Annotated in this window: 120 protein-coding genes, 3 tRNA genes and 1 pseudogene (1 of these 124 cut by a window edge); 56 read left to right on the top strand and 68 right to left on the bottom strand. The window is 65.6% G+C overall.

Annotation, left to right across the window (positions count from 1 at the left end):
• The 5 genes from FA740_RS05695 to uvrB form a co-directional block, all read left to right on the top strand.
• Positions 1–217, top strand: partial view of a hypothetical protein gene (locus FA740_RS05695; protein WP_246053479.1) — the 3' portion only. The gene continues 302 nt to the left of window position 1, outside the view; 217 of the gene's 519 nt are visible here — the last part of the coding sequence; the start codon falls outside the window, past its left edge; it ends in the stop codon at positions 215–217.
• Complete coding sequence (locus tag FA740_RS05690; RefSeq protein WP_136855813.1) at positions 214–804, top strand: Yip1 family protein; 591 nt, start codon at positions 214–216, stop codon at positions 802–804. Before FA740_RS05695 ends, FA740_RS05690 begins: the two co-directional genes overlap by 4 nt.
• The gene (locus FA740_RS05685; protein ID WP_136855812.1) at positions 801–2,009 is read left to right on the top strand and encodes a cysteine desulfurase; all 1,209 of its coding nucleotides are present in this window, start codon (positions 801–803) and stop codon (positions 2,007–2,009) included. Before FA740_RS05690 ends, FA740_RS05685 begins: the two co-directional genes overlap by 4 nt.
• 102 nt (positions 2,010–2,111) lie before the next feature.
• Complete coding sequence (locus FA740_RS05680; protein WP_136855811.1) at positions 2,112–3,329, top strand: NAD(P)/FAD-dependent oxidoreductase; 1,218 nt, start codon at positions 2,112–2,114, stop codon at positions 3,327–3,329.
• A 54-nt stretch (positions 3,330–3,383) separates the two neighbouring features.
• Positions 3,384–5,570, top strand: a complete 2,187-nt coding sequence (uvrB, locus tag FA740_RS05675; protein ID WP_136855810.1) for an excinuclease ABC subunit UvrB — start codon at positions 3,384–3,386, stop codon at positions 5,568–5,570.
• Here uvrB and FA740_RS05670 read toward each other — a convergent pair.
• The gene (locus FA740_RS05670) at positions 5,567–5,857 is read right to left on the bottom strand and encodes an I78 family peptidase inhibitor (RefSeq protein ID WP_169306227.1); all 291 of its coding nucleotides are present in this window, start codon (positions 5,855–5,857) and stop codon (positions 5,567–5,569) included. The genes uvrB and FA740_RS05670 overlap by 4 nt on opposite strands.
• Positions 5,858–6,004: 147 nt before the next feature.
• Between FA740_RS05670 and FA740_RS05665 the strand changes: the two genes are divergently transcribed.
• The 5 genes from FA740_RS05665 to FA740_RS05645 all read left to right on the top strand — a co-directional run bounded on the left by FA740_RS05665 (position 6,005) and on the right by FA740_RS05645 (position 9,459).
• Complete coding sequence (locus tag FA740_RS05665) at positions 6,005–6,316, top strand: ETC complex I subunit (RefSeq protein ID WP_136855808.1); 312 nt, start codon at positions 6,005–6,007, stop codon at positions 6,314–6,316.
• Positions 6,317–6,406: 90 nt separating this feature from the next.
• Positions 6,407–7,327, top strand: a complete 921-nt coding sequence (locus tag FA740_RS05660; RefSeq protein WP_136855807.1) for an MYG1 family protein — start codon at positions 6,407–6,409, stop codon at positions 7,325–7,327.
• Positions 7,328–7,420: 93 nt separating this feature from the next.
• Positions 7,421–8,767, top strand: a complete 1,347-nt coding sequence (locus tag FA740_RS05655; protein WP_136855806.1) for a voltage-gated chloride channel family protein — start codon at positions 7,421–7,423, stop codon at positions 8,765–8,767.
• Complete coding sequence (locus tag FA740_RS05650) at positions 8,767–9,330, top strand: histidine phosphatase family protein (protein ID WP_136855805.1); 564 nt, start codon at positions 8,767–8,769, stop codon at positions 9,328–9,330. Before FA740_RS05655 ends, FA740_RS05650 begins: the two co-directional genes overlap by 1 nt.
• Positions 9,331–9,384: 54 nt before the next feature.
• Positions 9,385–9,459 (top strand) — tRNA-Val (locus FA740_RS05645).
• A gap of 19 nt (positions 9,460–9,478) precedes the next feature.
• On the opposite strand, the gene FA740_RS20325 is transcribed toward FA740_RS05645, so the two are convergent.
• Entirely contained in the window at positions 9,479–9,607 is a 129-nt protein-coding gene (locus FA740_RS20325; protein WP_277023548.1) for a hypothetical protein, read from the bottom strand.
• 264 nt (positions 9,608–9,871) lie between these two features.
• Here FA740_RS20325 and FA740_RS05640 point away from each other — a divergent pair, with 264 nt between their 5' ends.
• On the top strand, positions 9,872–11,038 hold the full coding sequence (locus FA740_RS05640) for an efflux RND transporter periplasmic adaptor subunit (RefSeq protein WP_136855804.1): 1,167 nt from the start codon (positions 9,872–9,874) through the stop codon (positions 11,036–11,038).
• Complete coding sequence (locus tag FA740_RS05635; protein ID WP_136855803.1) at positions 11,035–14,148, top strand: efflux RND transporter permease subunit; 3,114 nt, start codon at positions 11,035–11,037, stop codon at positions 14,146–14,148. Before FA740_RS05640 ends, FA740_RS05635 begins: the two co-directional genes overlap by 4 nt.
• A gap of 57 nt (positions 14,149–14,205) precedes the next feature.
• On the opposite strand, the gene FA740_RS05630 is transcribed toward FA740_RS05635, so the two are convergent.
• The 7 genes from FA740_RS05630 to aptA all read right to left on the bottom strand — a co-directional run bounded on the left by FA740_RS05630 (position 14,206) and on the right by aptA (position 21,926).
• Positions 14,206–15,189, bottom strand: a complete 984-nt coding sequence (locus tag FA740_RS05630; protein ID WP_136855802.1) for an ABC transporter substrate-binding protein — start codon at positions 15,187–15,189, stop codon at positions 14,206–14,208.
• Between the two features lie 50 nt (positions 15,190–15,239).
• Positions 15,240–16,073: an ABC transporter permease gene (locus tag FA740_RS05625; RefSeq protein ID WP_136855801.1), complete on the bottom strand. Its 834-nt coding sequence runs from the start codon at positions 16,071–16,073 to the stop codon at positions 15,240–15,242.
• Positions 16,070–16,984 (bottom strand): ABC transporter permease, encoded by a 915-nt coding sequence (locus FA740_RS05620; protein WP_136855800.1) that lies wholly within the window; start codon positions 16,982–16,984, stop codon positions 16,070–16,072. Before FA740_RS05620 ends, FA740_RS05625 begins: the two co-directional genes overlap by 4 nt.
• Positions 16,977–17,750, bottom strand: a complete 774-nt coding sequence (locus tag FA740_RS05615) for an ABC transporter ATP-binding protein (RefSeq protein WP_136855799.1) — start codon at positions 17,748–17,750, stop codon at positions 16,977–16,979. Before FA740_RS05615 ends, FA740_RS05620 begins: the two co-directional genes overlap by 8 nt.
• Before the next feature lies 1 nt (position 17,751).
• The gene (gene hydA / locus FA740_RS05610) at positions 17,752–19,203 is read right to left on the bottom strand and encodes a dihydropyrimidinase (protein WP_136855903.1); all 1,452 of its coding nucleotides are present in this window, start codon (positions 19,201–19,203) and stop codon (positions 17,752–17,754) included.
• A 66-nt stretch (positions 19,204–19,269) separates the two neighbouring features.
• A complete protein-coding gene (locus FA740_RS05605; RefSeq protein ID WP_420873131.1) occupies positions 19,270–20,535 on the bottom strand; it encodes a Zn-dependent hydrolase in 1,266 nt (421 codons plus the stop codon).
• A 65-nt stretch (positions 20,536–20,600) separates the two neighbouring features.
• The gene (gene aptA, locus FA740_RS05600; RefSeq protein ID WP_136855798.1) at positions 20,601–21,926 is read right to left on the bottom strand and encodes an omega-aminotransferase AptA; all 1,326 of its coding nucleotides are present in this window, start codon (positions 21,924–21,926) and stop codon (positions 20,601–20,603) included.
• Between the two features lie 164 nt (positions 21,927–22,090).
• Between aptA and FA740_RS05595 the strand changes: the two genes are divergently transcribed.
• Positions 22,091–22,684, top strand: a complete 594-nt coding sequence (locus tag FA740_RS05595) for a TetR family transcriptional regulator C-terminal domain-containing protein (RefSeq protein WP_246053478.1) — start codon at positions 22,091–22,093, stop codon at positions 22,682–22,684.
• Here the strand turns inward: FA740_RS05595 and FA740_RS05590 are convergent.
• Together FA740_RS05590 and mepK are read right to left on the bottom strand one after the other, a co-directional pair.
• Positions 22,681–23,277 (bottom strand): TetR/AcrR family transcriptional regulator, encoded by a 597-nt coding sequence (locus FA740_RS05590; protein WP_136855796.1) that lies wholly within the window; start codon positions 23,275–23,277, stop codon positions 22,681–22,683. The two genes, FA740_RS05595 and FA740_RS05590, sit on opposite strands and share 4 nt — an antisense overlap.
• A gap of 129 nt (positions 23,278–23,406) precedes the next feature.
• Positions 23,407–23,970 carry a peptidoglycan L,D-endopeptidase MepK gene (gene mepK / locus FA740_RS05585; protein WP_136855795.1) on the bottom strand — a complete coding sequence of 188 codons (564 nt, stop codon included), beginning with the start codon at positions 23,968–23,970 and terminating at the stop codon, positions 23,407–23,409.
• A gap of 303 nt (positions 23,971–24,273) precedes the next feature.
• Between mepK and FA740_RS05580 the strand changes: the two genes are divergently transcribed.
• The 4 genes from FA740_RS05580 (at position 24,274) to FA740_RS05565 (ending at position 28,647) form a co-directional block, all read left to right on the top strand.
• Positions 24,274–25,902 (top strand): L,D-transpeptidase family protein, encoded by a 1,629-nt coding sequence (locus FA740_RS05580; protein ID WP_246053476.1) that lies wholly within the window; start codon positions 24,274–24,276, stop codon positions 25,900–25,902.
• A 70-nt stretch (positions 25,903–25,972) separates the two neighbouring features.
• On the top strand, positions 25,973–27,073 hold the full coding sequence (gene lpxD / locus FA740_RS05575; protein ID WP_136855794.1) for a UDP-3-O-(3-hydroxymyristoyl)glucosamine N-acyltransferase: 1,101 nt from the start codon (positions 25,973–25,975) through the stop codon (positions 27,071–27,073).
• 12 nt (positions 27,074–27,085) lie between these two features.
• Positions 27,086–27,352, top strand: coding sequence for an acyl carrier protein (locus FA740_RS05570; RefSeq protein ID WP_136855793.1), 267 nt, complete (start codon positions 27,086–27,088; stop codon positions 27,350–27,352).
• A gap of 86 nt (positions 27,353–27,438) precedes the next feature.
• Entirely contained in the window at positions 27,439–28,647 is a 1,209-nt protein-coding gene (locus tag FA740_RS05565; RefSeq protein WP_136855900.1) for a beta-ketoacyl-[acyl-carrier-protein] synthase family protein, read from the top strand.
• 61 nt (positions 28,648–28,708) lie between these two features.
• Here the strand turns inward: FA740_RS05565 and FA740_RS05560 are convergent, their stop codons facing one another.
• Positions 28,709–29,437, bottom strand: a complete 729-nt coding sequence (locus FA740_RS05560; RefSeq protein ID WP_136855792.1) for an invasion associated locus B family protein — start codon at positions 29,435–29,437, stop codon at positions 28,709–28,711.
• Positions 29,438–29,946: 509 nt separating this feature from the next.
• Here FA740_RS05560 and FA740_RS05555 point away from each other — a divergent pair.
• Positions 29,947–31,485 carry a helicase HerA-like domain-containing protein gene (locus FA740_RS05555; protein WP_136855791.1) on the top strand — a complete coding sequence of 513 codons (1,539 nt, stop codon included), beginning with the start codon at positions 29,947–29,949 and terminating at the stop codon, positions 31,483–31,485.
• A 3-nt stretch (positions 31,486–31,488) separates the two neighbouring features.
• Here the strand turns inward: FA740_RS05555 and FA740_RS05550 are convergent, their stop codons facing one another.
• Positions 31,489–31,824 carry a DUF6477 family protein gene (locus tag FA740_RS05550; protein ID WP_136855790.1) on the bottom strand — a complete coding sequence of 112 codons (336 nt, stop codon included), beginning with the start codon at positions 31,822–31,824 and terminating at the stop codon, positions 31,489–31,491.
• A gap of 215 nt (positions 31,825–32,039) precedes the next feature.
• On the opposite strand from FA740_RS05550, the gene FA740_RS05545 reads away from it, so the two are divergent.
• The 6 genes from FA740_RS05545 (at position 32,040) to FA740_RS05520 (ending at position 36,652) form a co-directional block, all read left to right on the top strand.
• Positions 32,040–33,197 carry a DUF6456 domain-containing protein gene (locus FA740_RS05545; protein WP_136855789.1) on the top strand — a complete coding sequence of 386 codons (1,158 nt, stop codon included), beginning with the start codon at positions 32,040–32,042 and terminating at the stop codon, positions 33,195–33,197.
• 99 nt (positions 33,198–33,296) lie between these two features.
• Positions 33,297–34,205, top strand: coding sequence for a hydrogen peroxide-inducible genes activator (locus FA740_RS05540; RefSeq protein WP_136855788.1), 909 nt, complete (start codon positions 33,297–33,299; stop codon positions 34,203–34,205).
• 93 nt (positions 34,206–34,298) lie between these two features.
• The gene (lipA, locus tag FA740_RS05535) at positions 34,299–35,255 is read left to right on the top strand and encodes a lipoyl synthase (protein ID WP_136855787.1); all 957 of its coding nucleotides are present in this window, start codon (positions 34,299–34,301) and stop codon (positions 35,253–35,255) included.
• 102 nt (positions 35,256–35,357) lie between these two features.
• A tRNA-Leu gene (locus FA740_RS05530) sits at positions 35,358–35,441 on the top strand.
• Positions 35,442–35,553: 112 nt separating this feature from the next.
• Positions 35,554–35,985, top strand: coding sequence for an ElaB/YgaM/YqjD family protein (locus FA740_RS05525; protein WP_136855786.1), 432 nt, complete (start codon positions 35,554–35,556; stop codon positions 35,983–35,985).
• Between the two features lie 10 nt (positions 35,986–35,995).
• On the top strand, positions 35,996–36,652 hold the full coding sequence (locus FA740_RS05520; protein ID WP_136855785.1) for a hypothetical protein: 657 nt from the start codon (positions 35,996–35,998) through the stop codon (positions 36,650–36,652).
• Positions 36,653–36,706: 54 nt separating this feature from the next.
• Here the strand turns inward: FA740_RS05520 and grxD are convergent, their stop codons facing one another.
• The 3 genes from grxD to FA740_RS19635 all read right to left on the bottom strand — a co-directional run bounded on the left by grxD (position 36,707) and on the right by FA740_RS19635 (position 37,634).
• Positions 36,707–37,069 (bottom strand): Grx4 family monothiol glutaredoxin, encoded by a 363-nt coding sequence (grxD, locus tag FA740_RS05515; RefSeq protein ID WP_136855784.1) that lies wholly within the window; start codon positions 37,067–37,069, stop codon positions 36,707–36,709.
• Positions 37,070–37,101: 32 nt separating this feature from the next.
• On the bottom strand, positions 37,102–37,344 hold the full coding sequence (locus FA740_RS05510) for a BolA/IbaG family iron-sulfur metabolism protein (protein WP_136855783.1): 243 nt from the start codon (positions 37,342–37,344) through the stop codon (positions 37,102–37,104).
• A 122-nt stretch (positions 37,345–37,466) separates the two neighbouring features.
• On the bottom strand, positions 37,467–37,634 hold the full coding sequence (locus tag FA740_RS19635) for a hypothetical protein (protein WP_169306226.1): 168 nt from the start codon (positions 37,632–37,634) through the stop codon (positions 37,467–37,469).
• A 329-nt stretch (positions 37,635–37,963) separates the two neighbouring features.
• Here FA740_RS19635 and FA740_RS05505 point away from each other — a divergent pair, with 329 nt between their 5' ends.
• On the top strand, positions 37,964–38,767 hold the full coding sequence (locus FA740_RS05505; protein ID WP_169306225.1) for a polyprenyl synthetase family protein: 804 nt from the start codon (positions 37,964–37,966) through the stop codon (positions 38,765–38,767).
• On the opposite strand, the gene FA740_RS05500 is transcribed toward FA740_RS05505, so the two are convergent.
• The 6 genes from FA740_RS05500 to fni are packed head-to-tail and all read right to left on the bottom strand — an operon-like array spanning position 38,764 to position 44,676.
• Positions 38,764–39,678: a phytoene/squalene synthase family protein gene (locus FA740_RS05500; protein ID WP_136855781.1), complete on the bottom strand. Its 915-nt coding sequence runs from the start codon at positions 39,676–39,678 to the stop codon at positions 38,764–38,766. The two genes, FA740_RS05505 and FA740_RS05500, sit on opposite strands and share 4 nt — an antisense overlap.
• A complete protein-coding gene (locus FA740_RS05495; RefSeq protein WP_136855780.1) occupies positions 39,675–41,180 on the bottom strand; it encodes a phytoene desaturase in 1,506 nt (501 codons plus the stop codon). Before FA740_RS05495 ends, FA740_RS05500 begins: the two co-directional genes overlap by 4 nt.
• Entirely contained in the window at positions 41,177–42,337 is a 1,161-nt protein-coding gene (crtY, locus tag FA740_RS05490) for a lycopene beta-cyclase CrtY (protein WP_136855779.1), read from the bottom strand. The genes FA740_RS05495 and crtY overlap by 4 nt, the downstream gene beginning before the upstream one ends.
• Positions 42,334–42,822 (bottom strand): sterol desaturase family protein, encoded by a 489-nt coding sequence (locus FA740_RS05485; protein ID WP_136855778.1) that lies wholly within the window; start codon positions 42,820–42,822, stop codon positions 42,334–42,336. Before FA740_RS05485 ends, crtY begins: the two co-directional genes overlap by 4 nt.
• Entirely contained in the window at positions 42,819–43,565 is a 747-nt protein-coding gene (locus FA740_RS05480) for a fatty acid desaturase (RefSeq protein ID WP_211243647.1), read from the bottom strand. Before FA740_RS05480 ends, FA740_RS05485 begins: the two co-directional genes overlap by 4 nt.
• Positions 43,566–43,593: 28 nt before the next feature.
• Entirely contained in the window at positions 43,594–44,676 is a 1,083-nt protein-coding gene (gene fni, locus FA740_RS05475; RefSeq protein WP_136855776.1) for a type 2 isopentenyl-diphosphate Delta-isomerase, read from the bottom strand.
• Between the two features lie 464 nt (positions 44,677–45,140).
• Here fni and FA740_RS05470 point away from each other — a divergent pair.
• A tRNA-Ser gene (locus FA740_RS05470) sits at positions 45,141–45,230 on the top strand.
• A 219-nt stretch (positions 45,231–45,449) separates the two neighbouring features.
• Positions 45,450–46,685, top strand: coding sequence for a tyrosine-type recombinase/integrase (locus FA740_RS05465; RefSeq protein WP_246053474.1), 1,236 nt, complete (start codon positions 45,450–45,452; stop codon positions 46,683–46,685).
• A gap of 270 nt (positions 46,686–46,955) precedes the next feature.
• Here FA740_RS05465 and FA740_RS05460 read toward each other — a convergent pair whose 3' ends face one another.
• From FA740_RS05460 to FA740_RS05445, 4 genes are all read right to left on the bottom strand, one after another.
• Positions 46,956–47,342 (bottom strand): hypothetical protein, encoded by a 387-nt coding sequence (locus FA740_RS05460; protein ID WP_136855774.1) that lies wholly within the window; start codon positions 47,340–47,342, stop codon positions 46,956–46,958.
• A 34-nt stretch (positions 47,343–47,376) separates the two neighbouring features.
• Positions 47,377–48,117, bottom strand: a complete 741-nt coding sequence (locus tag FA740_RS05455) for a peptidoglycan recognition protein family protein (RefSeq protein WP_136855773.1) — start codon at positions 48,115–48,117, stop codon at positions 47,377–47,379.
• Positions 48,118–48,322: 205 nt separating this feature from the next.
• Positions 48,323–48,901, bottom strand: a complete 579-nt coding sequence (locus FA740_RS05450; RefSeq protein ID WP_136855772.1) for a hypothetical protein — start codon at positions 48,899–48,901, stop codon at positions 48,323–48,325.
• Positions 48,894–49,274 (bottom strand): hypothetical protein, encoded by a 381-nt coding sequence (locus FA740_RS05445; protein WP_136855771.1) that lies wholly within the window; start codon positions 49,272–49,274, stop codon positions 48,894–48,896. Before FA740_RS05445 ends, FA740_RS05450 begins: the two co-directional genes overlap by 8 nt.
• Positions 49,275–49,506: 232 nt before the next feature.
• Here FA740_RS05445 and FA740_RS05440 point away from each other — a divergent pair, with 232 nt between their 5' ends.
• On the top strand, positions 49,507–50,064 hold the full coding sequence (locus FA740_RS05440) for a VPLPA-CTERM sorting domain-containing protein (RefSeq protein WP_136855770.1): 558 nt from the start codon (positions 49,507–49,509) through the stop codon (positions 50,062–50,064).
• Here the strand turns inward: FA740_RS05440 and FA740_RS05435 are convergent.
• From FA740_RS05435 to FA740_RS05260, 38 genes are all read right to left on the bottom strand, one after another.
• Positions 50,057–52,708 (bottom strand): hypothetical protein, encoded by a 2,652-nt coding sequence (locus FA740_RS05435; protein WP_136855769.1) that lies wholly within the window; start codon positions 52,706–52,708, stop codon positions 50,057–50,059. The genes FA740_RS05440 and FA740_RS05435 overlap by 8 nt on opposite strands.
• 10 nt (positions 52,709–52,718) lie before the next feature.
• Entirely contained in the window at positions 52,719–54,332 is a 1,614-nt protein-coding gene (locus FA740_RS05430; protein ID WP_136855768.1) for a hypothetical protein, read from the bottom strand.
• On the bottom strand, positions 54,332–55,000 hold the full coding sequence (locus tag FA740_RS05425) for a hypothetical protein (RefSeq protein WP_136855767.1): 669 nt from the start codon (positions 54,998–55,000) through the stop codon (positions 54,332–54,334). The genes FA740_RS05430 and FA740_RS05425 overlap by 1 nt, the downstream gene beginning before the upstream one ends.
• A gap of 122 nt (positions 55,001–55,122) precedes the next feature.
• Entirely contained in the window at positions 55,123–55,362 is a 240-nt protein-coding gene (locus FA740_RS05420; protein WP_136855766.1) for a hypothetical protein, read from the bottom strand.
• 91 nt (positions 55,363–55,453) lie between these two features.
• Complete coding sequence (locus FA740_RS05415) at positions 55,454–68,638, bottom strand: PLxRFG domain-containing protein (protein ID WP_136855765.1); 13,185 nt, start codon at positions 68,636–68,638, stop codon at positions 55,454–55,456.
• Between the two features lie 92 nt (positions 68,639–68,730).
• Complete coding sequence (locus FA740_RS05410; RefSeq protein WP_136855764.1) at positions 68,731–70,611, bottom strand: hypothetical protein; 1,881 nt, start codon at positions 70,609–70,611, stop codon at positions 68,731–68,733.
• A gap of 11 nt (positions 70,612–70,622) precedes the next feature.
• Complete coding sequence (locus FA740_RS05405; protein ID WP_136855763.1) at positions 70,623–71,390, bottom strand: hypothetical protein; 768 nt, start codon at positions 71,388–71,390, stop codon at positions 70,623–70,625.
• Complete coding sequence (locus FA740_RS05400; protein ID WP_136855762.1) at positions 71,387–72,322, bottom strand: tail fiber domain-containing protein; 936 nt, start codon at positions 72,320–72,322, stop codon at positions 71,387–71,389. Before FA740_RS05400 ends, FA740_RS05405 begins: the two co-directional genes overlap by 4 nt.
• A gap of 5 nt (positions 72,323–72,327) precedes the next feature.
• Entirely contained in the window at positions 72,328–72,819 is a 492-nt protein-coding gene (locus FA740_RS05395; protein ID WP_136855761.1) for a hypothetical protein, read from the bottom strand.
• Positions 72,820–72,835: 16 nt separating this feature from the next.
• Complete coding sequence (locus FA740_RS05390; RefSeq protein ID WP_136855760.1) at positions 72,836–73,390, bottom strand: hypothetical protein; 555 nt, start codon at positions 73,388–73,390, stop codon at positions 72,836–72,838.
• Positions 73,387–76,428 carry a hypothetical protein gene (locus FA740_RS05385; protein WP_136855759.1) on the bottom strand — a complete coding sequence of 1,014 codons (3,042 nt, stop codon included), beginning with the start codon at positions 76,426–76,428 and terminating at the stop codon, positions 73,387–73,389. The genes FA740_RS05390 and FA740_RS05385 overlap by 4 nt, the downstream gene beginning before the upstream one ends.
• Before the next feature lie 56 nt (positions 76,429–76,484).
• Positions 76,485–78,062, bottom strand: coding sequence for a hypothetical protein (locus tag FA740_RS05380; protein WP_136855758.1), 1,578 nt, complete (start codon positions 78,060–78,062; stop codon positions 76,485–76,487).
• A gap of 2 nt (positions 78,063–78,064) precedes the next feature.
• On the bottom strand, positions 78,065–78,712 hold the full coding sequence (locus FA740_RS05375; RefSeq protein ID WP_136855757.1) for a hypothetical protein: 648 nt from the start codon (positions 78,710–78,712) through the stop codon (positions 78,065–78,067).
• A 4-nt stretch (positions 78,713–78,716) separates the two neighbouring features.
• Positions 78,717–79,394 carry a phage adaptor protein gene (locus tag FA740_RS05370; RefSeq protein ID WP_136855756.1) on the bottom strand — a complete coding sequence of 226 codons (678 nt, stop codon included), beginning with the start codon at positions 79,392–79,394 and terminating at the stop codon, positions 78,717–78,719.
• A 27-nt stretch (positions 79,395–79,421) separates the two neighbouring features.
• Positions 79,422–79,955, bottom strand: coding sequence for a hypothetical protein (locus FA740_RS05365; RefSeq protein WP_136855755.1), 534 nt, complete (start codon positions 79,953–79,955; stop codon positions 79,422–79,424).
• A gap of 75 nt (positions 79,956–80,030) precedes the next feature.
• Positions 80,031–80,477, bottom strand: coding sequence for a hypothetical protein (locus tag FA740_RS05360; RefSeq protein WP_136855754.1), 447 nt, complete (start codon positions 80,475–80,477; stop codon positions 80,031–80,033).
• Between the two features lie 63 nt (positions 80,478–80,540).
• Positions 80,541–81,659: a N4-gp56 family major capsid protein gene (locus tag FA740_RS05355; RefSeq protein WP_136855753.1), complete on the bottom strand. Its 1,119-nt coding sequence runs from the start codon at positions 81,657–81,659 to the stop codon at positions 80,541–80,543.
• Between the two features lie 63 nt (positions 81,660–81,722).
• On the bottom strand, positions 81,723–81,953 hold the full coding sequence (locus FA740_RS05350; protein ID WP_136855752.1) for a carbon storage regulator: 231 nt from the start codon (positions 81,951–81,953) through the stop codon (positions 81,723–81,725).
• Between the two features lie 54 nt (positions 81,954–82,007).
• Positions 82,008–83,135: an SHOCT domain-containing protein gene (locus FA740_RS05345; RefSeq protein ID WP_136855751.1), complete on the bottom strand. Its 1,128-nt coding sequence runs from the start codon at positions 83,133–83,135 to the stop codon at positions 82,008–82,010.
• 11 nt (positions 83,136–83,146) lie between these two features.
• Complete coding sequence (locus FA740_RS05340; protein WP_136855750.1) at positions 83,147–85,423, bottom strand: portal protein; 2,277 nt, start codon at positions 85,421–85,423, stop codon at positions 83,147–83,149.
• Positions 85,410–85,925: a hypothetical protein gene (locus FA740_RS05335; RefSeq protein ID WP_136855749.1), complete on the bottom strand. Its 516-nt coding sequence runs from the start codon at positions 85,923–85,925 to the stop codon at positions 85,410–85,412. Before FA740_RS05335 ends, FA740_RS05340 begins: the two co-directional genes overlap by 14 nt.
• A gap of 3 nt (positions 85,926–85,928) precedes the next feature.
• Entirely contained in the window at positions 85,929–86,135 is a 207-nt protein-coding gene (locus FA740_RS05330; protein ID WP_136855748.1) for a hypothetical protein, read from the bottom strand.
• Complete coding sequence (locus FA740_RS05325; RefSeq protein ID WP_136855747.1) at positions 86,132–86,347, bottom strand: hypothetical protein; 216 nt, start codon at positions 86,345–86,347, stop codon at positions 86,132–86,134. The genes FA740_RS05330 and FA740_RS05325 overlap by 4 nt, the downstream gene beginning before the upstream one ends.
• Positions 86,344–87,939 carry a terminase large subunit gene (locus tag FA740_RS05320; RefSeq protein ID WP_136855746.1) on the bottom strand — a complete coding sequence of 532 codons (1,596 nt, stop codon included), beginning with the start codon at positions 87,937–87,939 and terminating at the stop codon, positions 86,344–86,346. Before FA740_RS05320 ends, FA740_RS05325 begins: the two co-directional genes overlap by 4 nt.
• 71 nt (positions 87,940–88,010) lie before the next feature.
• Complete coding sequence (locus FA740_RS05315) at positions 88,011–89,183, bottom strand: hypothetical protein (protein ID WP_136855745.1); 1,173 nt, start codon at positions 89,181–89,183, stop codon at positions 88,011–88,013.
• A gap of 59 nt (positions 89,184–89,242) precedes the next feature.
• Complete coding sequence (locus FA740_RS05310; protein WP_136855744.1) at positions 89,243–89,824, bottom strand: terminase small subunit; 582 nt, start codon at positions 89,822–89,824, stop codon at positions 89,243–89,245.
• A 112-nt stretch (positions 89,825–89,936) separates the two neighbouring features.
• Complete coding sequence (locus FA740_RS05305; protein ID WP_136855743.1) at positions 89,937–90,212, bottom strand: hypothetical protein; 276 nt, start codon at positions 90,210–90,212, stop codon at positions 89,937–89,939.
• The gene (locus FA740_RS05300; RefSeq protein WP_136855742.1) at positions 90,209–90,511 is read right to left on the bottom strand and encodes a hypothetical protein; all 303 of its coding nucleotides are present in this window, start codon (positions 90,509–90,511) and stop codon (positions 90,209–90,211) included. Before FA740_RS05300 ends, FA740_RS05305 begins: the two co-directional genes overlap by 4 nt.
• Positions 90,508–90,903, bottom strand: coding sequence for a hypothetical protein (locus FA740_RS05295; protein WP_136855741.1), 396 nt, complete (start codon positions 90,901–90,903; stop codon positions 90,508–90,510). The genes FA740_RS05300 and FA740_RS05295 overlap by 4 nt, the downstream gene beginning before the upstream one ends.
• A 7-nt stretch (positions 90,904–90,910) precedes the next feature.
• Positions 90,911–91,804, bottom strand: a complete 894-nt coding sequence (locus FA740_RS05290; RefSeq protein WP_136855740.1) for a helix-turn-helix domain-containing protein — start codon at positions 91,802–91,804, stop codon at positions 90,911–90,913.
• The gene (locus tag FA740_RS05285) at positions 91,801–92,259 is read right to left on the bottom strand and encodes a VRR-NUC domain-containing protein (RefSeq protein ID WP_169306224.1); all 459 of its coding nucleotides are present in this window, start codon (positions 92,257–92,259) and stop codon (positions 91,801–91,803) included. Before FA740_RS05285 ends, FA740_RS05290 begins: the two co-directional genes overlap by 4 nt.
• Positions 92,260–92,270: 11 nt before the next feature.
• Positions 92,271–92,573: a 2OG-Fe(II) oxygenase gene (locus FA740_RS19630; RefSeq protein WP_169306223.1), complete on the bottom strand. Its 303-nt coding sequence runs from the start codon at positions 92,571–92,573 to the stop codon at positions 92,271–92,273.
• Positions 92,570–92,872 carry a hypothetical protein gene (locus FA740_RS05280; RefSeq protein ID WP_136855738.1) on the bottom strand — a complete coding sequence of 101 codons (303 nt, stop codon included), beginning with the start codon at positions 92,870–92,872 and terminating at the stop codon, positions 92,570–92,572. Before FA740_RS05280 ends, FA740_RS19630 begins: the two co-directional genes overlap by 4 nt.
• Positions 92,869–93,582, bottom strand: a complete 714-nt coding sequence (locus FA740_RS05275) for a hypothetical protein (RefSeq protein WP_136855737.1) — start codon at positions 93,580–93,582, stop codon at positions 92,869–92,871. The genes FA740_RS05280 and FA740_RS05275 overlap by 4 nt, the downstream gene beginning before the upstream one ends.
• The gene (locus tag FA740_RS05270; protein WP_136855736.1) at positions 93,579–94,235 is read right to left on the bottom strand and encodes a hypothetical protein; all 657 of its coding nucleotides are present in this window, start codon (positions 94,233–94,235) and stop codon (positions 93,579–93,581) included. Before FA740_RS05270 ends, FA740_RS05275 begins: the two co-directional genes overlap by 4 nt.
• Complete coding sequence (locus FA740_RS20320) at positions 94,232–94,366, bottom strand: hypothetical protein (protein ID WP_277355192.1); 135 nt, start codon at positions 94,364–94,366, stop codon at positions 94,232–94,234. Before FA740_RS20320 ends, FA740_RS05270 begins: the two co-directional genes overlap by 4 nt.
• A complete protein-coding gene (locus FA740_RS05265) occupies positions 94,363–94,581 on the bottom strand; it encodes a hypothetical protein (RefSeq protein ID WP_136855735.1) in 219 nt (72 codons plus the stop codon). The genes FA740_RS20320 and FA740_RS05265 overlap by 4 nt, the downstream gene beginning before the upstream one ends.
• Before the next feature lie 113 nt (positions 94,582–94,694).
• Entirely contained in the window at positions 94,695–94,913 is a 219-nt protein-coding gene (locus FA740_RS05260) for a hypothetical protein (RefSeq protein ID WP_136855734.1), read from the bottom strand.
• An 85-nt stretch (positions 94,914–94,998) separates the two neighbouring features.
• Between FA740_RS05260 and FA740_RS05255 the strand changes: the two genes are divergently transcribed.
• The 23 genes from FA740_RS05255 to FA740_RS05160 all read left to right on the top strand — a co-directional run bounded on the left by FA740_RS05255 (position 94,999) and on the right by FA740_RS05160 (position 104,660).
• Positions 94,999–95,334, top strand: coding sequence for a helix-turn-helix domain-containing protein (locus FA740_RS05255; RefSeq protein WP_136855733.1), 336 nt, complete (start codon positions 94,999–95,001; stop codon positions 95,332–95,334).
• A 166-nt stretch (positions 95,335–95,500) separates the two neighbouring features.
• On the top strand, positions 95,501–95,743 hold the full coding sequence (locus FA740_RS05250) for a hypothetical protein (protein WP_136855732.1): 243 nt from the start codon (positions 95,501–95,503) through the stop codon (positions 95,741–95,743).
• A 380-nt stretch (positions 95,744–96,123) separates the two neighbouring features.
• Positions 96,124–96,336, top strand: coding sequence for a hypothetical protein (locus tag FA740_RS05245; RefSeq protein WP_136855731.1), 213 nt, complete (start codon positions 96,124–96,126; stop codon positions 96,334–96,336).
• A 215-nt stretch (positions 96,337–96,551) separates the two neighbouring features.
• Positions 96,552–96,845 (top strand): hypothetical protein, encoded by a 294-nt coding sequence (locus FA740_RS05240; protein WP_136855730.1) that lies wholly within the window; start codon positions 96,552–96,554, stop codon positions 96,843–96,845.
• Complete coding sequence (locus tag FA740_RS20315; protein ID WP_277355191.1) at positions 96,842–96,976, top strand: hypothetical protein; 135 nt, start codon at positions 96,842–96,844, stop codon at positions 96,974–96,976. The genes FA740_RS05240 and FA740_RS20315 overlap by 4 nt, the downstream gene beginning before the upstream one ends.
• Positions 96,976–97,428, top strand: coding sequence for a hypothetical protein (locus tag FA740_RS05235; RefSeq protein ID WP_136855729.1), 453 nt, complete (start codon positions 96,976–96,978; stop codon positions 97,426–97,428). The genes FA740_RS20315 and FA740_RS05235 overlap by 1 nt, the downstream gene beginning before the upstream one ends.
• Positions 97,425–97,706, top strand: coding sequence for a hypothetical protein (locus FA740_RS05230; protein WP_136855728.1), 282 nt, complete (start codon positions 97,425–97,427; stop codon positions 97,704–97,706). The genes FA740_RS05235 and FA740_RS05230 overlap by 4 nt, the downstream gene beginning before the upstream one ends.
• A gap of 8 nt (positions 97,707–97,714) precedes the next feature.
• Entirely contained in the window at positions 97,715–97,960 is a 246-nt protein-coding gene (locus FA740_RS05225) for a hypothetical protein (RefSeq protein WP_136855727.1), read from the top strand.
• Entirely contained in the window at positions 97,957–98,130 is a 174-nt protein-coding gene (locus FA740_RS19625) for a hypothetical protein (RefSeq protein ID WP_169306222.1), read from the top strand. The genes FA740_RS05225 and FA740_RS19625 overlap by 4 nt, the downstream gene beginning before the upstream one ends.
• Positions 98,127–98,507: a hypothetical protein gene (locus tag FA740_RS05220; RefSeq protein WP_136855726.1), complete on the top strand. Its 381-nt coding sequence runs from the start codon at positions 98,127–98,129 to the stop codon at positions 98,505–98,507. The genes FA740_RS19625 and FA740_RS05220 overlap by 4 nt, the downstream gene beginning before the upstream one ends.
• Positions 98,508–98,521: 14 nt before the next feature.
• On the top strand, positions 98,522–99,496 hold the full coding sequence (locus FA740_RS05215) for a hypothetical protein (RefSeq protein ID WP_136855725.1): 975 nt from the start codon (positions 98,522–98,524) through the stop codon (positions 99,494–99,496).
• A 26-nt stretch (positions 99,497–99,522) separates the two neighbouring features.
• Entirely contained in the window at positions 99,523–100,737 is a 1,215-nt protein-coding gene (locus tag FA740_RS05210; protein ID WP_136855724.1) for a recombinase RecT, read from the top strand.
• Between the two features lie 103 nt (positions 100,738–100,840).
• Positions 100,841–101,128 (top strand): hypothetical protein, encoded by a 288-nt coding sequence (locus tag FA740_RS05205; protein WP_136855723.1) that lies wholly within the window; start codon positions 100,841–100,843, stop codon positions 101,126–101,128.
• On the top strand, positions 101,125–101,352 hold the full coding sequence (locus tag FA740_RS05200; RefSeq protein ID WP_136855722.1) for a hypothetical protein: 228 nt from the start codon (positions 101,125–101,127) through the stop codon (positions 101,350–101,352). Before FA740_RS05205 ends, FA740_RS05200 begins: the two co-directional genes overlap by 4 nt.
• Positions 101,349–101,525, top strand: a complete 177-nt coding sequence (locus FA740_RS19620; protein ID WP_169306221.1) for a hypothetical protein — start codon at positions 101,349–101,351, stop codon at positions 101,523–101,525. The genes FA740_RS05200 and FA740_RS19620 overlap by 4 nt, the downstream gene beginning before the upstream one ends.
• Complete coding sequence (locus FA740_RS05195) at positions 101,522–101,812, top strand: hypothetical protein (protein ID WP_136855721.1); 291 nt, start codon at positions 101,522–101,524, stop codon at positions 101,810–101,812. Before FA740_RS19620 ends, FA740_RS05195 begins: the two co-directional genes overlap by 4 nt.
• Entirely contained in the window at positions 101,809–102,120 is a 312-nt protein-coding gene (locus FA740_RS05190; protein WP_136855720.1) for a hypothetical protein, read from the top strand. The genes FA740_RS05195 and FA740_RS05190 overlap by 4 nt, the downstream gene beginning before the upstream one ends.
• 15 nt (positions 102,121–102,135) lie before the next feature.
• Positions 102,136–102,495 carry a hypothetical protein gene (locus tag FA740_RS05185; RefSeq protein ID WP_136855719.1) on the top strand — a complete coding sequence of 120 codons (360 nt, stop codon included), beginning with the start codon at positions 102,136–102,138 and terminating at the stop codon, positions 102,493–102,495.
• 11 nt (positions 102,496–102,506) lie between these two features.
• Entirely contained in the window at positions 102,507–103,490 is a 984-nt protein-coding gene (locus FA740_RS05180; RefSeq protein WP_246053473.1) for a DUF2303 family protein, read from the top strand.
• A 67-nt stretch (positions 103,491–103,557) separates the two neighbouring features.
• Positions 103,558–103,851 carry a hypothetical protein gene (locus FA740_RS05175; RefSeq protein ID WP_136855718.1) on the top strand — a complete coding sequence of 98 codons (294 nt, stop codon included), beginning with the start codon at positions 103,558–103,560 and terminating at the stop codon, positions 103,849–103,851.
• The gene (locus FA740_RS05170; protein ID WP_136855717.1) at positions 103,844–104,107 is read left to right on the top strand and encodes a hypothetical protein; all 264 of its coding nucleotides are present in this window, start codon (positions 103,844–103,846) and stop codon (positions 104,105–104,107) included. The genes FA740_RS05175 and FA740_RS05170 overlap by 8 nt, the downstream gene beginning before the upstream one ends.
• Positions 104,104–104,442, top strand: a complete 339-nt coding sequence (locus FA740_RS05165; RefSeq protein ID WP_136855716.1) for a hypothetical protein — start codon at positions 104,104–104,106, stop codon at positions 104,440–104,442. The genes FA740_RS05170 and FA740_RS05165 overlap by 4 nt, the downstream gene beginning before the upstream one ends.
• The gene (locus FA740_RS05160; protein ID WP_136855715.1) at positions 104,439–104,660 is read left to right on the top strand and encodes a hypothetical protein; all 222 of its coding nucleotides are present in this window, start codon (positions 104,439–104,441) and stop codon (positions 104,658–104,660) included. The genes FA740_RS05165 and FA740_RS05160 overlap by 4 nt, the downstream gene beginning before the upstream one ends.
• 227 nt (positions 104,661–104,887) lie before the next feature.
• On the opposite strand, the gene FA740_RS05155 is transcribed toward FA740_RS05160, so the two are convergent.
• Positions 104,888–105,421, bottom strand: coding sequence for a hypothetical protein (locus FA740_RS05155; protein ID WP_136855714.1), 534 nt, complete (start codon positions 105,419–105,421; stop codon positions 104,888–104,890).
• A gap of 448 nt (positions 105,422–105,869) precedes the next feature.
• Here FA740_RS05155 and FA740_RS05150 point away from each other — a divergent pair, with 448 nt between their 5' ends.
• Positions 105,870–107,222, top strand: coding sequence for a tyrosine-type recombinase/integrase (locus tag FA740_RS05150; protein ID WP_136855713.1), 1,353 nt, complete (start codon positions 105,870–105,872; stop codon positions 107,220–107,222).
• Between the two features lie 103 nt (positions 107,223–107,325).
• Here the strand turns inward: FA740_RS05150 and FA740_RS05145 are convergent, their stop codons facing one another.
• Positions 107,326–107,841 carry a hypothetical protein gene (locus FA740_RS05145; protein ID WP_136855712.1) on the bottom strand — a complete coding sequence of 172 codons (516 nt, stop codon included), beginning with the start codon at positions 107,839–107,841 and terminating at the stop codon, positions 107,326–107,328.
• Positions 107,826–108,758: a hypothetical protein gene (locus tag FA740_RS05140; protein ID WP_136855711.1), complete on the bottom strand. Its 933-nt coding sequence runs from the start codon at positions 108,756–108,758 to the stop codon at positions 107,826–107,828. The genes FA740_RS05145 and FA740_RS05140 overlap by 16 nt, the downstream gene beginning before the upstream one ends.
• A gap of 134 nt (positions 108,759–108,892) precedes the next feature.
• Between FA740_RS05140 and FA740_RS05135 the strand changes: the two genes are divergently transcribed.
• The 3 genes from FA740_RS05135 (at position 108,893) to FA740_RS05130 (ending at position 110,631) form a co-directional block, all read left to right on the top strand.
• A complete protein-coding gene (locus tag FA740_RS05135) occupies positions 108,893–109,249 on the top strand; it encodes a VanZ family protein (protein ID WP_136855710.1) in 357 nt (118 codons plus the stop codon).
• A 260-nt stretch (positions 109,250–109,509) separates the two neighbouring features.
• Entirely contained in the window at positions 109,510–109,686 is a 177-nt protein-coding gene (locus FA740_RS19615) for a hypothetical protein (protein ID WP_169306220.1), read from the top strand.
• 246 nt (positions 109,687–109,932) lie between these two features.
• Positions 109,933–110,631, top strand: coding sequence for a recombinase family protein (locus FA740_RS05130; RefSeq protein ID WP_136855709.1), 699 nt, complete (start codon positions 109,933–109,935; stop codon positions 110,629–110,631).
• A gap of 199 nt (positions 110,632–110,830) precedes the next feature.
• On the opposite strand, the gene FA740_RS20480 is transcribed toward FA740_RS05130, so the two are convergent.
• Entirely contained in the window at positions 110,831–111,034 is a 204-nt protein-coding gene (locus FA740_RS20480) for a type ISP restriction/modification enzyme (RefSeq protein ID WP_211243646.1), read from the bottom strand.
• A 26-nt stretch (positions 111,035–111,060) separates the two neighbouring features.
• Here FA740_RS20480 and FA740_RS05125 point away from each other — a divergent pair.
• Positions 111,061–111,325: pseudogene (locus tag FA740_RS05125) on the top strand (IS66 family transposase zinc-finger binding domain-containing protein); the annotation flags it as partial.

Raw genomic sequence — 111,325 nt, 5'->3', positions numbered from 1 at the left:
GCTGTCCCGCCTGACGCCCTGGCGGCTGGAGCCGCGGCACGCGCGGCTGGCGCTGTTCTGGGCGCTGCTGGCGGTGGCGCCCGCGACATTGCTGTCCGGGATGGTGGCGGGGCTGATCGGCCCGTCCCCGGCGCTGACCCTGACCCGCACGGTGGCGGGCGTGGGATTTCTGTTCATCTGGGGCGCCGGGATCGCGGCGCTGGCGAGACGCTCATGACCTTCGACGACTTCAAGGCGCTGGCGCGCCAGACGCTGCGCAACCCCGAACAGGCGGCCCGTTGGCTGATCGGGCAGGGCTGGCCGATGCAGGTCCGCTGGATGGCGCTGGTCCTGGCGGTGTCTCTGTCAGGCGTGCTGGCTTTCGTGTCGACCCTGCTGTTCCCGGTGCCTGAGGGTCAGGCCACGATCCTGCCCATCGCGGGCCAGCCGCTGGTCCTGGCGGGGATGCAGCTGGTCGCCATCGTGCTGGGCGCGGGGCTGATGGCGGGCGTCGGGCGCATGTTCGGCGGCCATGGCCGGTTCGAGGACGCGCTGCTGCTGGCCGTCTGGATCGAGGCCATGCTGCTGATCGTGCAGGCCGCCCAGATCGTCGTGTCGCTGATCCTGCCGCCGTTGGCGGGCATTCTGGGCATCTTGGCCATCGCGCTGTTTTTGTGGCTGACCGTCCAGTTCACCAAGGCGCTGCACGGCTTTACCAGCGGCCCCAAGGTGCTGCTGGTGATGTTCGGCACGCTGATGGCGATGGGGTTCGTCCTGTCCTTCTTCATGGCCGCGCTTGGCCTCATGCCGGAGATGCCGCAATGAGTTTCGACGTCGATGCTGTCCGCGCCGACTTTCCGATCCTGTCGCGGCAGGTGAACGGCCGCCCCCTGGTCTATCTGGACAACGGCGCCAGCGCGCAGAAACCCCAGGTGGTGATCGACGCGATCAGCCACGCCTATGAAGGCGAATATGCCAACGTCCATCGCGGCCTGCATTTCCTGTCGAATCTGGCGACCGAGAACTATGAGCGCGTGCGGGGGATCATCGCGCGCTTCCTGAACGCGCCCGAGAGCGAGATCATCTTCACCTCCGGCTCGACCGAGGCGCTGAACCTGGTCAGCTATGGCTGGGCCGCCCCGCGCCTGCAGGCGGGCGACGAGATCGTGCTGTCCCTGCTGGAACATCACGCCAATATCGTGCCGTGGCATTTCCTGCGCGAACGTCAGGGCGTGGTGCTGAAATGGGTAGAACCCGAGGAGGATGGCAGCCTGCCGCCGGAAAAGGTGCTGGCCGCGATCACGCCGCGCACCCGGATGCTGGCGCTGACGCATATGTCGAACGTGACCGGTACGGTCGTGGACATCGCCGCGATCCGAAAGGGCACCGATCTGCCGATGGTGGTCGACGGGTCTCAGGCGGCGGTCCACATGCCGGTGGACCTGTCCACGCTTGGCGCGGATTTCTACTGCGTGACCGGGCACAAGCTGTATGGCCCCTCGGGGTCGGGCGCGATCTGGATCAGGGCGGACCGTCAGGCCGAGATGCGCCCCTTTCTGGGCGGTGGCGACATGATCCGCACCGTGTCGCGCGACACCGTCACCTATAACGACGGCCCCCTGCGGTTCGAGGCGGGCACGCCCGGCATCGTCAACCAGATCGGCCTGGGCGTCGCGCTGGAATACATGATGTCCCTGGGGATGGAGAACATCGCCGCGCATGAACGCGCCTTGCGCGATTACGCGCGCGGTCGCCTGCGCGAACTGAACTGGTTGCAGGTCCAGGGCGATGCGGCGGACAAGGGCGCGATCTTTTCCATGACGATGGAAGGCGCGCATGCGCATGATATTTCGACCATCCTCGACAAGAAGGGAATCGCCGTGCGGGCGGGCGCGCATTGCGCCATGCCCCTGATGGAGCACCTGGGCCTGAACGCCACCGCCCGCGCCAGTTTCGCGATGTACAACACGCAGGCAGAAGTCGACGCGCTGATCGAAGGTTTGACCTTCTGCCGCGAGCTTTTCGCCTGAATCTTGCAAAGATTCGGGCGGTCGCCGAAGATTGCCCGATAATTCTTGCCCGACGCCGGGAATGTCTGCATCCCTGACCCATCATCAGCGATGGGGGCGGCAATGGCCGAGGTTCTGGTTCTGGGTGCGGGCATGGTCGGGGTCTCGACCGGATTGGCGCTGCAGGCGCGCGGGCATGACGTTACCATCATCGAGCGCGGTGTGCCGGGACGCGAGACCAGCTATGGCAATGCCGGCCTGATCCAGACCGAGGCGGTCGAGCCTTACGCAATGCCCCTGTCGCCCGGCGCGCTGTTCCAGATTGCGCTTGGGCGCGGCTATGACGTGAAATGGACGCCTGCGGGACTGATCTCGCAGCTGGGCGCGGTCGCGACCTATGCGTGGAATTCGCGGCCCGCCGCGCATAAGCGGGCGTCGGTGACCTGGGGCAAGCTGATCCGACAGTCGACCGACCGGCACGGACCCCTGATCGCCGCCGCGGGCGCGGATAACATCATCCGCCGCAACGGCTATATCGAGATCCACCGCACCCCCGCCCGCATGGACAAGGCCCGCCAGACTGCGGAACGCTTCGCGACCGAATTTGGCGTGCAGGCCCGCCTGATGACCGGGGCCGAGCTGCGCGCGATGGAGCCGTCGATCCGCATCGAGGTCGAGGGCGCGACCCATTGGTCCGACAGCTGGAACTGCGCCGATCCGGGCGGCCTGGTGGCCAGCTATGCCGCGCTGTTTCAGAAGAATGGCGGGCGTATCGTCAATGGCGATGCGGGCGATCTGCACCGCCACGGCGCGGGCTGGCGCGCGGACGAGGCGGTGGGCGAACACGCGGTGATCGCGCTTGGGCCGTGGTCGCCGATGCTGACGCAGCGCTTCGGGCTCAAGGTGCCGATGGTGTTCAAGCGCGGCTATCACAAACATTACCACATGGAGCTGCCGCCCCATCACCCGATCGCCGATTTCGGCAATTCGGTCGTGATGTCGCCCATGCGGCGGGGCCTGCGCATCGCCACCGCGGCCGAGCTGACCCCCCATCCGCGCCTGTCGCCCCCGCAGCTGCGCCACGGCGAAAAGGCCGCGCGCGAGCTGTTCGACATCGGCGCCCCGGTCGAGGCCGAGCCCTGGACCGGGCGTCGCCCCTGCATGCCCGACATGCTGCCCGTGGTGGGCCGCGTGCCGGACCAGCCGAACCTGTGGGCGCATTTCGGGCACGGCCACCAGGGGTTCACCCTGGGGCCGGTCACGGCGGAAATCCTGGCCGATGAGATGTCGGGCGGCGAGGGCTGGGCGGAACTTCAACCCTCGCGCCTGAAACGCGGTTGAAACCGGACGGCTTGCGACACATCTTGGGGGCAAGCCGAACGGATCAGGAACCCCATGGGTCACAACAACACCAACGCGCCCGTCGCGCGTCCCATCGAAGTGACCCGCCCCAAGCTTGAGGGCGGGAAGCGTTTTGTCCTGCACAGCGAATTCGCCCCCGCGGGCGATCAGCCCACCGCGATCAAGGAGCTGGTCGCGGGCGTCGCCGCGGGCGAGCGTGACCAGGTGCTGCTGGGCGCGACAGGCACCGGCAAGACCTTCACCATGGCCAAGATCATCGAGGAGACGCAGCGCCCCGCGATCATCCTGGCCCCCAACAAGACGCTGGCCGCCCAGCTTTACGGCGAATTCAAGGGCTTCTTCCCCGAGAACGCGGTCGAGTACTTTGTCAGCTACTACGATTACTATCAGCCCGAGGCCTATGTGGCCCGCAGCGATACCTATATCGAGAAAGAATCGCAGATCAACGAGGCCATCGACCGGATGCGCCACAGCGCCACCCGGGCGCTGCTGGAGCGCGACGACGTCATCATCGTGGCATCGGTCAGCTGCATCTATGGCATCGGCTCGGTCGAGACCTATTCGGCGATGACCCAGGATATGGTCGTGGGCGACAGCTATGACCAGCGCGAATTCCTGGGCCAGCTGGTGGCGCAGCAGTACAAGCGCCTGGACACCAGCTTTCAGCGCGGCGCCTTCCGCGTGCGCGGCGATCTGGTCGAGGTCTGGCCCGCCCACCTTGAGGACCGCGCCTGGCGGTTCGACTTCTTCGGCAACGAGCTGGAGGCGATCACCGAATTCGATCCGCTGACCGGGGTCAAGACCGACAGCTTCAAGCAGATCCGCATCTATGCCAGCAGCCACTATGTGACGCCGCGCCCGACGCTGCAGCAGGCCATCAAGGGCATCAAGCAGGAACTGGCCATGCGCCTGAAGCAGCTGACCGAAGAGGGCAAGCTGCTGGAGGCGCAACGTCTGGAACAGCGCACGGCCTTTGACATCGAGATGCTGGAGGCCACCGGCGTCTGCAACGGCATCGAGAACTACAGCCGCTATCTGACCGGGCGCGCGCCGGGTGAACCGCCCCCCACGCTGTTTGAATTTATCCCTGACAATGCCATCGTGTTCGCGGACGAATCGCACGTCAGTGTGCCGCAGATCGGGGGCATGTACCGGGGCGACTTCCGGCGCAAGTTCACGCTGGCGGAACACGGCTTCCGCCTGCCGTCCTGCATGGACAACCGCCCCCTGAAGTTCGAGGAATGGGATGCGATGCGGCCCCAGTCCGTATTCGTGTCGGCCACGCCCGCGCAGTGGGAGATGGACCAGACCGGCGGCGTCTTTACCGAGCAGATCATCCGCCCCACCGGCCTGCTGGACCCCAGGATCGAGATCAGGCCCGTCGAGATGCAGGTGGACGACCTGCTGGACGAGGTGCGCCGCGTCACCGCCGCCGGATACCGCACGCTGGTGACGACGCTGACTAAGCGCATGGCCGAGGATCTGACCGAATATCTGCACGAACAGGGCATCAAGATCCGCTACATGCACAGCGACATCGACACGATCGAGCGGATCGAGATCCTGCGCGACCTGCGCCTTGGCGCCTTCGACGTGCTGGTGGGCATCAACCTGCTGCGCGAGGGGTTGGACATTCCCGAATGCGGGCTGGTCGCCATCCTGGACGCCGACAAGGAAGGCTTTCTGCGGTCCGAGACCTCGCTGATCCAGACCATCGGTCGTGCCGCCCGGAACGAGGACGGTCGCGTCATCATGTATGCCGACCGCATCACCGGCAGCATGGAACGCGCCATGGCGGAAACGGAACGTCGCCGTGAAAAGCAGATCGCCTATAACGAGCTGCACGGCATCACCCCCCAGACCGTCCGCAAGAACGTCGAGGATGTTCTGGCAGGTTTGTGGGCAGGGGATACCGATCAGTCGCGCATCACGACCCGCGTGGACAAGCCGATGGTGGGCGCGAACCTGGCCGCCCATCTGGACGCGATGCGCACCCAGATGCGCAAGGCCGCCGAGAACCTGGAGTTCGAGGAGGCAGCCCGCCTGCGCGACGAGGTCAAGCGGCTGGAGGCGGTGGACCTGGCGATCTCGGACGATCCGATGGCGCGCCAGTCGGTGATCGAGGAGGCCGCCGAGGCCGCCGTCAAGTCATCGGGCCGCTCGACCGCCGGGCGCGCGGGGCAGCGCGGAGGCAACAAGCGGTCCAAGCGCGGGCGTTAACCGCAGGCGATGCCGGTGATCCAGCCCTTGGCATCCAGGAACATGGTCAGGCGCGCGGGGTTGAAATCGCGCGTCATCACGCGCTCGGGGCCGACCTCGCGCTTGCGCAGGTTGGGGGGCAGCAGAACCTCTCCGATGTTGCGGCCGACCAGGGCTTGGTGGCGTTCGGGGCTGCATTGCGCGCCATCGACCGTATAGGGGCTTGCGCCGCAGGCCCCCAGGGCGAGGGTCAGCAGCGACGCGCCGATCAGCGTGACGCGCAGGGTAGGGCGGGGGGTGGCTGTCATGGAGGCGCCTCTCTCGTGGCAAAGGGGTGGTGCTGGCAACGGAACCTGCCAAGCGCGTTGCGGTTCCGGCAGGGGCGATGCTGGCGGGGCTTGATCCGCCCGCCAGATTTGGCGATACAGCCTGCAGGCCATTCCGAAGGATATCCCATGATCGTCCGCATTTACCAGCCCGCCCGCACCGCGATGCAATCCGGCACCGCCAAGACCAAGGGCTGGGTGCTGGAATTCCCGCCCTCGGACGCGCGCGAGGTCGATCCGCTGATGGGCTGGACCAGCAGCCGCGACACCCAGAGCCAGGTCCGCCTGCGCTTTGACACCCGCAAGCAGGCCGAGGATTACGCGCGCGAGCATGGCCTGGAGTTCATCGTCCAGGAGCCGCACCGCCGCGCCCAGAACGTCCGCCCCCGCGGCTATGGCGAAAACTTTGCCACCGACCGCCGGGCGCCCTGGACCCACTGACCCCGCCCCACGCCTGACGCCGCCGTGGCGATGGGCTGCGACCCTGTCCCGGCCGCCTTCGGGCGGCCCTCTGCATGTCGGAAGGCGCGCATGACCATCACCCATCTTGTCACCCATTCCGGGGGCTTTCACGCCGACGAACTGCTGTCCTCGGTCATCCTGACGCGGCTGTTTCCCGATGCCCGCATCATCCGTACGCGCGACGCCGACTGGATCACGCCCGCGCCGGACCGGGTGATCTATGATGTGGGGCGCGACCACGACCCCGCGCGGCTGATCTTTGATCACCACCAGAAGAACCCGCCGCTGCGCGCGGATGGGCAGCCCTACAGCAGCTTCGGTCTGATCTGGCAGCAGTTCGGGCAGGACTATCTGCGGGCGCTGGCCGTCCCGGAGGATCACGTCGCGTCGATCCATGCGGGCTTCGACGCCGATTTCGTCCTGCCCATCGATCTGGTGGACAACGGCGCGCTGTCGCCCGAGGGGCCGCTGGCCGACCTGTCCCTGCCGCTGCTGTTGGAGAGCCTCAAGCCGGTGTTCGACGACCGCGACCCGGAGGCCGAGGATCGCGCCTTTGACCGCGCGCTGACCATCGCCCGCGCCTTTGTCGAGGCGGCCCTTGCGCGCAAGGCGGCCAAGCGGCGCGCCGAGGGGGTCGTCCTGCAGGCCATCGCCGCCGCCGGGACGGGCGCGGTGCTGGAGCTGCCGATGGGGATGCCGTTCCGGGGTGCCATTGACAAGGCGGGCGCCGATCACCTGCTGTTCGTGGTCAGCCCGCGCGACACCGACTGGTGCGTGACCGGCATCCGCCGCGACGCAGAGGGCTTTGCCCTGCGCGCAGATCTGCCCGCAGCTTGGGCCGGGCTGACCGATGCCGCGCTGGAGGCTGCGTCGGGCGTGTCGGGCGCGCGGTTCTGCCACAATGCGCGCTTTATCGCGGTGGCCGCTGACCGCGACGCGGCCCTGCGCCTGGCGCATCTGGCCGTGGCCGAGGCGCAACCGGCCCCTTGACCCGGGCGGCCGCGGGGGGTTGCACCCGTCCGTGGCTGGGCTAGGACTGACGACACCGCGCGCCGCGGTCACGGCTCCGCAGGAGGTCGATCCATGCCCAATCACGCGATGCTGCGCCGCCAATGGCGCAAGGCCCGGCGGACGGCCTTCTGGCTGGCGCTGCTGCTGCCCCTGGCCATGGCCATCGGCTCGGCGGTCGCCCTGTTCCTGTGGGCGCTGGAGCGCGCGACGCAGGCGCGGTTCGACCTGCCTTGGCTGATCTGGCTGATGCCGGTGGCGGGCTTTGCGATGGTCTGGGCCTATCAGCGCTTTGGCGGCACCTCTGGGGCCGGCAACAACCTGATCGTCGATGAGATCCACCAGCCCGGCGGCGGCGTGCCCCTGCGCATGGCGCCGTTCATCCTGGTCTCGACCGTGCTGACCCATCTGGTCGGCGGATCGGCGGGGCGCGAGGGGACGGCCGTGCAGATCGGCGGCGCGCTGGCCGGGGGGCTGGGGCGGCGGCTGGCGCTGGACCCGGCCTCGCTGCGCATCCTGCTGATCTGCGGGATCGCGGCGGGGTTCGGCGCGGTCTTCGGCACGCCGCTGGCAGGCGCGATCTTTGCGCTGGAGGTGCTGATGATCGGCCGCATCCAGTATGACGCCCTGCTGCCCGCGCTGGTCGCGGCGCTGGTGGGCGACTGGACGGTGCTGGCCTGGGGCGTGGGCCATGTGCATTACCAGATCAGTTTCATCCCCACCGATGTGGCGGGCTGGTTCGGCGTGGACCTGCTGCTGCTGGCCAAGGTGGCGGTGGCGGGGCTGGTCTTTGGCCTCTGCGCGCGGGCCTTTGCCGAGGCGTCGCACGGGCTGACGGCGCTGTGGACGCGCTTTGTGCCCTATGCGCCGCTGCGCCCGGTCATCGCGGGTGTGCTGATCCTGGCGCTGGTCCATGCGCTGGATACGCGGGCCTATCTGGGCCTGGGCGTCTGGAGCGCGATCCCCGGCGATCCGACTCTGTCAGGCTTCCTGCAGCCGGGTCAGGCCGATTACACCAGCTGGTTCTGGAAATTCTTGTTCACGGTCATCACCCTGTCCGCGGGCTTCAAAGGCGGAGAGGTGACGCCGCTGTTCTTCATCGGCGCGGGGCTTGGCGTGGCGCTCGGGTCGCTGATGGGGGTGCCGACGGACCTAATGGCGGCGATCGGCTTTGTCGCGGTCTTTGCGGGGGCCACGAACACCCCCCTGGCCTGCGTCGTCATGGGGATCGAGCTGTTCGGCGCCACCCACGCGGTGCCCCTGGCCATCGGCTGTTTCACGGCCTATGCGGCCTCGGGCCACGGCTCGATCTATGGCGCGCAGCGGGTGGCGGTGCCAAAGACGGGCGGCGCGGGGCCGGGCGATCCGCAGCTGCCGCTGCAACGCTGGCGGCAGGCGCGTCGCGACGACGGGCGGGGGTGATGCGCCGCCACCCCGACCTCTATCTGATGCGCCACGGAGAGACCGCCTGGAACATTGAGGGTCGCCTGCAGGGTCGCGGCGATTCGCCCCTGACGGCGCGGGGCCGGCAGCAGGCGGCATGGCTGGGCGATCTGACGCGCGGCGTCGCGGGCGCGCGCCTGTCCAGCCCGCTTGGCCGGGCCGATCAGACCGCGCGGCTCGCGTTCGGCGCAGCCGTCCCCCACGATCCCCGCCTGGCCGAGATCTGCGTCGGCCACTGGTCCGGCGCGTTGGAGCATGACCTGCGCCGCGCCCATCCCGACCTGTTCGCGGGGGGTCCGCTGGACTGGTACGACCGCTGCCCCGGAGGTGAGGGACTGGCCGCGCTGCGGTCGCGGTGCCGGGCGTTCTTGGACGACCTGACCGGCCCCACGCTGGTGGTCACGCATGGGATCACGTTGCGCATGCTGCGGCTGCTGGTCCTGGACCTGCCCGATCTGGCCTGCGGGACGGTGCGGCAGGGCGGCGTCCATGTCCTGCGCGGTGGGGCTGAGACGGTGCTGCGCCATCCGCAGGACATCTGACCGCGCATCAGGGCTTGCAAACCCGGCGCGGCGGGGGTTTAGTCCCGCCGGGTTGGCCCGTTAGCTCAGTGGTAGAGCGTCCCGTTTACACCGGGCCGGTCGGGAGTTCGAATCTCTCACGGGCCACCATCGACCCGCACTGCGCCGATTACTTCTTGCGCGCCGCGACCGCGTTCGACACGACATCCTTGGTGCTGGGCGCCGATGCGTTTGTCTTGGGCTTTTCCTTCTTCGGCTTCTTCTCGTCGCGCTTGCGCTTGTCCATGCCCTTGGCCATGTCTCAACTCCTGATGGACCGCCGGAAAGAGAGCGGATGCCCCAGCATAGCGCGTTTCGGGGCGGGCGACAGACAAATCCCCGGCATGCCCCGTCCCTGCGCAGACGCCCGGCCGCGCGTGCCCGGCGCGCACCATGACGCAGGTGTTAGGGGGCGGGGCTGTTGACCTGCGGGCCGCAAGAAACCATCTAAGGCACAGGTTCAGGGCGCGCATGCAGCCCGACGGTCGCTGCATGGCCGGTTTTTATTGTGAATGGGACGGTCATGGCGCGGTATCTGTCTTCCTCGACGCTGGTTTTTCTGGCGATCCTGGGGTTTCTGGCCTTCTGGATCGGCGGCGGGATGCTGAACCGCCAACCCCCCGAACAGGCAGCCCCACTTGAGGCCGCAATCCCCCATGTCGCGGCCAGCCTGTCGGTCGCCGAAGAGATCGTGCCGCGCACAGTGCTGTTCGGCAATGTGGTGCCCGACCAGACCTCGATCCTGCGCGCGCGCACCGCGGGCATCGTCGAGGAGGTCGTCCGCCAGGGCGAGACCGTCACCCAGGGCGACCAGCTGGCGCGTCTGTCCGCCGATGACCGTGAGGCGGGCGTGGCCCGCGCCCAGGCCGCCGTCGGATCGGCCGAGCGCGACTATGACGCAGCCCGCCAGCTGCGCGAACGCGGCGTGACCTCCGAGGCCGAGCTGCAGTCGCGCTTTGCCCAGCTGGAATCCGCGCGGGCCGAGCTGCGCGCCGCCGAGCTGGAGCTGCAGAACACCCGCCTGACCGCGCCCATCACCGGCACCGTCAGCAATGTCATCGCCGAGCTGGGCAGCTTCGTCGATGCCGGCGGCGAGGTCCTGGAGATCGTCCGGAACGACCCCCTGGTCGCCCAGATCGAGGTCCGCCAGTCCGAGATCACGGCGATCCGCCAGGGCCAAGAGGCCGATGTCGTGTTCCAGGGCGGTCACGAGGCCGTGGGCCGCGTGCGCTTCATCTCTCCGGTGGCCACGGCGCAGACCCGCACATTCCGGGTCGAGCTGGAGGTGCCGAACCACGATGCCGCGATCCCCGCGGGCCTCAGCGCGCAGATCTCGCTGGCGCTGGAGGGGGTGCGGGCGCATCGCCTGTCGCCCGCGCTGATCCGGCTGGACGATGCCGGGCGCATCGGCGTCTTCGTGGTGGACGGTGACGACGAGACGCTGCGCTTTGCCCCCGTCGAGATCGCCCAGGCCCGCGCCGAGGCGATCTGGGTCACCGGCCTGCCGGACCGCGCGCGCATCGTCACCATCTCTCAGGGTGCGCTCAGCGACGGGCAGAAGGCCCGCATCAGCGACACCCCCGAGGCCTATCGCGACGTGGTGGGGGCGGGCTCTGCGGAACCCGCGCCGCCCGGTTCGGCTGCCGATCTGATCGGTGCGGCCAATGCCGCGCCGGTGGCCGCGCCATGAATGCGCTGATCGCGGCGGGGTTTTCGCGCGCCCGCACGGTCCTGCTGATCATGGTCGCGCTGATCGGGTCGGGGTTCATGGCCTATGTGACCATCCCCAAGGAATCGATGCCCGAGGTCGATATCCCGATCTTTATCGTAAACGTCACCTATAGCGGCGTCAGCGCCGAGGATGCCGCCACCCTGCTGGCCGAGCCGATCGAGCGTCAGGTGAACGCGCTGGACGGTCTGCGCCGGATGGAGACCGTGGCCAGCGAGGGTTTCGCCTCGGTCACGCTGGAGTTCCGGCCCGGTTTTGACCAGGACAGCGCGCTGCAATCGGTCAAGGACGCGGTGGACGACGCCGCCCCCGACATCCCGCCCGAGGCCGACGGCCCCTTCGTGCGCGAAATCGACATGTCGACCTTTCCGATCCTGACGGTGGCCCTGTCCGGCCCGGTCCCCGAGCGCGAGCTGATCCGCCTTGGCCGCCAGCTCAGCGACCGCATCGAGACGGTCAGCGGCGTGCTGCAGGCCGACCTGACCGGCGAGCGTGAGGACCAGCTGGAGATCCTGATCGACCCCCTGGCGCTGGAGACCTATGGCATCTCTCCGGACCAGCTGTCGCAGGCGATCCGCGCCAACAACCAGCTGATCGCGGCGGGGTCCTTCGACACCGGGGCGGGGCGGCTTGGCGTGTCGATCCCCGGCACAGTGGTGCGCCTGGATGAGGTCATGTCGATCCCGGTGCTGGTCGACGGGGCGACGGTGCTGCGCGTGCAGGACGTGGCCGAGGTGCGCCAGACCTTCAAGGACCCGATCAGCTTTGCCCGCATCGACGGCCAGCCGGCCCTGGCCTTGGACGTGCGCAAATCGGCGGGCGCCAACATCATCGACACGGTCGAGGCCGTCCGCGCGGTCGTGGACGAGACCCGCGCCGACTGGCCCGAACAGGTCAATGTCGTCTTCATGAACGACCAGTCCGAAGAGATGCGGACCCTGCTGTCCGACCTGCAGAACAACGTGATCGCCGCGGTCGTGCTGGTCATGCTGGTGACGGTGCTGTTTCTGGGGGTCCGCGCGTCCCTTCTGGTGGCGGTGGCCATTCCGGGGTCGTTCCTGGGCGGCATCCTGATCATCTGGGCGCTTGGGTTCACGCTAAACGTGATCGTGCTGTTCGCGCTGATCCTGGTGGTGGGGATGCTGGTCGACGGCGCCATCGTGGTGGTCGAGCTGGGCGAACGGCTGATCGCGCAGGGCCATTCGAAACGCGACGCGTTCCGCATGGCCGCACAGCGCATGGCCTGGCCCATCACCTCGTCGACCGCGACGACGCTGGCGGTGTTCTTTCCGCTGCTGTTCTGGCCGGGGCTGGCGGGGCAGTTCATGTTCTATCTGCCCGCGACGATGATCGCGACGCTGCTGATGTCGCTGCTGATGGCGCTGATCTTTGTGCCGGTCTGCGGCAGCGTGCTGGGCGGCGCGCCCGACATGCCGGCTGAACCCGACCATCGCGACCGATCCGGTGTCATGGCGCGCGTGTCGGGCTGGACCGTGGCACGGCCGGGCGCGACGCTTGGGCTGTCGATCCTGGCGGTGCTGGTGGTCTTCTATGCCTATTCGCTGCTGGGTCGTGGGGTCGAGTTCTTTCCCGAAACCGACGCCGAACGTGCGCAGGTCCAGATCACCGCGAACGGCAATCTGTCGGTGCAGGAAAGCGACCGTCTGGTCGGCCTGATCGAACAGCGCATTCTGGGCTTTGAGGGGATCGAGCGGGTCTATTCCCGCACCATCGGCAGCGTCGAAGAGCGGGTCCGGTCCAGCCTGTCCAGCGACGTGATCGGCCAGATCCAGGTCGAGTTCACCGATTGGCGCGGCCGCGCCCCTTCGGGCGAGGTCATCGACCAGATGCGCGCCGCCACGTCCGAGGTTCCGGGCCTGGGCATCCAGATCGAGGCCGCGGCCTCGGGCCCCGGCGCCACGCGCCCCGTTCAGATCGAGATCTCGGCCACCAACCGCCCCGCGCTGCAGCAGGCCGCCGCCGAGGTCGAGCGGCTGATGCAGGCGCAGGGCAGCTTCGTCGACATCGCCAACGACACGCCGCGCCCCAACCCCGAGATCCGGCTGATCGTCGATCGCGAGGAATCGGCCCGTTACGGCATCGACATGAACACCATCGGCACGGCGGTGCAGCTGCTGACGACGGGCGTGAACCTGGGCACCTATCTGCCCGATTTCGCCGATGACGAGGTGGACATCGCCCTGCGCTATCCGCCCAGCCAGCGCAACCTGGAGAACCTGTCGGCGCTGCGCGTGGCGGGGCCTTCGGGCGCGCAGGTGCCGATCTCGAACGTGGTGCAGATCGTGCCTGCGCCGGCGCCCGCGGCCATCACCCGCATCGCCTCGCGCGAGACGCAGACGCTGACCGCGGACCTGGCGCCGGGGGCGACGCTGCAGGCCGAGCTGGCCCGCATCCAGGCGGCCATCGACCAGGCCGAGATGCCCGAGGGCGTCGAGGTCACCTTCGGCGGAGAGATCGAGGACCAGGAGGAGGCGATGACCTTCCTGGTGGGCGCCTTTGTCGCCGCGATCCTGCTGATGTTCACGATCCTGCTGACGCAGATGAACAGCTTTTTCCAGGCGGGGCTGGTGCTGACGGCGATCATCTTCTCGATCTCGGGCGTGTTCTTGGGGCTGATGATCCGGCAGGAGGCGTTCTCGATCGTGATGAGCGGAATCGGCATCTTGGCCTTGGCGGGCGTGGTGGTGAACAACAACATCGTGCTGATCGACGCCTATAACGAACATCGCGACGCCGGCCTGTCGGCGGACGAGGCCGCTCTGCGCGCCGCATCGGAGCGCACGCGCCCCGTGCTGCTGACCGCGGGGACCACGGTGATCGGCCTGATCCCGATGGTGCTGGGCATGACCATCGACTTTACCGGGCGCGACCTTTTCTTTGGGGCGCCGTCGGGACAGTTCTGGATCCAGCTGTCGACCGGCATCGCGGGCGGTCTGGTCGTGGCGACGGCGGTGACGCTGTTCCTGACGCCGACGCTGCTGGCCTGGGACGGTCGCCGCAGGCTGCGCCGCGAGGAGCGCCGCATGGCCAAGGCCCAGCCCGCAGAATAGCGCATGAGAAAAGGGCCGCCCCCGGGGGCGGCCCTTGGTTGCCGGCGACGGTCTTAATCAGTCGAAGGCGCGGTCGGTGATCGTCGACACCCACGCCCCTTCGGGCGCGGCCTGGATCACCGGGTCCGAGCCCCCCGCCAGCAGGATGTCCACGGTCCGCTGGTAATCGGCCTCGGCCAGGGTGCCGTCTGATCCCTCCAGCAGCTTGGCGATCTCGGTCATCATGCGGGTCTGATGCTCCAGGGTCTGGGCGCCGGTCTCATCGTTGTCCAGAACGATCTGGGCGGCCTCCTCGGGGTTCTCGGCGGCATATTGCCAGCCGCGCATGCTGGCACGGACAAAGCCGACCAGATCGGTGACCTTCTCGCTGTCCTCCAGCGTGCCCTCCAGCACATAAAGGCCATCCTCCAGCGTCGCCACGCCCTGATCCTCATACTTGAAGGTGATCAGGTCGTCCTCGGAAATGCCCGCATCGATCACCTGCCAGTATTCGTTATAGGTCATGGTGCTGATGCAGGCGGCCTGCTTTTGCAGCAGCGGATCGACGTTGAAGCCCTGCTTGAGCACCGTGACCCCATCGGCCCCGCCCTCGGTCGACAGGCCAAGCGTGTTCATCCAGGACAGGAACGGGTATTCGTTCCCCGAGAACCAGACACCCAGGGTCTTGCCCGCGAAATCGGTGGCCGGATCGGTGATGCCGCTTTCCTGCAGGCAGGTCAGCATCATCCCCGACGCCTTGAAGGGCTGGGCGATATTCACCAGCGGCAGGCCCTTTTCGCGCGCAGCCAGGGCGGCGGGCATCCATTCGACGATCACATCCGCGCCGCCGCCCGCCAGCACCTGGGTGGGCGCGATGTCGGGACCGCCGGGCAGGATTGTCAGGTTGACGCCCTCCTCCTCATAGAATCCCTTTTCCAGCGCGACGTAATAGCCCGCGAACTGGGCCTGCGTGACCCATTTCAGCTGCAGCGTCAGATCGCCCGCCTGCGCGGCCCCGGCCATCAGCGCAAGGGCCGCGGCCCCGGTCATCAGTCGTGTCATTTCCCGTCTCTCCTGTTGGTGGGGCCCACCGAATGTGGATGCGGCCCCGGTTAGTTGCGCTGCGACGGGTGCCAGAACGTCACCTTCTTTTCGATCAAAGCGACAAGTCCATAGAACAGCGTTCCCGCCAGTGCCGCCACGACAATCTCGGCCCAGACCAGCGGCAGGTCCAGACGCCCCACGGCGGTCGAGATGCGGAACCCCATGCCGCGCGTCGGGCTGCCGAAAAATTCGGCAACGATCGCGCCGATCAGGGCCAGCGTGGTGGTGATCTTCAACCCGTTGAACAGAAAGGGCATCGCGGCGGGCAGGCGCAGCTTCCACAAGCTGGCCCCATAGGGCGCAGCCCAGCTGGCCATCAGGTCGCGCTGCATCGCGTCGGTGGCCTTCAGCCCCGCCACCATGTTCACCAGGATCGGAAAGAACACCATGACCACGACCACGGCGGCCTTGGATTGCCAGTCGAAGCCGAACCACATCACCAGGATCGGCGCGATGCCGACGATGGGCAGGGCGGCGACGAAGTTCCCGATGGGCAGCAGCCCGCGCTGCAGGAACGGGCTGCGGTCGATGGCGATGGCGGTCAGCACCGCGGCCGCAGCCCCGATCAGCCAGCCGGTCAGCGCGCCCTTCAGGATCGTCTGGACGAAATCGGTCCAGAGGATGCCGGTATTGGCTTTGACGCTGGCCGCGATCTGGCTGGGCGCGGGCAGGATGACGGTGGGGATGGCGTATGCCCGCACGATCATCTCCCAGAGGGCGATGATCGTCGCGCCGAAGATCACCGCGACCAGCGTCCGCGTCAGTTGCGTGTCGAAGCGCGACAGCCAGATGTTCAGCGCCCAACCGCCCAGCCAGACGCCGATGATGGGAAGCGCGCTCATCGGGCCAGCCCCATGCGGGTCAGGGTGCGGCGTTCGATGACGCTGACGATGGCGACCAGCGTGGCGGCCAGGATGGCGGCCACGAACAGCGCCGACCAGATCTGCACCGTCTGCCCGTAATAGCTGCCCGAGAGCAGCCGCGCCCCAAGGCCCGCCGTGGCGCCCGAGGGCAGTTCGGCGACGATGGTGCCGACCAGAGCGGCGGCGATCGCGACCTTGAGGCTGGCGAACAGGTAGGGCAGGGACGAGGGCAGCCGCAGCCGCCAGAACTGCTGGCTGCCGCTGGCGCTCCAGGATCGCATCAGGTCCGTCTGCATCGCATCGGGCGTGCGCAGGCCCTTGACCATGCCGACCAGCACCGGAAAGAACGACAGCCAGGCCGCGATGATCGCCTTGGGCAGCAGGCCCGTGATGCCCGCGCTGGACATGACGACGATCACCATCGGCGCGATGGCCAGGATGGGCACGGTCTGGCTGGCGACGGCCCAAGGCATGACCGACTGGTCCATGCTGCGGCTGTGCACGATGCCCACGGCCAGCAGGACGCCCGCCCCGGTGCCGATGGCAAAGCCCGCCAGCGTCGCGGACAGCGTGACCCAGGCATGCCAGACCAGGCTGCGGCGCGAGGTGACGGGCTGTCCGGCCACCCCCTCCCACAGGCCTGCGGCGACCTGATGGGGCGCGGGCAGGACGGGGCGGTCTTGGGTCAGCGTGCGGGTGATCAGGTCGGGCAGGGTCAGCTCGACGCCTGCGCGGACGGCCTGGTCGCGTTCCCACGTGGCGTTCATGCGCATCGCGGCCAGATACCAGACCGCGACGATGACCAGCAGCACCGTCAGGATCGGCAGCAGGTTGCCCGTGGACAGCCGCCAGCGCCGAGCTGTGGGCGCGTTGAGCACCGCGTCAGTCATAGCTGTGCCCCTCACGCAGGCCCTCGCGGACCTCATGAGCCAGGGCGATGAATTCAGGCGTGTCGCGGATGTCCAGCGGGCGATCCGGGGGCAGGGTGCTGTCGATCACCCGCGTGATGCGGCCCGGACGCGGCGACATCACGACGATCTTGGTCGACAGATAGACCGCCTCGGGGATCGAATGGGTGACAAAGCCGATGGTCTTGCCGGTCTTGCGCCACAACGCCAGCAGCGCCTCGTTCAGGCGGTCGCGCACGATCTCGTCCAGCGCGCCGAAGGGCTCGTCCATCAGCAGGATATCGGCGTCAAAGGCCAGCGCCCGGGCGATGCTGGCGCGCTGCTGCATGCCGCCCGACAGCTGCCAGGGGAACTTGCCGCCAAAGCCCGACAGCTCGACCAGGTCCATGACACGGGCAATGCGCTCGGCACGATCGGCCTTGGAAAACCCCATGATCTCAAGCGGCAGCGAGATGTTCCCTGAAATCGTCCGCCACGGATACAGCCCCGGCGCCTGAAAGACATAGCCATAGGCCCGCGCCCGCCGCGCCGCGTCCGGCTCCATCCCGTTGACGCGCAACGTGCCGCCGGTGGGCGTCTCCAGCGCCGCGATCGAGCGCAGAAAGGTCGTCTTGCCGCAGCCCGACGGCCCGATAAAGCTGACGAATTCGCCGGGCGCGACGGTCAGATCGACGTCCTTGAGCGCATGGACCGGCCCGTCGGCGGTCTGAAAGGTCAGGCTGACGCCCCGTGCCTCGATGGTCTGCACCTCAGACCCCGCTTGCCGGAATGCCCGAACGCTGGACCGGGCGCGGGGCCGTCAGCTCCTTCCAGGCGGTCAGGGCGCGGTTCACCTGGCCGCGCGGTTCGCGGGCCACGAATTCGCCATGCCCTTCGCGGCTGTCGATCTTGCCCTCGGTCACGGCGACCACGCCGCGGGTCAGGGTGAAGCGCGGCAGGCCCTTGACCCGCTGCCCCTCATAAACGTTGTAATCAATGGCCGATTGCTGCGCGCCCGCGCTGATGACCTTCTCGGCCTCGGGGTCCCAGACCACCAGATCGGCGTCGCTGCCGACCAGCACGGCGCCCTTCCTGGGATACATCCCCAGCACCTTGGCGATGTTGGTCGAGGTGACGGCCACGAATTCGTTGGGCGTCAGCCGCCCCGTGCCCACGCCGTGCGTCCACAGGACAGGCATCCGATCCTCAAGACCGCCGGTGCCGTTGGGAATCTTGGTGAAATCGCCCATGCCCGTGCGCTTCTGCTCGGTGGTAAAGGCACAGTGATCGGTCGCCACGACAGACAGGCTGCCCGATTGCAGCCCGGCCCACAGGCTGTCCTGATGCAGCTTGTTGCGGAAGGGCGGCGACATGACCCGCCGCGCGGCATGGTCCCAATCGGCGTTGAAATATTCGGATTCGTCCAGCACCAGATGCTGGATCAGCGGCTCACCCCAGACGCGCTTGCCCGCGGCGCGCGCGCGACGGATCGCCTCGTGGCTGTCCTCGCAGCTGACATGGACGACATACAGCGGCACACCCGCCATGTCGGCCACCATAATGGCGCGGTTCGTGGCCTCGCCCTCGACCTGGGGCGGGCGGGAATAGGCATGCGCCTCGGGGCCGGTATTGCCTTCGGCCAGCAGCCGCGCGGACAGCTCGGCCACCACATCGCCATTCTCGGCATGCACCATCGCGATGCCGCCCAGATCGCCCACCCGGCGGAAGGACGCGAACAACTCGTCGTCATTCACCATCAGCGCGCCCTTGTAGGCCATGAAATGCTTGAAGCTGGTGATGCCCCGGTCCACGACCGCCTGCATCTCGTCGAAAACCTGCTCCCCCCACCACGTCACCGCCATGTGATAGCTGTAATCGCAATGCGCGCGGCCCGCCTTGTTGTCCCACATCTGCAGCGCGTCCAGCAGCCCCTGACCCGGCGAGGGCAAAGCGAAATCCACGACCATCGTCGTCCCGCCCGCCAGCGCAGCCCGCGTCCCGCTCTCGAAGTCATCGGCGGAATAGGTGCCCATGAAGGGCATCTCCAGATGCGTATGCGGGTCGATCCCGCCCGGCATGATCAGACAGCCGCTGGCATCCAGAACCGTATCGCCGACCAGCCCCTGACCGATGGCCGCGATCCGGCCCCCTTCGATCAGCACATCCGCCGCATAGCTCAGATCCGCCGTGACGATCGTGCCGCCTCTGATGACCGTGCTCATCGCATCCCTCTTCTTCATTCAAATATCCTGGGGGTCCGGGGGTGAAACCCCCGGTCGTGGTCCGCGTCAGCGGACGATCTCGGCGGCGTCCAGCACCGCGTGCAACAGCACGTCGGCGCCCGCCCGCGCCCAATCGGGGGTGATCGCCTCGGCCTCGTTATGGCTCAGCCCGCCCTCGCAGGGGCACATGATCATCACCGTCGGCGCGACCTTGGCGATCCAGCAGGCGTCATGCCCCGCACCAGAAACGATATCCATGTGGCTGTAACCCAGCCTCTCGGCCGCGCCCCGCACCTTGCCGACTAGGTCCTCGTCAAAGCTCACCGGGTCGAAATGCCCGACGGGTTCAATCGCGATGCCCAGGCCCAGGTCAGCCGCAATATCAGCGGCTTCTGCCTCCAACCTTGATCGCATCGAGGTCAGCTTCTCCAGATCCGGAGACCGGAAATCGATGCAGAAGACCGCCTTTCCCGGGATCACATTGCGGCTGTTGGGCGACAAAAAGGCCTGACCCACCGCGCCCACGGCATCGGGCTGGTGGTCCATGGCGATGCGATGCACCGCCTCGATGATCCGCGCCATGCCCAGGCCCGCATTCACCCGCAGATGCATCGGCGTCGATCCGGTATGCGCATCCTTGCCGGTCAGCGTCACCTCCAGCCACCACAGGCCCTGACCGTGGGTCACGACGCCGATCTGCTTGCCTTCGGCCTCCAGGATCGGACCCTGCTCGATATGCAGCTCGAACATGGCGTGGATGCGGCGGTCGCCCGGCGCTTCGGTCCCGCGCCAGCCGATGCGATCCAGCTCATCGCCGAACCGCTTGCCGTCGGCATCCTCTCGGCTGTTGGCGTAATCCTCGGTCAGCACCCCGGCAAAAACGCCCGACGCCAGCATCGCCGGGGCAAAGCGGGCACCTTCCTCATTGGTCCAATTGGTCACCACGATGGGCCGCCGCGTGCGGATGCCCAGATCGCGGATCGAGCGCACGACCTCCAGCCCCGCCAGCACGCCCAGAACGCCGTCATAGCGCCCGCCGGTCGGCTGCGTGTCCAGGTGGCTGCCGATATGGACGGGGTCCAGATCGGGCTCGGTCCCTTCGTGGCGCATGAACATGCTGCCCATCCGGTCGACGGCCATGGTCATGCCGGCATCCTCGCACCAGCGCTGGAACAGGGCGCGCCCCTCGGCATCGGCATCGGTCAGGGTCTGGCGGTTGCAGCCGCCCGCGATGCCGGGACCGATCTGGGCCATCTGCTCCAGGCTGTCCCACAGCCGATCACCATCGACCGTCATGTTCGCAGCCGTCATCACGCCACTTGCGTCGCTCATTCGTCAGTCCTTCCTGTCGGGCCGCCCCATTCTATCGCGGGGTCGGCTGGATGGGTCAGGGCCGCTTACGCGGCCGTCTTCAGCACCTCGCCAAGCGTGCCGATCAGATGGTCGATCTGGGCCTCGCTGATGATCAGCGGGGGCGACATGGCGATGATGTCCCCGGTCACGCGGATCAGGATGCCCGCCTCGAAGGCGCGCACGAAGATATCGAAGGCACGCTTGCCGGGCTGTCCGTCGATGGGGGCCAGTTCGACCGCGCCGATCAGGCCCATGTTGCGGATATCGACCACGTTCGGATGATCGCGCAGCCCGTGGATCGCCTCCTGCCAATAGGTTTCCAGGCTGGCCGCGCGAGTCAGCAGACCTTCCTCGGCATAGGTGTCCAGCGTGGCAATGGCGGCGGCGCAGCTGATCGGATTGCCGGAATAGGTGTAGCCGTGGAACAGTTCGATCAGATGCTCGGGGCCCTGCATGAAGGCGTCGTGGATTTCGGCGCTGGCCAGCACCGCGCCCATCGGGATCACGCCGTTGGTCAGGCCCTTGGCGCAGCAGATCATGTCCGGCGTCACGCCGAAATGCTGGGCGGCGAAGGGGCTGCCAAGGCGGCCGAAGCCGGTGATCACCTCGTCGAAGATCAGCAGGATGCCGTGCTTTTTGGTGATCGCGCGCAGCTTTTCCAGATAGCCCTTGGGCGGCATCAGCACGCCGGTCGATCCGGCCATCGGCTCGACGATCACGGCGGCGATGGTCTCGGCGCCGTGCAGGGCCACGATCCGCTCCAGCTCATCGGCCAGATGCGCGCCATGTTCGGGCTGGCCCTTGGTGAACACGTTCTCGGGCAGATGAGTGTGGGGCATGTGGTCCACGCCCGCCAGCAGGGTGCCGAAATGGCGGCGGTTGTTGACGATGCCGCCCACGGAAATGCCGCCGAAGCCCACGCCGTGATAGCCGCGCTCGCGCCCGATCAGCCGGGTGCGGGCCGCGTCGCCCCGCGCGCGGTGATAGGCCAACGCGATCTTCAGCGCGGTATCGACCGCCTCGCTGCCCGAGTTGCAGTAGAACACATGCTCCATCGCGTCGGGCGCGATGTCCACGATGCGGTTGGCCAGCTCGAACGCCAGCGGGTGGCCCATCTGGAAGGCGGGGGCATAGTCCAGCTCTCCGACCTGGTTCTGCACGGCTTCGGTGATCCGGGGGCGGCAATGGCCCGCGTTGCAGCACCACAGGCCCGCCGTCCCGTCCAGGATCTGGCGGCCATCGGCGGCGGTGTAATGCATGTCCTTGGATGCGACCAGCATGCGCGGCGCCGACTTGAACTGGCGGTTCGCGGTATAGGGCATCCAGAAGGCGCGCAGATCATTCGGGGCGGGCTTGCGGTCCAGCGGCATGGGTACGTCCTCACGGAATATTGACCAAACGGTCAGGATCAGGCTAGCACGGGTCCATGGGCAGTCAAGCGTCCTGACAGGGCCATTGGCAATTCCCGTGCAACTGCCCATTTTCAGATCATGCCAGAGCCGGAGCATCGATGACAGACGCAAGCGCACCGCCGATGACCCGAATTCAGCAGAAGAACCGCGACCTGATCCTGCAGGGCGCGCTGGAGGCGTTCTCGGCCAACGGCTTTCGCGGTGCCACGATCGACCAGATCGCCAAGGCCGCGGGCCTGTCCAAGCCCAACGTGCTGTATTATTTCGGCTCCAAGGACGAGATCCACAAGGCGCTGCTGACCACGCTGCTGGAGATGTGGCTGGCGCCGATGCAGCAGATCGACCCTCAGGGCGACCCGCTGGACCAGGTGTTGGGCTATGTCCGGGCCAAGCTTTTGATGTCGCGCGATTATCCACGCGAGAGCCGGCTGTTCGCCTATGAGATCCTGCAGGGCGCGCCGCATCTGACCGAGATCCTGGGCGGGGGCCTGCGCGAGATCGTGGACCGCACCGTCGTCGTGCTGGAGCGCTGGATGGACGAGGGTCGGCTGGCGCGGGTCGAGCCGCGCCACCTGATCTTCTCGATCTGGTCGATGACCCAGCATTACGCCGATTTCGAGATCCAGGTCCGCGCCGTCCTGGGTGAGGGCCGCGACCCGGTGGCCGAGGGCGGGGCCTTCCTGGACGACCTCTATCGCAAGCTGCTGACGCCTTAGGCGGGCCCTGAGGCGGGCTTGTCCAGCATCTCGGCGGCGACCAGAATCAGCGACAGATTCTCATGCGCGGCGGCGATGAAATCCAGCCGCGTTCCCGCCACCCAATCCTTGGTCGCGGCATGGGTGCAGGCGATGATGGCGGCGGCCAGGATCTCGATCACGCGCTCGTCCGATCCGGGCAGGCGGCGGTGCAGTAGGGCGCGCATCTGGGCGCGGCGCGACAGCATCGCGCTGTTGCGCAGGGCCTCCAGCTTGGCGTCCTTTTCCGACAGGGCCAACAGGGCGCCGATCATCTCGCGCTCGCCCAGATAGCGGGCCAGATGCGCCTCGATCAGCAGGCCCAGATCGTCGATCAGGCGGCCCTTGCCAGCTGCAAAGGCCTCGGACGCCTCGGGCGGATAGTCGGGCGGTGGACCCATCAGGGCCGCTTCCTTGTAGGGATAATAGTTGAAGAACGTGCGCGTGCTGATTCCGGCATGGCGCGCAATCGCTTCGGTCGTGACATTCGCCAAGCCGTCGCGGACGGCCAGTTCGACGGCCGCAGCCTGGATTTTCTTGGCGGTACGGAAGCGACGCGTCTGGAGGGGGCTCATGCAGGTCCGTTCATCTGGTGTGTCTGCGGGCAAGGTGGCAAGCCCCGCGCGCGAGGGCAAGCCGGAAAACGCGGAAAACGCCGTCTGCCGGGGCAGAGGGCGCTTGCGCGGCGGGCATGCCTGCAAGGATCAGCTGCCCCAGGTGCGGACCGGACCGCAATCCATATGCACGAAGTTCGACCGGCTGTAGCGACCGACCCCGCCTGCGCGGCAGGCCACCGCCGCCTGATACATCTGCCCGACCGAGCGCGACTTCAGCCGCAGATCGGCCGCCTTGCCGGTCAGGTGCAGCGAGTTCTGGGCCACCCCGCCCGACTGGCGGCGCAGCATGGCGTTGGTGCGCGGCGAGCGATAGCCCGACAGCATCATGTAGGGTTCGTTGGTCTGCAGCAGGCGTGCCGACGCGGCGGCCACGTCCACCATGCGGGGATCGATGCCGATCACCTCTCCGGTGCGCCAGTCGCGCATGAAGACGTTGATCTCGTTCAGGGCCTCGCGGATGTACTTGCCGTCGACCCAATAAACGGTGTCGATGCTTTCGCCGGTGCGCCCGTTATACATCTTGACCCGCCGCATGTCGCCTGCGTTGCCGCGCAGAAAACCGAAGGCGTTGGCCATCACGGGGGTCGCCGCAACAGTCGTGGCCGCGAACACACCCAGAATGCCGCGACGGGAGATAAGGTCCATTGTCATGTCAGATCGCCTGTCCTGCTTCGTTTTTCGTCGGCCATCAGCGAGAGCCGCCGGTCGTGGTTTATCCCCGACCTGATTAACAATATGTCAAAAGGGCGTGCGCCACGAAACAGATTCTGGGCGTTGAAACCACCATAGCGCGAATTTCGGCGGGAACTTGCCGATATCACGGAGAGTTGCAAATCGGTTCCGCCACTGTGGCGCCCGCGACACGCCCTGTTTTCCGCTCTGCAAACAGGGGGATGGGCGATGGCGCGCCGGGGGCTGTTGTGGGATGATCGGGGCAGGTTCCGGGGGTGCAGAATGATGGATCGGTGGGTTGCGGGCGTGCTGTCGCTGGCATTTGCGGGGCTTTTGCCCGGGGTCGTGCCGCGTGCCGCGGCGCAGGAGGCTCTCTTTCCCGTGAGCGTGTCCGTTGCGCCACGGCTGGATTTCACCCGCGATCAGATGGCCCTGGCGATGGCCGTGTCCGACGACCCCGACCTTGCCGCGTTTTACGGCAGCAACGGCCTGCGACCCGTGTTTCAGGGCCCCGAGGGTGCCGCCCGACGGCAGGCGGTGCAGGCGGCCATCGCGGGCGCGCCGCGTCACGGCATCCCGGCGGCGCGCTATCGCCCGGAGGCGCTGGATGCGGGGGGTGGGCTGGCCTCCGAGGTGGCTCATGCCCGCGCTCTGTCGCGCCTGCTGCGCGACCTGACCGGCGGCGTGCTGAACCCGGCCCGCGTCGATCCCGAAATCAAGCGGCAGCCGCGCCGTGACCGTGTGGCGAGCCTGCTGACGCGGTTCCAGCATGCGGCGGACCCTGCGGCGGTCGTGGCGGGTGCGGCGCCCGATCATCCGGCCTATCTGACCCTGCAGGAGGCTCTGGCGGGCCGCGCCGACCTGGCCGTGCCTGCGGGCCTGCCGCGCATCCCCGAGGGCGTGTGGCGGGCGGGCATGCGCGATCCGGCGGTGGCTGTGCTGCGCGCGCGGCTGGCGGCCATCGGGATGGCGGGGCAGGCCGGCGACGATGCCGTCTTTGACGCGGGCCTGACCGATGCCGTGCTGACCTATCAGCGGGCGGCGGGTCTGCCCGATGACGGCGTGGCAGGGCCGCGCACCATCGCGGCGCTGAACGGCGACGGCGCCAGCGGGCGCGATGCCCGCCAGCGGGCGATCATCGTTGCGCTGGAGCGGATGCGCTGGATGGGGTCCGAGGATCTGGACCGCCGCCATGTCTGGGTGAATATCCCCGAATTCAGCACCACAATCGTCGAGGGCGGGACCGAGCTGTTCCGCACCCGCAGCGTCATGGGCAAGGACACGCCCGAGATGCGCACCCCCGAATTTTCCGAGATGATGGCCAATGTCGTCGTCAATCCCAGCTGGAACGTGCCCCGGTCCATCGCGGTGCGCGACTACCTGCCGCGTCTGCAGGCCAACCGCCATGCCGTGTCGCATCTGGACGTGGTCGACGGTCGCGGTCAGGTGCTGTCGCGCGACGGCATCGATTTCAGCGCCTATACGGCCGCGAATTTCCCGTTCCGCCTGCGCCAGAAGCCAAGCGACGACAATGCCCTGGGCGTGGTCAAGTTCATCTTTCCCAACCCCTGGAACATCTATCTGCACGACACGCCGTCCAAGCATCTGTTCGCCAACCGCGTGCGCGCGGAGTCGAACGGCTGCATCCGCATCGGCGACCCGGTCGATCTGGCCCATGCGCTGCTGTCGCGCCAGACGGAGAGCCCTGCGGCGATGTTCCAGCGCGCCCGCGACAGCGGCCGCGAGACCTGGCTGAAGCTGACGCCCGCGGTGCCGGTGCATCTGGTCTATTTCACCGCCTGGCCGGGGATGGACGGGCGGGTGCGGCTGTTCGACGACATCTATGGCCGCGACGCCCGCATCTGGGCTGCGCTGGAGGCGGAGGGCTTTGGCGCACCCTCCGGGTTGTGACCGCAGGGGGAACGCAGGCACTGGAAGCAGCGACCCAAACAGGCTAAGCCCTTGCGCGAAAGGGGGGACCATGGTCCTGACGATGGGTGAGCTGGCGCGGGCTCTGGACGCGCAGTGCTGGGGCGATGCGACGATCCGGGTGACCGGCGCGGCGGAACCGTCCGCCGTGGAACCCGCAGGCCCCCAGGGTGGCCAGCTGGCCATGGCCATGGCCCCGAAATACGCCGATCAGCTGCGCCCCGGCAGCATCGCCATCCTGGCGCAGGGCATGGACCCCGCGGCCTATGGCCTCAAGGCCGCGATCTTTGCGCCGCGCCCGCGCCTGGTGATGGCAGGGCTGACGCGCGCCTTTGATCCCGGCCCCGACATCGCGCCCGGCATCCACCCCACGGCGGTCATTGACCCCACCGCGCAGCTGGCCGAGGGCGCCGCCGTCGGGCCCTTCGTGGTCATCGGCGCGGATGTGGCGATCGGGCTGGGGGCGCGGATCGGCGCGCATGCCAGCATCGGGCGCGGCACGCGCATCGGGCAGGGCGCGCTGATCCATCCCGGCGTGCGCATCGGCCATGGCGTGACGGCGGGCGACCGGCTGATCGTGCAGCCCGGCGCGGTGATCGGCGGCGACGGCTTTTCCTTTGTCACGCCCGAGGAATCGGGGATCGAGGAGATCCGCCGCACCCTGGGCACCCGCGCGGACATCCGCCAGCAGCACTGGACCCGCATCCATTCGCTTGGCGGGGTCGAGATCGGCGACGATGTCGAGATCGGCGCGAATGCCACCATCGACCGAGGCACCATCCGCGCCACCCGCGTGGGCCGGGGCACCAAGATCGACAACCTGGTGATGATCGCGCATAACGTGGTCGTGGGCAGCGACTGCCTGCTGTGCAGCCAGGTGGGCATCGCCGGATCGTCGGTGATCGGCGACCGGGTGGTGCTGGCAGGCCAGGTGGGCGTCAGCGACAACATCCAGGTGGGCTCCGACGTGATCGCGGGCGGCGCCACCAAGATCTATTCCCGCGTTCCCGCAGGCCGCGTGATCCTGGGCAACCCCGCCGTCAAGATGGAGACCCAGATGGAGATCCAGAAGGCGATGCGGCGCCTGCCGCGTTTCGCGCAACAGTTGTCAAAGCTTCAGGAATCCGTGACACGCCTGTTGGAAAAGGGCTGAACAGGAGGCGACATGACAGACGACATCACCACGCGCATTCGGGCCATCATCGCCGAACAGGCCATGCTGGACCCCGACCAGATCACCGATCAGGCGACCCCCGCCGATCTGGGCATCGACAGCCTGGGTCTGGTCGAATCGATCTTTGCCATCGAGGAGGAGTTCGACATCTCGATCCCGTTCAACGCGAACGAGCCGGAAAAGTCGGAATTCGACATCTCGAACATGGGCACGATCATCGCGGCCGTGCATCGCCTGGTCGCGGACAAGGCCGGATGAGCAAGCCGCTGGACGAGGCGCTGATCGACGCGGGCCGCGCCGCCCCTGCGATTCAGGGCGGGCGCGATCTGGCCGGGCGCGGCGGGTTGCGCCGGGTGGTCATCACCGGGGCGGGTACGATCAACGCGCTTGGCCATGACGTCGCATCGACGATGCAGGCGTTCCGCGATGGCCGCTGCGGCATCACCCAGCTGGAGTTCCGCGACGTGGACCGCCTGTCGATCCAGATCGGTGCGCAGGTCCATGACTGGACCCCCGAGACCTATTTCAACCGCCAGCAGATCCTGCTCTATGACAAGTTCACCCAGTTCACGCTGCTGGCGGCCAAGCAGGCGGTCGAACAGGCGGGCCTGCATTTCCAGGGCGCGCTTGGGTTGCGGTCGGGGGTTGTGCTGGGCACGGCGGGCGGCGGGCTGAACACCTGGGACGAGAATTACCGCGCCGTCTATGAGGAGGGCAAGAACCGCGTTCACCCCTTCGTCGTGCCCAAGCTGATGAACAATGCCGCGGCCAGCCATGTCAGCATGGAATTCGGCCTGCGCGGTCCGGCCTTTACCGTCGCCACCGCCTGCGCCAGCAGCAATCACGCGATGGGGCTGGCGTTCCAGATGGTGCGGTCGGGGGCGGCCGATGTGATGCTGTCGGGCGGCTCCGAGGCGATGCTCTGCTTTGGCGGCGTCAAGGCCTGGGAGGGGTTGCGCGTCATGTCCAAGGACGCCTGCCGCCCCTTCAGTGCCAACCGCAACGGCATGGTCCAGGGCGAGGGTGCGGGCGTGTTTGTCTTTGAGGATTACGAACACGCCCATGCCCGCGGCGCCGAGATCCTGGCCGAGGTTGTGGGCTTTGCCATGTCGTCTGATGCGCAGGACATCGTCATGCCGTCCGCCCAGGGGGCCGAGCGCGCGATCACCGGCGCGATGATGGATGCCGGTCTGAACCGCGAGGATATCGGCTATATCAATGCCCACGGAACGGGCACCGCGGCCAATGACAAGACGGAATGCGCCGCCGTGGCCCATGCCTTCGGCCATCACGCGGACCGGCTGATGATCTCATCGACCAAGTCGATGCACGGGCATCTGATCGGCGGCACCGGCGCCGTCGAGTTGCTGGCCTGCATCATGGCGTTGCGCGACGGGGTGATCGCGCCCACGATCGGCTATCAGGAACCCGACCCGGAATGCGCGCTGGACGTGGTGCCGAACGAGGCGCGCGAGGCCCGCGTCGATGCGGTGCTGTCCAACGCCTTCGCCTTTGGCGGGCTGAACGCGGTCATCGCGCTGCGCCGGGTCTGACACGGGCGACCCATGCAAAAGGCCGCGCCCATCGGGGCGCGGCCTTGTCATGTCAGGGGGATCACTCTGCCGGAGCGGCGTCTTCTTCGGCCTCGGGCGCGGGTTCTGCGGCATAGGCGGTCAGCTCGTCAAAGGCGGCCGTGAACCCGGTCAGCGAGATCGGCAGCTGCACCGGAGAGGCCGGATCGCCGCCAAAGGGCAGCAGCTGGATGGTGGCGGTGCGGCCCCGCTTCATGCCGGCCAGCTCGTCCGGGGTAAAGCCCAGACGCGACACGCAGCCCACCGGCGCGCAGAAGCTGAACGGATAGCCGCGGAAATCCGCCTGGTCGACGCGAAAGCCCAGGCCCTCGATCAGGTCGGTCTCAAGGGGCGCGACCAGGGTGGCACCGGCGGCGACATCGCCGTTCTCCAGCGGCACCAGCGTCAGTTCGGCGACGGCGTTGTCATCCTCATCGGTCAGCAGCTTGTACATCTCGCAGGGGTCCTTGCCCTGACCGGCGCGGATGCAGCGGATGGTCCAGTCGCCATGCTCGGTCTTAGCGTAATAGGTGCCCGGTCCCTCGGGGTCGCGCGCTGCAGGTGCCGCAGGGGCATCGGCATCGGCGGTTGCCGCGTCGGGGGCGGTGGATTCGGTGGCCTCCGCCGCGGGGGCCTGCGTCGCGGCGTCCGTTTCAGCCTCGGTTTGGGCCTCGGTCTGGGTTTCGGGCTGGGCGGGGGCATCCTGCGCAAAGGCCGGGCCAGCAAGCAGGGCCAGGGCCGCGATCAGCGCGTGCGAGGATTTGATGGACATGGATGTTTCTTCCTTTTGCTCAACGCATTGCGGCTGATCTAGCATGCGGCCCGGCGCTTGTCAGTCCCCCCGACGCTGGCGGCGCTGTCACCTTGGCTTGATCCGCGCCCGCGCGGCATGCCCACCGGCAGCGCGCCGCCGCGCCTTGGGCAGGGTTCCGCGCAATCGGTCACGTCGCGGGGAACCGGGACGGCGCATCGGGCGTCTGTCCCATACGCGAAGGGCCGTGGTGTGAACCACGGCCCCCGACGCGTTGCGTAGTCTCCCTGCCGGACTGGCCGGTCATCATTGCTGGGCACGCTAGTCGCGCGACCGTGATCCGTCAACTGTCCTTGGTTGCTGCCCTCATCACAAAAAAAGCCGCGCCCGGGGGCGCGGCAGTCCAACAGGGAGGAAGGTCCGGGTCACGGGAGGTGAACCGGACAGGTGAACATTGCCACACAATCGTTAAGATAGCGTTTTCAGGGCGAACGTTGCGCCGCAGGGCGCAGGCAATGGCGAGGGACATGATGACGCGAGCGATTCTGGACGCGGATGCGGGCACGGTGACGGTCGGCGGCGCAGGGGCAGGGCATGCCACGCCCGAGACGCTGCTGCTGCGGCTGGCAAACCGTCACGGTCTGATCGCGGGCGCCACCGGCACCGGCAAGACCGTCACCCTCCAGACCCTGGCCGAGAGCCTGTCCGAGGCTGGCGTTCCGGTCTTTCTGGCCGATGCCAAGGGCGATCTGGGCGGGATCTCTCAGCCCGGATCGGATCAGGGCAAGATGCACGACGCCTTTCAGGCCCGCGCCGATCAGATCGGGCTGGATCTGACCTATCGCGCCTTTCCGGTGACTTTCTGGGATATCTGGGGCCAGCAGGGCCATCCGGTGCGCACCACCCCGGCCGAGATGGGGCCGCTGCTGCTGTCGCGCCTGCTGGGCCTGACGGATGTGCAGGAGGGGGTGATGACCATTGCCTTTCGCGTCGCCGACCAGCAGGGGCTGCCGCTGCTGGACCTCAAGGATCTGCGCGCGATGCTGGTCTGGATGGGTCAGAACGCCGCTGCCCTGTCGCAGGAATTCGGCAATGTCGCCCCGGCCAGCGTCGGCGCGATCCAGCGCGCGTTGCTGGTGCTGGAGACCGAGGGCGGCGACCGTCTGTTCGGAGAGCCCGCGCTGGCGCTGTCGGACCTGATGCGCCGTGACGCGGATGGCCGGGGCATGATCAACATCCTCTCGGCCGCGCGCCTGATGACCGCGCCGCGCCTTTACGCGACGTTCCTGCTGTGGCTGCTGTCCGAGCTGTTCGAGCAGCTGCCCGAGGTGGGCGACCCCGACCGCCCGCATCTGGCATTCTTCTTTGACGAGGCGCATCTGCTGTTCGACGGGGCGCCCAAGGCGCTGGTCGACAAGGTCGAACAGGTCGCGCGGCTGATTCGCTCCAAGGGGGTCAGCATCTGGTTCGTGACGCAGAACCCGGCCGATATTCCCGATGCGGTGCTGGGGCAGCTGGGCAACCGCGTGCAGCACGCCCTGCGCGCCTTTACCGCCAAGGATCAGAAGGCCCTGCGCGATGCGGCGCAGAATTACCGCGCCAATCCCGATTTCGACATTGCCGAGGCCATCCAGCAGGTCGGCACCGGAGAGGCGGTGACCTCGTTCCTGCAGCCCAAGGGGGTTCCGGGCATCGCGCAGCGCACGCTGATTCGGCCGCCCTTCAGCCATGTCGGGCCGATCACCGACGACCAGCGCGCGGCGGTCATGGCGGCATCGGGGATGGCCGCGCGCTATGACACCGCGCTGGATCGCGATTCCGCGCATGAGATGCTGGCCCGTCGCACCGAACAGGCGGGCGGCGGCAGCGATGCCGATCTGTTCCAGATGCCGGGCGGGAGCCGTGGCAAACCCTGGCCACCGGCGGCTAAACCAGTGTCAAAGCCGGGGCCTGCGCGGTCCGACAGCATCGCGCAGACCTTTGGCAAAAGCCTGGCGCGGCAGTTGGGCACCCGGACCGGGCAGGCGCTGGTCCGGGGCGTTCTGGGCTCGCTGGTCCGCAGACGCTGACGCCTACAGCGCGACGGCGGTGACCGGCATGGGCGCCGCCTCGATCGCGGCGCGCATCTCGGCCAGGATCGCGATCATCAGCAGCACATGGCGGCGCAGGTCGTATTCGGCAGCCTGCGTCTGACGCATGTCGTTCTGGATCTCCTCCTCGGCCCGCAGGCGGGACAGGACGGCGCCAGGCGCGGGGCAGCGGTCGCTGCGCAGCAGGCGGGGCAGATCGCGGTCGCGCTTCCACGACTTCTGCCCTTCGCGGGCGGCGCGGATCAGCGTGGCCGGACGGTGCAGGCCCTGATTCGCAGGGCGGGGCCGAAAGAGGATCACGTTCGAAGCTGCGGTCATGGGGCGGGTCCTTTGCGTTTGCCACGCGGTCACCATCACACAACCTTGACGTGCGTTGCCAAAAGCCCTGTCGCAGCGCGCGGTGGGACAAGGCTTCTTTAGGAATTGTTAGTGAATGTTGCGGCTATGTGCAGAAACACCCTGTTAACCACAGGGAAACATTCAACCCAGGGTAGTCATCTGCCGGGCTGCCCGAGGACGACAAGGGACCTGACATGACCATATTGACCGGTGATTTCGCAAACCACTCGGGCGTCGCGGAGCACCGTTCGCAGGTGCAAGGGCCGGATAACGGGCCCGACCACACGCCCGATGACATGACACAGGACGCCCAGCTGTATCTGCGCCATGTCGAGCAGGGCGTGACCATCCGTGCCCTGGCCCGCGAGGCGGGGTGCCACGCCTCGACCATCATGCGCCGCATCCGGCGCTTTGAGGCCCGGCGCGACGATCCGCTGGTGGATACCGCGCTGGAACCCCGCCCGGACGGGACCGCCCGTCCCGATGAACGCCAGATCATGCGCGTGCTGCGCCGCCTGGCAGAGCCGTCCGCCGAGATGGCCTCGGCGCCGGGCATGGACAAGGCCATCGTGACCCGCGACGACATCCGCACCGCCGTGCTGGAGCGGGCCCTGGCCGAGACGCTGGCCCTCAAGGGATGGGTCGTGCAGACCCGGGGCGGCGGGCGCATCCAGCGCTATGTCATCTCTCCGGCCGGGCGCGAGGCGCTGCGCGACATGCTGCGCTCGCCGCGCCAACAGGGTACGGTGCATCCGGGGCCCGCAGCCTTCGTTGATGCCAAGCCGGTCACCGATGAGCAGCCCGTGATGGGCATGGCCGAGGCGCAGGCCGGGTTCGATCACGCCGACCGCCACCGGGTCTGGGAAAACCGCGTCATCGACGATCCCGAGGACGGGCGCCGCCGCCATGCCCGCGTCAACATCGCCGAAAGCCCGCTGCTGGTGCTGGCGCGCCGGCGCGATCATGACGGGCAGGCCTTTCTGACGCCGGGGATGGTGACCGCCGGGGAACGCCTGCGCGAGGATTTCGAACTGGCCCAGATGGGGCCGCGCGTCACCCAGAACTGGGACGGGTTCATGACCTCGGGGATCGACGTGTCGCGCGGGGGCGGCGGCTATCGCGGCGGGTCGGAATCGGCGCGCGACCGGGTGGCGCTGGCGCTGCGCGATCTGGGACCGGGCATGGGCGACATCGTGCTGCGCGTCTGCTGTTTCCTGGAGGGGATCGAGATGACCGAGCGTCGCCTCGGCTGGTCCGCCCGTTCGGGGAAGATCGTGCTGCGCCTGGCGCTGATGCGGCTGGAGCGGCACTATGCCGAAACCTATGGCAAGGGGTCGCGCCTGATCGGCTGATCCGACCCCGCGCGCTGGCAGGGCCATGCCCTTGCCAGGCGCACCCGCGGTCCGATAAGGTCGCATAATGAGATCCGCACGACATCGTCAGGTGTTCTGATGAACATCACTCTGCGCCAGCTGCGCTATTTCCTGGCCCTGGCGCAGCATCTGCATTTCACGCGCGCCGCGGAATCGATCAATGTCACCCAGCCCGCCCTGTCCATGCAGATCCGCGCGCTGGAGGATTCGGTCGGCGCGCGGCTGGTCGAGCGGACGCCCCAGGGCATCGTCCTGACGCCTCAGGGCCGCGCGCTGGAACGCCACGCGCGCCGCGTGATGGGCGCAATGACCGATCTGGAACAGGATCTGCGCCAGCCGGGGCAGGGCGGCCGGCTGATGCTGGGGATGATTCCCACCGTCGCGCCCTATCTGCTGCCAGAGGCCCTGCCGGTGCTGCGCGCCCGCGACATCGGCCGCAACCTGCATCTGCGCGAGGCGCAGACCGACCGCCTGCTGGAGGAACTGGCGGCGGGGCGGCTGGACGCCGTCGTCGTGGCCAGCCCGCCCGAGGGTGAGGACATGCGCGCGGTGCCGCTGTTCACCGACCGCTTTCTGCTGGCAGGCAGCGCGGCGCGCATCGCCGATCTGCGCCACGGCACGCTGTCGCCCGACGCGCTGGACCCGGGCCAGCTACTGCTGTTGGACGAAGGCCACTGCCTGGGCGATCAGGCGCTGGAGGTCTGTGGCCTGAACCGCCGCGCCGCGCGGCTGGACCTGGGGGCCGCGTCGCTCTCTACGCTGTGCCGGCTGGCCGCTCAGGGGATGGGCCTGACCTTCCTGCCCGAAATCGCCCGCCGGCAGGAGCTGGCGGCCGCCCCCGGCCTGACCGCGATCCGCTTTCCCGACCCGCAACCCTCCCGGCAGGTGGTGCTGATGCGCCGTGCGACGACGCCCGCGCAGGGCTGGTTCGACGATCTGGCGGGCGTTCTGGCGGCAGCCGCGCGCCCGTTGCTGGCCTGTGCGTGACCGCAGGTCTGCCATGCGGCTGCGGTCGCAGGCTGTGCGTTGCCAAACCGGTGCAAAGGCCCTATTTCTGGCCGAACCGCGATTGAAAGGACCATGACCTTGCGCGACCTCAGGATCCCGGATCAGCGCCACCCGGAAAAGGCGCACCGACCCGACCAGGCCCAGCCCAAGAAGCCGGACTGGATCCGCGTCAAGGCGCCGACCTCGGCGGGCTACAAGGCAACGCGCGATCTGCTGCGCGAGAACCGCCTCTCCACCGTCTGCGAGGAGGCTGGCTGTCCCAATGTCGGCGAATGCTGGAGCCAGGGCCACGCCACCATGATGATCATGGGCGAGATCTGCACCCGCGGCTGCACCTTCTGCAACGTCGCGACCGGCAAGCCCCAGGCCCTGGACACGTTCGAGCCGGGCCGCGTCGCCCATGCCGTGCAAAAGCTGGGCCTGAACCACGTCGTCGTCACCAGCGTCGATCGCGACGATCTTGACGATGGCGGGGCCGAGCATTTCGCCCAGACCATCCGCGCGATCCGCCACCGCTCTCCGGGTTCGACCATCGAGGTGCTGGTCCCCGATTTCCTGAAATCGGCCCCCGGCGCCCTGGAGACCGTGGTCGCGGCGCGCCCCGACGTCTTCAACCACAACCTGGAGACGGTGCCCGGCCTCTACCCTGAGGTGCGTCCGGGCGCGCGCTATTTCCATTCGCTGCGCCTGCTGCAGCGCGTCAAGGAGCTGGACCCGACCATGTTCACCAAATCGGGCATCATGGTCGGCCTGGGCGAGGATCGTCAGGGCGTTCTGCAAGTCATGGACGACATGCGCGCCGCCGATATCGATTTCATCACCATCGGCCAGTACCTGCAGCCCAGCCCCAAGCATCACCGCGTCGACCGCTTTGTCACGCCCGAGGAATTCGCGGGCTATGAAAAGGCTGCCTATGGCAAGGGGTTCCTGATGGTCTCGGCCACGCCGCTGACGCGGTCATCCTATCACGCGGGCGACGATTTCGCGCGGCTGCGCGATGCGCGTCTGGTCAAGCTGGGGCGCGCCTGACCGCGGGCGCATTGCGCCTCTTGCAAATCGCCGCGGCGGGATTTACGCCTCGGCCATCGGTTCCGCAGGGAACCTCGCCGGAAGGGCGCCTGACGCAGGTCGGGGGGCGTGGCGGAATGGTAGACGCGACGGATTCAAAATCCGTTTCAGCAATGAGTGCCGGTTCGAGTCCGGCCGCCCCTACCACGCCCTTTCGCCGCATTCCCTGTCAAAGAATTTGCAGCGATGCGGGAACAATCATCCCCCTGTGACGGTTTGTCCGACGAAGGTGACAAGACACCGATGAAAGGATCTTACCATGGCACAGAACCCGACCCTCGACGACGCCAAGCGTGACGCCCAGAGCGCAGCCAACGAGGCCAAGCGCGACCTGAATGACGGCGCCCGCCGCGTTGCCGACGATGTGCGTGACACGGCCCGCAACCTGGCCGATAACTCGGGCGCGGCGCGTCTGAAGGACCGCGCGGCGGATCTGTCGGACGAGGCTATCGAGACCGGCCGCCAGTACGCCGAGCGCGCCAAGGATGTGACGCACGAGTACGCCGACAAGGCCCGCGTCGAGGCCGAGCGCCTGTACGAGGCTGGCCAGCAGAAGGCGACCGAAGTCGCGCATTACGCCGAAGAGCGTTACGACGAAGTCTCCGAGATGGTTCGCCGCAATCCGGCCCAGGCTCTGGGCATCGCGGCTGGCATCGGCTTCCTGGTCGGTCTGCTGATTTCGCGTCGCTGAGGTCGGACACATGTTCGATTTCGCCCGACGCGCACAATTGGCTGTCGGCGATACGGCGCGGCGCGCGGCCCTCAAGGCCGCCGCCGCAGTCGTGGGCCTGGTGGCCGGCGGCTTTCTGACCGCCGCGCTGTGGTCGTTTCTGGCGACGGAACTGGGCTGGGGTTCGGCGATGGCATCGCTGGTCATCGGCGGTGCTTTGCTGGCGATCACGGTGATTCTGGTTGCCGTGTCGGCCCGCAAGAAACATCGCATGCCGACGACCGAAGACCTCAAGAACGAGGTTCAGGCACGCGTGTCGCTGGCGACCGAGGCCGCCGTGCTGCGCGCCCGGTCCGAGGCAACGCGCATGGTCGAGCTGGCCGAGACCAAGGCCACGTCGCTGATGGATCAGGCGGGCAACCGCGCCTCCAAGCTGGCCAGCGACGCCGAGGACAAGCTGTTCGGTTCGGTCCGCAAGACCGCATCGGCGGTGGGTCTGACCTCTGCGAACCTGCACGCCGCCGAGCGTGCGGTGAAAAGCGGCAGCCGTCAGGTCCGCGAGGCCTCTGACAGCAATGCGGGCAGCATGGCCAAGCTGATCGGCGCATTCGCCGTGGGCGTGACTCTGGCCGCAGCAATCAAGGAAAGCCGCAGCCGCGACCCCTATGATCCCGACGATCTGATGTAACGAACGAAAAAAAGGGCGCCGAGGCGCCCTTTTTTATTGTCCGTATCAGTGCGTTCAGGCGTTCGCTTCGCGGATCTTATCCGCCGCGGCCTGGTCGAAGGTCACGCCCTTTTTTGACAGCAGCTGATCCAGCTCTCCCGACAGGGTCATTTCGGTGATGATGTCGCACCCGCCGACGAACTCACCCTTGACATAGAGCTGCGGAATCGTCGGCCAATCCGAGAAATCCTTGATTCCCTGGCGAATATCGGCGTCCGACAGGACGTTGATCCCCTCATAGGGCACCGCCATGTAGTTCAGCACCCCGGCCACGCGGCTGGAGAATCCGCATTGCGGCATCTCCTTGGTGCCCTTCATGAACAACACGACGTCGTTGCTGTCGATCAGGTCCTGGATGCGAGTGGTCACGTCGCTCATCGTGGCAATCCTTATCTGGGGCAGGGGGCGCGTCAGTCCGGCGCCTTGGTTGTCAGGGCAAGGGCGTGCAGCTCTCCGGCGGGGCCGTCCATCTTGCCCTTGAGGGCGGCATAGACGGCGCGCTGCTGCTGCACGCGGTTCAGGCCACGAAAACTTTCGTCGATGACCTCGGCCGCGTAATGGTTTCCGTCGCCCGCCAGATCGGTGATCGTGATGCGGGCATCGGGGAACGAAACCCGCAGCAGGGCCTCGATGTCATGCGCTTCCATGGCCATGGGGTGATCCTTGTCGTTGTTGGTCCAGATGTAGGGGATGGCGGCACGACCCGCAAGACCGCCACGAAAACAGCCGCGCCCCCAAGGGGACGCGGCTGACGCGGGCATTCCTGGACGCGCGCTTATTGCGTGGCGCTGACGGCACCCACGGTGCCCCCCACGATCGCGCCTGCAGGGCCCGCCACGGCCGCGCCGCCCAAGCCGCCGGTGGCTGCGCGCTCTCCGACGGTGGTGCCGCAGGCGGCCAGGGTCAGAACGGCGCCGCAGAATGCGATTGTCACGAGTTTCATGCTCTCTATCCTTTGATGTTCGGTCCTTGGAACAGACGCCTGCAGGGTGCATCGGGTTCCCTCATGTGCAGTCGAATAGCCCGCTGCTGCCCCGCGACACCGGGCGGACAAATTGCCGCGCGACGGCGCGTCGCTGTCGAAAAGGCGTGCATTCGGCCCCGAACCGTACCAACATGGCGACCATTGCCGGTGGACGTCGGGTCGGGCGGCAGGCACCGCTCTCCCCGCCAGACCAGAACCCAAGCGCGAAGGCCCTGATGAGACCAGACGTCAATCATTCCATCCTGTTGCAGACCAGACTTGAAGAGATCTCCGACGGTTTCGGGGCGGTGTCCCAGCCCCTGGGCGCGGCGATGAGCCATGCGGCGCTGTCTTCGGGCAAGCGGTTTCGCGGCATGCTGCTGCTGCTGGCGGCCGAGGCGTCGGGCGGGGTCTGCGACACCATGGTCGATGCCGCCGCTGCGGTCGAGATGGTGCATGCCGCCTCGCTGATCTTCGATGACCTGCCTTGCATGGACGATGCCAGCCTGCGCCGCGGCCAGCCCGCCACCCATGTGGCGCATGGCGAAAGCCGCGCCGTGCTGGGCGGCATCGCGCTGATCACCGAGGCCATGTCGGTCCTGGCGACCGCGCGCGGTGCCACGGGTGCCGTGCGCGCGCAGCTGGTGCGCATCCTGGCGCGGTCCCTGGGGCCGCAGGGCCTGTGCGCGGGCCAGGATCTGGACCTGCACGCCGCCAAGAACGGTGCCGGCGTCGAGCAGGAACAGGATCTCAAGACCGGCGTGCTGTTCATCGCGGGCCTTGAGATGCTGGCCGTGGTCAAGGATTTCGACGATGAGGAAAAGGCCCAGATGATCGCCTTTGGCCGTCAGCTGGGGCGCGTGTTCCAGTCCTATGACGACCTGCTGGACGTGATCGGCGACCGCGCGGCCCTGGGCAAGGATGTGGGCCGCGACGCTGCCGCCCCGGGTCCGAAGCGCGGGCTGCTTGCGGTGGCCGACATGCAGCAGGTGTCGCGCCATTACGAGGCCAGCCGCGCCCAGTTGGACGCGATGCTGCGCAGCAAGCGCCTGCAGGCCCCCGAGATCGCCGCGCTGCTGGAACGTGTCCTGCCCTACGGCGTGCGCGCCTAGACGTGATGCGGCCGGGTCCACAGGCCCTGCCGCGACACGCCCGCCCCCGGCAGGCGTGACCGCGCGACATCCCAGCCTCCGACTCCCAGCAGGCCGATCTTGGTCGCCTTGGAGGTGCTGATGCGCTGGCGATAGGCGTCGGGTCCGCCCTTGCGGATGCGCAGCCCGATGGCGCGATAGATGCGCAGGGCGGCGGCGATCGACCAGGCGCAGCGCGGCGGCAGGTCCGCCAGCCCCACGCGGGCCGAGGCGTAATAGGGCTCCGCCGCGTCCAGCAGCCGCAGGATCACCGCGTAAAGCTCGGGCGAGGGCAGCGGCCCGTCGACCTTTGCCCCCGCCTGATCCAGCCAGTCGCCCGGCAGATAGCTGCGCCCGATGGCGGCATCGTCGATGACGTCGCGCGCGATATTGGTCAGCTGAAAGGCCAGCCCCAGATCGCAGGCGCGGTCCAGGACGTGATTGTCGCGAACGCCCATCACGCGGGCCATCATGACGCCCACGATGCCCGCGACGTGATAGGAATATTCCAACACGTCATCCAGCGTGCGGTAATCGCGCGCCTCGACATCCATCGCGAAGCCTTCGATCAGGTCCATGGGCCAGGCCTGCGGGAAATCATGCCGCCGCGCCACCGCGCGCAGCGCCGCAAAGGGCGCGCTGACCGGACCGTTGCCCTGCAATGCCGCCAGCGTGTCGGCGCGCAGGTCGTCCAGCCGCGCTTGCGGGTCGTCCACGGCCTCGGGGCGGCTGCCCAGGGCCTGACCGTCGATCACGTCATCGGCGTGGCGGCACCAGGCATAGAGCATCACCGTGTGGTCGCGGATGCCCGGTGGCATCAGCTTGGCCGCCGTGGCAAAGCTTTGCGAGCCTTGGGTGATGGCTTGCGTCGAGGTCAGGACCAGATCGCTCATGCGCCCGCCAGATCGGACAGCATCACCTGGGCCGTGGCCTTTGCGGACCCAACGACGCCGGGGATGCCCGCGCCCGGATGGGTGCCCGCACCGACCAGATAGAAGTTGCGGATCGTCTTGTCGCGGTTATGCGGCCGGAACCAGGCCGATTGCGTCAGGATCGGCTCGACCGAAAAGGCGCTGCCGTGATGGGCGTTCAGCTCGGTCGAGAAATCGGCGGGGGTGAAGATGCGCGTCGTGGTCAGGTTGGCGCGCAGGTTCGGGATCAGCCGTTCCTCCAGGGATGCCAGGATGCGGTCGGCATAGCGCGGCCCCTCGACCGCCCAATCGATATCGGCGCGGCCCAGATGCGGCACGGGGGCCAGCACATAATGCGTGGACATGCCCGGAGGCGCCATGTCCGGGTCCGTCGTGCAGGGGGAATGCAGGTAGAGAGAGAAATCCTCGGCCAGGTTCGGGCCCTTGAAGATCTCGTTCACCAGCTCCTTGTAGCGGGGGCCGAACAGGATGGTGTGATGCGCGATGTCCCTGGGCGCCTCGCGCAGGCCGAAATGCAGCACGAAAAGCGACATCGACCAGCGCTTGCGTCCAAGCGAGCGGGCCTGCGACTGGCCGCGCTTGGTGTGCCCCAGCAGGTCGCGATAGTTGTGCATGACATCGCCGTTGCTGGCGACCATATCGGCGGCCACATGGCGTCCGTCGGCCAAGGTGACGCCGGTGGTGCGCGCGCCCTCGGTCTCGATCCGGGCGACCTTGGCGTTCAGCATGACCTGTCCGCCTAGCCGCTCGAACAGGGCGACCATGCCCGCGACCAGCTGGTTGGTGCCGCCCTTGGCGAACCAGACGCCGCCGCGCCGCTCCAGCGCGTGGATCAGCGCATAGATCGAGCTGGTCGAGAACGGATTCCCGCCCACCAGCAGCGTGTGATACGAGAACGCCTGCCGCAGATAGGGGTCCTTGATGAAGGTCGCGACCTTGGCATGGACCGACTTGTAGGCCTCCAGCCGCATCAGCGCGGGCGCGGCCTTGAGCATCTGGCCCAGCTTGAGGAACGGCACGGTGCCCAGCTTGACGTAACCCTCCTGATACACCTCCTCCGCGTAATCGCGGAACCGGCGGTATCCCTCCAGGTCGTCGGGGTTGAACTGCGCGATCTGCTGCTCCAGCTGATCGGCCTCGTTCACATAGTCGAACACCTTTCCGCCCGGCCACATCAGCCGATAAAAGGGCGATACCGGCATCAGCGTCACGTCGCGCGCCATGTCCTGGCCGGTCAGCGCCCACAATTCGCGCAGTGCGTCGGGGTCGGTGATGACCGTGGGGCCCGCGTCAAAGACATGCCCCTGATCGTGCCAGACATAGGCCCGCCCGCCCGGCTTGTCGCGGGCTTCGACCAGGGTGGTGGCGATGCCGGCCGATTGCAGGCGGATCGCCAGGGCCAGGCCGCCAAAGCCTGCACCGATGACGATGGCGGTCTTGGCCGCGGGCGAATGGGCGTTCATGCGTCTTCCTTCAGAAGGGGGCGTTCGGGCAGGCAGCGGATCGCCGTGCCGATGGGAATGGGGGGCTTGCCGGTCACGATGCGCAACTGGTCGGCCAGGGTCAGGCGTCCGGCATAGAACCGCTCGATCAGACCTTCGGGCATCCGGTAGAACCGTTGCAGCAGGGTATAGCGGCGCTCGGGGGCGCAGCCCCGGAACAGCATCCGGTTCAACAGGCGCAGGAACCGATCCTGACGCGCGCGCGCCAGGGCGAAATCGCGGATGGCCGCGCGGGCGGCGTCGGTCGTGGGGGCTCCGGGCAGGCCTGCCACCACATCCGCCACCCGCGCCGCGTAGGGCAGCGAATAGCCGGTCACGGGGTGAAAGAACCCCGCGCGCAGGCCCACAGGCACCGCGCCTGTGGCGTGATCGTCCCAGAAGCCCGCCGCATCATGGGCCAGCGCGATGGGCAGGATGCCGCGTTCGCGCCGCACTTCAGCGCCGGTCCAGCCGCGCGCGCGGGCATAGTCATGCGATGCCGCCGCCAGCGCGTCGTCGTCCAGATCGCCGCCGTCGGAATAGCGGGTGTCCTCGATCAGGATGCGGGTCGAAGAGAAGGGCAGCAGATAGATGAAGCGGTATCCGTCCTCCTGCGTGACGGTCGCGTCCATGATCATCGGGCGGGGAACGCCGTGGGGGGCGTCGGTCTCCAGCTCGACCCCCACGAACTTCTGGAACCCCACGGTCAGGTGCCGCGACGGCTGCGCGCCGCGACCGTCCAGCACCGCGCCCGCCTCGATCCGGGTGCCGCAGGCCAGCGTCGCGCCCTGCGCGTCCAGCGCGACGATGTCGCTGTTCCAGCGGATCTGCGCGCCCGCATCCAGGACCGCGCGCGCCAAGGCCGCACCGTCCAGAGAGCCGTATCCGGTGCGCAGCCGGCGGGCGTGCCTAGGGAACCGCACCTCTTGGTCGGACCAGTTGCCGCGGCGCAGGGGTTTCAGCCGGGCCAGCCATTCGGGCGACAGGTCGGGGTCGTGGCAGGACCAGGTATGCCCGTCCGACGGCCCCGCGGCACGGTCCAGCAGCAGCACCCGCAGGTCGGGGCGCGCGGCCCGCAGCGCAAGCGCGATCAGCCCGTTGGCAAGCCCCGCCCCGGCCAGCAGGATGTCGGGGGTCACGACCGCTCCTGCGCCTCGGCCCGCAGCACGCCCGAGCCCTTCAGCTCCTGCTTCAGCTTGTCCACCGGGGGGGCATAGATAAAGCCGAAGCTGACGCAGTTGTCGCGCCCCTCGACCGCGTGATGCAGGCGGTGGGCCTGATACAGGCGGCGGGCATAGCCGCGCCGGGGGACATAGCGGAACGGCCAGCGCTGATGGACCAGCCCGTCATGCAGCACGAAATAGATCAGCCCATAGACGGTCATGCCCAGGGCGATCCACCACAGGACCGGCGCCCAGATCCAGCCGACCGTGAACAGGATCGTGGCGATCACCGCGAAGACCACGCCGTAAAGGTCGTTCTTTTCTAGCGCGTGGTCGTGTTCCTCGTGGTGCGACTTGTGCCAGCCCCAGCCCAGGGGGCCGTGCATCACCCAACGGTGCACGGAATAGGCCGTCAGCTCCATCACCAGCACGGTGGCGACGACGATCAGGAAATTGGTCATGCGCAGGTCCCTTTCTTCTGGGTCGCCTTGGCGCGGGTGCGGGGCAGGCGCCACCACGGCACGGTGGGATACAGGTGATGTTCGTGATGATAACCGCCAAAGTGAAAGCAGGTCAGCAGCGACACAGGGTCGCTGATCCGTGACGAGCGCGCATTGTGGCGGTCGGGAAAGACGTCATGGCCCGGACGGTGCGGCAGCCAGGTGCCGAACACGAACAGCTGGACCGAGGCCAGGATCGACGGCAGCGGCCAGAACACGACATACATCCAGCGATCGCCCAGGATCAGCGCATAGACGGTCACGATGACCGGCAGCAGCAGCCCCTCGCGCCAGCCGAAATAGGTGGCGATGAAGCGCCCGTACCAGCGGACCGGGCCGCCATGGTCGAAATCGGGGTCGTCATCAGTGCCCGCATGGCGGTGGTGGGCCATGTGCTTGACGATCATCTTGCGCCACGAGAACCCCGCATAAAGCCACAGGACCAGTTGTCCCATCGCCGCATTGGCGCGGGGGCGGCCCGGCACGACCGATCCGTGCATCGCATCATGGGCGATGATGAACAGCCCCACCGACAGCCAGGTCAGCGCCAGGAAATTCACCGCCGCCAGAACCGGATGGGCGACCGCGTCCAGAAACCACAGCGCATGCACATGCAGCCCCAGCCAGGCCAGGATGATGGCGCCGGAGACGGTCAGGCTGGTGGCCGTCAGATCGGCCTTGGGCAGGGCGTGGTCGGTCATCATGATCCCCTGGTCCGGCATTGGCCGCAGGCTACAGCCCCGCGCCGCCGGTTTCCATCCCCGATGCTTGCGACCATTGGCCGCCCGGACCCGCCTCCAGCAGGGGCGCGCGGCGCAGGGCCGCCAGATCGGCCGAGCCGGTGCAGAACATCGCGATGCGCAGTTGGGCGATGACGTCGGACAGATGCTCGGCCAACGCCTCGGCGCTGTCGCGGGCGGCGGGCAGGGCACGGGCGGCCTGTCCGGCCAGATCGGCGCCCAGCCTGATCGCGCGCGCCGCGTCCAGCCCGTGCCGCACGCCGCCCGACCCGATCAGGATCTGGCCCCCGCCCATCATCGGCGCGATGGCGCGCAGCGCGTCAGTGGTGGGAATGCCCCAGTCGTGGAAGGGGGCCGCCAGCGCACGAAGGCGGTCGGGCCCGCGTTCGGCCTCGACCCGCGCCCAGCTGGTGCCGCCGACGCCCGCGACGTCCAGGATGGCGACGCCCGCCTCCAGCAGCCGCCGGGCCAGGGGCGCGGAGAGGCCCGCGCCGACCTCCTTGACGCCCAGGGGGACGGGCAGGGCGGCCGCCAGCGCCTCGATCCGCGCCAGGAGGCCCGAGAAATCGCGGTCGCCCCCGTCCTGGATCGCCTCCTGCAGCGGGTTCAGATGCAGGATCAGCGCATCGGCCCCGATCATGTCCACCGCCCGCTGCACCTGCGCCAGATCAAAGCCATAGTTCAGCTGGACCGCGCCGATATTGCCCAGGATCGGGATGTCGGGCGCGCGCGCCCGCAGGCTGGCGCCCAAGCCCCCATTGCCGCCCGCCTCGACCGCGATTCGCTGAGAGCCGACCGACAGGGCGATGCGGTGATGCGCGCAGGCCTCGGCGATGTGCAGGTTAATGCGCTCCGCCTCGTCCGGGCCTCCGGTCATGGCCGAGATCAGCAGCGGCGCGCCCAGATCGCGGCCCAGAAAGCGCGTGCCGCAGTCGATGGCCGCCATGTCCAGCTCGGGCAGGGCCTGGTGCAGAAAGCGGACCTGGTCAAAGCCGCTGTTCAGCCGATGCTGCTCGCCCCGCCCCTCGGTCACGATGCGCAGATGATCCGATTTGCGCCGAGAGATGTCCGTCATGCCCTGCCATCCGTTTGTGTGGTCCCACTATCATGCGAAACCGGCCCGCCTTCCACCCCCGGCGCAACGGGACCAACTGTCGCGTCCCAGCCTGCGCGTGGTTCACGTCGTTCCAAAGGCTCACTGGGACGGGGTTTATGGGAAACATGACGACAATGCTTTCATTACTGGCTGCCCGTGCTTTGCGTTGGGACCTGAACGACCCATGTCGGAATGGACGGGGCTGGTACGCGGCGCCGCTCCGGCGTCGCCATATGGCTGCCGGACTTGTGTGTCGTAGTCGGCAAACGAATTGGATTGCGGATTGCGGGAGGGGGAATGGTCCGTCTGGGACCGCCAAGGAAAGGCGCATGGTCCGCCCCGGCCGCTGCGGAATCTGCCCGAGGAGGCGACCTCTGATCACCCTCGAAAGTTGTTCAGAAAACCCCTTGCCCCCTCTTCCTGACATCCATATACGGGGCGGCGGAGACGTGGCCGAGTGGTCGAAGGCACACCCCTGCTAAGGGTGCAGGCCCGAAAGGGTCTCGAGGGTTCGAATCCCTTCGTCTCCGCCAAAATTCCCGATTTGTGAACCAGAAAAGCCCAGCAAATGCTGAACCATCCGAGAAATAGCCCGGATCGCGCCGCCGACACTCTGAATTCTGGTTCACCTTCTGGTTCACATTTTGCGCACGGGCTTGGCCCTTGCCACAGTGCCGCCGCGCTGCCCATATAGCGACATGCGGACGCCCACGATCATCCTGCGAGAGAACACCTGGCATATCCGCAAGCGGGTGCCGGTGCGCTATTCGGCGGTCGAACCGCGGACGATCGTCCATATCAGCCTGCACACCGACAGCCGCGCCCTGGCACAGTCCAAGGCGGGCGATGTCTGGCGAGAAATGCTTGAGGCATGGGAGGCCAAGCTCGTCGGCCAGGACAAGGCCGCCGAGGATCGCATGGCCGCCGCCCGCAACCTGGCTCAGCGCCGGGGCTATCGCTACCTGTCCGCGCCCGATGTCGCCCAGCTGCCCGTCGCGGACCTGCTGACCCGGCTCGAATCGACCGTTGACGGGGCCGGGCGGTTCGATCCCCGCGAAGCTGATGCGGCCCTCGGGCTGGCCTCGCCCCCGGTGTTGACGGTCGAACAAGCACTGGACGCCTTCTATGATGTCGCCATCGAGGATCTGCGCGGCAAGAACGATGACCAGATCAGACGGTGGAAGAACCCCCGGATCAAGGCCACGCGCAATTTCATCGAGGTGGTCGGCAACAAGGCCCTGGCCGAGGTCACGACCGACGACATGTATGCGTTTCGCAAGTGGTGGGTAGATCGGGTAATGGAAGGCGAGACGCGTGCCGACACCGCGAACAAGGACTTTACCCACCTGATCGGCAGCTGGAAACGGGTCTGCCGCGCAAAGGGCATCCAGCTCGGGTTCTCGACCGAAGGCTTGATGCTGCGGACCGACACGGACAAGGACGATGTGCGGCCGCCGTTCTCGCGCAGCTGGATCCGCGACAAGCTGCTGGCGCCAGGGGCGCTGAACGGGCTAAACTTGGACGCGCGCCTGATCCTGCTCGGCATGGTCAACACCGGCTATCGCCCGTCCGAGGGGGCCGGGCTGATGCCTGGCGAAATCCGCCTCTCCGATCCGGTCCCCCACATCCTGATCCAGCGGAACGAGAACCGCACGCTCAAGACCTCGCACAGCAAGCGCGCTATCCCGCTGGTCGGCGTCAGCCTCGATGCGTTCCGGCAGGCTCCGGGCGGGTTCCCCCGCTATGCAAAGAATAGCGCCGGGCTATCGGCCACCGTGAACAAGTTCCTGCGTGAGAATGGCTTGCTGGAGACGCCGGCACACAGCCTCTATTCCCTGCGCCATGCGTTCGAGGACCGGATGCTGACGGCTGGCATAGATGAGCGGGTGCGGCGCGACATGCTGGGTCACAGCCTGAACCGGGAACGCTACGGCTCGGGCGGCGATCTGGCGTTCCTGCGTGATCAGGTGGCCAAGGCCGCGATCTGACATGCCCCCTGACCCAGCCTACTATGAGGTTTCATGTGCCTGCGGGCATCGGGCTTACATAGCCACGTCTCATTGGGTTCATCGAGACGAGTTGATCCGCCGGGCGCGTTGCGGGGCCTGTGGTCTGAAAGCGATCGAGCATGTCACGTTCCTCACATCCTGGCATGAGAACCGGATCGGCACATTGAAGCCAGAGCTGCGGGACGTTCCTGTGCATAAGGTGTGAAAAGGCCGCCCGGAGGCGGCCCTTCGGTCTAATGTCGACCAAGCTTATCGCGGCTTGGGCAGCGCCTTTTCCAGGGCCCGCGACAGCGCATCATGCGAAGCGTCCTCGATCTTCGACAGGATGATGTTCTGCAGGACCGGGCCGGTGGCCTTGGCCTCCAGCTTGCTCATCGCCGTGGGCGAGCTGGCGCGGGCCTGATCCTGAATGAACGCCTCCAGGCGCGTGCCGGTCAGCCCCTTGCGCAGCCCGGCCAGGGCGGCGGTTTTAAGCGCCTGGTGCGCCTTCTGGATGTGTGCATCCGCGATCTGGATTTGCCACTTGCGGGCGGCGAAGCCTGCTGCGGCCAGCAGGGCGGGCGCGAGAACCGCGTCGATCAGCGCGGGCAGGTAGGACAGCAGCAGCGGCCCCATGATGTCGATCAGTCTATCCATGTCAGTCCCTCTTGCGCCTCGGCGCGGTTGAAGATCAGCAGGGCAGCAGGGCCGCCCAGGTAATAGCTCCGACCAGGCCATCCTGCCGGAGCTGCGAACGCCGTTGGAAGGACACGACCGCCGCGAAGGTCGCGGGGCCAAAGCCTCCATCCATGTCCAGATTTGCGCCCCGGCGGTTCAGCAGGGACTGGAGCTCGCGCACGTCGCCCCCCGATGCGCCGCGGCGGAGGACCGGGCGCGGCGAGGGCGCGGCGCACGGCGCCCCTTGGCCCAGGCCCTCGATCGCGGCCAGCACGCGGGCCCGGAACTTGTCACCGATGGCGATGGGATCGCGCGTGGCGGTGCGGTCCATGAAATCGTAGTCGAAATCCCACTTGCCAGCCTGCTTGATGCCAAGCGTCAGCTCGACCTCGCCATGTGAAAGAACCGTCGCCCGGGTTACGGGGATGCCATATTCGACGCACTGGCGCGCGTTCAGCTGCACCAGCGCCTCGACCTGGGCGGGCAGGGGAAAGGTTCGGCAGGCAAAGGGGCTGCGCCAGTCGCCGTTCGCCATGGCGCAAAGCGCGTTGCCGATCGTGCCGGTGTTCAGCGCGCGGGTATGGGCCGCATAGCGCCCCGCGACCAGCGGGCGGCCGGGCGCGTTCGCGGCGATCGGGTGCCGCCCATCGTGAACCGTCCCGTCCAGGGAAATCAGCTTGTGATAGTGGCTCAAATCCAGCGCCGAAGGCTCGTAACCGCCCCCGGTGTGGTGGTTGGCGATGCGGTTCATCATGGATCAGTCCTTTGGTTCACATTTTCAGGCAAGGCGAGGCGGTCGAGATGTTCCCCCTCGCAGTGGGTTGGATCACGAAAGAGGATCTGCATGGCGCCATCGAAGCGCGCCCAGCCTGACCGATGGGCATGTGCGCAAAGCGTTTCTCCTACAGGGCCGCCTATGCAGCGATTTGCAGCGATGGACAGGCGCTTGCGGCGGCTCATCATGACGGCTTCTCCAGCAGGGCGAAGGCGACGGGGCGGGTCTGATCGAACACCGGCTTGCCGCCGCAATCGAACTCCAGCGACAGATAGACCGTCACGCGGCCCGTCTGGACCTGCTGGGGAACATCGAGCATGAGCCGGATCAGGGTATCAGCCGCGCCGACCTGGCGGGCTGGGCGGATCGTCAGCCCGGCATTGGCAATGCCCGTCTCGTCGGTGAAGATCGCTGTCCGGTTCAGGAGCGTGCAGGGCGTGCCCAGCTTGGTACGGCGCAGGACCATGTTCAGGGTGATCTGTTCGCCCAGGTGAACCGGCTCGCGCACGAAGGACTGGCCCGGCACCTCGAAGATCACGCGATCCTCGCCGGTGGCACGCTGGACCTCTGCCGACAGCTCGTCCAGCTTGTTCAGCACCTCGGCCAGTAAATCGGGGCTGTTCCAGATGCGTTCGAGGCGATCCTTCATCGGCGTCACCAGGAGGACGAACACCGCCACCATGAGCATGATGAAGGTTCGGGCGGCCCACTTCTTCGCCTCGTCCAGCAGGAATGCGCCGAACGCTTGGGTTTTCTCACTCATCGCCGCCCCGCTGCTTCTCGGGGATGGCACGGCCCAGCAGCACAAGCACCGGGGCCAGGACGAGGACCAGCGGCAGGCGCCGGGTCCACAGGGATGCGGCGATCAGCGCGCCGGCCAGAACCGCGCCCGCGTCGATCGCGCTGTCTGCCAGTGACGATCCGGCGATAAGCAGCTGGCCGATCTCCCAGGGCAGGTAGATGGCCAGCGCCAGGCCACTTGCTAGCCAAGGGCGGCGTGCCATGGGCCGCAGCAGCGCGGCGGCCAGCAGCACGCCGATCATGGCGTGGCCGAACGCCGCGGCCATGCGCTCATAGTTACCCTGCGGCGTGCCGGGCGACATGAACATCTCGTAGATCAATTGGGGAACGCTCATCAGACGTGCCTCTCCTGTAGCGGGGGAAGGGGCACGTCCTGTGCGTGCTGGTATCATACCAGACGGGCAGGGGGCGGGGCTAGGCCGAATGCATCGGGATCGGGCGCGGGACCGTGTTCGCGCAATCTAAGGTTGCAGCAAGCGGAAACGTTTCACCGAGACTCTTTTGCGCGTTGCGCAGACTATTCACGCACTGGTGAAACCAACGTCGATTCGGCGCGAGAGGTGGAAGATGATTAAGAGTGCGGTTTTGGCTGCGGTGGCAGCGCTAGGTATTGGGTCGGCGGCTGAGGCTGCGACGGGGTTTTGTGACCGTTCGGACTTTTATGACCCGCCGATTTTTGGCCAGAAGGTTAAATACAGCTTTGATTTGTTTTTCAAAGAGGCGGAAACCTATGATGGATCAAGCATCACGTCTTACGGACCATATACAAAAGACGTTTCCGTCCCCATGCGCGCATCAATCACCTATCTGCCCGCTGATTACTGCGCTGATATCACGTTAACCTCACGTGGAGAAAAATGGAATATTACGGATCAGTCGTGGATTTCCGGTTTTTGGGCAATAGGAACGTCTCCCCTAGGTGACGGCTTTGTATTTTCATTTCTGAATGGCGAGCAAAATATTCTCTCCCTAATGCCAAATAATCTAGAGAATGTTAGCTATGTAGATCTGGCTATCGAGAACATACAAATAGCGCCCGTTCCGCTCCCCGCGTCTGCCGCCCTTCTTCCTCTTGGATTCGGCGCTCTCGCGATGATGCGAAAGCGCCGCAGGCGGGTTAGCTGACCGTCAGCCGCAGCACGCCGCCGACCACGGCAACGCCTGCGGGCAGGGTCGCGCCTTGGTTCACGACGGTGACGCCGGGTCCGGTCAGGTCGTAGGTGCCGGGTGCGACGCCTGTGGTATCGACCTCGACAATCGACCCGGCCGCCAGCACAAGGCTGGCCGCGACGGTTGGTTGTGGATCGTCTCCGGTGAGCCGGAACCTCTCCAAAATCGACATGCGGCTTGCGGCCGTGACGGCGGCCGTAACGGTGCTGTCCAGCATGAAGCGGCGGAACCGCAGCGTGCCGCCTGCCGCGATGGTCAGCGTTGCCGTTCCGGTGCCGATCCAGCCGACCGCGCCCTGCCGCCCGCACCGCAGGTCCATGACCTTGCCGCTGGCGATGATATGGTTTGGGCCAAGTGCGACCTCGGGGCTTTGACCGTCCACGATTAGGTTGTGGCCGGTGGCCGCCCCGTTCAAAACGATGCGCCCGCTTTCTGCACGATAGGTCTCCACGTTCTCCTGGCTGGTGATGAAGACCTGCCCGGATATGATCGTCGTGACCTGTCGGCAGTTCGCCAAGGTGCCGACAGTCATCTTGCCCGACGACAGTTCCAGCTTGCCGCCCTCGCTATCATAGCTGACCAGGTTGACGGTGTTCTCGCCGAACCGAACCGCCACGCCCCGCGCTTGCACGGTGTCGACGTGCTGCACGCCCGGAATGTCCTGCGTGGACCAGTTGTCCCGGTCGGCATAGAGGATTCCGGACGTGATCTCCGTCGCGGGCTGGAAAACCGCAGTCGTCGGGTTGATGCGCGCGGGAATGTTTAGGCCCCACGGGGCGCGGAAATAGGCCAGAACGGCTTGCAGTTCCGCCACGCGCTGCGCCGGGGTCAGCGTTCGCATGAACATGCAATATGCCTGGATCTTGTCGATCTCCTCAATGCCAGTCGTGTCCATCCGCGTTGAAATGAAATTCTGCACAGTGACTTGGTTCAGCATGGCAGGATCGCGACCCAGAGCCACAGCATTTTCTTGAGAGGTCCACTCGGTCGCATAGTTGTGGACGAATGAGCGAACCCACCACCCCAGCTCAGTGTCAGGGTGACGCGGATCAAATGAGTTTCTTCCTGCAATCCTGGTCGCTATCTCGACCGGATCATTAGGGTTTCGCGCGTGCATGAAGATGGTGTTGTGCGCAACCCCGCCACGGCTTCCCACTTCAAGCCCCCAATTCCGCGCGGGTGGGCGGTTAGGTCCGCGTCGGCCACCGCATGATGTGGTGACGGTGTGCCGATAAACGGGTGTGTTTCCCTCGCCGGGAATGTTGTATGCCCCGACCCCGAAATTGTTCCCCGCGATGTTGTTGTCCAGAAAGAATACGTCCTCGATCACACCGCCCCCGCGCTGCTGGATGCCCTGCGCCCCCGCGCGCGACGTGAACAGTTCGCGGATAATGACGTTCAGGCTACCATATTGGCCATAAACGTTGTGAACAAGTTCGGTAGGGTAAAGCGGGAAATCAATAGACGGGTCAAGGCGACTAAAACCATCGCTCCACCCGGCTTGGTCGATGAAGCACTTGAGCATCAGCAAAGAAAGCGTGCCCGAGTGATAAACTCCGCAAGCCCCGTCATGCGGGGGCGTTCCACCTGGGCTGTCGCCGCCCCAATACAGACGAGGGGAAAGTTCTTCTTTGAACCATGTGGCATTAATTCCGGCGCACATATAAAGGGTCCGATGACCGCCCTTAAAATTGAAATCCTTGTTGACAATTTTTACATGGCTGAAAATCGAAGAAAACCGTGATGCAACCTTGTAACGCTTAAAATCAACATCTTGGTAGGCAAGCCAAGTGTAAATCTCTTCATTCTGGAAGTTGGCCTCGATACCTTTAAGAACAGGGGTGTCTAGGGCCAAGTCTCCATAAGAGGTAATAAGGATTGGATGCAGCGGACTTTCGCCTGACGCCGACCTGGAAACCCATCCTTGGTTATTTATGAAAACTTGTTCAACATTAGAGTAATCATACCCTCTCTGAAGAATAAGCCAGTTAGAATTGAACAGCCCTCTTGTATCTGAAGCCCAGATATTCAGGACCGTTGCAATATCCAAAGCCTTTTCCGGCGAACGTCCATAAACGGTGCTTGTCCGAATGTAGCTGTCCGAAATTGAGGAAAGAGACAGCCCGGTTTCGTCAGCAATCATCTGCTTGGTGTAGCCGTGCGCGCCCGCCGTTGCGTAGTATTTCCGCCCGTTGCGCCCGATCTCAAATTGCAGCCGCCCGGTGGACGGGTCGATGGGCAGCATCCATCCGCGACCGTTTGAGAAACTGTGCAGCGTGTTTCGGGGCCTGACCTCGATAGAAATGCTACCGCCGTCGGTGGTCGTCGCTGCGATCTGCGTCAGCCCGTTTCCGGGAGGAAGGTCGTTCAGGTCCACATACGTCGATCCTCCTGACGCTGGCGATATATCGCCGTGTGAAACAGACGCCAGATCATAGTCCACGATAGACATGCGCCCGTCGCGCGCGGCGGCGACGGGAACCGAGGTTGCGACCTCCCCCCATTCGGAAACTGAAACCGACCCCGGCACCATACCATCGCCTGCGGTTCCTTCGAACGGGTTGCCTGCCAGAAGCGGGCTGTGAAAATAAAGGGGCATGATGACTTCCTTATCCCGCTGCGCGCAATTTGCGCGTCCAAGTGACGATGTTTGACGAACCAGACGATGCGCTGGTTGCGCTGTATGTCTGCGGCCCTTCGGCTTCCGCAAAGTCGGTGCCGATGAAGAGTTGGACAGCGGCTGCGCCGCTGACCGTGCCGGGGCTGATGTCGGCAATCTGAGTCAGGTTCGCAGAGGGCGTGAAAAGCTCGACGCCCTCGCCCATGCCGCGCCGGGACGCGATGCCGAAAACAACCCGCTCTCCTCCCAGCATCGAAACAGTCCGGGACACAGTGCCGTTGCCGCTAACGTTGTCAGTCACGAAAACGGGTGCATCGCTAACAAGTCCAACCCTGCGCCATACCTGCACGGCAAATACCGGCGCTTCCGGTTGACTGAAGGATATAACCACATTACCGGAAGTGCCTTCGGGGACAGGGGCTGACCACACCGCGCCGAAAACGTCGCCAGACGAAGGATGCTCGACCTTCGCAGACTGCGGGGATAAGGGGGTCGCCGCCACGCCGCCGATGGTCACAGCAGTGATCGCAGTCCCTGCGGTCGTGCCGATCCGTCCGCCCATGTCAATCTCAATGACACGGTTGGGGTCAGGCGCTCCGAGGTTCACCGAAGTCAGTGTGAACGACGAGACAGACGCTCCGCTGGTGCGAGCAATTCGCGCGTCAGTCGGTTCGAACGAGTTGCCGGGTGTGACAACCGGCGTAGGCTCAACGAAATACCCTGCCTCCGGCTGCGCAGACCGCGCCCCATTGGCGTCCGTCACCGTCTCTCGCGGGTAAATTGTCTTACCACCGTCCACAGCCACGCTAAACTCATATGCAGGATAGATGTCGAACGACAGGCCCGTATCGGGCAGCACATCGTTATCTCGGACAAATCGCGGATCGATCGTAATTGTCTCCGACAGGCTGACCCACAGGCCGGGGATCATCACCAGAAAACCCGGATTTTGCGTTGCCTCGACCACCCTTGGCGGGACGAGGCAGACGGGGCCAGCGGCAAGCAGCGCCGTGTTCACGGTGTGGGTTCCGGCATAGGCTTCGGGCTCGGTCAGCGTGAAGCTGATGATGCCGCTTTCTGCGGTCACCCCGTCGATAATCGCGCGCTGGTCAGATGTGACGACCCAGTGCGGCGTGACCTGCGGCAGCGCCTCTACCGTCAGCAGATAGTTGATCGTTGCGGATTGCGGATCGGGCTCGCCATCCGTGACCCGGCTATCGGTCACGCGCACAGACCACCCATAGCCGCCGACCGGGAACTGGTTGCTACCCGTCAGGTTCCCGCCTGCCGTGATGGTCACGCCCAGGGGCAGGGGGGCCGCCTGAACCTGCGAGAAGGTATAGGGCGGCACGCCGCCAGAAACGCGGTGGGCCATGTTGTCGGTGAAGCCGGTTCCGAAAGGCACGACGATCGGGTCAGGCTGGTTGATCGTTGGCGCCGAGACAGCCGGCAGAGTTTCAAGGTCGAAGACCTCGCCAACCGTCCTGATCTCGATCTCAACGCCGGGGCCGAACGCCTCAACGGCAGTCTCAGGCCCACCAGGGAAGAACGACCAGGCACCGCCGTTCTTCAGGCGGGCCATGGTTCCAATTGCGACAGCCATCAGACAGGTTCCTTTACGATGTAGCCGCTCGTGGTCGGCTCGAATGTGAAATCGGGGACCGGCGCCAGGCTCACGACGATGTAGCCAAGGCGGGTCGGGATGATGACGGTCTGCACCGGCTCGGGATCGGGGTCTGGATCAGGCGGCGGCACCAGTGCGGCCTCGATTGTCGCGACAGCGGTGGCCTCGACCACCACATCGCCCGGCCCGGTCAGGCGCACGCGCGCCGTGAGCGTGCCAGCTGCAGGAAGGTCCAGCAGATCGCCCGGCAGAAGGTCAGGCAGCATGTCGACATCGTTCAGATCGAGGAAGAACTCGACCTCGATGGGCTCCGTCCCGCCATACTCGCCCCAGAGGACTCGGATTTGCTCGCCTGCCCGCGCGGTGGCAGGATGGAACCGAGGCTCGGGATCGAAGAAGGGCGGGGTGATGACGGGGCGCGGGGCGATCTGCAGCGCGATGACGCGCACGCGGGTCCGGTTCTCCGCGTCTGTCAGGGTCACGGTCAGGTAAAGGATCGCGGGCGCAGTCAGGTTGGCCGGTGGCGTGATGGTGCCCCCGGATAGCAGCTCGGACACGTCCTCACCGCCCAGGTCCAGCGCATAGGTCAGATTGACCGATGGGTCTGCCGGTTCGCCCAGCAAAACGCCGATGGGTTCGCCTGCCATCGCCAACGCCGCCGTCAGGGCGGGCTGCACGGCAAAGCGCGGGGCCAACGACAGGAAGGTGCCCCTTTTGAAGATGGGGCTGTAGCCCAGCTGCCATCGCCTGTCAGCGAACGCCCAACGCATCAGGCCGTGGCCCGAACCACGGTGACAGGGGTGCCCTGGTCGGATTTAATCTTGAAGGCGTTGTCGGCGCTCAGTGGATAGAGATTGCCCGCCTTGAGCGGGATGCCCTGGGTCGCTCCTGCGGGCGCGCTGTGTGACGTGATGCGCGCATCGCCGTCCACGTAGATGACGGTCGGCTCGTCTGCCACGGGCAGATCGACGTAATCGGGACCAACGAGGATATCGGGGTAATCGGCCATGGACGTGGGGCTCCTGATCGGTGGGGCCTCGTCACGTCCTGTGCGAGCGGATGGGGGCAATCTAACAGATCACCCCCATGTCGCGCCAGCGTCAGTTATAGACCGGCGTGGGCATCTCGCCGCGCAGGCGGTCATTCAGCTTGCTGTTAAGCGTCACGCCGAATTCGTTGCGCTCCTTCGCCCGCGCTCGGCTGCGGATCGACTGCCGGATCGTGTCGCGGGTGATCGGGTATTCGGGGAACTCGCGGTTGAACTCCTGCATGTCGCGCATGACGCGCGCCGGGATCTCGCCCCCATCCTGCATGGCCTTTCCGATCAGCCGGTGGATGCGGGCGCGGCGGCCCGTAATCTCCCGCTCGCGGGCCTTGAGGCGCGCGTTGATCTGATACCGCTCGGCCAGCTCGGCAGGCGTGAACCCCATGGCGGTACGCACCGCATCGAGGGGCCCAACCTCCATCAGCGGATCGCCATAATAGCTGTTCGCTCCATAGGTCATGAACCGGGCGGGCTTGATGACGCCGTTGCTCACGAAATTGGGCACCAGCTTCTCAGCGCCGCGCATCAGGTTGTCGCCGTTCCCTTCCGACCAGGCATCCCCGATCATCGACAGGCCCGACATGAACTGCCCGCCGATACCCACGACAGGCCCCGCAAACTGCTCCAGGTAGTGCGCCCAAACGTCCTGGCCTTCGGTGCCCTCGCGAGGGGGGCGGAACCACAGGTTTGGCATCCCAAGCCGTTCCGTCAGGCTGGTACCTGTGACCGTTCCGGGAACGCCGTGCAGGACCATGCCCATCGCCCAATTCCATGCGGCCGTGCCCAGATCATCGCCCTCCATCAGAAGCGCGTCCTGAATCCAGTCCTCGATGTCGTCGCCATCGCCGCCCGGCATCACCGCGCCCAGCAGGGCCATCAACAGGCCATAGCCCCAGACGCCCTTGATCCCGGCATGGGCCATCATCGACAGGCTGACGCCGACCAGCTGGCCGCGTGCCTCGCGCCGTTCCTCTGCCGTGGCGCCCGCGAACGCTTGGTGCGTGTCGCGGAATAGGCGATACAGCGCGTTCACCGTGAAATTGCGGAAGGTGAAGATGATCTTCTCGAAATCCCCCTGCATCATCCGCGGGCGCGCGGTGTTCTGGTAATCGAAATGCGTGCGCCAGGTCAGGTCGGCGGCATCGTTGATCGAGGCATCATGATCGCGACCATCCGCCCGCGCCAGCCGGTAGGCTGCCAGGAACGTCACCTCACGGTTCAGGCGCTCGGCATGGTGGAACATGAACCCGATGGTCCGCATCACCTTCTCGCGGGTCGGGTTGTAGGCTACGCCCGACTCCGCGACGGCGGCCAGATCATGCGCCTGCGTCTTGTCGATCGTGCCCCGGCGATAGCCTTCCTGGATCGCGGCCCGCTCATCCTCGGTCAGGTTCTTGCTGCGCTCGGTCCAGCCCTTGCCGCGCCCGAAATCAGCGGCGGCCTTGCCCAGGGCTTTTGTGGCTCCCGTCACGCCCGCCTTGGGGAAGGCTGTGCGCAGGATCGGCACGCCGAAGATGGTGGTCTGGCTGATGTTGACCAGCGCAGAGGCAGGCGACATGCCCAGATACCAGACGAAGGCGAGCGACGTGCCCGCCGTCACCAACGGGTTGTTCGTCGGCTTCATGGTGAAATTGTGCCGCTGGCGCATCTCACGCACCACGAACCCGGCCCGCTCGGGATCAGCCTGACGCCCGGCCTGCGCCTCGGCCTCGTTCAGGGCATCATCCATGCGCAGGCCATACCGCAGCCGCGCCAGGTTGTGCGCGCCGTGGAACATCGCCGACGAAAAGGCCCGCACCGCATCCTTGTTGAATCCTGACCGGCCCTTGCGGTGGATCCGGCTCTTGCGCACCGACAGGTCAGGCAGGCTCTCCAGCCAATGCTGCCAGATCGCGTCCATCGTCTCCGGGCTGGCGTCCGATTCCGACAGAATGCCCTCGACCTCGCTCACAAAGCGCGGGTCCACCATGCCTTTCAGGTCGGCATCGCCGCCCAGGACGCCACGGGTGACGGTCCAGCCTTCCGCCGCGCCCTCTTTTTCGGCGCGGGCCACCTCGTCCTCCTGCTGGGCTTTCTTCTCGAACCGGCTGAACGAAATGACAGCGCCATCGGCATCCCGCACGGAGACGAAATAGCTGCCGAAGCGAGCGAGCGGGAAATACGGGCCCTTGAGGCGGTTCGTCTCGAAGGCTGCGCGCAGACTTGCCATCCTGGCCGCGCCGTTGTCCCGCGCCCGCTTCTGGGTGGCGGCCAGGCGACGGTCGGCCTGGTCGACGGCCTCGTCGCGCGCAGCCCCGGTCAGCCCCTCGTCCTTGATGCGCTGCATCTCGTCCTTGTGCTTCTTCTGGGCACGCTTCAGTGCCAGCTCGTTCGCCACCTTCACGTTGTCCAGCACGGCCTGATCGGTCGCGTCGGCCATAGTCGCGTATTCGTCGCGGACCTTGCCATAGAGGGACTGGAAATCGGCCGGCAGCGCGTCGAACTGCCGCTTGAGGCGGTCATAGGTTGCCTCATGGTCCGCGATCTCCTGCGCCACGCGGGCGGCAAAGGCGCGATCCTCGGGGCTGGCAACATCGGCGCGGTCGATGCGCCGCGCGCTGTCCAGGTGCGGGTGCCGCCAGTCGTCGGTCTTGCTCGGGTCGATACCAGCCAGCGTGCTTTCGTGCATCAGGTCCATGAGGCGGGTGTTGGCCTCCTGGTCCTTGCGGCCGATCTTGGTCCACTCGTCCACCGCTGCGGCGGCGCGGGCCTGCCAGTCGTTGCGTTCGGCATCCATCGACTGCTTGAGCCCCAGATAGGTCTGGGCCGCCGACAGGTTCTTGCCCAGCTCCTTGAACAGGGAATAGCCCGGCACCGCGCCCAGCAGGTTGAACTGCTGGTTGCGGCCCATGGCGTCGGTCAGGAAATTGCTGAACACCTCGGGCGAATTGCTCCATGCCTCGCGGCTGAACAGCGCGCGGGCGGCCACCCCGCTCCGTTTCCGGGTCCGGGCGGCACCCTCGCGCAGGGCACTGGTCAGGCCATCCATGTTACGCTGCTCGCGCGCCGCGCCGCGCCCGGTACCGGGCCCATCCGGCCCGCGCCCGCCGACCTCGCCCCCGGCGATCCGCCGCATGATCGTGGCCGCGTCCTGGAACCCCTCGCCGCGCAGCGCGGACGCCACGGCATTGAAGAAGGATCGGATGCGGCCCAGGGCATTTGCCATCGGCCCGGCAGGGGCCTCACGGTTGCCCTGTGCCCAATCGGCATAGAACTCCGCCACCATCTCCTCGGTGCGCCCGGCCTCGGTCAGATCAGGATAGGCCGCCTCGACGCGCTCGCGCACGGCCTTGTCGGCCCGCGCCGCCCGCGCCAGGGCGCTCCATTCCGCCCGGGTGAACAGGCCCGCCTCGCCGCTCCAGGCCTCGGGGTCGCGCAGAGCGTGCAGTATCTCGTGATCGAGCGTGTGCCGCCACTTGCCTGCGCGGGTGCGAAGGATGCGGATGACGCCGCGCTGATAGGTGCCAGCCGCGCGGCCCTCGCCCCCGGCCTCGGCCCGGACACGACCGGCAATCCCGATCTTCTCCAGCTCCGCGCGGGCCGCAGCGTTGATCGCACGCGCAAAAGCAGGGGTCATTTCAGGATCAGCGCCGTTGACAGAGTTGTCCGCGATCTCCATGTTGATTGTGCCGAGGTCGTTCAGACCGCCGCTCCGGGCTTCAGTTACCCGACCAGCCGCGCCTGAATTTCTGACCTCGGCACCGTTCTCCATCGACAGATCATAGTGATAGTGGCCATTACCGTCCTCTCGGATGGTGATGAACAGATTATGCGTCTCTCCGCCGACCGAGACACGCGCCCGGACGGTATGGAACTTCAGACGTTCGTTGCCGCGCTTCCTGTCGCCTTGGCTCGAAACGAGCGTTCCTTGCTCGATCATTGCCGCGAGGGCTGGCACGGCCCGCAGCAGGAAATCACCTTTCCGGCCGCCCAACTTCTTCGAGCCCACGCGGCCAAACTGCACCTTCCAGCCTGTTTGGCCCATCGTGACGGTCGTGCCGACAAGGTTCTCCCGATACCAAGCCTCGGCTTTCATGCCTAGGTCGCGCATATCCGACCAATCCCCCAGCTCGTCGCCCGTGAGGCTCACAACCGGCTCGGCTGTGAAGCGGGACTCCTGCGGGGCATCCACCTGTCCGTCCTGATTGCCTTCGGCCTCGGCCGCCGCCGCATCCGCGACCAGCGCCGCCTGCAGCGTGTCAATCTCGGTTTCCAGGCCATCCAGCTTAGCCTGGTCGGCAAACTCCTTCACGCCCTCCAGCTGGGCGCGCAGCGCGGCGGCCTGGCGCTCGGCCTTGGCCCCCTCGGCCTGATAGAACTCCAGATAGCGTTCCGGCTTCTTCAGGGCGTGTTCCAGCTTGCGGACAAGGCCCACGGGATCGTCGCTGAACTCGGCATCGGCCAGGTCCATGACCGGGCTGTGACGGACGCCCACGCGGGCGCTTTTCATGAGCTCCGACCAGTCAGCCTCGACGGGGAACCCGCCGATGTTGCCGACGACAATCTCGCTCACCGACTTGCCAGCCTCGGCCAGCGCCTCGACGCGCGCCATGATCGCCTCGCCAGCCTCCTTGCGGCTGTCGAACTCGGTGGCGCCGACGCGCATCTTGAACTTGTCGCCCGAAAGATCGGGGATCACCCCCGTGATGGGTTCGACTTTGCGCGCCTCGTCGCGGTTGAACTCGATTCCGCGCATGGCCGACCTGATCTGCGCGCGCAGCTTGGATCGCTGCGTATCCACGGCCCCCGCCCGGCGGCGCAGCTTGTCGCGCTCGGTTTTCAGCTCGGTCAGCTGCAGGATGCGCGGGTCGCTCGTGGTCATGGCCTTGGCCTGCTCGAACGCGCTGGCCTCGCCCAGATCCTCCATGTCCCGCATGGTCGGGTCGCCGCGATAGAAGCCCTCGATGAATGCGGCCTTGCGGCCCATCATCTGCCACATGGTCGCGTCATAGGTGCCTTTGGTCGAATAGTCGTTGATCGCGATCTCGGGGTTCATGTTCCCCTGCCGGATGCCGCGCCCGTTGCGCTGCTCATCGTCGGCGGGGAACCATAGCGGGTCGAGGTTGTGGATTTGCGCCAGGCGGCGCTGCGCGTTGACGCCCGTGAAGATCGACTTGGACCCGATCAGGATTCGGCGCTTGCCCTCGTTCATGTCGTTGAACGCGCGCTGCTTGGCCAGGTGCGATTTCAGGTCGCCCGCCATGATGATGTCGCTCTCGGGCACGCCCATGCGGATCAGTGATGCCTTGATATGGCGATGCACCGAAAAGCTCGGATTGTGCTTCGAGGGGTTCACGCCAAGCGTGGAAAAGATGATCTGCGTGGTGGCGCCGCGCATCACCGGCTTGGCGGTATAGCCGCCTTCCGGCTTCACGCCATGCAGGGGCGCATCGGCCCCGGCCTTCCAGCCCTGATAGACATTCTGGATCATCCGCTCAAGCTTCGAGCCCTCGCCGCTGGCGGTGGGGTCCACAAGCCGCATGTCGATCGCAGCCAGGCGGCCATCGTTCACCACGTTCAGCATGATGTCATCGCCGGGCTTCGGCTTGCCCTTGCGCTGCTGCATGGCCCTCATGCGAGCGGCCAGGTCGCGCTGGAACGCCTTCTGCTCCGGGCTGGACTCGATCACGACCAGGTTGCGCCCGCCGCCGCGCAGCTGCGGGCGGGTGACGTATTTCTCAAGGTCGGCGCTGGTCACGATGTCCATGACCTGCCGCACCATCAACGACAGCTCGGGCGTGTTCACGAACTTGCTGAACCGGCTGACCTCCTTGTAGCCCCCATCCGGGGTCTGCTCCAATTCACTCGCCACCTCGCCAAAGGTTGCCGCCCAGGCATCGAAGGCGCTGATGTTGCGCTCGTCCAACGCCTGCGGCTGCATGAAACGCTGCAGGCTGAACAGCTCGGCCATGGTGTTGGTGATCGGCGTTCCCGAGGCGAACACCAGCCCGCGGCCCGGATTGCGCCGGTCCACCGATCGAGATTTGATGTAGAGGTCCATCGACATGCTGGACCCCTTGGGGTCGATGCCTTTGATGCTGCCGTTGGTCGTGGCGAAGGACAGCTTGCGGAACAGATGGGCCTCGTCCACGAACAGCATGTCGACGCCGATCTCATCGAAGGTGAACACCTCGTCCTTGCCGGTGTCCTGCGTCATGGCGGTCAGGCGCTGTTCGGCCTGCTCCATCATCTGCGCGATCTTCTTGGCGGTGCTGACCTTATCGCCTGCGTCCTTCTTGCCTTCCTTGATGCCCAAGGCCGCAGCGACGGATTTCAGCGCGCCCAGGGTGGCCTGATCCTGGCCGGGCACTCGATCGCGTGGGTTGTCGCTCTGGTCCTGGATCAGCTCGCGCAGGTCGGCAAGCATCCCCTCGACCACAGCGGCCTTGGCGGCGGGGCTGGACGGGATCAGCTCGAACGCGCTGTGCGTGATGATGACGGCATCGTAATCGCCGCTGGCCGCGTCCGCGACGAACTGGCGGCGACGGTCGCCCTGGAAGTTGTTCTCGTCCGCAACCAGGATATTCGCCAGCGGGTATTGCTCCTGGAACTCGGTGGCGAACTGCACAAGCATGTGGTTCGGGACCGAATACCACGGGCGCTGTGCCAGCCCGAGGCGGCGGGCCTCCATGCCTGCGCCGATCATGGCGCTGGTTTTACCGGCGCCGACCGCATGGGCCATGTAGGTGCTGCCCGACTGCAGGATGCGCGCGACAACAGCGGTCTGGTGGGGCCGCCAGGTCCAGCCTGCGTTGATACCCGGCGTGGTCAGGTAGGCACCATCATAGACGGGCGCCACCTCGGCATTAAACGCCTCGTTATAGCGTTCCTCCAGCATCTCGGCCCGGGCCTCGTCGGACCACAGCCAGTCGGCAAAGGCGGTGCGCAGCTCGGCTGCCTTGTCGGCGGCGGCCTGGGTGGCTTCCTCGTCCACAAAGGTCGTGGTGCTGCCATCCGCGTTCTTCACCGTCCGCGACACGCGCATGGGCTTGTTGTTCATGGCGCGGCGCATCATCTCCGCGAACGGCACGTCCTCGGTGCCCCATTCGTTCTTGGCCGGTGCGCTGCTCTTATCGCCATCGACAATCCACTGGCCCAGGGCGCGCTTGAACTCGGCCTTGAGGGTCAGCCCTTTCGACTTGGCGAACTCAGCATAGAGGCCATGATCGAACCAATGCGCGCCCAGGGGTACGACAATGCCGCTGCGCGGGATCGGGTCGGGGATGACCTTCTCCAACTCGGCCACGTTCTCGGCAAAGCGGATGTCGCGTGCGATGGCGGCCTGCGCCTCGGCCAGCTTGCGCCGCACATTGCCCGAAAGGTAGCGGGTCCGCGTCTCCATCTCGCCCGTGGCCGGGTTCTCGAACACCTTGCCCTTCAACTCGGCGCGGACGCGCTCAGGCGTCGATCCCGATGCCTCCGCGATCCGGTCGATGTCGATCCGCCCGGTATCGGCCAGCTGGTGCAGGAGTGCATCCTCGGGGGAATTAATCTTGGGCGCGGTGGCCTTCTTCACCGCGTTCTCGGTGAACACGCGGGTCTTGCGGGCCTGGCCGGTTGCCCGGTCGAACTTCTCGATGGCGCGCAGCCGGAAGGATTCGGGATCGCCCCGGAAGGGGTCCATGTTCGGGAACTTCTCGATCACCTTGTCGGGCACGGCATCGGGGTTGAACGTGCCTTCCCGGTATCCCGGCTCATGGGAGGCCTCGCGCCGCGCGCGGGCGATGGCGGCCATGCTGGCCTCTGCCTCGATCAGCGGCCCGGCATCGAAGCTGCCGGTGTCGAAATCCAGCCCGGCAGACCGCGCGTCCTCGGCCGCACGCTGGCGCAGCCCTTCCAGCTCAACAGCGGACGGGCGGCGATAGCTTTCCTCGACCTTGTTCAGGGGGCCGTTCTTTTCCACGAAGGCGTCATAGAGGCGGTTCAGCTCCGCTCGGGCGGCGGTGGCATCCGTCTCGGCCAGATCGGCGGTATAGACGGCGCGCAGGGCGTTCCTGATGGGCACCAGCTGGGTAATCAGCTCGTAATCCCCCTTGGTCATCCCGCCGCCGCTCTTGCCCTTGCGCTGGACCGGCTTGCCCTCGCGTCCGTCGAACTGCCACAGCTCGCCATCCTTCAGGTAATAGCTGCCGGTTTTCGTCTCGGCGCTGGTGGCATCGCGGGGGCCGTCCATCATCTGCAGGGCAGACGGGGCCGACATGATGCGCTCGGGAAAGCTCTCCAAGGCGGTGCGCAGGTCGCGCGCCAGGTTCGCACCCTCGCGCGGGCGCACGCCGATCCGGGGGGCGCCGACCAGCGTGTCGAATGCACCCTGCTCCCCAAGGATCATCTCGGGGTTCTCCTGGAAATAGCGGTTCACGGCCAGATCGACCGTGCCACCCTTGCCATCCGGGTATGTGACCAGCGTGGATTCGCGCCATGCCGGGTTGGCCTCGGCCTCGCCCTCCAGACGCTTGCGCAGCACGATGATGTCGGTCGTGACCTGCGTGCCGTTCTCCGCAAAGGCGGTGTTGGGCAGGCGGACCGCGCCCACCAAGTCGGCCCGGTCGGCCAGATAGTCGCGGGCCTTGGTGTTGCGCTTGTTCATCGTGCCGGCGCTGGTCACGAACATCAGCAGGCCGCCCGGCCGCACGCTGTCGAGGCTCTTGGCGAAGAAATAGTCGTGGATCATGAACCCCTGCGGATAGGCGGGGTCGGCGGTGATCTTGGTCTGCGAGAAGGGCGGGTTGCCGATCACTAGGTCGTAGAAGTCCCGCGGCATGGGGGTCTGGATGAAATCGCCGTGCTTGATGTGCGACTGCGGGTAAAGCGCCGCGGCGATCTTGGCCGTGACATGATCCAGCTCGATGCCGGAATACTGGCCGAACACGCTCTTGGGCATGGTACCCGCGAAACCGCCCACACCCATACCGGGCTCGAACACCTGGCCGCCGGTGAAGCCAAGGCGCTGCGCCAGCGCCCACATATTCCGCAGGACGGGTTCAGCCGTATAGAAGGCATATTGGCTGGTCTTTTCGATGGTCGCCCGTTCCTCGGGCGTCAGCAGGTGGTCCAGATCGGCGGCGATGTCCTCCATCCTGATCTTGCCCGCGCTGTTGGGCAGGGCAGGGGCGAGGACGCCCGCACCGCCGTATTGGGCGAGCTGCTGACGTTCATTATAGGTGGCAGGCCGCCCCTCGCGCTCCAGATCGCGCACGATCTCGATGGCCTTCACGGCAGCACGGGCGCGGGTCTTGTCGCCGCCTTTTAGGGCAAGGCCGCCCTCGGGGATAACGTGGTTTCGGCCTGGCTCTAGTCGTTGCCCATCGACAGCTCGGCCATCGCTTCGGCCATCACCATCTCGCGCATCATCACGTCGCCCGCCGGATCGTCCTGCGTCGGGTTCGGGTCCAGATTGGCCCGCGTCCGCTCGACCACGGCGCTGACGTGATCCTTCAGCGCGTTCGGGCCGCGTTTCTGGATCTTGCGGGCCTCGGTCGGGGCTTGCTCGACCATCGCCTTCATCAGTGCTGTTTCGATCATCGGGCGCGCCCTCCGGTTGAGTGTCCTGCCCGATGCTATCACCTTCGGGCGATTCTTGCGATGTGGCTGTTTCGACAGGTGCCGTCTCGGGCTCGGCCAGCGCGGCGCGGACTTCGGCCATGACCTGATCGGCGGTGTCGAACGCGCTCACGTCCTCGCCGTTCAGATCGGCATTGTCGCGCACGTCATTGTAGGCCGCGCGCATGTAGCGTTGGGATTCGCGCGCCGTCAGGCCTGTGTCGGCCATGAAATCGCGCAGCATGGCGCCGAACTTGCGGATGCCGCCTTTCACATAGAGGCCGGTCAGCTCGACGGCCATGCCCAGCAATTCGGGATCGAGGCCGCTGTTGGCCTGGTTCCGCAGCCGGTCGGCCAGCTTATTCTTCAGCTCTGCCATGCGCGCCTGGTCGGCGTCGGACAGTGCCGCGGCCACGCCGGTCGGGGGTGGGGCAGCGGCGGGGGCTGTTACACCCGCGTCGTCAGTGCCTGATTGACCGTCCAGCCGCGCCGTAGCCTCTCGCGAAGTGTCGTTGGCTTCAACCCCACCTTCCGCGCCCATACCTTCAGCGGAAGCGACTCGCCGTTGTGGGTCAGCATCCTCCGATATGGACCGGTTGGAAGGCGCTGGTTGCTCAACACCTTCTCCATCGGCATCCCGACTGCCAGCCTGCGATACAGGGTCGATGGAACGATCCCCGCCGCTTTGGCTGTTTCCATCGCCGTTTTGCCCGCCAAGTCTTTGACGAACCCCGGCCTGTTCTCCGCTTGCTGCTGAGGCGTCGCCCATCGAACGTTGCCTGGACGATAGCCCAGTTCCGGCTTGATCCGGTCGATCGAGTGGATTGGGCTCGGCTTCAGCCCGACCTCCGCTAGGAAGGCCGGAAAGTCGTCCACCCATTCCGGGGCTATCGTTATCCCCGCCCCTCCGTATGTCGGATAATCCTTGTGCGTCGGCCGTAGGCATCTGGCTTTCATCCGTTGCCAGGTTCCGTACTCGACCGTTTTCGACATTCGGTGCGTTGTCATTCGAGGCCTCCCGCGTGTCCCTTTTTACACGGGGGGGCTTCTGTTTGTCTACACCAACTGTGAGAACCTCCGGGTTGGATTTGGCTGCGTTTTCAGCAGGCGCGAACGCATCGGCCCGCTCGGCGTTTACGAACACGCCGCCGTCCTTCTTGAACGAATAGGGGTCGATCGCGTCGGCCTCGGCCTTGGTCACGCCTTGCAGCACATAGCCGGTCTTGGCCTTGCCCTTCTTGGTGGTGTGCGTGATCAGCCCGGCCGCGCGGGCTGCGGTCAGTGAACCGCCCAGCTTCCCGGTGTCGCCTGCCACATCCAGACCGCCCACAGCACCGCCGTCAGGCTCGGGTCGGGTTGCTCCCTCTCCGGGTTCTCGATCCATGCCACCAGGCGCTTGCGCTCCTTCCTGGTCAGGAACCCCGCGCGCTGCAGCTCCTTCGCCGCTGTCCGCGCGCACATCATCCACCCCAGCGGGGGCAGGCCCGCCCTCGGGCCCATCTTCTGCGCTTGTGGGTTCCACATTGGCCGGTCCTCCGAGTGCAATGCGCCCCTCCAGGATGGTGCGCAGGTTCCGGCGGCGGGCATCCCAGCCGCGCTGCTTGGCTTGTGCCGTCAGCCCGTCGAGGCGCTTGCGGGCCTGCTCCGGGTTCAGCCGGGCAAATTCTTCCTCGACCGACAGGGCAATGGGGGTGCGCTTCTTGGCGCCGACCGATGCCGCCACCGAGTTGCCGCCCAGATCGCCCCGCGGGGTTTCCTCGCGGTTCTGGTTCACCTCGGCCTGATTGCGGGCCGCGTCGAACGCCTCGGGCGTCAGCTCGACCTCCTGGCCCTGAATCCGCACCAGCGCGCCCTCGGGCGTCTCGCGCAGGAACACCGCATTCTCGTTCGCGCCTTCCGGGCTTCCCAGCAGGACCGTAGCGCCCGGCTTCTGATCGGGGAACCGGGGGGCGGGTTCGGCCACCGGCGCCGGAATCGACGCCGCAAGGCTCTGTGCGATCGCTTCGACTGGCCCGGCAGGCGGGGCAACCGGGGGAACGGGCATGATACCCATTCCGGCATCAGGAACCGCCGCGCCCGCCCCGAGGGAGGAGGAAAGGGTAGGCGCGGCGGTCTGATCCAGGCTGCTGCCGCCAGCCGGGACCAAGGGTGCGGGCGCGTCAGGAGACGGCCCGGCTAAATCGGGGGTCTGCCGAACCGTGATCGGCTCTGGCTCGCCCGGCTGGCGCGGGGCCGGTGCCGGGGGGATAATGGTTCCGCCGTTGGTGGGAGACGGCAGGCCCAAGGGCATCGCCGGGTTGATGTCGGCGGAAGGTGGGCGGCCAAAGATCGTGCCGCCGTTCTCGGGCGCGGGCAGGGCCAGCCGCTCGGGCGGGGCAGGCGGGGTGTCGGGCTGCGGGTCCGGTCGATCCGTTCCGCGCCCCAATGCGCCCGCGCCTGCGCCCATTGCGCCACCGGCCAGCGAGCCCGCGACGAAATCACCGAAGCTGTCCTCCATCAGGTCGACATTGGCCCCGGTGGCCGCCTCGATGCCCAGGCCCCCGGCCACGCCCTCTGCGGTTTCCTGCGCGCCCTCCTCCAGCGCCGACGCCGCGCCCTTCTTGCCAGCGCGCGCCAGCCGCCCGCCGCGCCCAAGCCAGCCGTCAGCGCCCATCAGGATGCGGTTGGTCGCAGCGCCGCCCAGGCCCGCCACCATGCCCTGCCGGAACCCGGCCTCGTTCTCGGCCCGGCGCGTCAGATCGGCCACGGCGCGGTCGTGGCTGGTGCCCGCCTCGCGCAACTTCTGGTATTCCGGCAGTCCCTCGATGACCGGGCGCCCGTTCTCATCCAGGGTCTTGGCCGCGTCCTGGACGAACTGGCGGCCCGTCTCGACGCCCTCGCCGCCGCCCATCAGGCCGCCGACGATCGAACCGGCCAGCGCCGGGCTCTTGGTCAGGACGCCAGCGGCCACCACGGGGGCCATGGAACCCAGACCCTCGGCAGTCAGGCCCGCAAGGCCCAGCATTGACGGATCGTCGCCAAGGGACCAACTGGACGGGTCCGCCAGACTGCCGCCCGGCTGCGTGCCCTCGCGCACACGCTGGTAATCCTCGCTGCGCCCCGCCGCGATGCCTTCGCCCGCGCCGCGCGCCACGTCGCCCGCCGCCCGGCCTGCTCCGCGCAGGGGCGTTGCCTGGGACGGATCATCGCTGAACGCGCCGCGTACGGCCTCGTCGGCCACCACGCCGGCCGCTTCCAGCGCACCACCGCCCGCGCGCAGCATCCCCGATCCGAAATCCCGCGCGATCCCGGCCACGCCTTCCGCGATACCCACGCGCCCATCATTGCCGCTGTCGGCGGCGGCGGGGGCAGGGGGCTCCATCCGGTCTGCCAGATCATAGGCGGTGTCCAGGATAGCCCGCCCGCGCCCCTCGTCGCCCGCAACCTCATAGATGGCATCCTCGATCGGCTTGCCCGCCTCGACCGCCTGCGCGATCCGGGTGGCATGAGCCTCGACCGCCTTCAGATCGCCGCGGCCCTCGTCCAGCGCCACCAGCACATTGACCGGCACGCGCGTCTTGCGCGAAATCGCCTTGATGTCGGTAGATTGGGGGGCGGTCTGCGCACCATAGAGGGCGTCGATCTGCGCAATTGCGCGGGCAGCGGGCGTATTGCCGGACATGGGGCTTCTCCGAGGGTGTGGATCAGCGAGCCCATGTCCTATGTCCCCGCCCTGCCGTTATGACATGGGCGGGGGCTTTCACTCAAGCAGGATCACCGTTCGGGGCGGCGCAGCATCGGCACATCGTCCTCTGCCGAGCCTTCTTCCGGCGCGCCCTGGCCCGCTATGGCCGCCCGCGCTTCCTCCAGGGTCATCGTCGGCTGACCAAGGCTATCAGCGGTCAACTCGATGAGCTTGAGGGCGTTAGCATCCGCCTGCTTGGCCTGCTCCTTGATAATGTCGCCACCCAGCTCGCGCCGCTCGGCGTCCATCTCGGCCAGGCGCACTGCAATGGCCTGCTGCTGGGCCATATACTGCTGCGCCGCCTGCTCGGGCGACAGCAGCCACAGGCCACGCTCGATCACGTCGCCAATGGTGCCTTCCTCGGTCGTTTCCTCACCTGTGGACTGGTTGCGCCGCGTCAGCCGCAGGCCCATGACCGTGCCATCGTCGTCGCGGATCAGGTCCGTCTTGTCTTTGACGATCTCGAATCCATCATCGAAATAGCCGCTGCTGTTATAGGCGTCGATCATGCGCGCGGCGGCGGTGTCCACGTCGCCCGACAGAGCCGCAAACACCGCGCCCGACCATGCTTTCATCCCGTCCTGCGCGGCGGCATCGTTCACGAAGGTCCGCAGCGTCTCGGCCTCCGCGAACTTGCCCTGGCGCATCAGCTCGCGCGTGATGATGGGCAGGCCGTTGTCGCGATAGCTCTGCATGTGAGTCTGCGCGGCGCGGTCGATCTGCGCGGGCGTCATGGGCTGGCCCGGCTTGACGCCCAGGGACGGCATGGCCTCTATCGCCGCGGCTCCGGCGGGCGTGCTGGTGGCGGCCTCTAGTGCCGATTCCGCGCCGGTCGCCGCTGCGGCCTGGCCCTCGTCGGCATCCTTCGGCACCGTCGCAGGCGCGTCGGGGAAGGCGGGGGCATTGCGGTTGAGCGTGTCGAACCGCTCCGGGGCACTCACCGCATCCTCGCCGGTCATCCACCTGCTGATGGCGTTGACGCCCGCCGCGATCGTCTCGCCGCCGCGCACCGCCTGATTGCCCACCGCATCATAAGCCTTCACTGCCGTGCGGTTCAGGTGCTTTCCGGCCTGCGCGACGTTGCGGGTCGCCATGCCATCGCCGCCCAGCTCATTGCCTTCATCGAGGCGGAGCGCGCGGGCCACGGGGTTCTCGGTCGCCCGGGACATACCAGCGGCATCGACCTGCGCCTGACGATCTGCGGACGCATCGCCCTGCTTGAGGCGGCCAGCCTTGGCGGCCTCGGCCAGTGCCATCTGCTCGGTGGCATCGCGCGGACCGCGCAGGGGCGTGAACGTGCCATCGGGGTTCTCGACCAGCAGGGGATCGGCCTCGGCCTCGGGCGCAGCCCCCATGCCCTCCTGTGCGGCGCGCTGCGGCGCAACCACGGGGGCGGCGGTACCATGGCTGTATTGCGGCTGCGTGGCCGGATCGCGCAGCGGCATGGCCGGGCGGGGGATGCCCTCGGCTGCGGCCCCATAGCCCAGCTGCGGCGTCCCGCCCTGCGTGGGGGGCGAGCCTTGCGTTGATATCGCTGCGGTCTGGATCGGGCCGGGCTGGTTCGCCGGGGGCGGGGTTGCCCCCATCCCGCCGCCCATCCCGCCGAAGGCCGCGGCGTCGGCCTCGGCCAGCGCGGCCCGGGTGGCCTGCGTGTCCTCCCAGCCCAAGTCTGCAAGGCGCTGGCGCTGCTGCGCATCGGTCATCTGCGACCGGTGCGTCTGCCCCGCCCACTGGTGCTGTTCGCCCGCCCAGCCGTGCATGTCGCCCAAGCGCTTCTGACGCTCGGCCTCATATTCGTCCAGCACCTTCTGCCGCTCTTTGCTGTCCTTGCGATCCTCCCAGCGGTCGCGCGTGTCGCGCCCGCCGACAAAGCCGTTCACGAAGCTGGCGAATCCATTACCCAAGCTCATCGGGGCCTCCTTTACGAAACCGGGGGCCGGGCGCCGACGCCACCGCCCATGTATTGCTCTCGAAAGCCGCTGATGGCCTGGTCAAGTTGGGCGTCGGGCACCTTGCGGAACCCCACCCATTCGGAACGGATCGCCGCGCGGGCGGCCTCGGGCGATGATGCCCCGCGCAGCCGGTTGGCGGCCAGGTGCCGGGCAACGGCGTCTTGCGTGTCACGGTTAAACGGCGTCGAGGGGTCCAGCCCCATCTGTTCAGCCGCCCGCTTCAAGGTGCTGCCGACGATCTGGTGACGGCCCATCGGGGTTGCCACGGTCCCGCCGTTCTTGCCCGCCACCCACTGCCCATAGGCGCCGCGGGGGTTGGCGAAGTCGATGGCCTGACCGATGGTCATGTTGCTGATGCGCGTGCCCTTGAACTGGCCGTCGCGCTGGCTGTGCCCGAACAAGGTATCGTAATCCCCTGCGCCCTCGTGCTTATCCATGAGGGACCACAGGTCGATCGTCTGGCCGGGCTTGAAGTCGCCTGCAGATGCGCCGGCTGATCCGGTGGCCGGGGGTGCGCCGTCATTGGCCGGGGCCGCCCCGCCATAGCCCAGACCGCCAGCGGGCGGCATGGCACCGAATCCGCCCTGCGCGCCGCCTCTCTGCATCTGCTGGCCCATCATGTCGATCAGTCTGTCGTTCTGCGCCATGACGGCGGCGCGCTCGGCCCGGTCCTTTTTGGCGGTTGCCCCGTTTGCAAAACCCTGCGCGAAGCTGCCGATGGAATTGGCGAGGCTCATGCTGCCGCCCTCCCGCCCTTGCCGCGCATCCGGTTGTCCAGATCCTGCACGGCCTTGGTGAGCGTGCCCAGGTAGGACGCAATGTCGATGGTCTTGCCGTCGCCCTTGCCGGTGGCCTTCTGGAAGTCCTCGGCATAGGCCCCGACATGGTGGCCGCCGTCGCCCATGCCCGGCTTGTAGTCCCATTCCTCGACCGGCATCTTGCGCACGGCCTCGATGCCCATGCCGTCCTTGACCGGCTTCTTGTTGGTCTTGGCGTCCTTGGAAGACAGCATCATGCCCGCCACCGATCCTGCTGCGCCGAACATGGCCCCGATATTTGCCTGCTTGGCCTGATAGCCCTGCATTTGCTGCTGGAATTGCGTGTTCAGCATTTGGCCCTGCTGACCATATCCGCTCATCGCGCCGTTCGCGCCCGCGCTGATGGCACTGTTGGATAGCCCCATGCTGGTCGCAGGGTTCACGCCCAACCCGGAACCCAGATTGATCGCGTTCGCCATCTTCTGTTCGCCCTGGGCCTCGATCCGGTCGCGGGCCATGTTCCCGGCGCCGACCGCCGCCAGTGCCATGTCATTCGCGCCGTCGCGCTGGCTAGCAAGGAACCGTCCGCTGTTCGGGTTTATCCCCATCGCCATCGCTTGCCGGGTCCGCGATCCATCCGCAACGCGCCCTTGCAGGCGCACATCTGCGATGGCCTCGCGGGATGCCGACTGGCGGCGGCCGGGCGTGTCCCATGCCTTCGCGTCCGCGATATAGCTGTCCTGCAGGGGCTTGAACGTGTCCGACCACCGGGCGCGGTCCTCCGCTGCCCATTCATTCGTGACCTTGGCCTGCTCCTGCATCCAGCCAAGGTATTTCTCACCGATTTCCGCGCTTTTGAGGGCCGCGATACCGATATTGGGGTCTGCTTTCGGTGCGCCACCGCCGCCCATCTGCCTTACTCCTGTTCGACCGGTGCCATCTGGGCCCGGTAATCTTCATCGACAGGCCCGGCAGAGGCCAATACCGTCTCTTTGGACAGTGACAGCACGATACCATCCCCGCCGCCGACAACGCTAGAGCGGTCACGGTATTCGACCTCGAAACCGATCTTCAGGAGCGTGCAGATCGCGTTCACGTTCTGCGTCGGAACCCGGCAGACCAGCGTGTCCACCCCGAAGAACTTGGGATGGAAGGCAAGCGTGCTGACGGTGGTGATGATCTCCGGCGTCAGGCGCTTGCCCGGCGCGCAGCCAAGGTGCAGCTCGGCACGGCCACCCCGGAAACACTCGAACACGGCCACGGCCAGCAGGTCCATGCCGGTGTCGCCCGGCAGATAGGCTGCGATGGCGCGGGCGTCGGACATGAACCCATCCGATCCGGTCAGCTGCTTTGCGACCTCCAGGTGATGCGCCTGCTGGTTGGTCATGAAGGTGATCTTGGTCGCCATGGTCTTTTCCTCTCTCTCAGGTCGGTGTCTGGACGCCGAAAAACTCGTCCAGCTGCTCGGGCGTGATGTTCGCCTCATGGGCGAATAGCAGCACCATAGGGTTGTTCCGGCTGATGACCTGATCCGAAGGCCACTTCACCAGGGCATAGGTTTGCGCTTCCAGCGGCAGTTGATCGAAAGCGGCTTGGTAGGACGGAGGCACTTCGCCTCGCGCTGCGGCCCGCGCATCTTCCTGGGAAAGTGCGCCCACGGCCATCATCGTCATGAGTAAATCCGACTTCTCGCGGGTTGCGGCATCCCGCGCGGCATAAAGCGCCGCCTGCATGTCCGCTGGCGTGCGCGGGTCGATCCATTCCGATCCCGACCAGGTTGCCCAAGGCGCAGGCCGCGGGGGGATGGAAACGAACTCGTTGTCGATGAACGCGGTTTGGTTGACCGCGACTGTCTCGCCATCTTTCAACAGCACCACGGTTCCGAAGGCCCCGCCCCCATTCACGGCGTTCAGGAAGGACGATCCTTCCTCGCGGCCAATGACCAGCCCTGTTGGGTCGATAATCGCATAGCCGCTCATCGCATCGCCCCATTTATCATCAGCGATCTCGTTTCTAGCCGCAGGTTGGCGTTGTTCGACCACCAGTCGACCACGATGTTATGCGTGCCCGCGCCCAGAAGCCGCCGCCATCCCATGACCAGCCAGTCCTGTTCGATCGTGGCCCCCCCGTTCGGGTCGCCCGCGATCCGCGACCACTGAACAGTCCCGTTGATCCGTAGGCGTATCCCGATAGCTTGGCTCTGGCGCACCAGGTAGTTTTGAGATGCGAACCACTGGATCGTCACGGCCCCGGAGAAGGGGAGGGTGTATGAGACGCTGTTGGCGACCTGCCACGCCCCGTTTCCGGGCACGAAATTGCCCAGCTCCTGACCGGCCCCTACCGTGACGGCATTGCCGTTCAGCATGATCGTGCCGACTTCTCCGACGCCCACACTGATGTTCGCAGCCGTCAGGCTCCCGAAGCGGCCCATGATCGCTCGAATGTCGGGCGTTCTGATAAGCCGGGTCGCATCGAACGTGTCGGTGATCATCCGGCTGCCGTTGATGTAGGTCGAGCCCCCGGCATCCCAGGCGGTCGGAGCAGTTGCGTCCTCGTGGGTTTCCTCGACCTGTGGCTTGTAGATGAACATGAAGCTGTTCGTGCCGCTCTTGGTGCCCAGCTTGCGGAAGTGGACCCGCATCAGGGCGGCGTTGGCAGGGGCTCGCGCTAGAAACTGCGCGCGCTGCCACGTCTCGGGGTTCGTGGACGATTGCGAGCCATAATCGAACTGCGGGCTGTTCACCGAACTAATCGGCGTTCCGTCTGCGGTGAACCACGAAAAGATCAGCTGCCCATTGGCCCGGTGGTTCGAGACTTTGCCCGATGCCATATACCAAGCGTTGCCCTCGCAGGGGATGAACCCCCCGTCTCCTGCCTCGTTTTGCACGGGCCTGAACACCGCGTCAGCAAATCCGCCGCTGAAGGTGTTGCCCTGGAATATCTCAAGGCTGGGATATTGAGCACCACCCCATGTCTGGGGGGCCTTCCGCAAACCAAAGGTGGCTGTCTGCCCGCCGCCGACAAACTGTCCGATGTCCTGCAACCCGTTCAGGAACTGCGGATCGGGGATCAGGTTCTTGCCCAGGCCGACGACAAGGGCGCTGGCAGACAACGTGCCCTTGGCCACCACGTTATCCCCGACCAGCTTCAGTAGCGTACCGCTGGAGCCCCCGGTGTTGTTGAAGGCCACTGCCTCGATGCCTGCGCCCACCGGCTGTCCATTGACGGTCGCAATATTCACGATCCGCGCAACGCTGCCTGACAGGTTGGCAATGGCGGTAGCCGACCGGCGCACGGCGGCGAGACTGCCGCCCATGGCCGCCGTCAGGCGTTCCTCAAGGTCTGCGACGGCCTGGTTCGTCTGCGCGCTGGTCAGATAGTTGACCAGCAGGTTCGCCTGGACGCCCGCCGCGACCTCTCCGCGCCCCAATTCCTCGGCGGTCGCAGGGCGGATGCGGATTCGATGGAACGTGATCGTCTTGGCCGCCCGAAGGCCCAGGCCGATCCAGTTGGCGAAAGCATAGAGGCGATGGCTGGCGAGTGTGCCGGTGAAGCCTGCGGGCCGCACAATGATACCGCGCGCGGTTTGGGTGGTCTGCGCGTTGGTGCGCGGCCCTGAAACCATATCCGCCAGGTTAAGGCGTGGCGCCCATTCTGTCCCTGCCGTATTGATCCACCACAAGCCAATCCCCGCGCCTGTAAGCGTGCCGCTGTTCAGGGTAAACTCCACCTCGATGGCATAGGCGTCCGCGTTCAGCTGGCCGGTCCAGATTGTCGGAGGGCTTCCAATGATAGCCATGCCATCGTCTTGGGTGGCGCCGACCGTGAACCGCCAATCGCGCCCGATAGGATAGACGCTGTTCGGCAGGTTCAGCAAAGAACCGCCGCTGTTCCAGCGTATCCAGTCCGACGACTGCAGGAAGGTATCATTGATGACGGACATATCACGCCCACTGACCTCTGCCGTCAGCCGCAGGCTTTCCTGTGCGCCCGCTGCCGCCGTCTCGGCGTTCTGGCGCGCGGTCACCGCCTGGTCGCGGTTGATGCCCGCGCTGGCATTGGCGGCGTTGGCCCCGTCGCGCGCGGCCTCGGCCGCAATGCGCGAACTGTTAGCCGCCGTGGCACTGCTGCCTGCATTCGTGGCTTGTGTGGCCGCCGTGCTGGCGCTGCCAGCCGCCGCCGACGCGCTGTTCTGGGCCTGCGTGCGGGCGGTGCCCGCCGCGTCAGCGAACCCGGCTGCATCGGTGCGCGATTGCGCGGCCAGGTTGGCGCTGGTCTGCGCCTGCGAGCTGGCGCCCTCTGCGTCGTTCTTGGCGCTGACACTGGTGTCGCGGGCGGCCTGCGCCCCGGCCTCGGCATTCTCGGCCCCGCCGCGCGCCGCATCTGCCGCCAGCCGCGATTGCTCGCTGGCGATGGCGCTGGCCGAAGAATCCGACGCGAACCCCGCAGCCTGCGTGCGCGACGTAGCCGCTGCGTCAGCCTGGGCCCCGGCCTGATCGCGGGCGGTCGCGGCCACGCCTGCGGCCAGCTCTGCCGCGGCCTCATGCCCCTGCGCGCCTTGCCGGGCAATGACGGCCAGATCACGCGCGGCCTGCGCCTGTGTGGCCCCTACCTGCGCCTCTGCGCTCCAGTCCTGGACCCGCACGGCCTCGGCCAGCACGGCGTCGGCGGCTGTCTGTATCTGCTGTGCCGCGACGGTGGCGGCCTCTTGGGCCTGCGTGAAGTCGGCGGCCAGATCGGAACGCACGGCGTTGACCAGCGCATCCGCATAGGCTTGTGCGTCATTGGCCGCGCTGACCGCGTTGATGACCTCGGCGCGGGCCGCTGCGGCCTCGGCTGCTGCGGCGTCAATATCGGCCTGCAGCTGTCCCAGATCGACGTTCGCGCCGTCATAGCCCTCTGCCACCTCCCGCGCGACCGTCTCCGCGATCCGCTTTACCGCTGCCGCGTCAAATCCACCGCCGACCCCGGCCAGCCCGTTCTTCAGGTCCGAGAACCGCACGGCGCGCTTGGCCACCGCGCCGGGGCGCAGGCCAAGCAATTCCTCGATCTGGGTCTTGAGGCGGGCATCCATCATCCCAGCTCCGCCAGCGATTGCGCCATGGCGAGCTGCATCACGGTGGCGGTGCCGGTCATCTCGATCTGCCAGTCGGTGAACTCGCCTGCGGGCAGGCGCACGGGCTCATTGATCCTGGTGGTGGTGTGGCGCAGCACGCCATCGGCATAGATGCGCGTGGTCATCGTCTCGCCGGCCGCCGCGCGGGCATCCACGCGGATCGCGCCCATGGACCGGGCGAAGGGCAGGCGGAACGGCTTTGACCGCCAGGTGAAGCTGCGCTTGGCGCTCGACGGGTTGTCGAACCGGCGCACGCTGCGCATGTCAGTCCCGAGGATGAAGCTGTTGCCGCTGCTGATCTGGGTATAGACCGCGCTGGACCCATCCGAGACGGGCAGAAGGGTCGGCTGCGGCGACGCGGGGTCGATCATCGCCATCTTCCGCGCGCCTCCACCCAAGGGGATGTAGCTGAACGCATAGAAGGTGCCGATGCGGGCCGCGATGAAGGTGGTCGGCTGCAACGCCAGCCACTGTTCACGGGTCCAGATCGAATCCGAAATGAGCTGACCGCCCTGGCTGCTGATCGACACAAGCCCATCGCTGGACGGGAACACCGCCGAATAGCCCATATCCACGATGCCGCGCTTGGACATGCAGGGGAACGGCTGCTCGACCTTCTCGGCGGTCAGCTGGTCGGGGTGCATCCCCTGCAGCGTGACCGGATTGCCGGTGGTCAGCACGGCCAGCACGGTGCCGAAGGCCGCCAGCCCGATGATCGTGTCATTCATCGTCTGGCGATACTTGTTCGGCCAGGCGTGCGGCTGAAAGGGCTCGCTGAAAAACAGCTCCTTGCCCGCGAAGCCCGCCATGAACCCATTGGGCAGCCCGGTCAGGCCGCGCAGGTTGGTGGGCGCGGCGTTGAAATCGGCGGTTGGGATCGCCTCGGCAATCGGCGCCGTCGCGATGTCATGGATATAGGTCACATCGGTTGCCGGGATCTCTGCCACGAAGAACAGCTCCGTCGCCCCGCTGGTGCTGGTCACGCTGCGATAGATGCGCTTTTGCGTGACCAGCCGCCCAGCAGGCGGGGTGGCCGGTAGACTGCCCACAGTGATTGTTGTGCCGGGTGACCACAGGATCGGTGCCGATACCGGGCTGGGGCCGCTTTCCTCGCCCAGAGACGTTACCCAGGTGAAGGCATAGGCCACCAACTCCGCTGTGTCGGCGTCGAAGGTGCCTTGCCGCGTTAGGGTCGGCTTTGCGCCAGGGCGCCCCAGATGCAGGGGGTATTCAGCCCCATCCACGCGGATGATGGGCGCGGTGTTGGCGAAGCTGATGTAAAGGCGGTCCTGCGCGACCGGCCCGGGCACGGGGTCGGCATCGGTGTTCCATGCCAGCCACTCGGCGCCGTGCAGGTAGATCGTCTGCCGGTTCGTCTCGAACACCACCACCGGGTCGCTGTTGGCGCGGAACGGCGTCAGGCTCCCGCCGCGCATGGCCGCGTCCAGCGCCACCGTCGCGGCTTGCTCGGGCAGGTAATAGGGTTCGGTCCGCGGGCTTTCGCCGGTGAACCCGCGCAGCGCGATCCGGGCCATGGTCACATATCCCTGAAACGAGTGCGCAGCTTGGCCCGCTGCTGGCCGCGCAGGTTGGCGCGGAACGTGCTGTCACGCTTGCGGATGAACTCGGCGTTGTAGAAGGCGGCCCGGCCCTCGTCGGTCCAGGGCTCGTCGGGGATGGCATAGATGCGGGCCAGTGCGCCCATGGTGAGGGTGCTGCCGTGCAGATAGACGAAGAAGTCGGGGATCACGTTGTGGGCGTCCTCGAACGGCTTGACGGGGTTGCCGCCCATGGCGTTGTCGGCGCGGGGCTTGAGGAACAGGCTCACGCGCAGGGTGCCCGGCATGAAGGGGGAAAGGCAGATGCCGCCGGGGCTGATCTGGCTGATGTGCGTCGGGCGGCCCTCGCCCCCCTGCTCGAACGTGCTGAACTGGATCGGCGTCAGGGGCTGGCCCTCGAACTCCGCGAACTCGATTTCATGGATCGCGGTGAAGGGCGGCGCCACCAGCGTCTCATCGGCTGCGACGGCGCTGATGGTGGTGACGTGCCGCCAGGACCGGCTGACCTCGGCCAGCTCGATCGCTGCCATGCGGATTTGCTGCTCGGCCACGAAGGCCGGGCAGGTTGGCGCGAACGGCGCGATCTGGGGTAGAAGCGTGGCGGTGCTGACCAGCTGGACGGCCATGGCCTTACCCCGCTGCGGGCTGGGTCAGGAAGGCCGTCGCCATGCTCATCGCCATCTCGGACGCGCCCATGCCGCCCAGGGCAGCGGTGGCAAGCCCCAGATGGGTCTGGGCGCGCTGCGCGGCGTCGGGCGCGGCGCTGTCCTTTGAGAAGGCCCGGAACAGCAGGAAGTCCAGCAGGATCGACTGATAGATGTCGGGCAGGTCCACGGTCCCCGTATAGGCCGCGATGTCCAGCTGCGACCCGCTCGACGGGGCCGCGACGTTGGCGGGGACCATGCCGACAACCGCCTCGATGCTGCCGGTCCCGGTATTGCCGGGCGCCACATAGAATTCGCGCGGGTTCATCATGTCCTGGAAGGCATAGTCTGCTTGCGCGTTGAAGGGCAGGACGGCGGTGTTATGCCAGCCGGGCAGTTGCGCATCGAGGATCTCGCGCCTGGCCAGCTGCCGGATGGCCTTGCCCGTCGCGCCGCCGTTGCGGATGATGCGCGACAGGATGGTGTATTGCTCGGGCAGGGTCTGGCGCGTGCCCGACACAAGGTTGAACACGGCGGTTCCGCTCTTTGCGTTCGGCTTGGCGATCACAACGGCGCGCTGCGCCTCGTTCAGCCAGTCCAGCAGCTCCATGGGGGTCCAGCGCACCGCATCCGCATCCTGCAGGATGGTGGAGGCTCGCTTCATGATGACGGATGCGGCGACGGCCATGGATCAGGCTTCCTTCTTCGAACCGGCAGCTTCTTCGCGCGCGGCGACGATCTGAGCGATCATGGTTTCGGGCTTGGCGTTGTGATGGGCCTTCCGGCCGATCTCGGATTCAAACAGGGCGCGCAGCTCGCCCTCGGGCAGGGCGGCCAGGATCGCCGCGGCCTCGCTGCCGTCGACCACGCCATCACCGTTCTTGTCGCCGCTGATCGCACCCGGATCGGGCGCCTGCTGCTGGTCGTTCTGGCCTTGCTCGGGCTTGGCATCCTGCTGCGTCGGGACCGGCGCGGGCTCCTGCTGGACGGGTGCGGTCAGCGCGGGCGTCAGGACCGGGATGGCGCCAAGGGTCAGCGTCTCGGGCAGCGGGCCGGCATATTTGCGGTAGCCCTCGGGCACTGCCAGGAACGTGGCCTGATGGTCCTCGTCCTCGACCGGGACGACATGCGGCCCATCGGCCCACAGCTCCTTGAAATGGTATTCGGTCGCGCCCAGGCGGACTTTCGTCCCGCCGGTGTCGCGCAGGGTGCGTTCGATATGCATGGGCCTCTCTCCTTGGGAAAAAGCCCCGGCCGGGGGAATGGCCGGGGCTGGGTTATCGTCCTATCCGTCGCCGGATCAGGTCGAGGCGTAGGTGATGATCGCCATGATCTTGTTGACGGGGTTCGCGGCGACGTTGGCCGAGAACTGCACGCCGATCGAACGCGGCATGGGCGAGGACATCAGCGCGGCCAGGTTGGCGAGGGTCGCGGCCTGAACCGTGGTCGGCGTGGCCTGGGCGTTGAACAGCTCGGTTCCGATCGTGCGGGCGGCGCTGAGACTGCCGACATCGCCCGACATGAGGCCCATGGTCAGGGTTGCCGCACCTGTGCCGACCGTCTGGATGCGCAGATCGGTGATCCGGCAGTTCGGGGGCAGGTAGCACAGTTCGAGAATGTCGGCGGCGGCCACGGCCTCGGTGAAGACGTGTTCCACAATCTCGGTGGTGGCGACGTGAGCGACATAGGGCGACGGAAGCTGTTTGCGCCCGTTCCCGCCCGTGTACTTGGAGGTCTTGATAGCCATCGGTGTCTCCTGCTGGCGTATGGGGGAAAGACCGGCCCCGTGCTGGGACCGGTCGGGCGCTTATCAGGCCGCGATGGCCGGGTTCGGGTTCTTGGACGCGGTGTCCACGGTGATGACGCCGAAGTCGCGGCCACCGAAGCGGGACTTCTTGAAGCCCAAGATCGCGCCGCAGTAGATGGCGACACGGTTGCCCGCGTCCTTGCTTTCCTCGACCCACTGGAAGCGGCTGCCGCTGCCACCGTTGCCGTAGGCCAGCACGCCCGCCTGACGGCCCATGAACAGCGCGCGGTGTGCCTCGACGTTCTGGCCGGCGCCATAGTCGCGGAAGCGGCGCACGTTCTCATGCTCGTGCAGCACCGTGTTGTTGATCATGCCCGAACCACCCTTGAACAGCGGGTTGTTCTTGCCTTCGGCGGCGGCGGCCGACTTCTGGATGGCGGCCCAGCCCAGGTCGCCCGCGCCGTTGCGCAGGTCGTGCATCTGGAACGGCGACATCAGCATCAGGAAGTGCTTGCCGCCTTCCTCCAGCCGAACCGGGCTCATCTTGACGGTCTGGCCGGTGGGGTCGATGGCCGTCATCATCTTGGGCATGACGGAGGTGCGCTCGATCAGCTCGCGCGACATGGTGTGGGTGACTTCCAGCGTGGCTTTCGACACGGCGGAACCGCCATAGACCATGTGATAGCTGTCGGGCGCCTCGATCGGGTTGCTGGCGAAGGGCCGACGAACCTTGGCGTCCTCGTTCACATACTGGCCGGGCTGCGCGCCGGACAGATAGACGATCATCAGCTCGTCGGTCCACTCGGCGGTGAACTCGGCGGTGCGGTCGCGGGCGATGGTGCGCAGGTTGTGCAGCGTGCGCTTGCGCGTCATGCGGCCACCGGCGTCGGTGCCCTTGCGTGCCTGGTCGATCCGAACGCGGTCCTGCAGGAAGGTCAGGTTTTCCTCACGGCCCTCGACAACATCGTCGCCCTCGGTCATGTCGCCGCGCAGGCTCATGTTCAGGTCGAAGATGATCTCGTCGCCAGCCGCCTGTTCGAGGTCGACCTTGCGCTCGATGATGTTGTTCTCACCCGTTCCGATGAACTTGGTGAAATACATCTCTTTGCTGGTTTGGGTGGCAAGGTCGTTCGCCCACCGCTTCACGGCTTGGGGCGAATTGATTCCAAAGGTGGTCTTCATGGATGTGGCTCCTGTCACAGACCGTTGGGTTTGCGACTTCGCGACACATCCTGTGCTTTGAGGTCAGTGCTCGTCTTTTAACACGGATCGAATAGCGTTCTCAACAGTATCATGGACGGAGCGGCCATCCTCGAACGTGATGGACATCTCGGGTGGTGCCTTGACGCCGATATCGGCTGTCTGGTCCCGCAGACGGGCGATGGTGACGGTGATTTCACCGATCCTGATGGACACGGGCCCGCTTGCGACACTACAGGTTCGCATCAGCCCATATCCGCCGCGTGATTTCGTCATCGTCCGTCCCTCGTGTGTGTGGTGACGCCCGGTCGTTGCCGGGCGCCGGTCGTGTTACTGGCCCGCCAGGTACTTCTCGCGCTCGGACTTGCTCATGCGGGCGATGGCGTCCTCGGCCTCCATCGGGTCCATGCTGTCCAGGGCTGCAAAGCGGCTGTTCTGCACGTCCATGTCCGATGCGGCGGGCACGTCGCCCAGGGTCTGCACGCGATCCGGGCGCTTGTCGGTGCGCGGCCCGGGCTTCTCGGCCTTCTTGCCGTCACCCTTGGGCTTCGGCTTGGGATCGGTGGCCTTGAGGGGCTTGCCTGCGGTCTGTTCGATGTAGGCATTGCTGATCTTGGCCGCGGCGTCGATCTTCTGGGCCATGGTCAGATGCCCGAACGCTTCACGCCCGGCCTCGCTGGTGACGTGACGCAGGGCGTTGTCGAACACCTTGAAGGCACTGGCACCCTCGGGCAGACCCGGAATGGGGGTCTGGTCCATCAGCTCGGGGCGCGCGGCGGTGTAGGATGCCACCTTGCCATACCAGGACTGCGCATACTCCTGCTGGACGCGCTGGTTGGCCTCCTGGGCCCGCTCCAGCTCGACAGTGGCCTTCGACTGTTCGGTGGTCAGCTCCTTCAGCTTGGCCTTGAACTCGGCGTTGGTCAGCTCGCCATCGTCGTATAGCGCCTGCAAGTCCTCCAGCTTGGAATCGAAGGTGTTGACCTTGGTTTCCAGCTCGGCCGTGTCCTTGAGGGTCAGGACCGGATCGGGCGTCGTGTCCGCTTTGGGCGGCTGCTGATCGCCCGGTGCATCCGCGTCCGCGCCATCGTCGGCCTGGTCGCCAGCATCCTCGTCGCCTTCGCCGTCACCCTCGGCGTCGGGATCGTCGCCCTCGTCGCCGTCCTGATCGTCCTCGTCTGCATCGGCATCGCCATTGCCATCAGGATCATCATCGCCATCATCGCCGTCGCCTTCCTCTGCGGTTTCGTTCAGTTCGTCATATGCGGACTTGGACTTGACGCCTGCGGCGCGCAGATCTTCGGGCAGGTCAGTGACCAGCGGGTCATCGCCCTCGGACATTGCGGCGATCTCGGCGGGATCGAAGGCCGCGCGCAGGTCATCCATCGTGAACGCCGCGGGCAAGCCCATGGCGCGCAGATCATCCTCGGCGGCGGTGTTCAGGTTGCTCTTGGACACGGTGTTTCCTCTCACATGGGCAGGGCAGCGGGGGGTGCTGCCGGGTCGGGCATGGGCGGTTCAGCGCCCATTGCGGGGTCAATCTCGGGGGCCATTGCGGGCGCTTGGCCTTCGGCTTGGGCGTCCTCCATCGCGGCGGCCATGATCTGATCGACGGCGGCACCGATGGCCGGCGCACCGGCAATCTGCATCGCGGCCTCGACGGCCTTCTTCAGATCGTCCAGGCTTGTCCCACGCAGGCTTGCGCTGACCTTCTGTGCCTCGACCTGCGTCTTGGCGGTCTTGGCCTCCAGACCGGCAATCTCGGCCTCCTGGGCGCGCTGCTGCATCGCTGCGGCGGCATTGGCGGCCTGCTGACGCTGGATCGTCTCCTCGCTCGGGTTGTTCGGATCCTCGTCGGGGTCAGCGGCACCGGTGATCTGCCGGATGCGCTTCACGATCTCGTCCCGCTTCGGCACGTCCAGCGCCTCGATGGTCAGATCGAGGGTCTGAATAACGATCTCGGGCGCTGTGGCCGCCAGGCGTTCCATGAGCTGCAGCAGCTGCTCGGCCTGCGCCTGTCGCGTGCTGGCCCGCCAATCTTCCTCCTCGATGATGAAGTCGGCCTTGAACATGTCGATCGCGTTCTCGGGATGCTCGGGGTCGTTGACCTGCTTGAAGTCAGGCTTGCCCCGGCTGTCCAGAATGCGGATTTCATCCTGCTCGGTGTAGAACTGTTCGACGTTGATGATCTGCTTCTCGCCGTGCAGCATGGCCGCATAGCGCAGGTTGTCAAAGAAGGTGCTGGTCGCCAGCGAACCCTGATCCTGCCGGGCCATGATGGCCTTGCCGCTGGTGGCGTTGGACCTGCGCCCCAGGTTTTCGTCGGTCACGCCGCCGACCGACTGGATCATCTGCGCGTCCTTGTCCATCAGCTGCAGATGGGCGGCTGCGACCTCGGTGTTCTTGTCGATCCTCGGGGGCTGCTTGCCTGCCTTGTAGACGATCACGCTGTCGGGGCGGCCCGCCTCATCGCGCAGTTCCTCGATGTCATCCACCGCGCCGTCCTCGACCGTCACCTGAACCGTTGACAGGTGGTGCAGGGCCTTGGACGCGCGCTTGTTCAGGTCGCGCTGCGGGCCGCGCAGGCCTCGGATCGCGCCATAGGGCATCCCGTCGCGCGCGCGGCGATAGCCCCACATGGGGGTGAAGGGGAAGCGGTTGTGGCGATAGGGCGACTGGCGCAGGTCCAGCAAGCCGAACTCGGTCATCACGGCCACATGGATCACCATGCGGGGGCGCATCACCAGGGTTGCGCGCTCGTGGACCATCTCATCCCAGTGGCCGCGCGACCATTCATCGAAGACCTCGCCGCGGAACTGACCGCCCGAGATAACCGGCACTGTGGCAGGCATCTTGAACCACATCTCGATGCAGCGGATGCGGTCGCGGATATAGGCGCCACCGGACGTGACCTCGTGGCCCACGTTGGTGTTGGTGTCTTCCTCGTGGCTGTCGCTGGCGTCGTCGCCATAGTCCGACTGGCCGACCATATAGAGGCGGTTTTCCCTGGACTTTTCGAGGATGCCGATGCGCTTGGGGAACAGGGCCGCCGCAATGTCCAGATCGAGCCATTTCATGCGGGTGACATAGCGACAGTCGGACAGGTCCATCTCCTGCGCGCGGCTGTCCCACAGCATATTGGCCCAGGGCTCGCGCCGATCGAACACGCGCACGCCCTCGGCGGGGTCGCCTTCGCCCGTCTCAAGCCAGCCGATGCCCGCCTTGACCGCATCCGCAAATGCCAGGCTGACATGGTGGTTCGAGTGGTTCACGTCGCGGACGTGGCGGAGCAGCTCCGTCTTGGACTCGGCAGACTGCAGCCCGTATTTCGTGCGGGGCAGGATCTTGTAATCCTGCGGCGCGCGGCGCTGCGTGCCCAGCAGCCAGTTGATCGTGGTCTGGATCAGGTTGAACACCAGCGGCGCTTGCCCACGGCCTTCAAGCTCTGCGACCTCCTCCAGCGTCCACTGGATATGATCGTAGAAATCCTCATCGACCCGCATTTCGTAGCGGTTCTGCGCCTGTCGCTCCAACTCGTAGCGATAGATGGCCAGAAGGCGCTTGAACAGCTCTTGGGCCTTCGGCTGGTCTAGCTTGTCGACCTTGGCCTCGCCTACGGACCGGCCTTGGTCGCTCTGGATTTGCGCAGCCGCGCTGTCGATGAACGGCACCTCGCCGGGCCGCGAATTGTAGGGGTGGCCGTTCACCGTGAGGATGCGGCCACCCGAAAAATCAATGTCGAACATGCTTGGTCAGCTCCACCTCTTGCAACACCGCCCCGGTGTTTCGATCCGTGATGACCAGCTCCCCGACAGTTTCGGGGGGCGTGCCATATTTCGCGGCCGGGGCGGCAGGCATCGGCGGCATCATCATCATATCAGTCAGGCGGCACTGAATCGCGTCAAAAACAGCCCACATGTCCTGCTTGTTCGTGGGCTGGCCAGGCAGGACGCCTTCCCGAATCCATCCTGCGATGATGGGCCAGACGTGCTGGGGCTCGCCCATCTCGACCGTCCAGCGCCACGCCTGATCCAGGGTGACGATGCAGGGCACCACGCGATCGGTCCGCAGGGGCTTGGTTGCATCGGTCAGCACCAGGCACGGCTGGCTGCGGCGCGTATCCGGGTCCATGAACCATGTCCCGGTCACGCGGATATTGCCGCTGACCGTCTCGAAATGTCGCATGGCAAGGTCGACCACCGGGCGGGCGTCCAGGGACATGCGGGCGAGCTTGAAGCGCGGATTCACTGGTCAGCCCTCCTTGCCAAGGTTCGCCAGCATGGAGTGCTTGGCTTGCTCAACCGCCAGCAGGAACATCGCAACGTCGCCCTCGGTCTGGATGGTGACGCTGCCATCCTCGCGGAGGGCGATGACGGTCAGGGCTGCTGTGGTCTGCTGGGCTGCGACCTGCGCCGCGAATTGCAGCACCGAGGTGCGGGGGGATTGCGGCGAGCTCACGGCGTCACCGGCTCTTGCTTGAAGCCGGTCATCGACACCATGACAATGCCCTGGACGAGGAGGCCGTCCTTCAGCTTGCTGGTGCTGGCGGTTTCCTCGACGCTGCCGCCTGCCGCGACGACATCGGCGGCGGCTTTCAGCGTGGCACGCATCGACATCTCAAGGCGCGCTTCCAGATCGGTCAGGCTCGGGGTGGGGGCTTGGTTGCTCATGCTGTCAGTCCTGATCTGCGGCGCACGGGCTTCTTCCGCTCGCCTGTTGCGTGGGAGGGGGTGAACCCTTGCGCCCACTGGCGCAGGGCGTCGGGGGCTTCGGAGTGGCCGTCATGCTTCTGCGGCTCGTCTGCGAAGGTCTTGGTGCTGGTGTTAAACCGCTTGCGGTACAGCTCCAGGTGGGTGATGCCCTCCTTGCAGCCCTCGGCGTCGATCCACAGCTCGTTGAACCGCTCGCGCAGGATGGTGATGCCTGCGGTGAAGTCGTGGATGCGGGGCACGATGTGGAACCGCCAGCGCGGGCGCAGGTCTTGCAGCATGGACAGGGGCGAATAGAGGCCATCCTTGCCCTGGCGCTCTGCCGCGGCATCGTGCGGCAGGTAGTGATCGCCCAGAACATAGCCGTGGCTCTCGATCTGGTTGATGAAGTGGGCGTAGCCTTTGCTCCAGTCCTCCAGGTAGCGGATCATGTGCATAGACAGGCCGACCTGCTGGCCCATCCAGATGCCGGTGCCGTCGCTGCCGCCAATGTCCCAGAAGGTGTGGACGGGCAGGGATGCGACGTGCGGCACTTTCCCGATACGGCCTGCGGCGCGGGCTGCGGTGATCTGGGGTGTCAGGAATGTGCCGGCGGTGCTGCGCGACCACGCCTCGGCGGGCGTGCTGGGCATCTCCTGCTGCATCATCTGCTGGTCGCCGCTGAAATCGGCTTCCAGCTTGATCACATACCAGGCGCGCTGGTGCATATCGATCGAGTGGCCTGTCTCGGCCTCCAGCTTGTCGAAGTACTCGTGCTGCTTGAGGCTGATCCGCACGCGCGCAGGGTCGGCCCGATAGCCGGGCTCCATGAACCACGGGAAGAAATGGAACTTGTAATCGCCCTTGTTCAGGGGCGTGTTCGAGATGGCGAGGGCTTCGGCGCGGCTGGTCATGTCAAAGAACAGCCCCTCTGCGCCCTCGGCGGTGGACTCGATCGTGGCGATACCTGCTGCGGGCACCGCTGGCAGCGATCCCGTCTGGACCTCCTTGGCCTTGGCCGGATAGGTGGCGCTGATCTTGCCCAGCTCCGAGACGTGCAGGAAATGGATGGTGCCGCCCCGCATCGACGTGGCCACGCGCATCGAGCTGTTGTTGTGGGCGAAGTGCAGCTCCTTCGCGGTGCGGTTCTTGAACCCCATCGCGTCGGTGATGTGCTGCGGCATGTTCTCGTAGGCCAGCAGCACCTTGTCCTTCAGGATGGCGGATGCCGTGTCCTGATCCTGCGCGATGATCCCGCAGCGTTGGTTTTTCGTCCACAAAGCACGATCCAGCCCCCAGATGGCGGCAAAGGTCGTGAAGCCCAACTGCCGGGCTTTCAGGATGGTGTTGCGATAGTGGAACCGATGCAGGAACCGCAGCTGGTTGACGTTCGGCAAGAACGGCTCCAGCTGACCTATCTCCGTGTCGTCCTGGTCGTCGCCCTTGACCATGATCTTGTAGAGGACGCCCGAGCATATCCGCCACCAGGGGTCTGCCAGGCAGGCGGCCCATTCTTCCGGCGTGCTGGGCGCCGGCAGGGGTTCGGTCAGGGGCTGGGACCAATCGCGGCTCATTCATCGCCGCGCCATGCGAAAGGGGCCGCGCGTGGCGGCCCATGTCGTTGCTATGGCGCGGGGCTGGGCCATCAGCGCCGCGGCGTCCAGCTATGGGTGGTCGTGGTGGTTTCCGTGACGCGGCCCGTGACCGGATCGACCGACCTGTGTTCCTTGGTTGTGAAATGATGGTCCTTTTTTACCGGCTCGCCGCGAAAGGTCAGCCGTCCTGCTGCGGCCAGCCCCTCGGCAACGCCCGTGTGGGCCTCGGCGTCGGTGATCGTCTCTGCGCTGCCGCGCTCTGCTTCCTCGGCCTGCGCCCGCTTGCGCTCGTGAGCGATGGCCTCGGCCAGCTCCGTGTCGTCGTCATCCGCGCGCCCGATGAACCGGACCAGCTCCGCGATGGCATCACCTGCGGCGTCCACCGTCGCGTCGTCACCATCCTCGATGGCCTCGCGTATCGCCGTCACGGCGTCCTGCAGGCTGATCACCTTATGGGGCCCATACAGCTGCCGGTCGCGCTCGCGTTCGAGGATCAGGGGCAGGGCGGCCATGGCGTGCTTCATCAGCGTGCCATCATGGTCGCCATCGTTTGCGCGGACGCCGGATTCGGTAATCTCGACCACGCCGCGCTTGCTCTGGATGGTGAACAGCGGGGGGGCTTTCTGTTCCTCGCCCTTAATCGTGATCTTGCTGGCGTCCAGCTTGCCTATGTTAGGCACGTTGACCTTGTAAAACCCTGACGCTGCGGTGTCGTCTTTGGTGAAGCTAATCGGCCCAGGCCCCGCGCGGCGCAGCAGCTCGCGTGCTTCCTCGGGCGTCATGTCGGGGTCGACAATGGGGGTAGGCGGGTTGCCAGTGAGGCGATGCCAGACCCTGCGCGGAACCACGTCCCCCGGCTCGTAGATGTGCTTGTCGTCGATCAGCCTACCCTCGATCAGCAGGACGTTCCCATCGGTCAGGACTTTGGAGATGGTGTTAGTCTCGCGTGTCTTGATCGTGATGAAGTGGCCCGGCCCCGCCTCGCTGATCGCATCGCGCAGATGCGCTTGGGACCGTCCCTCGTTCTTCAGCCGGATCGCAAGCGCCAGATTGGCGATGGCTTCTGCGATGTCGGGCGAAACCCGACCCGAGGCATCGCGGCCACCTTCGGTTACCATCAGGCCGGTAGGCTTGATGCGGCAGCGGACCGCAGGCCCTTCAAACGGTGAATCGACATCGAAAAGCTCAACGATGGCGGCGGTCTTAGGGGTGGTATCGCTCATCTGTCCCTCCTGGACGCTGTGAGGCTTGGGTTGGGCGCGGTGGTAATCCATGGCGCCGGTCAATCTGCGCCGGGCATCAGGGGCTTGCCCTGGCACGCGGCAATGAGGGCTGCGACGGACCCGGCGGCGGCTTTGCCCGCCTGCTCGTTGTCCTTCTCGAACAGGCCGAAGTGGCGGCCGAGCATTTCGAGGGCCTTGCTGCGGTCGGCCAGCTCCAGCTTGAAGGTGCCCTTCTCGGACATGCTGACGGACTTGATCGCGCGGCGCTTGCCGGGCGCGATGTCGCGTGAATTGACCGGGGTAATAACGGGCCGCATGATCGGGTTGCCATCGGGCAGGGTCATGGGCAGGCCATCGTCGCCCAGAACCTCCTCCAGCCCCCATTCCAGCACGTCGCCAATGTCGGCCAGGGCGATCTGGGCAATCTCGCGCAGCACGTCGCCTGCGGTCATCCCAAAGTCTTTGTCGCGAATTTCGCGCAGGCGCGTCAGCTCCGCCTGGATGTCATCCCGCTGCATGAACTCGTAGGCCGTCACGGCTGCGCGCTTGGGGCTGTAGCCCGCTGCGACAGCCGCTTTCGCGCCATCCCGAAGGATAACGTACTGTTCGCAAAAGGCTTGTTGGCGGGGGCTTTTGAGCATGGCTTCCGAATGACGGGGTAATGACGGATAATCGACGGCTGTGATTGGTTCACAAATCTCACGAACAGTGGGCGCAATCAACGGACAATTGTCCGAATCTGCGGCTGTAAACTCAGACGATGCTGTGCGGCTTGGCCAGTGCGCCTGCCTCGATCAGCTTGCGCCGCAGGGCTGCGACCCTTGCCGGGGCGTTGCACCAGCCGCGCGGCGTGCAGGCGATGTGGTGATCCATGAGCGTGCCGGTGGGCAGGGTGATGCGCAGGGCAGGGTGCCCCTTGGCGTTGGGCTGCACGACCTCGTGGGGCAGGCCCAGATCATCCAGAAACCGCGACAGGGCAATGTAGTCGGCGTTCTTGCGGACCTTTGCTGTCAGGCGGAACCGGCTCATGTCTCGACTTCCGGGGCTTCGATCGCGCGCATCATGTCATCGGGGCGGATGAACAGATCGGCCCAGCTGCAGACGATCCGGTAATCCTTGCTCTCGAAGTAGCGGCGATGGGCTGCGATGGCCTGGTCGACACGCGCCTGGTAGAACGCCTCGACCTTCTGGCGGCTTTGCGGTTTGGCCCGGCTGACCTCGTTGCGCAGCTTGCGACGAGCATCGAGAACCTCCTTGCGGGCGTCATCGAACGCCAGGTGGATCACGCGGATGAAAAGGCCGCGCAGGATCTGATATTCGGCGGTCACGGCTCTCCCTCCGGTGTGGCCTGCAGCTCCTGGACCTGCCGCTTGACCTCGGCGTTGGTGGCGCGGTCTTGCGTGGGCTCGACGCGCTTCACGGCAAAGCCCAGCTCCTCAAGGATCGCGCTGGCGCGTTCGGCACTGATCGGTTCGCGCGGCGCCTCCTGCGTGGCGGCCATGGCAGCGCGCACGGCCGGCGCATTGTGTTCGCCCCATGCCTTGTTCAGCAGCTGCAGGATATGACCAGGATTGGGCTTCTTGTCGGGGCGATCACGCCGGTGCTTGCGAAACGCGGCCTGGATGCTGTTCAGCGGCCAGTCCTCCAGTTCGTCGCACCAGTCTGCCAAGATGGCGGATCGCTTGGCCTGGCTCAGATCATCGCGCCAGTAGCCGTCCATGATCACTTCAGTCAAAGCAGATACCGCGCTTCGATGGGCTGCGATTTCGAACGGCTCCCTCGATGCGATCGCGTAGGGCGTCGTCGGCGGCAGCGGCGCCGCGATCTGGGCGGGCAGGTTGGCGTCCTTGGGCATGGTGGCCTCCTTGGGTGGGTTCTAGCGGGGGGGCGTTCTTCGCGGCGGCATAGTCCTGCATGGCGCGGACCAATGCCTTCGGGCCTTCGGCGGGGGTGCCGTGGACCTTCATGCTCTGCACAGCGACGTGGATTACTTCCTCGGCTGTCAGGCCCAGATCGGTCTGCCATCGTGCCGCGATCAGCGCCGCATCGGGTGTTATCCAGTATTTCGGGATGACCCCGTGCAGGTCGAAACCGAGGGCCTGCGTCAGCTTCGGGACAAGCTGAAAATCGACAAGCTGCGCGGGCGATTCCGGCGGCGGCTGCTTCTTCTTGATCGGTTCTATGACAGGTTCGGGTGCATCTGCTGCGGGGTTTTCTGTCGTCAGATGCGGGGTTTCTGGTTTTAGATGCGGGGTTTTGTCGTCTGAAACGGTGTTTCTGCTGCGGGGTTTTTTACCGAGAAAGGGTGCATCTGCTGCGGGGTTTTCCGGCTGAAAAGGCGCATCTGCTGCGGGCTTCAATGCGGCCGGATTGATGGTGTAGAAACTGGCCCCGCCACGCCCGCCGCCGACCTTAACCGAGATCACGCCACGCGCAGACAGCCGCTTGAGGGCGCTCTGAACGGCCCTGTCCTTGTAGCGTGACAGCTTGGCCAAGCGTGCGATCGAGGGATAGCACGAGCAGTATTTGTCGGCATGGGACGCCAAGGCGATCATCACGGCGGTCTCCGTCGCGTCCGTCAGGCTAGACTCCAGCACCATGTCAACGAGGCGATAGCTCATTCCTCCGATCCTCCCACGATCATGTCGCGGAGCTGCCTATCGGTCAGCGGGCCATCGACGCCGCCCCAAGAGGCGATCGCCTCGTCCACATCGAAGGTGTCGCGCACCACGGCCACGGCGCATCCCAGGCCGCGCAGGCGGTCATGCAGGGCGCGCTGGTCCTTGTCGGGATAGTTGCCCTCGGCCTTCACCTCGAACAGCCAGAAGCGAGGGCCCGGCAGGATGCAGGTCAGATCGGGGAACCCTTTGACGGTGCCCATGGCCTCGTTCAGGGCGATCTGGCGCATGATCTGCTGGCCGGATAGGCCAATGGCATTCGGGCTGTGATGGATCACGGTCTGGGGCGGCAGCACGATGCGCAGATGGTCCAGGATCGCCCTATGGATCGGGCCCTCGCGGTCCACGCGCGGCTTCGCCTTCGGCTTCTGCATCTCGATCAGCTGCGCGGCTGTCATGCGGTGCGCTGTCATTTCAGCCTTCCCAGCGCCCTGTTCAGGCGCTCTCTGATGGTATCGCCCGCGGCGGTCGGCCCGGTGCATGGGCACGAATTCAGCGCCACGCGCAGCCCGTGGATGCGATGCAGCGGCACGCGCACGGGCAGCTCCGCCAGCTGCTCGCACAGCCAGGCGCGTTCCTCGGCTGTGGCGGCGGATTTGGGGGCCCGGCATGGGCACTCGGCCAGGTCGGCCAAGAGCTGATCGCGGTCAGCCTCGGGCAAGCGTATGACGGCCCATCCTGCTTCAAGTTTGACGCTCGCGGTGTCGCTCATGGCTCCACCCGCTCGGCCAATGCCGCTTCCAGCTCTGCGATCCGCGCGCGCAGGCGTCGAACCTGGTTCCAATGCTGCTGCTGATGATCGAGGTCTGAGACGCGCCTGTCGCGCATCCGAAGCACATGCTGCTCCGCAATGGATCGGCCGCGCTCGGCGGCTTCAATTCGGCTGGCAGGAACAGCACAGGTGCAGAATTCCGGCCCTGCCGTAACGGTTGCCCAGCACATCGGTATGAGGATTTCGAAACCCGGATCGGCGGTGTCGCGAACCCAATAGCAGCGGTTGGGGGTGGTCATAGGGGCATCTCCCCTTGGCGCCCGTCCACTCGATCGAGCCATCGGAACCCAGGATCGCCCAGGCCATTGCCGCGCGGGTCGCGCCGGTCCCACACGAACCAGGCATTGCGCTGCGGTGCTTGACCTTGGCCGGTGAAGTCCAGCTTCCACCGCATCAGGTAGCAGTAGGAGAACGGCTGTTCATCCATCAGCTTGCCAAGGCCATTGATCTTCCCGGCAGGCCACTCCCAGCCTAGCAAAAGCGCCAGATAGTCCCAGCCCGGCATGTCTAGCGTGTGCCGCAACCAGCGCCCGTGCCCGTCGCGGGCGGTTATCTCGCTGAACGGGGGGTTGGTGATGATGGCCCGGCCCCGGCTGCGAAAGCAGGTATAGAAATCGGCGGTCCAGCTGTCGGGGCATCCTCGGTCGATCAGGTCAGACGCGCAGCAGGGCATGCCCATCGCGCGGATCTCGCGCACAAGCGCACCGTCGCCACAGGCGGGCTCCCAGACCGTGCCGCACTCGCGGATTCGCGCGCCGTCGCGGGCGAACAGCGCGCGGATCGCCTCGGGCTGGGCTGTCGGGTAGAAGTCCTCGGCGCGGCGAGCAGCGTCACGCTTTGGCTTCCGTGCTACCGGGGCGTCGGGCAGCAGCGGCACGGCGGCTTCGGGTCGATTCCCTTGCCCGCTGATGGCTTCAAAATAGCTGCTGGCAGAGGCGTTGACGGTCATGTCGCCACCACCTTTGCGGCGCTGACTGCCTCATTCCCCCATTGGTCGGCGCAGGCCTCGGCCACGCCCTGAAACGTGCGGCTCCGGACCTTCCAGCGATCTGGGCCGGGCGGTGCGCGGTGGATGGCAGACCATGCTTTGTGGTCATCGGCGCCAGGCTTGGGAGGCGTCAGGCGGTTGGTGGGGGTCAGTTCCGGCAAACCACGGAGATAGAACCCCGTCGCCTTGAAAAACGGTTCCCCAAACCACCACGGCTGAACGATCTGGGGCTTGGGCAGGCTGGCCGGCATCCGGTCGCGGGCGTGCTTGTGCATCACAGGGTTCTCGACAGCCACGCGCGGGATCGGTGCGTTCCAGCAGGCCGCGAACAGGTCCACGCCCTCGGCCAGCTCGGCCCACATCTGGTCGCGGGTCTTGCCCGGCGGTGGGGTGTGCAGCCACCGGACGCCGCTGTTGCAGAGGCGCGTGCAGGGCGGATGAAGCACAGCCATCAGATCCCACCCATCGTCCAGGATGTCGCGCACGTCGCCCCGGATATGGCGGTTGCTGCCGTCCTCGGCCGCAAGCAGGTCGCAGGACCAGACATCATGGCCGCGGGCGGCGAAGGCGCGGCGCATGACGCCAGAGGTTTCGCAGGCGATCAGGATATTCATTTTGAGGAATCTTCCCCCGAAAGTTTTCCCAAACGATGCGCTGCGCGAGCAGCCCACCATTCCCCGAACGTGCCGAGGCGCAGCGCCGCCATGATCTGCGCGCTGTAGAAGGTGATGAGAATTCTTCTCATGGTTGCCCCGTCAGAAGGTGAAGCGCGGCATCGCGCAGGAGGGGATCGGCAATCGCTCGACCGACCACCCAGCCGGACGGGGCGTTCTGCCCGGTCCACCAGTTCGCGGCTGTCGAGGCATCGACCTGGAACACATGGGCCGCGTGGGCTGGGCTGTCGAAGTTCTCGGTGATGAACCGTTGCCAGACGATCGCGAAGTGCTGGCGATAGCTCATGACCGACCGGCGGCCGGATAGGCCGGAATTCTTTCCAGAGGACATTGGGTAGGCTCCTGTGTTGATGTTTCCCTGTGCGGAGAAGTCATCAAAACAGTGGGTTGAAGGGGCGGTCATTCTGCCGCCCCTTTCATTGCTTCGGAGCGGCGGGCACGATCTGCATCAACCCAATCGCTCACCTTTGCGGCGATCGATGTGGTGCAGTCACCGCCGCTGACCAATCGGCTGTAAAGGCGGCTATTATCGACCGCCTTCCCAGTGATGGTTGCAGGAGCAAGGCCGAAATTCTCGGCGTGTTCCTTGATGAGGGTGATGAGTTTTTCTCGGTCCATGCAGCGAACATGGACTTTTGTCCTGATCATGTCAATGGACTTTTGTCCGCTAGCTTGCTAGCCAGCTATCCAGCTAAATACCCACATGCCTAGACGCTTCTACGACGCCCTTAAAGAAGCCCTGACCAGCTCTGGCTGGTCGATCTCGCGCCTGTGCCAAGAGGCGGGCGTATCAACCGACCAAGTGACGAAATTCATGCAGCGGGCGGGCAAGGGCGAGCGCGCCTCGACCAATGTCGACGACGCCGTGAAGCTCGCAAACGCGCTGGGCTTCACTCTCGACGAGATGCTCCATGACCAGACCGCTGATCTTCGATCCGAAGCCGTAGATCTGTGGCGCTCACTGACGCCAGAAGAGCGGGACATTCTGCGAGCCGCTGCACGAGGACGGCGCGACGACGCGGGCACGGCTCCGCAATGATGCGCCGCAGGGATGAAACGAATCCGACAAGATCATCTGACATCCAACCCCCACCCCATTGTACACATAAGAACGTAAGCGGAACATTGCGTAGTGCGCAACTGCCCTAAAGATAGGTTGACCACATTTTCTTGAGGAAGAATCAGGGGATAACTAGATGTTGAGAGTGATCACCGCACTGGCTGGCTTTGGCGGGATGTCGTTCGGCACGATGGTCGCCTATGTGGACGATCTCAACCTAGAGGGCTGGCTGATGGTGATCGCGATCCTCGCCGTCTCAGGCTGCGTGTTAGCATACGCGGGTCTGTCTTCGATCCGCCCTGGGCGCTCCTTGGTCGGCACATGGATCGACCTTAAGCGCGCCGAGATGCAGGCGAAGCACGACTCAATTCGTAGCGGTCGGGAATGAGAGGATCAACATGAGCAGCGGCTTGGTCAGCAGGGACGAATTCGACCGATTGCAAAAAGACGTTCTGTACGCACAGACCGCTATGGCGCATCTATATAATGCGATTCAGACGGTGGGCACCCTGTCGTTTGAACTGAGCGCAACTAACTCTCGCACAATCTCTGGCCAACAAATCACGGAGGAGCAGGCACAATCCCTTAGAGAGCGTGCGCAACAACTACAGGAAGCAATGACAGCCGCACACGATTGTATTTGGGGGGAAGATGGCAAACTCAGATAGACCGGATCCGCCTCCAGACCCGCGGGTCGTGGACTTCGTCTCGCGCTTGCCTTTCGGACCAAACATCCCACATGGTGGGGGTGGCCCAACAGGAGGCGGCATGGACGCGCGCGTAGATCGCTTGGTAGAGGACATGAAAGAAGTGAAAGCGGACCTGCGTTCGTATCGCGAGGACATGTCCGCTATCAAGATCCAGCTCGCCAGGATGGAAGGCAAGCTGGACAGCAAGATCGACTACAAGTGGCTTACGGTATATGTCCTCGGGATAGTTGCGGTTATCCTCCGTGAGGAAATAGCAAGCCTGTTCTCCTGATCTCGCCACCAGATTGAACCCAGCCCGCCCCAACCGGCGGGCTTTTTCATGCGCTACTACTTGACGCTAGCCACGGTAGGATAGCGGCTGAGTGCTACTCTGTCCCGATCTATGCGGACAATTGTCCTTTTTATAGTTGACGCGGACAATTGTCCATGTCACCTTCATCTCACAGGCCGCGACAATCGCTGCCGCCGAGACTGGAGGCACCGCCGATGCACGCTGACCCCTTCCATCCTTCTGCGCCGCGCAGCAGCGGCGATCCCGATCACGACGAGCTGTTTGCCTTCCTGCAGGAGAAGGCTGCGCAGCCTGCCAAGGAGTGCGCGATCAAGCCGCTGTCCTGGCCCGCGCGGCTCGCTGTCGCCCTGGCCGCCATCGCCATCGTGCTCTTCATCGCTGCGACCTTTCTCGAAGGTCTGGCCCGCGCCGACGCCCGCCCGGCAGGTTGCAACGGGCTGACCGAGTCAGCCTGTCAGGCGCTGATGTCGGAAGGCGGTGCCCAATGATCCGCGACGTGAAACGCCGCGCCAAGCTGGGCGCGCTCCGCATCGCTCTGGCCGTTGCCCGCTGGCAGAACGTGCCGGAGTGGATCATGGACATCGAGCGCCGCATCGCCCTGCTCCGGGGGGATCTGTGATGGCTGCCGTCTGGTTCGACCTCATCGGGTTCCGCATCCCGGTCCTAGTGCATCACCGCTCTGACGAGTCCGACCGCCTGCACGTCACACCTGAACCGGACGTGGCCTATCTCTCCAAATTCGACTTTGACGCGCCGTCGCTGACGCATCCGCTGACCGCCGAGGCATTTGTTCTCGATCTGCCCACATTCGATCCGGTCGGCACGCTGCTGGCAACCCCCGGTGGCATCGGCCCCTCGCATGGCGGCCTGCCCATCTTTGTCGGCGGCGGCGGTCTGATCGACTGCTGCGCGATCACGCGGCCCGGCCTGCTGCCACAGCCCGGCGAGGGTACGCCCGACCACGAGCTGCCGCCCATCGCCGCTGTGCCGCTGTCTGGCTCCGGCCTGTTTCTCGCCAGCGCCTTCGCGGCACTGCCACTGGCCTACATCATGAGGAGGATTCTGAAATGATCCGCGCCCTGATCTGTGCCGCCTGCGCGCTGGCACCCATCCCCGCCGCCGCCGTCCCGCCCGATTGTATGTCGATGGCCGCAACGCAGGCCTACTACGAGGCCGAGTATGGCGAAAAGCCCACTTGGTTCGGCGCATCCGGCGGGCGGGACGGTGACATCCTGATCTTCACGTCGCCTGGCGGCGGATGGTCGATGTTCCGGGTCCATCCGGGCGATGTGGTGTGCCTGGTCGAGCACGGGCTGGCGAACACCTCATTCCCGCGTGCGAACGTATGAGCGCCGCCATGATCCGCCAGGACGAAATCCAGCTTCAGGTTATGTGGCAGATGCCACGCGCCGAGCCTCGGCCCGCGCTGGCAAGCTTCGTAGCTGCTTGGGACGATCAAACCCCGCTCGCCGTGCGGCTGGTCCGAGTCCGCATGGGCACCGCCAGCTTCGGCCGACGCGATGCCGCCATCCTCGACCAGCACGTCGAGGCCTGGGAACGGCTGGCGATGAAAGACCTGGAAGCGAAGGCGGTGGCGACATGAGCAAGCTGCTTTCCGTCGATGCGACCCTTCGCGCACTCAATGACGCGGCATGGGATGCCGCGCGCGCCGCGCGCCGGGCCGGTGATGCCGCGGCCGCGGACGAATGGTCCCGGCTCGCAAAGCGCACCGACGCCATGGTGGACGCCCTGCCGGCGCGTGTGCCCGCATGATCCGCCAGCCCAGCAGCCACGCCGCGCTTTACGACTTCTGGCGTCGATCGGTGGCAGGCGAGCGCGTGTCGCGCGTCGAGGATAAACCGCAATGCGGGTATTTCAAGCGCCGGATGGTGCGCGGCGGCCCGTTCGTCCCGGTGGAAATCTGGATGGAACAGGACATCGACCCGGAGACGGGCGAGCTGACCGCCCCCGAGCGTCTGCGCGCGATCTGCAATGGCAACCTGTGCCGTCCGGAGACGGTCTGGACGTACTGCCGACCGATCAGCGCCAGCGAATATGACGGGCTGACCGGCGCCCACGCTTCGATCCCCGACATGGCGGCCACGCACGTCGCCATCGACCTCGGCCAGATGGCCGCAATCAGACCCTGAGAGAGGACACGACCATGAACGACCAACAGCAGAGCAGCTTTGCCGACAGCCTGCATCGGCATATCGTGGAATGCGGACGCGGCTTCATCGGTGGATCGCTGCAGCCGGTCGGCATCCTGATGCACGAGCTGGAGACAAAGGTTCTGCCAGACATCGCCAACACGGGCGATCGGGCACCGGAGCTTGAAAAGCTGCGCCTCGAAACGCTGGCTTTCCTCGAAGAAGCTCAGAATAAGCAGTTTGCCCGTGTCGGGCACAATAATCCGCCGCCCTATGACCCCGAGATTGCCGCTGCCTTGGAGGTCCGCGTTCGCGAGCTGGCCGACGCTGGCGGCGCGTGGCTCGACAAGGGCACGGTCGAGGACGACGAGCAGGCCGGAAAGCTGAACGACTTTCTGACCCAAGCCCGCAAGTGCCACACCGACATCGAGGCCGCCCGCAAGGCTGCCAAGCAGCCGCATATGGACGCGGCCACCGCCGTCGACACCAAGTTCAAGACGCTGACCGGGCCGCTGACGAAGCTGGGCGAGTCCCTCAAGAAAATCCTGGCCGCCTTCGCTGCCGAGAAGCAGCGCAAGCTGGATGAGGAACGCCGCGCTGCGCAGGCCGAGGCCAAGCGCAAGCAGGACGAGGCCGACCGTCTGGCCCGCGAGGCAGCGGCCCGAAATGACGTGATCGCGCAGGCTGCGGCCGAGGAAGCCGCCAAGGATGCCGCGAAGGCCACCAAGGCAGCGGCCAAACCCGTTCGCGCCCAGATCGCCAGCGCCACCGGCGGGGGCCGCACTATGGCCACGCGCACCGTCCACACCGCCAAGATCGACGGCGACAGCAACGCCCGCCGCGCCTTCGGTTTCCTGCTGGCCGATGCCGACAGCCGGGATGCGCTAATCGCGGAGATGGAACGCCTCTGCACCGCCGCGCGCCGCCGTAAGGGCGGGCCCGCCGAGATCCCGGGCGTGACCTTTATCGAAACCCAGACCGTCGCCTGACCCGCGGTCGATAGGAGAACCGAACCATGAACCAGATTGCCCGCCCATCTGCCGGAACGTCCATTTCCGCCAAACCCCTCCGTCAGGTCGCGAACGTCCGCGAGTTGCTGGTGAACGATCAGGCCAAGCAGCAGCTGGCCGCCGTCGCTGCGGGCCATATGCGCCCGGAACGGATGCTGCGCCTGATGGCGAACGCTATGCGGACCACGCCCCAGCTGGGCGAGTGTGACCCGCTGTCCTTGCTAGGGGCCATGATGACCTGCGCGAGCCTTGGCGTTGAGGCAAACACGCCTCTCGGCCATGCCTACCTGATCCCGTTCAAGAACAACCGGAAGAACATCACCGAGGTCCAGCTGATCCTTGGCTACAAGGGCATGATCGACCTGGCCCGCCGCTCCGGCCACATCGTCAATATCCACGGTGATGTGGTCTATGAAGGCGACGAGTTCAGCTTTGAGTATGGGTCCGAACAGCACCTGAAGCATCGCCCGAAGGGCAAGCGCGTCAACCCGATCTATGCCTATTGCCACGCCAAGCTCACGGACGGCGAGGCGTTTGTTGTGCTGCCTTGGGATGAAGTCATGGCGATCCGCGACGGGTCGCAGGGCTACAAGACGGCGGTCAAATACAACAAGAAGGACAGCCCCTGGATCGCGCACCAGCACGAGATGGCGGCCAAGACCGCCGTGCGCGCGCTGTTCAAGTATCTGCCCATCAGCATCGAAATGGACGGCGGCAAGCTGGGCGATGCGTTGTCGATCGACGATCAGCAGGTGGATTTCTCGCAATTCGCCCAGAACCCGGAGGGCGGCTACGAGGTCGAAGGCGAGGCCGAGGAACACGACCCCGAGACAGGCGAGGTCGGCGGCGATCCGGTGATCGAGGACCAGCGGGCCACGCAGCAGACCATCGAACCCGAGCGGGAACGGGAACCGGCCCGCCGCCAGACCCGCGCCAAGGTCGAGGACAAGCCCGCGCCGCGCCGCCAGGCGAGCAACGAGCCCGCGCAACAGGAACAGACCGGCCTCGACCTGTCGCAGCCTGCTGGTGGCACGGAAAGCCTGACCGACCTGCTGCAGCGCACCGAGGATGAAATCAAGTTCAGCCTGGATGATGGCGAGGACATTGAAGCCACCCTCGAAATGTTCGCCGCGCGTCTGGAGACGATCAAGAAGGCCGACGCCAGCGAACATGACGCCCTGGTCGAATACCTGCGGAAATACGCCGCCGACCGCGCCTGACCCCATTCCCCGCCGCCCGTCGCCTGTGGCGCGCGGGGAGAACTGGCGGGCCGGGAAGCGAACCGCACCGGCCCGCCCTTTTCAACAGATCGAGGATCAACCGATGTTCAAGATCGCAGACGCCGATAAGCCGAAGGCACTTGCAGCCCTCTACAACGCATCGCAGCCCCTAGGCATGGGGTTCATACATTTCACCCCCGAGCCCATGACCGAGGACGAGGCGGCCCAATTGCTGGCCGACCGGGGGGAACGCCCCTATTTCGACTATCTCAAGGGCCGGGTGATGAAGCTCAACTTCGCCCGCGACGAAATCGACACGCGCCTGTTCGACCGGGACAATGGGGAAGGTGCTGGCGAGCTGGCACTGCGCAATGCAGGGCTGGTTCAATGACCGGCCCCCTCCGCCACGACTTCGAGGCAATCCCCGATTTCTCGCGCATCATCCTGCACCCTGCGGATGCGAACCTGATCCACCGCAACCCGGTCATGGCCACGCGCCTTGGCGATTACTTCTACTGCGAGGGCTCTGACCCGATGCAGATGGGCGCCGACTATTACCTGGGCGACGTGGCCGGGTTCATGCGCGGCTATGAGCTGGCCGAGGTGACGGCATGAGCCCCGAGGCCAAGAAGCTGCTGGATCAGCTCGCCAGCACGGGCAGCGCGCCTGCCAAGGCGAAGAACCCGGTCGCGGAACTGGTCAGTGCTGGGTTCGCCACAAGGGGCAAGCGCGGGCTGGTCATCACCGCTGCGGGGGAGTTCGCGGCGCAGTCAGGCGGTGCCGCATGACCCGGCGTGTCTATGAGTTGGGCGACGGGCTGCTGGGGCAGATCGAGGCATTCCGCGCCAAGGTCCGCACTAGGTCAGAAGTTGACGCCGTCCGCATCCTGCTGCGTGCCGGGCTTATGTCTTTCGAGACAAAGGACGATCTGATCGCACGTCACGAGGCGGGGGAACCCGGTGCTATCTTCGGTGGGCACCCCTTGATCCGGTCCCTGCACCAGGAGGACGGCAATCTGGTCAAGGTGATGTTCCGGGACGGGACCGCCTATGAGCCGAAAGGCGGTGTCGCATGACCCCGCGCACCATGGCCCTTGCGGCGATCCTGCACCACGACTGCACCGAGTTCACCTGGGAACGCACCAGCGCACAAATCGCGGACGATCTGGTGTCCCGCTATCCCGCCTGCCGGGAATGGGGTGTGACCGCCCGGCACGTCGCCCGCACAGCCCGCGAGAAGGGCTGGAGCAACCGTCTGCGCGGCGCGGGCACCCCCGTCATGCAGGGCACGCCCAAGGCCTACAGCATGGATCAGGAGCTGGCCCAGCTGGACGGCGGGCGCGGGTTTGACCTGACGCCCGAACCCGCGGCCCTCAACTTTTAACCCAAGGAGACTGATGTGAACAAAGCCCCCGAATTGCGCAGCATCGACCAGCTGCTATCGCTTGCCGACAACGGCGATTACCTGCCCGACCTGCTGGCGCGCATCGAGACAAACAACGTCGAGATGAAGCAATTCGCCCACGACTTCGGCACCGCCGCCAAGGGCAAGATCACCATCACCATCGACATGAAGCTGGACCGGCACGGCCAGATGGAAATGGCGATCGAGGACAAGATCGTCGGCCCCAAGCCGCCGAAGCACAAGGCCATCGGCTGGATCACCGGCGACGGCGCCCTGACCACCCACAACCCCGCACAGTCCCGCATGGAGGTCCGCGATGTCGGCGGCCGCCGTGAACTGCGCACCGCTGAATAAGGAGAGAACCTGTGAGCCAAGAACCCTGCAAGAACGTGGCTGAAACCATCCTCGAACACCTGGGCGACTTTGGAACCGTCCAGACGGTCAGCACGCCCAGCTCTGACGACGCCGAGGTGCCGTTCATCGTCGCTGCGCCGAAAGGCATGGTGCTGCATGATCTGACCCAGAAGCATCAGGCCATCCTGGAACAGTTCAAGCCGCTGCAGCGCACCGGCAAGGCGGTCCTGTCCGATCTGCCCAGCCTGATCGAGTGGACCAATCGCTTCAAGGGCGATGACACGGTGCTGTTCGGGCAGCTGCAGCCTCGGCCCCAGCTGGTTTCGATCATCGACTATCACGGCGAAGGTGCCCCGGACCTGAAGCAGGGGCAGGGCGATCCGAGCGCCAACTATGGTCGCCACACCGCCCTCTATCAGTTTCCGGTGTCCGATGAATGGAAGCGGTGGACCGGCATCAGCGGCAAGGCCCTGACCAAGGACGAGTTTGGCGAGTTCATCGAGGAGAACGCCAAGGACTTGCTCGATCCGACGCCGAAGCTCTTGAGCGGCAACATCGACGGGGCCGAGCCTTGGGAACAGCGCATGATCGAGGTGGCCGCGCAGCTCCAGGGCCGGTTCGGCCAGTATTCCACCCTGGTCCAGCTGTCCCGCAGCTTTGCCGTCCACGAGACGGGGCACCTGAACGTCACGACGAACCGCGACACGGGCGAAACCCAAGTGCAGTTCCTGGATGAGCATCGGACGCCTGACGGTCAGCCCCTGCGCCTGCCCAACCTGTTCATGATCGCGATCCCGGTGTTCGAGGAAGGCGCGCTTTACCGCCTTGCCGTCCGGTTCCGGTACCGCAAGGCAGGCCAGGACGTGCGGTTCTTCGCGACCCTCTACAACCCCGACGCCGCGCTGCGGGATGCCGCCCGCGAGGCGCTTGACGAGGCCGCGCAGCACACCGGCGTGCCGCTGATGATGGGCATCCCCGAAATCGGCAATCGATAAGGGCCGTTCTGGTGCGGGGCGGCGCGACCGCCCCCATCCCGAGCGACCGTAGCGAAAGGGACTAGCAATGGGTAACCCTACTGAGATCATTTCGGATCATGAAATTGAGCGAGGCCACGGGTCTGCCAATTTTGGGGATATTTCCCCTCGCACTGTGGTCAATCAGGGCGTTCTGAAAACCGCCTTTGGATATAGCCACGGCAGCACAGCTATCGAGATACTGCATTGGCATCATCTAATCCGGCAGGATCGGAAGATGGGCAACCAATGGGTTCTGACGGTCAAGGGCCAGAAGTACCTGCGAGCTGTCTACGGGGCGCATTTTTCTGAAATGATGCGGATCGGAGCCCACCATGCCTGACCTGACCCCTCACATCGTCCCGATCCCGTGCCGGATCCTGAATGAGACGGACACCGGCTACCTGGTCACGCAGCGCCCGCATGGGCAGGATGGCGTCTGGCTGGACAAGGCCGCCGTGACGATCCCCGACCGCGCCGAGGTCAAGCCGCACCACATCGCGCTGGTGCCGGCCGATCTGGCGGTGCGCAAGAACCTGGGGCCCGAGATGCTGGAAAGCCGCCGGGCGCCGTCGCCGTGGGGGAGGGCAGGGGTATGACCGAACGACTGACCGACGATCCCGCCGCCTGGCTCTGCGAGGATCTGGCATGGGAGGGCGAAACCAGCGTGACCACCGACAAGGCGCACGCCGAGCGGCGAGCTGCCTATGCGACGGCGTGGCGCGTGACCCCGCTATACACCCACCGCCGCGTCGCCCCTGCCGACGATCTGTATGCGGCGCTGACGGATGCGCGGGACGTCATGGCTGGCCTTGCTGAACATATCCTCAAGTCGGACAAGGTGAACACGAAAGGGATGTTTGCGGACCTCCAGCGCGCCCGCCTCGCAGCCGACGCCGCCCTCGCCAAGATCGCCAAGGAGCCCGCCCCGTGACCGCGCACGCCCGCCAGGCCATCAGCCCGGCCTTTGTCGCGCGCCTCGAACGCGCGCTGATGATCGCGGCCCGCGCCGTCGACCACGACGCGCAGGCGCTGCCGATCTTCGAGCGGATCGACCGCGAGCTTGAGGCGGCGCGGCTGATGGTGGCCGCCCGAGAAATGAATAGCCCTGTCGAGCGGGCTCGGGCTCTGTTGAAGGGACGGATAGCCTGACATGCTCATCTGCCCAGAGAAAGGTGTCCGATATCCAAAACATTGTCTCGAGGTTACAGGCCATTCATGGCGACCCCGTAGTCGTGGTGGCCGCAAGGTTCGCGCAACACTGCGTACGCTGAAATTGCTCATGTTGTAATTAACGGGTTGTTAGGACATCTATTAGATAGATGTAGGTTCATAACGAGACCCAGGAGGCAATGATGTCATCCATCCTGCACTTCCCGCTAGTAGCCCTTCTGTTCTCTGCTCTTGGCGCTCGATGGTTTCAGGTCGGGTTTGCGTTTGGGGCTGGCATTAGTGTCGGGAAGATTTGGATGAGCTTGTGACTTCGGACCTTGGTCAATCGTTGAGGATTCAGACCAAGTATTGTACCGTTTCCATGCTTCATCAAGTGCGTACATACCGCCAGCCGCAGATCCAATTCCACCTAAAGTCCTAACGGAAATAGAACCCAAAAAAGCAACCATCCTGCATAGCTTTTTGATTGACGAAAAAGGGTTACTGTCTGCTTTGGCGAGACTGACCGCTTGAGCCAAGGCCGGGTTGATTGTTTCGCTGACTTGTTCCAGAGATTCCAGTGATTTCGATTTTTCGGCCTTCTTCAGGAAACGCCGGGCCTGCTGTCGGGTTAAACTTGCCGACGCCAGCATAGGAAATACGGACATTTCAAAGGTATACTTGCCAGGGATCGGTTCAGCACCGCCTCCACACGACTGACACTCCAGCAGCACGTCTTGTAAAACAATTCTACCTGGCATTCTGGGTGCTAAGGCAACCGTCGGGCCGCAATTGGGGCACTCTGCGAAGACAGGAACGCCCGCCCCCCCCGTTCCAATGTCAATGCCTTGGAAAACCACGTTGTTCAAAGCTGCGCCCCGCTAAAGTCTCAATCCTACAAAGCGCCTTTGATTCTGCAATGGTCTGCGTATGTCGCCCGCCCGACCGCGCGTGGCTTCACGCTATCTTACGCGCCTACAAAGGCGCATCATCACCTGATCAGGCTAAGAAATAGTACTAGATTTGGTTCACATTATGGTTCACAATTTGCGGCACAGTTTGGCGATTACCCCTAGCAATTGCTGGGTTTGAGCGGCAAGTTTAGATAACTTCGTCTCCGCCACCCACACCTATTGCCCTTGATTCCCTTGTCTGGTTGAATGTTCATGCCCGCACGACATTGCGGTGGACATTATTTCGGACATTACGATGACCTACCCAGCCGCAAAACTCGTCCAGGTTAAAGGCAAGTGGTACGTCCAAGTGACGATACACCCGGACCTTCGTCCAGCGTTCAACGAGCGTAAGCAGGAACGACGCAGCGCGGGCACGGCGGATCGTGCGGAAGCGGAACGGCGTTTACATGGGATCGCTGGCCAGATTTACGCGCAGTTCGACGAAAAGGGGAAAGTCTATACCCCTCTCGCCGTGGCTGCGGCACGTCTCCAAGCTGTGTTGCCCGGTGGACTGAATTGGGACCCTCACCAGTGGCAGGATGACGATCTTCGTGAACAGATCGACGATGTAAGGGGGCGGGCCATGATGGTTCTTCATCTGCCAAACCCCGGAATGCGTGATCCTGAAGAAGGTATGGTGATCGCCCGTATGCAAGATGACGTTCAACCGGCGTACGAGGAGTTTGAGGAACAGCTGGAAGCGCATCGCGCGACAGCAAAGGAAACAGGTGGCATGAAGCTGACCGAAGCAGCTGCGGCGTATTTTGCGTCGCAGACCTTCAAGCGGCAGCGGACGCGGCATGACTATGAGCGGGGCGTTAAGAAGTTCGAGGCATTCGCTGGTGATGTTGATATCGCCAGCATCACTGCGCAACAGGGCAGTAGTTTCGCGGCAGACTTGGGCAAGACGGCATCACGTAATACGCTGCAGCGGGATGTCGGCGCAGTACGTCTTGTGCTGGGTCATGCGGCCGAACAGGGCTGGCTGCAGTCCAACCCCTTCCTTGGACTAAGGTTGGCAAATAAGGGCAGGGCTCCAGTTGCCCGCAAGAGCATTAAGCGGTCCGACCTAGAAAAGTTGTTCAGCTTGTTCATGCCGGAACAGGATCGACTTTGCTTGGGTATCTTGGCGTCCACGGGTATGCGCTTGGATGAAGCCGCCCTGCTCGAGTGGGACGACATCAAGGTCGAAGGCGGCATCCAGTACTTCGACTTGAGCCGGGTTAACAAGATAGTGAAGAACTTCCGGTCCCAGCGGGAAATCCCAGTCCCGAACATGCTTAAACTTGGGCCTGCAGGCAAAGGACGGCTGTTCAGCTACCGCACAGATGTGGATGGTAAGGCACAAAATGCCGCGTCCAAGTCCCTGATGCGGCACGTTCGCAAGATCCGTGAGGATCAAGCTGATTCTCGCGTAACCGTGCATAGCCTTCGTCACACCTACAAGGACTTGCTGCGGGATGCGGCCGTGCCGATTGACGTTCAAGAGTTTATCATGGGCCACACTGGCTCAAACGAAGGCAGTCGTTACGGTAGCGGTCCATCCCTATCAGTTAAAGCCACGGCCATGAATGCTGTGGACCTAGGATTCCTTAAGAATTCCTGACGCCGTAGCGGCAGTCATTCGGAAAGACAGCACACAAATCCGCTAACTTGACAATTTCGCAGCAGCGGCGGGCGGGGTAACCTTAAAGACCATATGGCAAACGTTATTTAATCCTAATCCGTGTAAGGGGCCAGAAATCCCGCCAAGCCGTCCTCATGGCCATGTGCAGCTTTTCCCAGTGCTGTTCCTGAACGATGAAACTGTCGTGGATCGGGATGGCAGGGACGTTCTGTTCCAGCATATAGCGCAAGACCCTAAGGGCAATTTGGCTGTCTGCGTACTGCAGCTTCCCCCACAACGCTTCTGCGCCTTCCCCATGTGGATAGACGCGGCTGTGTTGGCCCCAGAAGGTGTCGTACAGTGCTTCTGCACGGCCTGCACGGGACAGATTTGCTTCGACAAGTTTTTTACGTAATGCGCCCAGCGCGTCATCCCTAGTTGCCACGCCCAACGAGGCAGTCAGCACAGCTTTCATCCAATCACGGTCCTGACCCTCGATTTCATAAAGGTCGCCATCAGGCACAACCTTTCCAGACATCGCATAGTGCAGGACCAGCTGCATGTTCCGGTAATCAAGTTCGGTGGTGGGCTGCCCTTCGATGGTCAGGTACTGGCGCAATTTGCTTGGGACGTTCTGTACCCAGCGCCCATACAGCCTTCCCCCACGGCCATCTTTCTCCGTGAACACGGCCGGAAGTGCTCTTTCCCGCCCAGAAAAAGCCGCGAATGCCCGTGGTTATAGTCGTAGTGGGCTGTGTAGGTGTCGTAGTCAGACAACGTGCAGGCAACATCGAGCTTGGCCAGCCATTTATTCAGCAAAGGCAGGACAAGTTCGTCACCTACCGCGGGACGGTCGAGCAACAACTTGATTTTCTTATCGGGGTCAGCAGGGTCCGGAACTGAAACTTGCAGCACGCCATGCTTTTCCGTCAGATCAGACGGGGTCGTGCTGATGGTCCGCCTGGGAAAGATCAGCCCCTGCTGCAGCATCCAATTACAGAGATCTTTGCTAGGGGCGATGCGCGTACGTCTGCCTTGCTTGGTCTGCTGGTCAAAGAAGCCTGGCACGTACTCGATCCATGGTCGGCCACCTTCCAGCGCGAAATGCTTCAAAGCAGACACGGCTTTCCGAAACGGGCTGTAGGCCAGATCTTGGTACTTCTGACTTGGTCGGAAATCGTTCTTGTTCAGCGGGATCGCAACATACTGCTGATCGAAAGTCTTTCCGTCTCGCAAGATGCGGGGATGGGACGCAATATAGGACAGGCTGTGCAATAGCAACATTACGGAAATTAGTAAGTCATCAGTTGGCTTACGGGGAAGCGCTGGGGATTCAGCTACGGCAGGGCTATTCTTCTGGAGCAGGCCATACAGGTCATAGGCCGCTTTGCGGAGGCTGGTCTTGTAGGGTACGTCCCCTTGGATTTCTTGGAACAGGGGGACTGAATTGTCCGGATTTGCGCTGTGCCAGAAGCGTGTTTCAGGGTCTGCTCCAGACAGGGCAACTAGTTGTTCATGATCAGGATTATGGGACACGGCTTGCTGCAGGAAAGGAGAAGGAAGGCACCTATTATAACTAAGTCTATAAATGAGTCAACTGACTGATATCATAATGAAAATTACCCTAGATGTTCCCCTAACAAGGGTATGCGACCTGCTCAAGGATTTCGATGCTCTTACAATCCAAACTTGCTCTTGGCCTGACCTTCCTGTTGGCGGTGGGCATAGCGGCACTTACCCTGACACCAATCATCAATGTTCCCGCACCTGTCGAACAGTCGGACAAGATTTACCACGCCCTTGCATTTGCAGCTCTAGCCTTCCCGATCAGCTTCTTCCGGCCTAGCTGGCTGCTGGTTGCAGTTCCTGCTTTTGCGGGCTTTGGCGGGATGATTGAAATCATCCAGCCGTATGTCGGGCGGGAGTGCAGCTTTTACGATTGGTTTGCCGATCTTGTTGGTATCGTACTAGGTGTCGTTTGTGGCCGTGCTGCGACGGTAGCCCTTCCCAAGGCGTTCCGCCCATAGCCCAACAGCTGCAGGTACGCCCGAGCTTGACAATGGATTTCGCCCAGCTCGGGTCAGGGTTGTATACGGTATCTGAAAGGGTACCCCTTGGCACCTGCCCCCGGTCGGTGATTGGTATGGCCTTCAGGCGTTCTGTAGTGCCCGTACAGGCCGCGAAAGGGCTTTCCATAGGGGTTGGATAGCCTGACGGTGGTAGGGGCTTCCTGGCGCTGCTGGGAGGCGGTGAAAATTCAGATGCAACCTGACGAGGATCTGATCAAATGACCGATGACGACCAATCCATGAAAGTCTGCATTGCTCCTAACTGGGAACAAAACGCCGTCATGCTATGCGTGGTGTTGCGCGATGGGACGCTCAAGGGACAATCGGACGCACAGGCCGAGATTATCAGGATGGGCCAGCTGCTGGATCAGATGGGCGCCCAAAGATCGTCTTAGTGCGCGTATGGATTCACATTCCGTGACCATGCCTGCCGTAGGAGGCTATAGGAAGCCCATACAGGCCATCAATCTTACCGCCTACGGTCCCGCGGGGGAGCTTATGACCGTTACGACTGTCAGTGGGCTTATACGAGCGCCCTGTGCAGGCCATCGTTGTTAACTACAAGCCCACACAGCTGTTCGGCCGCCTTATCATTTCATGATACCACCGTTTGATAAAATGATAAGGTACCGGGTGAGGTAATGGGTAAGATTAGGTTTGTTTCATACCTACGTGTCTCGACAGATCGCCAGGGTCGGTCAGGACTAGGGCTAGATGCCCAGCGCCAGGCCGTGGCTGACTACTTGAACGGTGGAAGTTGGAAACTAGTTCAAGAAGTTATCGAGGTCGAAAGCGGCGGGAAGAACGACAGGCCACAGCTGCAGGCCGCAATCGAGAAGTGCCGTGCCTATGGGGCCAAGCTAGTGGTGGCAAAGATCGATCGCCTTACGCGAGACGCTGCCTTCCTGCTGAACCTGCGTGATGCCGGGATCGACTTCGTTGCTGCGGATATGCCGGATGCCAATCGGCTAACTGTGGGGATCATGGCCCTAGTTGCGGAGCAGGAACGTGAAGCCATTTCTCAGCGGACAAAGGCAGCACTAGCAGCTGCTAAGGCCAAGGGCACGCAGCTAGGGCCCTATCGGGATGGGCGGTTCGTTGGACGCATAGGGACGAAAGAGGACGCCCAGCGCGCCACACAGGGCCGTACCCGGCGTGCAGATGCGTTTGCGCGAGATATACAGCCAGCGCTGCTAGACGCCGATCCTGAAAGCACTGCGTCGTTGTCTGCCATTGCCAGATGCTTCAATGATAAGGGCGTTCCTACGCCTAGCGGACGCGGGACGTGGACGCCTATGGCTGTGGCACGGTTGAAGGTGCGGCTGGCTGTGAAAGGATGAATTCACACGGATTGAAGTGGAGGAACAGGAACAGGAACAGGTTGTCCCTTCGCAAGGGGACTACCCCACGGGCCTCACGCAGGCCTGTTGGGGGTATGCGGCGGCTGATTGCAAAGGCCAAAGTCCACCGACGTTTCCTGTGTTAGCCGGATCATGCAGGGCGCATTTGCATCGGTTGCGCATGCGCCCTGACGGTAGGCTAATCGGACTGTTCGTTCACTGGTGGCAAAGACGCCACGATCCGCACCGTCTCTAAGCTTACGCGTACAATCCGCTTCACTAGGTCGAAGATGTAGCGGGGGTCGTCGGACCAGTCGTTCGGGTCGTTCCTAATGCCGCTTTCTTTGTGAACAGTCACAGCGTAGCGCTCCATCACCCAGTCCAGTGCCGATTTTCCGTTCACCACATAGTCATAGGCTTCCAGTGGGATGTCCGTGTGGCTGCGGTGAGATGCACCGCATCGGCGAAGACCGGACCGAGCGGCTGGACATCGTGCCCGCGCAACTGCGGGTCATCGTGACCGTGCGCCCCAAATATGCGTGCCGCCGGTGTGCCGAGGGTGTGTCTCAGGCCCCGGCACCCGCACACCTGATCGAGGGCGGCCTGCCCACTGAGGGCGCCCTCGCGCATGTCCTCGTCAGCAAGTATGCCGATCACCTGCCATTGTATCGCCAGAGCCAGATCCTCGCCCGCG

The sequence above is a fragment of the Paracoccus hibiscisoli genome (assembly GCF_005048265.1).
GTDB lineage: Bacteria > Pseudomonadota > Alphaproteobacteria > Rhodobacterales > Rhodobacteraceae > Paracoccus > Paracoccus hibiscisoli.
The sequence above is the reverse complement of the archived record's forward strand: the minus strand, read 5'-3'. Positions and strand labels throughout refer to the sequence as shown.

Coding starts and splice junctions, on each gene's coding strand:
- FA740_RS05280 (WP_136855738.1), bottom strand. CDS start 92,872: ATGACCACCCCCAACCGCTGCTATTGGGTTCGCGACACCGCCGATCCG.
- FA740_RS05225 (WP_136855727.1), top strand. CDS start 97,715: ATGATCCGCCAGGACGAAATCCAGCTTCAGGTTATGTGGCAGATGCCA.
- FA740_RS05380 (WP_136855758.1), bottom strand. CDS start 78,062: ATGGCCCGGATCGCGCTGCGCGGGTTCACCGGCGAAAGCCCGCGGACC.
- FA740_RS05435 (WP_136855769.1), bottom strand. CDS start 52,708: ATGCCCCTTTATTTTCACAGCCCGCTTCTGGCAGGCAACCCGTTCGAA.
- FA740_RS05495 (WP_136855780.1), bottom strand. CDS start 41,180: ATGAACGCCCATTCGCCCGCGGCCAAGACCGCCATCGTCATCGGTGCA.
- FA740_RS05680 (WP_136855811.1), top strand. CDS start 2,112: ATGGCCGAGGTTCTGGTTCTGGGTGCGGGCATGGTCGGGGTCTCGACC.
- FA740_RS05360 (WP_136855754.1), bottom strand. CDS start 80,477: ATGGCTATCAAGACCTCCAAGTACACGGGCGGGAACGGGCGCAAACAG.
- FA740_RS05405 (WP_136855763.1), bottom strand. CDS start 71,390: ATGAGCCTCGCCAATTCCATCGGCAGCTTCGCGCAGGGTTTTGCAAAC.
- FA740_RS05540 (WP_136855788.1), top strand. CDS start 33,297: ATGAACATCACTCTGCGCCAGCTGCGCTATTTCCTGGCCCTGGCGCAG.
- FA740_RS05340 (WP_136855750.1), bottom strand. CDS start 85,423: ATGTTCGACATTGATTTTTCGGGTGGCCGCATCCTCACGGTGAACGGC.
- FA740_RS05375 (WP_136855757.1), bottom strand. CDS start 78,712: ATGGCCGTCCAGCTGGTCAGCACCGCCACGCTTCTACCCCAGATCGCG.
- FA740_RS20315 (WP_277355191.1), top strand. CDS start 96,842: ATGATCCGCGACGTGAAACGCCGCGCCAAGCTGGGCGCGCTCCGCATC.
- FA740_RS05165 (WP_136855716.1), top strand. CDS start 104,104: ATGACCGAACGACTGACCGACGATCCCGCCGCCTGGCTCTGCGAGGAT.
- FA740_RS05400 (WP_136855762.1), bottom strand. CDS start 72,322: ATGGGCGGCGGTGGCGCACCGAAAGCAGACCCCAATATCGGTATCGCG.
- FA740_RS05135 (WP_136855710.1), top strand. CDS start 108,893: ATGCTCTTACAATCCAAACTTGCTCTTGGCCTGACCTTCCTGTTGGCG.
- FA740_RS05410 (WP_136855764.1), bottom strand. CDS start 70,611: ATGAGCTTGGGTAATGGATTCGCCAGCTTCGTGAACGGCTTTGTCGGC.
- FA740_RS05685 (WP_136855812.1), top strand. CDS start 801: ATGAGTTTCGACGTCGATGCTGTCCGCGCCGACTTTCCGATCCTGTCG.
- FA740_RS05480 (WP_211243647.1), bottom strand. CDS start 43,565: ATGATGACCGACCACGCCCTGCCCAAGGCCGATCTGACGGCCACCAGC.
- FA740_RS05355 (WP_136855753.1), bottom strand. CDS start 81,659: ATGAAGACCACCTTTGGAATCAATTCGCCCCAAGCCGTGAAGCGGTGG.
- FA740_RS05395 (WP_136855761.1), bottom strand. CDS start 72,819: ATGGCGACCAAGATCACCTTCATGACCAACCAGCAGGCGCATCACCTG.
- lpxD (WP_136855794.1), top strand. CDS start 25,973: ATGGTCCTGACGATGGGTGAGCTGGCGCGGGCTCTGGACGCGCAGTGC.
- FA740_RS05350 (WP_136855752.1), bottom strand. CDS start 81,953: ATGACGAAATCACGCGGCGGATATGGGCTGATGCGAACCTGTAGTGTC.
- FA740_RS05210 (WP_136855724.1), top strand. CDS start 99,523: ATGAACCAGATTGCCCGCCCATCTGCCGGAACGTCCATTTCCGCCAAA.
- FA740_RS05590 (WP_136855796.1), bottom strand. CDS start 23,277: ATGAGCCCCCTCCAGACGCGTCGCTTCCGTACCGCCAAGAAAATCCAG.
- grxD (WP_136855784.1), bottom strand. CDS start 37,069: ATGAGCGACGTGACCACTCGCATCCAGGACCTGATCGACAGCAACGAC.
- FA740_RS05200 (WP_136855722.1), top strand. CDS start 101,125: ATGACCGGCCCCCTCCGCCACGACTTCGAGGCAATCCCCGATTTCTCG.
- FA740_RS05455 (WP_136855773.1), bottom strand. CDS start 48,117: ATGATGAACCGCATCGCCAACCACCACACCGGGGGCGGTTACGAGCCT.
- FA740_RS05175 (WP_136855718.1), top strand. CDS start 103,558: ATGGGTAACCCTACTGAGATCATTTCGGATCATGAAATTGAGCGAGGC.
- FA740_RS05460 (WP_136855774.1), bottom strand. CDS start 47,342: ATGGATAGACTGATCGACATCATGGGGCCGCTGCTGCTGTCCTACCTG.
- FA740_RS05215 (WP_136855725.1), top strand. CDS start 98,522: ATGAACGACCAACAGCAGAGCAGCTTTGCCGACAGCCTGCATCGGCAT.
- FA740_RS05415 (WP_136855765.1), bottom strand. CDS start 68,638: ATGTCCGGCAATACGCCCGCTGCCCGCGCAATTGCGCAGATCGACGCC.
- FA740_RS05205 (WP_136855723.1), top strand. CDS start 100,841: ATGTTCAAGATCGCAGACGCCGATAAGCCGAAGGCACTTGCAGCCCTC.
- FA740_RS05655 (WP_136855806.1), top strand. CDS start 7,421: ATGCCCAATCACGCGATGCTGCGCCGCCAATGGCGCAAGGCCCGGCGG.
- FA740_RS05630 (WP_136855802.1), bottom strand. CDS start 15,189: ATGACACGACTGATGACCGGGGCCGCGGCCCTTGCGCTGATGGCCGGG.
- FA740_RS05230 (WP_136855728.1), top strand. CDS start 97,425: ATGATCCGCGCCCTGATCTGTGCCGCCTGCGCGCTGGCACCCATCCCC.
- FA740_RS05605 (WP_420873131.1), bottom strand. CDS start 20,535: ATGAGCGACGCAAGTGGCGTGATGACGGCTGCGAACATGACGGTCGAT.
- uvrB (WP_136855810.1), top strand. CDS start 3,384: ATGGGTCACAACAACACCAACGCGCCCGTCGCGCGTCCCATCGAAGTG.
- FA740_RS05620 (WP_136855800.1), bottom strand. CDS start 16,984: ATGACTGACGCGGTGCTCAACGCGCCCACAGCTCGGCGCTGGCGGCTG.
- FA740_RS05445 (WP_136855771.1), bottom strand. CDS start 49,274: ATGAGCGTTCCCCAATTGATCTACGAGATGTTCATGTCGCCCGGCACG.
- FA740_RS05235 (WP_136855729.1), top strand. CDS start 96,976: ATGGCTGCCGTCTGGTTCGACCTCATCGGGTTCCGCATCCCGGTCCTA.
- FA740_RS05310 (WP_136855744.1), bottom strand. CDS start 89,824: ATGCTCAAAAGCCCCCGCCAACAAGCCTTTTGCGAACAGTACGTTATC.
- aptA (WP_136855798.1), bottom strand. CDS start 21,926: ATGCCGCTGGACCGCAAGCCCGCCCCGAATGATCTGCGCGCCTTCTGG.
- FA740_RS05305 (WP_136855743.1), bottom strand. CDS start 90,212: ATGAGCCGGTTCCGCCTGACAGCAAAGGTCCGCAAGAACGCCGACTAC.
- FA740_RS05555 (WP_136855791.1), top strand. CDS start 29,947: ATGACGCGAGCGATTCTGGACGCGGATGCGGGCACGGTGACGGTCGGC.
- FA740_RS05595 (WP_246053478.1), top strand. CDS start 22,091: ATGACCCGAATTCAGCAGAAGAACCGCGACCTGATCCTGCAGGGCGCG.
- FA740_RS05550 (WP_136855790.1), bottom strand. CDS start 31,824: ATGACCGCAGCTTCGAACGTGATCCTCTTTCGGCCCCGCCCTGCGAAT.
- FA740_RS19630 (WP_169306223.1), bottom strand. CDS start 92,573: ATGAGCGACACCGCGAGCGTCAAACTTGAAGCAGGATGGGCCGTCATA.
- FA740_RS19635 (WP_169306226.1), bottom strand. CDS start 37,634: ATGAAACTCGTGACAATCGCATTCTGCGGCGCCGTTCTGACCCTGGCC.
- FA740_RS05370 (WP_136855756.1), bottom strand. CDS start 79,394: ATGAAGCGAGCCTCCACCATCCTGCAGGATGCGGATGCGGTGCGCTGG.
- fni (WP_136855776.1), bottom strand. CDS start 44,676: ATGACGGACATCTCTCGGCGCAAATCGGATCATCTGCGCATCGTGACC.
- FA740_RS05390 (WP_136855760.1), bottom strand. CDS start 73,390: ATGAGCGGCTATGCGATTATCGACCCAACAGGGCTGGTCATTGGCCGC.
- mepK (WP_136855795.1), bottom strand. CDS start 23,970: ATGACAATGGACCTTATCTCCCGTCGCGGCATTCTGGGTGTGTTCGCG.
- FA740_RS05290 (WP_136855740.1), bottom strand. CDS start 91,804: ATGAGCTATCGCCTCGTTGACATGGTGCTGGAGTCTAGCCTGACGGAC.
- FA740_RS05270 (WP_136855736.1), bottom strand. CDS start 94,235: ATGAATATCCTGATCGCCTGCGAAACCTCTGGCGTCATGCGCCGCGCC.
- FA740_RS05245 (WP_136855731.1), top strand. CDS start 96,124: ATGGACGCGCGCGTAGATCGCTTGGTAGAGGACATGAAAGAAGTGAAA.
- FA740_RS05690 (WP_136855813.1), top strand. CDS start 214: ATGACCTTCGACGACTTCAAGGCGCTGGCGCGCCAGACGCTGCGCAAC.
- FA740_RS19620 (WP_169306221.1), top strand. CDS start 101,349: ATGAGCCCCGAGGCCAAGAAGCTGCTGGATCAGCTCGCCAGCACGGGC.
- FA740_RS05650 (WP_136855805.1), top strand. CDS start 8,767: ATGCGCCGCCACCCCGACCTCTATCTGATGCGCCACGGAGAGACCGCC.
- FA740_RS05430 (WP_136855768.1), bottom strand. CDS start 54,332: ATGGCTGTCGCAATTGGAACCATGGCCCGCCTGAAGAACGGCGGTGCC.
- FA740_RS05485 (WP_136855778.1), bottom strand. CDS start 42,822: ATGACCAATTTCCTGATCGTCGTCGCCACCGTGCTGGTGATGGAGCTG.
- FA740_RS05155 (WP_136855714.1), bottom strand. CDS start 105,421: ATGCCAGGTAGAATTGTTTTACAAGACGTGCTGCTGGAGTGTCAGTCG.
- FA740_RS05295 (WP_136855741.1), bottom strand. CDS start 90,903: ATGGACGGCTACTGGCGCGATGATCTGAGCCAGGCCAAGCGATCCGCC.
- FA740_RS05365 (WP_136855755.1), bottom strand. CDS start 79,955: ATGCATATCGAACGCACCCTGCGCGACACCGGCGGGACGAAAGTCCGC.
- FA740_RS05320 (WP_136855746.1), bottom strand. CDS start 87,939: ATGAGCCGCGATTGGTCCCAGCCCCTGACCGAACCCCTGCCGGCGCCC.
- FA740_RS20320 (WP_277355192.1), bottom strand. CDS start 94,366: ATGAGAAGAATTCTCATCACCTTCTACAGCGCGCAGATCATGGCGGCG.
- FA740_RS05425 (WP_136855767.1), bottom strand. CDS start 55,000: ATGGCAGGCGAACCCATCGGCGTTTTGCTGGGCGAACCGGCAGACCCA.
- FA740_RS19615 (WP_169306220.1), top strand. CDS start 109,510: ATGACCGATGACGACCAATCCATGAAAGTCTGCATTGCTCCTAACTGG.
- FA740_RS05130 (WP_136855709.1), top strand. CDS start 109,933: ATGGGTAAGATTAGGTTTGTTTCATACCTACGTGTCTCGACAGATCGC.
- FA740_RS05570 (WP_136855793.1), top strand. CDS start 27,086: ATGACAGACGACATCACCACGCGCATTCGGGCCATCATCGCCGAACAG.
- FA740_RS05500 (WP_136855781.1), bottom strand. CDS start 39,678: ATGAGCGATCTGGTCCTGACCTCGACGCAAGCCATCACCCAAGGCTCG.
- FA740_RS05260 (WP_136855734.1), bottom strand. CDS start 94,913: ATGGACCGAGAAAAACTCATCACCCTCATCAAGGAACACGCCGAGAAT.
- FA740_RS05580 (WP_246053476.1), top strand. CDS start 24,274: ATGATGGATCGGTGGGTTGCGGGCGTGCTGTCGCTGGCATTTGCGGGG.
- FA740_RS05560 (WP_136855792.1), bottom strand. CDS start 29,437: ATGTCCATCAAATCCTCGCACGCGCTGATCGCGGCCCTGGCCCTGCTT.
- FA740_RS05265 (WP_136855735.1), bottom strand. CDS start 94,581: ATGAGCTATCGCCAGCACTTCGCGATCGTCTGGCAACGGTTCATCACC.
- FA740_RS05150 (WP_136855713.1), top strand. CDS start 105,870: ATGACCTACCCAGCCGCAAAACTCGTCCAGGTTAAAGGCAAGTGGTAC.
- FA740_RS19625 (WP_169306222.1), top strand. CDS start 97,957: ATGAGCAAGCTGCTTTCCGTCGATGCGACCCTTCGCGCACTCAATGAC.
- lipA (WP_136855787.1), top strand. CDS start 34,299: ATGACCTTGCGCGACCTCAGGATCCCGGATCAGCGCCACCCGGAAAAG.
- FA740_RS05190 (WP_136855720.1), top strand. CDS start 101,809: ATGACCCCGCGCACCATGGCCCTTGCGGCGATCCTGCACCACGACTGC.
- FA740_RS05525 (WP_136855786.1), top strand. CDS start 35,554: ATGGCACAGAACCCGACCCTCGACGACGCCAAGCGTGACGCCCAGAGC.
- FA740_RS05240 (WP_136855730.1), top strand. CDS start 96,552: ATGCACGCTGACCCCTTCCATCCTTCTGCGCCGCGCAGCAGCGGCGAT.
- FA740_RS05170 (WP_136855717.1), top strand. CDS start 103,844: ATGCCTGACCTGACCCCTCACATCGTCCCGATCCCGTGCCGGATCCTG.
- FA740_RS05670 (WP_169306227.1), bottom strand. CDS start 5,857: ATGACAGCCACCCCCCGCCCTACCCTGCGCGTCACGCTGATCGGCGCG.
- FA740_RS05315 (WP_136855745.1), bottom strand. CDS start 89,183: ATGAGCGATACCACCCCTAAGACCGCCGCCATCGTTGAGCTTTTCGAT.
- FA740_RS05285 (WP_169306224.1), bottom strand. CDS start 92,259: ATGACAGCCGCGCAGCTGATCGAGATGCAGAAGCCGAAGGCGAAGCCG.
- FA740_RS05545 (WP_136855789.1), top strand. CDS start 32,040: ATGACCATATTGACCGGTGATTTCGCAAACCACTCGGGCGTCGCGGAG.
- FA740_RS05635 (WP_136855803.1), top strand. CDS start 11,035: ATGAATGCGCTGATCGCGGCGGGGTTTTCGCGCGCCCGCACGGTCCTG.
- FA740_RS05510 (WP_136855783.1), bottom strand. CDS start 37,344: ATGGCCATGGAAGCGCATGACATCGAGGCCCTGCTGCGGGTTTCGTTC.
- FA740_RS05220 (WP_136855726.1), top strand. CDS start 98,127: ATGATCCGCCAGCCCAGCAGCCACGCCGCGCTTTACGACTTCTGGCGT.
- FA740_RS05440 (WP_136855770.1), top strand. CDS start 49,507: ATGATTAAGAGTGCGGTTTTGGCTGCGGTGGCAGCGCTAGGTATTGGG.
- FA740_RS05640 (WP_136855804.1), top strand. CDS start 9,872: ATGGCGCGGTATCTGTCTTCCTCGACGCTGGTTTTTCTGGCGATCCTG.
- FA740_RS05665 (WP_136855808.1), top strand. CDS start 6,005: ATGATCGTCCGCATTTACCAGCCCGCCCGCACCGCGATGCAATCCGGC.
- FA740_RS05255 (WP_136855733.1), top strand. CDS start 94,999: ATGCCTAGACGCTTCTACGACGCCCTTAAAGAAGCCCTGACCAGCTCT.
- FA740_RS05450 (WP_136855772.1), bottom strand. CDS start 48,901: ATGAGTGAGAAAACCCAAGCGTTCGGCGCATTCCTGCTGGACGAGGCG.
- FA740_RS05195 (WP_136855721.1), top strand. CDS start 101,522: ATGACCCGGCGTGTCTATGAGTTGGGCGACGGGCTGCTGGGGCAGATC.
- FA740_RS05660 (WP_136855807.1), top strand. CDS start 6,407: ATGACCATCACCCATCTTGTCACCCATTCCGGGGGCTTTCACGCCGAC.
- FA740_RS05520 (WP_136855785.1), top strand. CDS start 35,996: ATGTTCGATTTCGCCCGACGCGCACAATTGGCTGTCGGCGATACGGCG.
- FA740_RS05625 (WP_136855801.1), bottom strand. CDS start 16,073: ATGAGCGCGCTTCCCATCATCGGCGTCTGGCTGGGCGGTTGGGCGCTG.
- FA740_RS20325 (WP_277023548.1), bottom strand. CDS start 9,607: ATGGCCAAGGGCATGGACAAGCGCAAGCGCGACGAGAAGAAGCCGAAG.
- FA740_RS05420 (WP_136855766.1), bottom strand. CDS start 55,362: ATGGCCGATTACCCCGATATCCTCGTTGGTCCCGATTACGTCGATCTG.
- hydA (WP_136855903.1), bottom strand. CDS start 19,203: ATGAGCACGGTCATCAGAGGCGGCACGATCGTCACGGCGGATCTGAGC.
- FA740_RS05275 (WP_136855737.1), bottom strand. CDS start 93,582: ATGACCGTCAACGCCTCTGCCAGCAGCTATTTTGAAGCCATCAGCGGG.
- FA740_RS05325 (WP_136855747.1), bottom strand. CDS start 86,347: ATGAGCAACCAAGCCCCCACCCCGAGCCTGACCGATCTGGAAGCGCGC.